This window comes from Polyangium fumosum (genome assembly GCF_005144585.1).
GTDB classification, from domain to species: Bacteria; Myxococcota_A; Polyangia; order Polyangiales; family Polyangiaceae; genus Polyangium; species Polyangium fumosum.
In genome coordinates this window covers 57,356-169,717 of sequence record NZ_SSMQ01000003.1, presented here as the reverse complement: position 1 = coordinate 169,717, position 112,362 = coordinate 57,356, and the positions used below count along the sequence as shown (strand labels likewise).

Here is a 112,362-nt window from a genome sequence, read left to right as displayed (position 1 = left end):
GATCACCGCGGGGTCGCGGAAGAACGCGTGCCGGACGATCCGGGCGGCGGCCGAGCGGGCGGCCGAGGGGGCGCCGCCGGCCGCGACGAGGCGCTCGGCGAGCGAGCTTGCGTCGTGCGAGCCGAGGAGCGTGTCGCCGCGGGCGGCGCGCGAGACGAGCGGGATCCCCCCGCGCTTGTCGAGAACGTCCACGGGCTTCCTGTTACTACGGGGAGGGGCGGAGGGGCAGGGCGGGCGGAGGGGAAAGGCCCAAGGGGATGCGGGGGCCCCCCAGGTTTTCCACAGGCGTGTGGAGAAGTTGGGTGGAAGTGGTGGGGAGGCGGGGGCGTGCGGGTGTGGCTACGAGCGATAGGCCGCTTCGAGCGCCGCGATGTCCAGCTTGATCATCTTCATGACCACGTCCGACACCTTCTTCGATCGGACCGGATCGGGGTCACGCATCATCTCGTCGAGCGCGGCGGGCACGATCTGCCACCGCAGGCCGAAGCGATCGATGAGCCGGCCGCAGGCCTGCGGCCGGCCGCCTCCTTCGAGCAGCGTGTTCCAGTAGCGGTCGAGCTCTGCCTGGTCGTCGAGGGGGAAGGGGGGTGAGGTTCTACCGCTGGCTGTGGAACCCCTCTCAGGCAATGCCTTCGGCCGTGAGCGCCGCGCGGATGGCCGGGCGTTCGGAGAGCCGCTCCAGGTAGGAACCAAGCGCGCCCGGCAAATCGACCCGCAGCAGGTGTCGATACGTTCGCAGCGCGAAGTACGCGTAAGCGTCGAGCAGGGTGAACGCTTCGCCGTGGAGGAACGGGCGATCGGCGAGCGCCTCGGCGAGCAGATGGACGCGGTCTGCGAGGCGCTGCGCGGCCCAGCGCTTCGACTCCTCGCTCACGTTTGGCATCAGGGTGAACGGCGCGAAGCCCTTGTGCAGCTCGGTGGCGATGAAATGCAGCCATTCGTCGAAACGAACGCGCGCGAGATTGCCGCGCGGCGGGGCAAGCTTGGCCTCCGGCCAGGTATCGGCGATGTAGTTCAGCAAGACCGCCGTCTCGGTCAACAAGGTGCCGTCCGGAAGCAGCAGCGCGGGCACATAACTCTTGGGGTTCAAGCGCGCGAAGTCGTCGCCGCCCGCGGTCTTTTTGCTCCTCAGGTCGACGCGGACGAGCTCGAACGTCGCGCCGGCCTCGCGAAGCGCGATGTGCGGCGCGAGCGAGCAGACCCCTGGCGTATAGAAAAGCTTCGTGGTCTCGGTCATGCCCGCAGTCTAGGAGCCGCCGCAGATTGAACAATGCGAGCAGATTGAACACTCTGTCCAGCGCCATGAACAGCCGCCCCGACTTCGCCGCCATCGAAGCCTTCGCTCGCGTCGCCGAGACGGGCAGCTTCCGCGCCGCCGCCCTCGCCCTGTCCGCGCCGGTGTCGACCCTCAGCGTGCAGGTCCGTCGCCTCGAGGGTCGCCTCGGCGTCCGCCTGCTCGAGCGCACGACACGGCGCGTCCGCCTGACCGACGAGGGGCAGGCGTACCTCGAGAAGGTGCGCGCCGGGCTCGACGCGCTCGCGGAGGCGGAGCGCGGGGTGTCGTCACGCGACAGCGAGGTCCGCGGGCGCCTGCGGGTCGCCGCGCCGGTCGAGTTCGGGCAGGCGGTGTTCGGGCGCGTGCTCGGGCGTTACGCGAAGGCGTACCCGGGCGTCGCTGTCGAGGTCGAGCTCGTCTCCGAGCGTGTCGATCCGGTGCGCGACGGCTTCGATGTCGTGCTGGAGATCGAGCCATGCGACAGCGCGTCGCTCGTGGCGCGCAGGCTCGGCGCGCCCTCGCGGCGTCGCCTCGTTGCCAGCGCGGACTACCTCGCGCATCACGGCGTCCCCGCGCACCCGCGCGAACTTTCGCAGCACACGTGCCTCGTGATGGGCACCCGGCGCGAGGCGGCAACGTGGCGTTTCTCCCGCGGCGGCACGAAGCTCTCGATCGTGCACCGCCACGCGACCGCGAATAGCTGGGCGCTCTTGCGGGACCTCACCGTCGCCGGCTGCGGGATCTGCTGCCTGCCGGACTACCTGGCCACGCCCGTGATTTCCGAGGGGAAGGTCGAGGAGGTGCTCGCGGCGTACGTGATGCCCGCGGAGCAGATGTACGCGGTGTATCCCCGCAGCGAGCATGTGCCCGCGCGCCTCCGCACGTTCGTCGCGGCGCTGCGCGACTTCCTCGAGGTGTGGCCTGGTTGCTTGCCCAAGCCGCCTCCGCGGACGGCCGCGGGGGGCGCGTGAAGGCCCCCCCGCTGGACCTGACGAACCCTTATGGGGTGGGGGCCGCCTTCTTCGCAGGTTTTGCGGTGGGGCGGTCAGGAATGATGGCGTGGATCTCCGCCTCGCTGAATCCCTCGATCTTGTAAAGCCTCTTCAGATTCGAGAGCTCCGCGTGCACGACGCGGGCGAGCGCGGTGCGCACGCGCCCCAGCACCTTGAGCTGCGCCGCGGGCTTGCGGGCGACCTCCACGGCGGCGCGCAAGGCCTCGCTCTCCACCAGGATCTCGGCGGCGGCGCCCGCCGCGGTCGCCGGGGAGAGCTTCGGGTGAATGCCCGATTGCAGGAGCTGCACGAGGATATCCATCCGCTCGGGCTGCTCGTGGGTGTCGCCCTCGGCGTAGGAGGCGATGCCGTCGGGGAAGATCACGGCGAGGGCCGCATCGTAGGCAGGGCGCCCGATCTCGTTCCAGACGATATCGTAGACCTTGCCGATGGTCTTGTCGGCCTTGTCGTTGCGAGCGTCGATATGGGCGCGCAGCGGGGCGAGTGTGGTTTCGGCAGCCTTGCGTTGGGCCTCGACGCCCGCGTACAGGATGAGCGCAGCGCCGAGGCGCGCCTCGGCGAGCTCGTGCCAGCGGCCTCCACGGGCCCTGGCCTGGGTGAGGGTCGTATGGGCGTCGGCGAGGATGTCGTCGACCGCCGCGTTCTTGCGAATGATCTCTCCCATGAAAATACCTCTCGAAAGGGTGGGTGGGCTGGTTACCGCGGCATCAGACGGAGCAGACCAGGGACGAATTGGGGCGGCGGGCGGCCGAATCGTGCTTTCGTGCGCGCGGAGGGGGCCCTGTGGCGCCGCAGGAGGGAGGGCGCAGAGCGCGCGCGGGGCCCTGCGGCGCCCAAGGATGGGCGACGGCGTCGCGGAGCGGGACCTGCGGCGCCCAAGGTCGGCGTTCCCGGGGAGGGATCGGCGATCTGCGGCGCCGCAGATCGGGTGCGGGTGAGCGCGGAGCGGGACCTCGGGCGCCGCAGGGGGGCGGACGCGCCTGGGGATCGCAGCGCACGGCGCCCGAGGTCCGTGGGCGGGCGGCCGCGCGTCGGGGTGCGGCGGGGCAGGAGGTGGTTCGCGGCGAGCGACCGCGATCTTGCGGGGGTGCAGGCCTTCTGCAGAGCCCCGCGCGCCCCTCACGCCGGCATGAACGAGAACCCGGGGACCCGACGCGGAAGGCTGAGCGCTTCGTCCGGCTGCCGCTGAACAAGGGCATGCGCCGACGGCGCGGAGATTTGGATCGACCCTCCGCGGTCGTCACTTCCGCGCCGAACCAGCCGCCTTCTGCTTGGACTTCTTGATCCCTTCGAGTTTCCTGATCTCGCGGGGGAGGACCTGTTCGATCACGAAGCTGAACGCGCGGAGCCGAACGGAGCCGCCCTGATCGAGCTTCTCGGCGTCCGCCTTCAGGGTCGCGAGCAGCCGTCGCGCTTGCTCCAGGCTGAGGAGGCGCCCGGGAGGCTGCAGCGCACCCAGGATCGCTCCGCGTCGCAGATCGGTCAGCGTGGCATGCGCGAGCCCCAGCTTCTCGATCGTCGTCTTCGCGGCATCATCCTTTTCATCGGCTGGAGAGATTTCTCCGCGGTGATTGAATGAAAACCTCGCGGTGCATCCCGGGTCCAGCGGCGAAACAAAGAGGTGTTTCTCCTCCGGTGACGGCCAGCTTTTCTTGGTGACGGCCCCGAACAGCGGCTCGAATCCACAATTGGGCCGGGGCCAGCACGCGACGAGGTTGCCGTAGTCGGCGTCTTGCCCGTAGATGCAGTGCTTCTGCGGAGTCACGTGCTCGAGGTGGAAGTCCACCTTCCTCGGTTCCGAGGAGGCGTCGAGCCGGATCTGGATGCCGGTATATGCGCAGATCCCTCCCTGCTCCGCAAAAAGCCCGTCTTCGACGGCTGGCAGCGCCGACGTGTCGCGGCGCAGCTCCTCGTACGTGCACTTCATCCCTTCGCCGGGATCCTTGGTGAGCCGCTTGGCGCGCCACTCGACGAGGGCGCTCGGTGGTGGACGCTTCTTAATCGTCCGCACGGCCGGTCCCCTCGTCGTCCCCCTCTTCGGCCAGCGCTTCGAGCGTCTCCAGGCTGCTCTCCAGCCGCACGAGCTCCCCCGTCTCCCCGTCGAGCAGGGCGCGCAGCTCGCGCAACTTGCCCCGCGCGGCCTCCAGATGGCCCTCCGCGAGCGCGTCCTCCACGTCCCGCTGGAGCGTCCGGGAGGCCTTCGTCTCACTCGTGGCCCCGGTCATCACGTGGTCGAGGATCCAGTTCGAATCGGCGCCGAATGCGACCGGAGGCAACGTCACGCCCTCGGCGCCGAGCAAGCGCACCTCTTCGCGTTTGAGTTCGCCAATGACCTGGGGGGAATGGGAGGTGCAGACGAACTGGATCGCCGGAAACGTCCGCTTGAGGTCCGCGGCCACGCGGCGCTGCCAGCGCGGGTGCAGGTGGACGTCGAGCTCGTCGATCAGGACGACGCCGGGCGTCTCCCGTAGCAGGCGCGGGAGCGGCTCGTCCTCGGGGCCGAGCTCGTCGGGCGGGAGGAGAAACGCGTTTTGCGTGACCGCCTTGATGGCGAGATCCGCGACGAGGGCGAACATCATGCGTTGCCCGGCGCTCAGGTTGTCGAAAGGCTGCGCCTCGCCGCCGATGGAAAGGACGATCTGGTCGAGGTCGGAGTCGAACCAGACGTCGTCCGCCCCGTCCACGCAGCCGAGCACGGCGCGGCGCACGACCTCGAAGCCGGGACGCATGCGGCCCTTGCGGCTCGCAGATGCGGTGACCTCGCGGCGAAACCACTCGTTGAGATCCCCGAACCGGATCCGCTCGTTGAAGCAATCGTAAAAGGCGGCCCAGCGGCGGGCAGGGCCGTGGAGCTTGGTGTCCTTCTGGATTCGCTGATTCGAGGGTAACCACGCGCGGCCCGCGCCGTAATAAGCGAGCACCGGGAGGACGACATGCTCCCCGGCCGCGTCGCGCTTGTACATGTCCCCGATGATGTCGAGCGCCTGTTTGGACCCCGCGCTGGACGTCCTGCCGCCACTTCCGAGCACACGCTCCCACGCGACACTCTCCACGGGGCCGATCTGGCCGAGCGAAAACACGATGACAGGGAATTGTTCACGGAACTGGATACGATCCCCCTCCAGGGACGGCTCCAGGCGGACCTCGGTCCGCAGGATGTTGCGGCCGCTGTTCCGGACGAGTGTATCGGGGGGGTGCACCAGCCAGATCCCCAGGCTCACCGCGAGCGCATCGAGCAGGCTGGTCTTGCCCGCCCCGTTCTCGCCCACGAGCAGCGTGAACTGCGGATGGAGTCCGAACTCCAGGTGCGCGAACCTCTTGAAGTTATCGATTCCTAAGGTGCGGATTCGCATCGGGCTCCCGGGGGCGTGGGGATCGCTACCACGTGTGTCGTGGTGCTCCAAGAGTACGTCGATCCCGTGTCCACCCCGAGCGGGGCAATGCCCGAGAGAGGGTTGCACCGTCCTGGAGAGGGGATCGCGAGATGCCCGACAAACAGTTGTATGTGTCCTGAAGAGGGTCGCAAGCCCCCCAGCCGACAGGGGCGCGTGTTTTGGAGGGGGTCGCACCCTCCCCGGCGGACAGGTGCAAGGGTCCTGGAGGAGGGTCACAGGATACCGGCCGACCGTTGCGAGCGGCTTTGCCCTAGAAGGCCGTCGTGCCCGAGAAGTCCGTCGCGCTGCCTCGGAAGTCTACGCGAGGGCGAGGAGCACGCGCGTCGTGCTCCTCGCTCCGGGATTTTCTTGCATGCCGCGGCGCGTTGAAGTCGCGCCTGGGCGTGCTAGACGATCTACATGGACTTCGCGCACTTCGAGACGCTTGTACGGGGGACGCTGCAACGCGACCTGATCGAGCCGGGGCTGTACGTCGAGATCACCACGCGGGACGACGGGGATCGTTGGGTCGCGCAGGTGGTCGCCCCTGGGCGCGGGGCCGCTCATGAGTCTGTTCGGCGCGGAGTCGGGCAAGCCGAAGCTGTCGAGGCTGTTGCTCGGCTGGTCGAGCGCATCCGCGGCTACTAGGCGAGGCGTTGGGCAGCGGTTATCACTTGACAGGCGCCGCGGCCGTTATTAGGAATAATTCATGTTTGCCCCGCGTCAGTCCGAGGCCTTGGCCTAAGGCTGGCGCGCATGTTCGTCCCGGGGAGCCGAAAGGCTCCCCGCATTTTTTTGTAGGGTAGTAATGCGCGTCAGGGTCTTCATCGACTACTGGAACTTCCAGCTTGCCTGGAACGAGCGAACAGGCAGGCTGGGGTGTGACTGGCGCCGACTGCCGTCCGTGCTCTGCGGTGAGGCGTCACGCGCGATCAATAGCGCGGGCCTTGGAGCCCTGACTCTCGAAGAAACCAGAGTGTATGCCGGTTATGAGGCGGGACGCGAGAATAGCCTCAAGAACTGGCTTCACAACTTCCTCGATCGCCAGCCAGGGGTTCGGGTCTTCACGTCGGAGCGGCATTGGCGAAAGCAGCCGGTGCACTGTCGCTCATGCGATACGGAGCATGAGAAGTGCCCGCAGTGCGGGGCCCATTTTGGCCGCGCTGCGGAGAAGACGGTCGATGCACGCATCGTCACCGATCTTGTCGGGCTTGCATGGGAAGGTGCTTACGATGTGGCAATTCTCGTGTCGAGCGACAAGGATTTCATCCCCGCAGTCGAGCATGTTCAAGCCAAGAACTTCAAAGTGATCAATGCTTCCTGGAAGAATAGAGGCAATGAACTGGCGAAGGTTTGCTGGGCCTCGTTCGAAATCGATGCGCTGCTTGCTTCGTTAAACCGCACCTGACCGCAGTTCTCTCTTGCTCCCGGAACTGCCCAACAAGCGCTTGCTGCCGGCCACGCTTCGCGGCGTCACATGCTGGGCGTTCAGATGCCGCTCGTGGTGTAGCTGGCCGGCATGACCGAGACCACGAAGGGCGGCATCAGCGCCTCCGTCGACTTCATCCTCAACCACGTCTTCAAGCTCGACCCCGCGGAAGTGCGTGGTGCTCTCGCAAGGGGCTGGCGCACCCGCTTCGGTCTGCGCCCCGATCCCGCCGGCAATCCCGAGAGGTCGCACGGATACTCGACCGCCGTGAAGGAGGTCCTCCGTGCGTCCGGCATCAACCCGGACGACGAAGACGAGCTTCGAGCCATTCGTGAACGTCGTCGCGCCCGTACGCCATGAGTGGGCCAACCAGGGGCATGATGTACAGTTCGTCGTCGTCCTCCGTCAGTTCCAGAACCGCCTTGGCGTACGCCTCAGCGGGCTGGTGGGCCTCAATGGCGTAGGAAGATTCGGACAGCCGACGGTGGTCGTGCCTCCGGATGAAGGCGAGGATGTCGTTACGACGCTGGTTGGCCTTCTCCAGTTTCTCGCCCGTCTTGTTGGCGATGTGAATCTCGTAGGCAACGAGCAGGATGTGCATGTGCACGTCCTACCGTTCCACGAGGCGGGCGTGAAGCGCCTACTTCCCCGGGCAGCAGAAGATGTTGCCGTTCGGGCTCGGCTCTGTCTTTGCCCTGTAGAGGCGACGGCAGCCGTCCGCCAGGGCGACGGCCTCGTTCTCCGCATAGAGCCTCTCGTAGGTCACGCGGAAGGCTGGCAGCCCCTTCACAGGTGCGTCACTCGCTCTTCTCGGCGATCCACTTCCCCTCGTCGTTCTTCTTCACCTTGAACGCGACGGGCTTCGCCGTCGTGAACTCCGTGGGCTCGGGTGGGCAAAGCCCCGACCCGCACCTGGGGAACTGCGCCATGCACGTCCCCGAGATCGTCACCGTCACGGGGACGTAGCGCTCCTGCTCGTTCATCTCGCCCCGCTGCGTGATCTCGACCTTGGCGACCTTGGTGATCGGGCCCTTCATGACCCCGCACGGCCCGCTGTGCGTTCCCGTCAACGGAGCGTAGCCCTCGCTCGACTTCGCCGCCTCGGTCACGGCCTCGGACACCTCGGCGTCCGAAGGGCCGCCTCCCTTCCCACAAGCCGCGATGGCCAAGAGGATCCCCAGGAAGAACTGCTTCTTCATCTTCGCCTCCATGGGCGAGCACTCGTCGCCCGCGCGCATGGATGCGTCGGCCCTCATCCGGCCTCAAGTCAATTCCTTCCTTTTGTTGGGCTACATTACAGGGAAGCTAAAGCGTCCTCTTGCCGGGTGGACTTCGACAGGTTCATCAAGGCGGTAGGCGAAAACGTTCGCAAGGCTCGGTGGCGCGCGCAGCTCACCCAGGAGGAAGCGTCGGCGGACGTGTTGACGTTCCGCTTGCTCGGCGAGCTGGAGCGGGGCGATGGGAACCCCTCGCTCCGAACCTTGTTCCTGCTGGCCGAGAGGCTCGGGGTCTCAGTCCGCGATCTCGTGGAGGTGGGGGACGAACCGCCGCTGGAGGTCCAGCTTCGCGATCTTCAGGTCGATCCGCCGAAGCGGGGGAGGAAGCCGAAGCGGAGGCCGACCAGCCGGGATTGAACACCAGCCGTCTCGTCACGCTGGCTATCTAACGCGTCAACTTGCGAGGTGTGGCTGACAGCTTCCCGTGGGTGCATGTCTCACCCCCGTGTCCCATGCAGATTACCCGAGTTGAGCCCGGGGCGGGGCTAAGGTTCAGCCACTCGACAATCTTCGGCCGCATCTTCTCGAAGATAACCATGGCTTTGGGGATAGGACATCCGACGACAACGGGCTCTCCCCCGAAAAAATCTTCCTGGGCCGTCATCTCAGAGATGACGCTATTCAGAACGTAAGCCGTAGTCGCTGCACGGGGATCCGTGGGATCGGCGATCACGATGACCGCGTCTTGCGGATCGTTACCGCCTGCTTCCCATTGCTTCAGGCAGTCATGCATTGGCCTCGCCTGAGACTGAATTAATTGCTTTCTCGCATGAATAGCATTGCTCGATGACCCTTGTCTGTTCAGTTGGTCAAGGCCGTCCGGGTCTAGATTGCCCAAAAAGGCCCCCTTTGGTGTCGCAACTGACACCTGGAGAATCCCCGCAGAGGTGGGCTTGAGCATCTCGACAGCCATGAGCTGGAGCTTGTTCTTCGCACTTGGATCCGATGCGGCTAATTTATTCGCGTACTCCAGCGTATGGTCGGCGGCTTCACTCCGGCTCATCCAGTACACGCTCGGGAGCGGGGCTGAGGCACCTGCCATGACGATGGCAATGTGGTCTGTGCCGCCATTCCACTGCGCCGAGAGTTCGTGGACAGCCCAATCCAGAAGATCTTCCGGTGAGTTGGACTTGGGGACTGCTACGGCACGCTTGCTTTTCTTCTGGCTCATGACTTGTGCTCGGGGACTCAGCCTCGTGACGCTCGTCGTGTTGAGGGGTTGTACACCAAACGATACGAGCCTGAGCCACCCGCGCACGCTCGGCAACTCCCTCGCCTGCCCCTCCGACATCCGCTGGGCGAGCGCCTTCCCGCCCTCACTCCACCACGACGCAGTCGCAAGTCCGCGAAGCGATCGACGGCTTCCATTTTTCGGCGGCTCTGTCAAGATTCGATTTTGACGCGCGTTCGTGTGCGAATTTTTTGAGCTGGAAATGATGCTCGTATAAAAACTTTATCGATCTTTCTGCTTGACCGTCGGTCGATTTTGTTCTGGATGCGATGCTGATCGGGGGGTAGACGTCTCCTTGCTGGATGAGACCAGCGAGTCCGTGACGGCTTCCTGAGTGCGCAGAAGGGCGGAGAGCCACGACGATGCAAGCGTCGTGGCTCTCCTCGTCGCATCGCCCCCGGCGTTGCCGACAGCCCCGAGCAGCAACTCCCGAGACGTCACGCGCAGCAGCAACACGACGTGCTTCTCGTCTACACCGGCGCGCGAGTCCTTGCGCGTCAGAGGCGGGGTGCGTCCTGGAGGTGAGCACCGTGCCGTACGAGATTTTCCCTGATGGTCGCGTTCGCGCCGACAGCGCCGACGAGGTCTTCGCCCTGTGGTCGAAGCTGAAGAAGCCCGTAGCCGAGACCTCGGACTCGAAGCCGAACATCGAGGTCTTCGAGAAGCCCGAGAGCTTGGTCTCCCGACCGAGCTGCATCGAGGACTCGTGGGGGATCCTCATGAGGATGCTCTCCGAGGAGTGGTTGGCATCCCACCGCCACGTGCTCTCGACGCTCAAGAAGCTGGAAAGGCCGCTCACCAGAGATGCGTTCCGCGAGGCGCTCGGACCTGGGTACAGGTCAAACAACGTCGTCGGCGGGACGCTTTCCGGGATCAGCCGACACGCTCGAAAGGCCGGGCTCGATCTGGCCACCATCGTCATCACGGTGGGCAATACGTATCGCCCGGGGCCGCTCCTGCGGGAGCGGCCCCTCCCGTGGGACGACGCGGCGTAGACCGCGGACTCAGGATGAGGAGGAGCCGGCGGCTGTACGAAGGCCGAGCGATCTGAGCCACGACGAGACGTCGAGCCCGTCCCGCGACGCTGCCTCGGTCAGCGTCGCCTTCTGCTCGCCGGTCACCCGGATCTTGATGACCTCCTCCTTCCGGCTCGCCTCGTCTTTCCGGCGAAGCTTGGGAGGGGGTGCTTCCTTTGGCGCGGCCGGAGCCGCCCGCGTTCTCTTGGAGGTCGCCATGGCCCTAGCGTGGCCACAACAGACCCCCAAGTCAACCCTTGACATGTGGTCCTATTGTGGCCACATTAGGGACCGTCGACAGCAACGACACCAAACAGGAAACAGCCTCGCCTCTCGGTTAGCGGCCGGGAGGCGAGGCCCAGAACACCCGGCAGTTGCCCACCGAAGCATCCCTTCAAGTGCATCGTGGGCCGCGGCCGGGCGAAAGGCAAGGCACTATCCATGGACGCGACTCAGATCGAACCGCGCCGTATTCGAGGCGCCATGCTCGCGAAGTCGAAGCAGATCCGCGAGTTGAAGCCCGGCCTCTTCCTCGTCCCCTCGCAGTCGCACGGCGGCTCCTATGTCGTCGACGCCCAGGCTCGAACCTGCACGTGCCCCGATTACGCGACGACCGGGCAGCCGTGCAAACACGTGTGGGCCGTCGAGATTCGGATGGGGCGCGTGGAGGTTCCCGAGGGAACGACGCTCGTCACGCAGACGAAGAAGCCGACGTACCAGCAGAACTGGACGGCCTACAACGCCGCGCAGACGACGGAGAAGGAGCGCTTCGAGATCCTCCTTCGCGACTTGGTCAAAGGGGTCGTCCAGCCCGCGCCGAAGAAGACGGGGCGGCCCGCACTCCAGCTCGCCGACGTCGTCTACGCCGCGGTGACCAAGGTCTACAGCACCGTCTCGGGGCGCCGGGCCTCGACGGATATCCGCGAATGCGAGCAGAAGGGTCTACTCACGCGCGCGCCCCACTACAACTCGGTCTTCCGGTACATGGAGGACGCGAACCTGACGCCGATTCTACGCGGCCTGGTCGAGCAGTCGGCGATGCCTCTACAGGCCGTCGAGACCGACTTCGCGATCGACGGGACGGGGTTCTCGACGTGCAACTACGTCCGCTGGTTCGACGAGCGGGGGATGGAGAAGAAGACGCAGGCGTGGGTGAAGGCGCACGCCATGATTGGCGTGAAGACGCACGTCGTCACCGCGGCCGAGGTGACCCACGGCAACCAGCACGACTCGCCCCTGCTCCCGATGCTTACCGAGCGAACGGCGAAGAACTTCACCATGCGCGAGGTCTCGGCCGACAAGGGCTACCTCTCGTTCTCGAATTACGAGGCCGTCGAGAAGGTGGGCGCGACGCCGTACATCGCGTTCAAGGAGAACTCGATCGCGGGCGACGGGCCGGCGATCTGGAAGAAGCTCTTCCACCTCTACAGCTTCCAGCGCGACGAGTTTCTGGCGCACTACCACAAGCGATCGAACTCCGAGACGGTCTTCTCGGCTGTGAAGCGGAAGTTCGGGCCGTCATTGCGGTCGAGGCTGGAGACGGCCCAGTTCAACGAGGTCTACTGCAAGCTCATCGCGCACAACATCGTCATGGTGGCGCACTCGATCCACGAGTTGGGGATCGCCCCGCAGTTCTGGGCGCAGAAGACGACGGAAGGGAGGGTGGCATGAACGATCTCACGAACCAGGAGGAGGCGCACGTCCGGGCCGCCTTGCAGTTCCTTCGCCTTCGCTTCGGCGGGTGGGCTTCGCTGGCGAAGGCCCTCCGCTTCAAGGAGGCGACGATCGCGCACGTGGCGAACGGGAAGACGGTGAGCGCGAGCTTGGCCATTAGGATCTCCAAGCTCGTCAACGTGGGGGTCGATGATCTCCTCCGCGGGAACTTCCCGCCGCCGGGGACGTGCCCTTACTGCGGTCACCAGCAGGAGGTAGGCCAATGAATCGCCAGTACCTCGTGCTCGACCTGGAGACGGTGCACGACACGTCGCTCCCGCCGCCGAAGAAGCGGAAGGACGGGAGCGATAGCTTCCCCGCGGTGCCCTACCACAAGATCGCAGTCATGGGCGCGGCGCTCCTTGATGCGGACTGCCGGCTGCGGAGCGTCTGGATCGTCGGCGAGGGTCGTGATGAGTTCGCTTCCCTCGCGGCCCTGGTCGCGTTCTTGAACGTGAGGCTCTCCGAGGGTGTCGAGACGACTCTCATTTCCTGGAACGGGCGCGGCTTCGATCTTCCGGTCGTCGTCGCGAGATGCCTCCATCACGGGCTGGCTTTCCCCTGGTACTACCAGCAGCGGGACACCCGCTACCGCTACAGCACCGAGGGCCACATCGACCTGATGGATCTGCTCGCGGATTACGGCGCGACGAGAGCCTACTCCCTCGATCTCGCCGCGAAGCTCATTGGCATGCCCGGGAAGCTCGACTGCAATGGGGCCGACGTGCAAGCCATGATCGACGCGGGGGAGATCGAGCAGGTGCGGGCGTATTGCATGCAGGACGTGGTGCAGACGGCGGCGCTGTTTCTCCGGGTGCAGCTTCTCCGCGGGCAGTTGGCGCCGTCCGGCTACACGGAGGCCATGGAGGGGCTGCTGGCGAAGATCGAGGGCGAGCCTCGCCTGGCTCCTCTGCTCCCGCTGATCAACCGGGAGCGGCTCATCCCGCGGGCAGGGATTCCGGTCGCCGCCTGAATTCCCGACAGAATTGTTCACCATCCAGGGGCCCGGCATCCAGCATCCACCATCCACGTGCTAGGCCAAGAAAAACCATCTCCCGCGGCGGACGGAAATACCATCCAACCGGGGGCATGGAACTCAACCACAAGTCTTCACCCGAGCAGCGACGCCGCCGCTCCGATGCGCTGAAGCTCTCCGACGAGGAAGCCAAGGCCGTCCGTGTCGCTGTCCGCAAGCTCCGCCGGGCCTTTGGCAGCTTCAATCGTCTCGCCGCGATGCTCGGCGTCCCAGCGAACACGGTCCGGCGTGTCGCCAACCCCAAGGGCGCCCGGCCGACCGGGACCTTCGCGATCCGCTTGGCCGCCGTGGCGAACGTCCCCGTCGAAGTGCTCCTCGGCGGCAAGCTCATCGTGGCGCCTATCATCATCGGGAGGGCGGCATGACCCGCTCCCGTGTGAGGGAACGGGAACGGTTGCACCGCCCCGTCGAGACGACCGACCCGGCCGCGCTGGCGGCCTACGCAGGCGAACTTCGTCCCGTCGTAGCGAGCCTCCGAAGGCTTACCGAGGACGCGACATCGAGCAAGCGCGTTCACTCCCGCGATTTCCTGCGGAGCGAGATGCTCAAGAACATACGCGTATTGGAAGCCCGGATCGACGCCGCTGCGCCTCCGGAGCCCGGTGATCCTGCCGGCTGCGGCGAATCCCCCAAACTGACCGCTACACCGGGTCGCTAGCGAACGGAAGCCGGTGTACAACGTGGTCGTGAAGCTCGACGCGCGCCTGCACAACCTGATCGACGATCGCCTCTTTGAAGCCTACTGGGCGGCCGTCGAGCACTTCGGCACCACCGACCTCGTGCTGTACTTTGACACGGAGGTCGAAGTAGACCCCGTTACCGCTTACGTCCGTGAGCGCCTTCTCGCCGACCCTTCCGCGCCGAAGTTTCTCGCCGAGAAGGTCTCGAAGCCCGCCAAGGACACGGCCGTGGAGCTGAAGAGCGGCTCGACGGCCTTCTGGCTCATCGTTTCCTTCCCGGACGAGACGATCATTACGGCGGTGAACGCCCAGCGTCTCGGCGAAGGCGGGGCCGCCTAGCGGCTCTAGAAGTCGCTGGTGACTCTGGCTGGCGCGGCCGTCAGGTCGGCACCTGGTAGATGTCCTCGCCCCGGTTCGTGAACCAGAAGGCGAGCATCCTGGCGATGTCGTCCTTGGCCATCCACGTCTTCTCCGTGAGATGGTGGACCCAGTGGCACCACTGTTCGAGCGTCTCCGCTCGTTCCACGGCGATCCAGTACGGCTCCATGTCGGCGCTCTCGACGCACTCGAAGTGGTACGCGCCAAACGCGATTTGGATGGGGTTGCGCTCCAACTCCCCGATACTGAAGCCGTCGAACGGGGGCTGCGTCGGCCTGCCCTGCTTCTGCCGTTCTTCGATCGCCTCCGGCGTGAGCCGCCGCTCCGAGGACGTGGGGCGTCTGGGGGAGCCGCCGGTCTCCGCGTCCATCACGTCCACGCTTCCTTCGCCCGCCGCAATCGGCTTCTTGCACTTCGAGCACGTCCACGGCTTCGGGGAGCTGCCGGCGCCTCCGCCCACGATGCGGAGGTTCGCCTGGTACTTGCCACCCTGCGTGGCCTGACGAGCGCGCGCAGCCGCCTTCTTCGCGTTCTTCTGGGTCATGTTCGAGCCCTATCCCCTACGGTCGAGCAGTCCCCGCACCCGTCTCGCCGCAGGTCGAACAGGGTCGAACACGCGACGCCTCCGAGACCGAAGCCCCTTCACCCTCGGGAGAGCCTCGCGGGGGGAGGCTCTTGGGTCCGGCGTTGGAGGACGCCGACGGACAGAAGTCCGTGAGACGAAGGTAGCCGATCGTTCAGGCCCGTCAAGGCGTGGTGCCGGTGTAGGTTGACGCGGGTGCCCTGAAAGCTGATCACCTGCCTCGGAAGGCTGCCTCACAAGCCCGATCTAGGGCAAAGCCGTTGCGAGCGCCCTGAAGGCGTGTCGTAGGATACCGCCAGACGGTTGCGACTGTCTTGAGAGAGGGTCGCAGGAGGCCCGCCAGACGGTTGTGACTGTCTTGGAGGAGGGTCGCAGGAGACCGACCGACCGTTGCGCGTGTCCTGGAGAGGGTCGCAGTCTGCCTGGCAGACCGTTGCGCGTGTCCTGGAGAGGGTTGCAGGATGCCCGCCCGTCGGTCGTACCTCGAACCCCAAGCTGTCCCGACCCAGGCTCCCCTTCTTGCGACCCTATCTTGGCGGGCTCTTGACCCGGACCGCAATGTCAGCACTGCGACCCGCGTGACCCCGGCAGAAGCTACCTGCGGGGCCCGTTTTCACGGCGTTCGCCCCTGCTTCCCCTGGAGGCTGGGATTTTGCATCGTCGCCGCGGCGCCGCGGGCCCGCCCCCCGGGCACGGGCGCGGCCCCTTGCTTTCCTTGGAGACCCCATGAACCTGTTTCGCACCGTTCGTCGTCCCCTGAGCCTCCTCGCCACAGCGGGCCTCTTCGCGCTGCTCCTCGCCGACAGCGCAGAGGAGCAGTGCGCGCAGTCGTCCTTCGACCGCACCTTCGACATCACCACGACCTGCGGCGGTACCCTCAGCGGTCGCATCCGCATCCAGGGCTCCATGCAGGTGGGCGTGAGCGCGGATGTGGCGAGCCTATCGGTCACCAAGGTCTCGGGCGACGTCGCTCCGGTCTCCGGGGGCGTGGTCGGTTCGTGCAGCGGTGAGGACGAGCCGTTCGTGAGCACGGGCGTCACCCTGAATCTCCCGGCCTTTGCGACCGGGGCGACGGGCGGCGGAGGCGGCGGCGGCGGCGCTGGGGGCGGCGGGGGTGCGGGCGGCGGAGGGGCGCCCGGCGTTGTGGTCACGTGCAAGGTCCAATTGAGGACGGAGGTCGGGAAGGACGTGCATTGCCTCGTCGACGACGGCACGGGTGACAACGCCGGCACGTGCACGGTGCGCCTCACGGCCGTGAAATGACGGAAGGTATGCACCCGAAAGGGCTCGCCGCATGGATGGCGCTGAGCTTCCTCGGCGGCGCGGCCGTGATGAACGGCGAGATCGCCGCGGGCAGGCTGCTCGCGCCGCACCTGGGGACGAGCACCACGACGTGGGCGATGCTCATCGGCACGGTGCTCGGGAGCCTCGCGCTCGGGAGCCTGCTCGGCGGGTGGCTCAGCGCGCGCGGCGCGGCCTCGTGGTGGATCGTGCGGCTGATGCTCTTGTCGGCGCTGCTCTTCGCGGCGCTGCCGCGCGTGGTGCCGTGGGTGCTCGCGTCGAGCCTCGCGCGCTTCCGCGCGGGCAGCGCCGCCTCGCTCGGGTTGCTCGCGGCCCTCACGGCCCTCGCCCTTGCGCTCCCCATCGGCTCGCTGGGCGCGCTGCCCCCGCTCGTGATGCACGCGGCCGGCAATGCGGGCGGCAACGAGACCACCGGAAACCTCGGCCGCCTCGCGGGGCGGCTCTCGGCCATGGGGACCCTCGGCAGCCTCGTGGGCACGTTCGGCGCGGGGCTCGTGCTGCTGCCTTGGCTGGGGACACGCGCGACGTTCGACGTGGCCGCGGTGCTGCTCGCGGGGAGCGCCGTGGTGTTCGGCGTTCGCGTCCGCGCGCGCCGGGAGACGATCGTCGGGGTCTTGGCCTCATTGCTGACCGTGGCGCTCGCCTTCGCGCCGCTGTCCCCGCCCAAGCCCGCGCATGGGCGGCTGCTCTGGGCCGGCGAGTCGCTCCATAACCACATCGTGGTGGTCGAGCGGGGCGGCGAGCGGCAGATCCGGGTCAATGACGGGTTTGCCGTGCAATCGTTCGCGCGCCTCGACGGCGAGCTGCCCGTGCGCGACGTGTGGGCCTACTACGCCATGGCGCCGAGTTATGGGACCCGGCCGAGCCCCGAGCGCGTGCTGCTCCTGGGGCTCGGCGGCGGTACGTCCGCGGAGGTGTTCCGGCGGCTCTACCCGGCGGCGTCGGTGGTGGGCGTGGAGCTCGATGCGGCCGTTGTGGAGGCGGGCCGCAAATGGCTCGGGTTCGAGTTGCCGGGGGTCGAGGTCGTCATCGACGACGCACGCCCCTTCCTCGAAGCCGAGGCCCAGCGCGCGCCGGGGCAAAAGGACGTCATCGTGCTCGACGCGTTCCAGTTCCCGTACGTGCCGTTCCAGCTCGCGACAACGGAGTTTTTCGCGGCGGCGCGGCGTTGCCTCGCGCCGGGCGGCGTGCTCCTGGTGAATGCGGGCCGTCATGGCGAGGAGCGCGGCGTGGTGCACGCGCTCGCGCGTACGATGGCGCAGGTCTTTCCGCACGTGCAGGCGGCGGATCCGCCGGGGCGATCGAATACGATCCTGGTGGCGACCGTGCACGCGCCCGCCGAGGCGGTCGGGGTCGCGGGGCTCTCGGTCTCGGCGCGGACGGCCACCGTGCTGCGGGATCTCGCCGGGCGCCACGCCGCGATGCAGCCGGCGTCCTTTCCTGCGAGCACGCCGGTGTTGACCGACGATCATGCGCCGGTCGAGTGGCTCACGGACAGGATCATCTGGCGTGCGCTCTGAGCCCCGGGAGCGCGGCGACGTCCCGGGCCGGGCGCTTTTGCATCCGTGGTCGTGGCTCGCGGGGGCAGCGCTTGTATTGAATGTCTTCTGGTTGCGACGCAGGCACCCGGGGGTGGTGAGCGGCAAGCTCTCGGATCTGGCGATTTGTTTTCTCTTGCCGGTGTTCCTGGTGGCCGTGGCGGAATGGCTGCTCGCGCTTGCGCGGCTTTGTGGTGCCCGCGTGGGGCCGCGCGTGGGGCGCCGTGGAATCTGGGTTTCGTGCGGCGTGACCGTGGCGTACTTCGCGCTGCTGAAGACGTGGCCTGCGTTCACGGGCGTGCACAGGGCGCTCCTCGGGGTGCTGGATATGCCGTTCGGGGGGGGAAGAGCGTTCCGGAACCTGGCGGATCCGACGGATCTGGTGGCGCTCGTGATGGTGCCGCTCAGCGCGTGGCATCTCATGCGGGGGGCGGAGCGGGGCGGGGACGCGGAAACGCGTGGATAGGCGTGCGCGAGTGGGGCGCCCGAGGGCCGCCGCCGTGACCTCGCCTCGGTGAGCACCCCCGCTTTGCTTTTCGGTGCCGGTCCGAGCGATCATGGCCGTGCATGGTTCCCTCCAAGTCGGGCACGGCACTCGTGCAGCGCCAGCCAATCCCCCGCGAAGGGGAGCCCGCGCTCGGGGTTCGTCGAGGAGAGGCGCCCCTCTTGGTCGTGAAGGCCCACGTCCGCGCCACCGACCCCGACGAACTGCTCCCCGCCTTCTCCCGCCTCTACCCGGGCGCGACGCTCCGGCCCCTGGCAGGGACCGCCTTCCGGTGTGATCTCGGTCTGACCTCGGCCGGGCCCGTGACGTTCGTGGCGGGGGATTGGGACCTCGGCGGCCGGGTCGAGGCAGCCGCCCTCGGCGATCGGTACGCGCTGGTGTTCGCCGGGGAAGGCAGCGGCGACGGGGAGGTGGAGATCCGGAGCCGGCGGCTTTTGATCGCTCCGGGAACGCGGGCCGCGCTCTTCGTTCCCGGGCGGCCGGCGAACCTCCGGCTGCCCATGGGGTCGAAGGGCCGGACCCTCACCATCGAGCGAGCCGCGCTCGATGCGCATTTCACCATGCTCACCGGCCACGCGAACCGCGGCCCGATCGCCTTCGACCCCGAGCTGGATCTCACCACGGGCGACGGCGCGACGCTCCACGGGATCGTGCGGCTGCTCCGGGAGGAGATCGCGCGCCCCGCGGCCTCGCCGTTCGTCCGGCCGCGGCTCTTCGACGTGCTCCTCACCGCGCTCGTGACCATTCCTCGCCACGACGGCTTGCGGCTGCTCGAGCTTCCGCCCCCGCGCGTCGCCCCCGCGGTCGTGCGCCGGGCCGAGGAGTACATCGCGGCGCACGCCGGCGAGGCGATCCGGCTCTCGGACATCGTCGCCGCCGCGGGCGCGCCGGCCCGCTCGCTCCAGGCGGCGTTTCGCGCGGCGCGGGGCATGACGCCGATCGGGTTTTTGAAGCTCCGGCGGCTCGAACAGGCGCGCCAGATGCTCCTCGCCCCCGAACCCGGGACCACCGCGGCGCACGTCGCCGCCGCGATGGGCTTCCGCAGCGCGGGGCGGTTCAGCGTCGAGTACAGGAAGCACTTCCGCGAGAGCCCCTCCGAGACGCTCGCGCGCGGCCGCCTCGGCGTCGCGCGCTGATCCAAAAACGCAAGGCTGATCGACAAACGCAACGATCTCGCCCTGCCTCCGAGACGGGCGTCGCGGGAGCGATCGCGTTTGGGTATCGGTGCGTCTCCATGACATACGCCTCTTCGTTTCCCGGACGGAGGTCGTGGCTCCGCCGCGCCTCCGCCTCCCCCGGATCCGTGGATCAACCCAAAGGCGCGGAGATGCGCTAGGAGAGTGCCATGGCGGGGTGGCCGGGTGGTGCGCTTCGGCTTGTCCAGACACGCCATCGGGGGGAAGGGCCCTCGCGCGCCGTGCAGGCGTCGGGGGCGGGGATTGCGCGGGCCGAGCTCGTGCGCACCCGCGACGTCGGCGAGGCCCGGGAGGTCTTCAGCCGCGTATACGCGGGGGCGACCCTCGAGCCCATGCGCGACGCACCCTTCGCTTGTGCGCTGGAGGTCGTCTCCTTCGGCGCGACCCGTGTCGTAAAGGGCGACTGGACCGGCGGAGGGCAGGCCTCCCTGCCGGACCTCGGGGAGCACTACGTCCTATCTCTCTCGGCCGGCGGCGTGAGCGCCGGTGACCACGCGGGCGAGCCCTTCCGCGTCGTGCCGGGCCGGCGGGGCGCGCTGTTCTCACCAGGGCGATCCTGCGTCCTCGATGTCGACGCGGAGTTTCACGGGCGGACCCTCGTGATCGATCGCGGAGCGCTCGACGCCCATTTCACCACGCTCACGGGCAATGCGCTGCGCGGCCCGATCTGCTTCGAGGTGTCGCTCGACCTCGAGGACGGACCGGGCCGCACGGTCCACGAGGTCGCAGAGCTCTTTCGCCGCGAGATCGAGCAGCCATGGGCCTCGCCGATGCTGCTCACGACGCTGCGTGGCGCGCTCTTCACGAGCCTCCTGGTGCACACCCGGCACAACCAATCGGCGCTCCTCGACGCGCCGCTGCCGCGCGTGGCACCGGCGTGCGTCCGCAAGGCGGAAGAATACATGGCCGCGCACGCCGCGGAGCCCATCACCCTGGCCGACGTCGTCGCCGCGGCGGGCGCGCCGGAGCGGTCCCTGCGGGCGGCCTTCGTGGCGTGCCGGGGAATGCCGCCGATGGATTTCCTGCGTCGGCGCCGGTTCGAGCTCGCGCGCGGCCACCTGGCCGAGCCCTCGGCCGATACATCGGTCGCGGGCGTCGTGGCCGCGCTCGGGCTCGGTCACCCGGGGCGGTTCAGCATTGAGTACAAGGTCCGGTTCGGCGAGAGCCCCTCCGAGACGCTGTCCGCGGGGCGCGCGGCCGCGGGCCTGCCGCGCCTCCAGCCGCGACGCCGGGCTTTCATGGCACGATGAGCAGGCGGATGCATTCTTCGCGGTAGAGGCATTCAGGCAGCAGCGAGCGGCGGGCCATCGCTGCGGATGCGTCTGTCCAGAAACGGCAGCGACTGTCCTCGAACGGCAAGATTGTGCGCGGGCGCATTCTTCGCTGTTGCATCCTCGTCTGGACCGATGATTCTTGATGCGGCTCGCCATTCCCCTCCTTGGCTGCCCCCACGATAGGAGTCACCCATGCCGTTAGATCGAGACCTTCCCAAGCGCGAGATTCTGCCGATCCCGGACAGGGCCTATGCCGGCCCGGTGGTGTACAATGCCGCGGACCCGGCTGCCGTCTTCCCTCCCATCCTGCCGATCCGCCCGCCCGAGGGCGCCCCCAACGTACTCATCTTCCTGATCGACGATGTGGGCTTCGGCGCCTCGAGCACGTTCGGGGGGCTCATCGATACCCCGAGAGCCGACGAGCTCGCCGCGAGCGGCCTCAAGTTCAACCGTTTCCATACGGCAGCCCTGTGCAGCCCGACGCGCGCCGCCTTGCTGACGGGCCGCAACCCCCACTCCGTCGGCATGGGATGCATCACCGAGATGGCGACCTCGGCGCCCGGCTCCACCTCGATCATCCCCAACAGCGCCGCCTCGATCGCCAAGATACTCCGATACAACGGCTACTCGACGGCTCAGTTCGGCAAGTGCCACGAGGTGCCCACCTGGGAGACCGGCACCACGGGGCCCTTCGACCACTGGCCCACCTACATGGGATTCGAGAAGTTCTATGGTTTCGTCGCCGGTGAGACCAACCAGTACTACCCCACGCTCTACGATGGGACGACCTACATCGAAATGCCCGAGCGCGGGAACTACCACCTGACCACCGATCTGGCCGATCAGGCCATCAAGTGGATCGAGACGCAGAAGTCCCTCGCGCCGGACAAGCCCTTCTTCATGTATTTCGCGCCCGGCGCGACCCATGCGCCCCACCAGGTCCCGGCAGAGTGGAGTGATCAGTTCAAAGGGAAATTCGACGAAGGCTGGGACGCTGTGCGCCTCGCCATTTTCAAGGAACAAAAAAGAATTGGCGTCATTCCGAAGAACGCGGAGCTGACGCCGCCCAACGCCGGGGTCCCAGCCTGGGACGAGATGCCCGCCGACATCAAAGAAGCCCTGAAGCGCGAGATGGAAATCTACGCTGGCTTCCTCAAACATACCGACCACCAGATCGGCAGGGTGATCGATACGCTCAAGGAGCTCGGCATCTTCGAGAACACGCTCATCCTCTACATCCTCGGCGACAACGGCGCTTCCGCCGAAGGCACGTTCCTCGGCACCTTCAACGAGATGATGGGCTTCAACGGCGTCGAGCTACCGGAGCAGGAGCAGATCAAGCTCATCAATGACAACATCGACAAGTTCGGCACCAAGGAAGCGTACAATCACTATGCCGTCGGCTGGGCCCAGGCCATGTGCACGCCGTATCAGTGGACCAAGCAAGTCGCCAGCCACTTCGGCGGCACGCGCAACGGCATGATCGTCCATTGGCCAGCGGGCATCCACGAGAAGGGCGGGCTGCGGAGCCAGTTCACGTACGTGACCGATGTGCTTCCGACGATCCTCGAAGCGATCGGCCTGCCGGAGCCGCTCAGCGTCGATGGCGTGCTGCAGAAGCCCATCGAGGGGACGAGCTTCTTGTACACGTTCAATGACGCAGACGCGTCCGAGCGCCACAAGACCCAGTACTTCGAGGTGTTTGGCAACCGTGGCATCTACCATGAAGGCTGGACCGCCGTCACCCTCCACGCGAAGCCCTGGGACTTCTACAACTTGCCGGATTACGCAAAGGATGTCTGGGAGCTCTACTTCACGTACAACGATCGCAAGGACACGATCGATCTGGCGGAGGACTGGACCCAGGCACGAAATCTCGCCGCAGAAATGCCCGAGAAGCTGGAGGAGCTGAAGAACCTTTTCCAGATCAATGCGGCCCGCTACAACGTCTTTCCCCTCGACGACCGAAAGATAGAGCGCATGCCCTCGGGGCCGGCCGACCAGGAGGCGAACTCCCACCGCCAGAGGTACGTCGACGGCAGTTTCGTCGCCGACCCGTGCGTGATCAACACCTTCAACCGCTCCTTCATGATCACCGCAAAGGTCGAGTTGCCATACGATCTAACGACCGGCACGTCCAAAATGAACGGCGTGATCCTCGCCCGGGGCAACGATTTCGGCGGCTATGGCCTCTATTTCAAGGACGGAGTCCTCACGTTCGTCTACAACTACATGGGGATCGAGATCCAATACGTTCGCGCAGACTCAGCCTTCCCGCTCGCGAAGGGCACGCACGTGCTCCGCATGGCGTTCGAGTACACCGGCAAGGAGGCCGGCGAGGGCGGCGATGTGACGCTCTCCGTGCAAGATCCAGATGGCAGCTTCACCCCGATCGGCACGGGCAAGATCGAACTGACCAATCCGGTTCTCTTCAACGTGGACGCCTTCCTGATGGTCGGCAAGAAGACGGGCGGCCCCTTGTGCCCCGAGTTCCAAGGGGACAACCGCTTCAACGGCACCGTGTACTGGGCGGAGATCGAGGTCACGGGCCCACCCGCCCTCGTGAGCCCCGAACACCGCGTGCACGCGCTGATGGCGGTCCAATGACACCTTGACCCGGCCGAAGCGCCCGCGGGCGCGGGCGCGGGGCCCCGTGACCATTCGCCTGTCCAGAAACGGCAGCGAACTGTCCACGAACGGCAAGATAAGCAGGCGGATGCATTCTTCGTGGTTGCATCCTCACCTGAAGCGATGGGGGCTGACGGCGGATGGACGCTTCGTCATCGATCTCTGCAATGACTCCACCAAGAGCCCGCGCTGATCAAAAAGCGCAAGGCTGGTCAACAAACGCAACGATCTCGCCCTGGCGCCGGAAGGGCTATCGCGGAAATGACGTATGGGTGTAGATTGCGGCCGATGCCGCACGCTCTTCATCGCCGGGACGGAGGTCGTGGCTCCGCCGCGCCTCCGCCGCCGCCGTGTTGCTCCTGCTTGCCGCGTCTTGCGCCCCCGCCGCTCAACGGGCCGCTGGGGCTGGCTGACCTCGTGCTGAACGAGGCACAGCCTCGCCGTTGGCTCCACGGCACCCGCAGGAAACCCATTGGCCCTTCGCTTACCCATCGCTGACGTCATGCCGGCGCGTCCAGACAGTCCGGTAGAAGGATGCTTCATGATCTCCGCTCGATCTCTCGTTCTCCGCAGGACCCTTCCCTTCCTCCTCTCGACGCTCGCCCTCGGGCTCGTCGCCGGGTGCGACGACGAAAATGGCAGCAGCAGTACCAACAGCAGCACCAGCAGCAGCAGCAGCTCTTCCTCGGGGAGCGGCGGAGCCGGCGGTGAGGACGTCGGGTTCCGCCTCTCGGGTACGCTGTCGTATGAGTACGTGCCTTTCGACGTCGACCTCGAAAAGCTCGATTATGGCAACATCGAGAAGCGCCCGATCCGCGGGGCCTCGGTCCGCCTCATCGACGCCGACACCGACGCCGAGATCGCGAAGACGTCCTCCGACGACGAGGGCGCCTACAGCTTCGACTACATGGGGGCCACCAAAGTGAAGCTTTGGGTCTACGCCGAAACGGAGGTCCCCTCCTTGACCGTCGAGGACAATACGTCAGGAGACGCGGTCTACGTGATGGAGAGCGACACGGCCGATAGCGCCGCGGACGCGAAGCTCGACGTCCTCGCCGCCACGGGCTGGGACGGGACCGCGTACACGAAGACCCGCGCCGCGGCCCCGTTCGCCGTGCTCGATACGGCCTACATCTCGGCGAGGCGCTTCCTCGACGAGGTTTCGCCTCCTCCCGTGTTCCCTCCGCTCAAATTCAACTGGAGCGTCAACAATCGCCCCGAGGAAGGGGACAAAGTCCTGGGCCAGATCGGCACCTCGCATTTCGACGGCGAGGAGCTCTATATCCTCGGCAAGGAGGACGTGGACACCGACGAGTTCGATTCGCACATCACCGTCCACGAGTGGGGCCACTGGTTCAACAAGACGCTCGGCCGTGCGGACACCATCGGAGGCACCCACAGCAGCAGCGATATCGAGGACCCGCGGGTCGCCTTCAGCGAAGGGTTCTGCACCGCCTTGAGCGCGATCGTCCTCGACCCGGACACCACGTACACCGACAGCTCCGGGCCCCAGCAGGCGAGCGGGTTCTCGAATGACGTCGAAGTGAACAACAACAACGTCGAGAAGAACCCGGGCTGGTTCTCGGAGACGACGGTCGAGGGGGTCGTGTATGACCTCTATGACGGGCCGAACGAGCCCTTCGACCAGGTCAGCGTGGGCATCAGCGGCATCTACGCGGCGCTCCGGACCCAAAAAGACAAGCCCTCGTTCACGACGATCTTCTCGTACGTGGCCTCGCTCAAGGAGAACAACCCGCAAGCAGCGGCGGACATCGACGCGGTCACGTCGTTCTACAACGCCAGCGCCGATTTCGGCGTCGACCCCATCGAGGACGAGTGGGGGACGAACGAGACGCATTCCGGCGGCTTCCCCGGGAGCCTGCCGGTCTACAAGGAGGGCGTCGTCGGCAATAGCTACACCGTCGACCTGACCGGCGATGCCGAATCCAATCGACTCTCCCAGAACGTCTACGTCCGGATCGAAGGCGACGGGATGGCCATCACCGTCACCTCGACCAGCCCGAGCGACGTCGACCTTGCGGTGTTCAAGGCCGGCGTCCTCGTCACGACCGACGGAAACGTGAGCGGGGAAGAGAGCGTCACGTTTGATTCGGAGGCAGGGACGATCTACGTGCTCTCCGTGCGTGGGTTCAACACCCTGCCCGTGTCGTACGGGGCCGAAATCACCATCTCGCACTGAAGACTGAAGAAGGAATCGAACATGAAATACATCAGCATCGTGGGGATGGTCGTTCTTTTCGCGGCAGCGGCGTGCGGCACCGACGGCGCGCGGCCTCCGGCGGAGGCGGCCTCGGGTGAGCCCCGAGCCGCGGAACCAAGCACGGCCGCGGCCGAGAAGGCAGGCCCGTCCGAGCCCACCGCAAAGCCCTCCGCCCCCGTGAACGTGAGCGCGACGCTTCGGCCGGGCGCGGCCGATCTGGATGTCGTCTTCGGCGCGGACGGCGCGGGCATCACGATCGAGGTATGGGGGGTCGACGGGCTGAAGCTCACCGGAGGAGCTTCCCCGGTGTCGGCCCCCTCCGTGCGGAGCGGGCAATCCCTGAAAGTGCCCGTGACCTACGACGCCCCGACGACCGAGAGCAATCTTGCGGTACGCGTCAGCGGCACCTTCGGCGGCCGCGAGCAGGCCAAGGTGCAGTCGTTCACGATCAACACGGGCAGCCAGCCCAAGGGCGCGCAGGCCGGGGAGAGCAAGGTCGATGGAGACGGCCGGCCGGTCAAGGTCATGAAGTCGCAATGACGTCACGTCCAAAGGCGGGTATCCTCCGCCCATGGACAAAGCCCGCCCTCTCTTCTCTCGCCGCGTGATCCTGCGGGGAGGCCTCGCAGGTCTCGCCGCGATGATGAGCCCCTCCCTGCTCGCGAGCTGCTCCTCGGAGGGCGGCGCGCCCCCTCCGCCGGCGACGCCCGGCGAGCCGCTGTTTGGTGTACCCATCGACGGGCCCAAGCTCGTGTCACGGATCGCCGAGATCGGGCCGCTCGGCGATCCGGACGCGAATGGGGTCAAGCTGCCGCCGGGGTTCTCCGCGCGGATCGTCGCGAAGACGAACACGAAACCCCTCGATAGCTCCGATTACGTTTGGCACATCGCGCCGGACGGCGGGGCGACGTTCCTCCTCGAGGACGGCGGGTATGTGTATGTATCGAACTCGGAGGTCCCCATCGCCGGCGGCGTGGGCGCGCTCCGCTTCGACGCCGCGGGAAAGCTCGTGGACGCGTATCCGATCCTGAGCATGACGAACATCAACTGCGCCGGAGGGCCGACGCCCTGGGGCACGTGGCTCTCGTGCGAGGAGGCCTCGCGGGGGCGCGTCTTCGAGTGTGATCCTCGCGGCGAACACGAGGCGGTCGTCCGCCCGGCCCTCGGCATCTTCAAGCACGAGGCGGCCGCGATCGATCGGGTGAAGCACCACGTCTACCTGACCGAGGACGAGGACGACGGGTGTTTTTATCGATTCGTACCCGACAAGCTCAATCGGCACGGCTTCGCGGACATTTCGAGCGGCAAGCTCCAGGTGGCCGAGGTCGGGATGGACGGGAGCGTCAAGTGGCTGGATGTGCCGGATCCGCTCTACGAAGGCCTGACCCCGACGCGAAAGCAGGTCGCGGGCGCGACGCTCTTCGATGGCGGAGAGGGCATCTGGTACCACGAGGGGATCGTGTACTTCTCGGCCAAGGGCGAAGGGCGCGTGTACGCCTACGACACGATGACGGAGACGCTCGCCGTGATCTATGACGCGAAGGAAGCGGAGACGCCCATTCTGACGGGCGTCGACAACATCACCGTGTCGCATAGCGGCGACGTGCTCGTGGCCGAGGATACGGGGGACATGCAGATCGTGGCGATCTTGCCGAGCGGCGAGCTCAAGCCCCTCGTGCAGGTGATGGGGCACGACAAGAGCGAGATCACGGGGCCGGCGTTTGATCCTTCGGGGACGCGGCTCTACTTCAGCTCGCAGCGCGGCGATGGGAGCGGCGGCGTGACGTATGAGGTGACGGGGCCGTTTCACGCGCCGGCCTAACGGCGTCGGCCCCTGCGAGGGCCGGTTTCCTCCCGCGAAGGCTCGCGCGTCCGCGAAGCTGCTGCCGTCGATCGCACTGGACCGTCGCGTTGCTTGCGAGCAAGATCGGCACTCTCTATGACACTCCCCGCGGAGAAACAAGCCCTGCTCGATACGATCACCACGCGCCTTTCGGCCGTGCCAGGCGTCGTCGCCGTGGTGCTCGGCGGTTCGTACGCGCGCGGCATGGCCCGTCCGGATTCGGATCTGGACGTGGCCATGTATTACGCCGAGGACAGCCCGTTCCGGATCGAGGACATTCGCCGCGTCGCGGCCGAGATTTCGATCGCCGGCCCTCCCGACGTGACCGATTTCTACGGCTGGGGACCGTGGGTCAATGGCGGCGCCTGGATCCGGACGACCGCCGGCAAGGTGGACTTCATTTACCGCAACCTCGATCAGGTTCGGCGCACGCTCGACGAGGCGGCGCGGGGCGTCACGCACCATCATTTCGACCAGCAGCCCGCCTTTGGCTTCTACAGCGTGACCTACCTGGCCGAGACGCGCGTTTGCTTGCCGCTGCACGATCCGGCAGGGCATATCGCATCTCTGAAACGGCAGGTGGAGGTCTACCCGCCGCTGCTGAAAGAGAAGCTCGTTCTTTCGAATCTGTGGCTGGCCGAGTTTTCGCTCGTGCATGCCGCTGCGTATGCCGAGCGCGGTGACGTGTATGCGGTGTCCGGCGCGCTGACCCGCACGGGTGCTTTTCTGACCCAGGTACTATTTGCACTCAATGAAACCTATTTCATGACCGACAAGACGGCGATGGCCGAGATTGCCGCGGGCTTTCATGCGCACGCGCCGCTGGTCCCGCCGGGGTACGTGCAGCAGTTGTCGAGGATATTGGCCCGCCTGGGGGAGACTCCGGCGGATTTGAGCGCTTCCACCCGCGCCGTGAGCGAGCTGTGGGCGAGCGTGGTGGAGCTGGCCAAGGAAGCTGGTTTCGGTTATCGACCGGCTTTCACGTTGGTGTGATGCAGGGGGCCCCCCGAAGAACCATTTCCACCCATCCCCATTCACACGCTCTCCCTCCTCGAAACCCCGCCCCGCCCCTGTCGCCACGCGGCGACGGGTACGCGTCGTCGTGACGCGAGGGGGTCGCCACGTGGCAACGGGCACGCGTCATCGTGACGTGAGGGGGTCGCCACGTGGCAACGGGCACGCGTCGTCGTGACGCGAGGGGGTCGCCACGCGGCGACGGGCACACGTCGTCGTGACGCGAGGGGGTCGCCACGCGGCGACGGGCACGCGTCGCCGTGACGCGAGGGGGTCGCCACGCGGCGACAGGCACGCGTCATCGTGACGTGAGGGGGTCGCCACGTGGCGACGGGCAAGGTGATCCCCCACGCGCGCGATCGCCTCGTCCTTGCAGACACCACGCATCCTCGGCCGCCTGCGCGCACCGATCTCGCCCTGTCACGTTCCGTTAAGGTAGAGTTCGCCCGATGCGTCCCTTGGGTTTCTTCCCTCGCGCCCTGCTCGCGCTCGCCTTCGGCTCCCCGCTCCTCTGCGCCTTGCCCGCGCATGCGGCGGCGCCCAAGGACGCGCAGGCCGAGAAGGCCATCACGCAGGCGATGGATGTCGACTACCTGGAGACGAAGTTCGACCAGGCTGAAAAGCGGCTCCGGACGGCGATCGACGCGTGTGGCGCGGACAAGTGCACGCCGAGCGTGAAGGCGCGGGCCCTCGTGGCGCTGGGCGTGGTGCTCGCGGGCGGCAAGAAGCAGCTCGAAGACGCGCGTGAGGTGTTCGTCGAGGCGCTCACCCTCGACAAGTCGGCGAAGCCCGACGAGGACATGAGCTCGGGCGAGGTGAAGTACGCCTACGAGAACGCGCGCAAGCAGCTCAAGCTCGACGGCGCGCCCGCGGCAGGGGGACAAGCCGCGCCCTCGGGCCAGGGCATCACGCACACGGCGCCGGCCGAGCAGCGCGTCGACACGCCCTTGCCGCTCTACGTGCGGCTCGCGCCGGAGCTCTTGCAGGACGCGAAGAAGGTCACGGTCACGTTCCTCGCCCCGGGCGCGGGCGACTGGAAGACGCTCGTGATGAAGAAGGTCGGCGAGTTCGGCTTCGGCATCAACGTGCCGTGCACCGACGTCACGAAAGAGGGCAAGCTCGACTATTACATCACGATCACCGACGCGGACGGCGCCATCGTGACGGGCGCGGGCTCGCGCGCGCAGCCCTTGAGCACGGCGATCAAGGCGCGCATCGAGGGCGAGCCGCCGAGCTGGCCCGGCTTCGCGCCGCCCGAGCTCTGCGTGAAGGTCGAGTCCGGGCCGAGGCAGTGCCTCGACGACAACCAGTGCAACGCGGGGTACGCGTGCATCAGCGGCGAGTGCACGAAGAGGCCAGACGCCTTCGAGGAGCCGAAGGACACGGGCCCGCGGAAGAACTGGGTTTCGCTCACGATCGCGCCGGACATCTCGATCTTCTCGGGCCAGGACGTCTGCTCGGTCGACGGGCAGGAGCGTGAGCACTTCGTGTGCGTGCGCGAGGACGGGAGCCGGTACCTCGGCGCGCCCACGCCCGGCGTCGCGAACAACGTCTCGGGGGGCCTCGCGCTCTCCACGATCCGCGTCATGGCCGGCTACGACCGGCTCTTCCTCGACAACATCCTGGCGGGCGTGCGCATCGGCTTCGCGTTCCGCACGTCGAGCGCCGACGAGGCGAGCTTCCTGCCGGTGCACGCGGAGCTGCGCGGCACCTACTTCATCGGCAAGAACCCGTTCGCCAGCATCGGCGCGCGCCCCTTCGTCTTCGCCGCGGCCGGGCTCGCGCAGATCGACACGCCCGTCAACGTGGAGGTGCTCGAAGACGGCGTCGCCTGCGGCGCGGCGAACCCGGCCGACCAGAACAGCCCTTGCACGAAGCCGGGCAACCCGACGTACGAGGGCTCGCGTGTCGAGCCGCGGGTCCAGTCCTTGAAGGCGTACAAGCAAGCCGGGCAGGGATTTCTCGCGCTCGGCGGCGGCTTGCAGTATGCGCCGCTCGAGCGGGTCGCGATCAGCGTCGGCCTGCGCGCGAACGTGACGCTCCCCGTGGTCACGTTCGTGCTGACGCCCGAAGTGGGCGCCACGATCGGATTCTGAGAAATGCCCGAAGCACAACCCAGCAAGCTCGACGCGGCCCTCGATCTGGTCCTCGCGGGGGGACCCCTGCGCGGCCTGCTCGACGTGCTCGATCGGCACTCGAACTTGCCCGGCACGCGCCCGAACCTCGACTTCGCCCGCACCGTGGGCATCGCCATCGCGTCCCGCCGCGGCAAAGCGGACGCGCTCGTCCGCGCGCTGCTCGGATGCCCCGGCGAGTATCCGGTGATCGTCGCGGCGCACGCGCTCGCCCAGCGCGCGCTCGTGGGCCTCGACCCGCGCGGGGCCATGGGCACGCTCCACGACCTCGCGGACGAGCCGCGGCACCTCGTCCGCATGGGCATCGTCTCCGCGCTGCGGGAGGTGCTGCGCGAGCGGGGCGAGGCGACGTTGCCCGAGCTCGCGACGTGGACCGACGGCTACTTCCACGCGCACGTGGTGCTCGAAGCGCTCGCGGATCGGGAGGTCCTCGATCGGCTGCGCGGGCCGGAGGAGGTGATCGCGCGGCTCGACGAGGCGTTCACGCTCGCCGACGTGTCACCCCGCGCGGCGGAGCGATCGCAGGGCCTGCGCACCCTCCGCGAGGCGATGCCGAGCGAGGTCGCGGTGCTCGCAGCGCGCTTCCCCGAGGTCGTCGCGTGGGTCGAAGCGAAGACGGCCTCGAAGCGCCCGGAGACGCGCGAGGTCGTGTCGCAGGCCATCACGGCCCTGCGCCGGGGAGGCCTGAAAAACGCGGAGGCCGCGCGGATCGATGGGCTCCTGGAGGCAAGCAAGAAGCCGCCCCGCGACGCGGCGCGCATCGTCTCCGGGACGCGAAAGCGGAGCAAAGGGCGGCGCTGACGGCGCGTGCCCTTCGAGCGACGAAATCCGTCGCGGAGGGTGCCAGCGTGCAGTATGGAACCCGCCATGCGGCTCGAGAACAGGGTTGTCTTCATCACGGGCGCCTCGCGGGGCATTGGTCGGGCGGTCGCGCTCGCTTGTGCGCGGGAGGGCGCGGACGTCGTCATCGCGGCGAAGTCGGAGGTCGAGGCGAATCCCCGGCTGCCGGGGACGATCCACAGCGTGGCCAAGGAGGTCGAGGGGCTCGGCCGCCGGGCGCTGCCGATCAAGCTCGACGTGCGCGACGCGGACGCGTGCCAGGCGGCGGTCGCCGAAGCGGTGGCGCATTTCGGCCGGCTCGACGTGCTCGTGAACAACGCGGGCGCGCTCTGGTGGGCGGACGTCACCGGGACGCCGATGAAGAAGTTCGACCTCGTGATGGGCATCAACGTGCGGGCGTCGTTCGCGCTCGCGCAGGCGGCCTTGCCGCACATGATCGAGCGCAAGTGGGGGCACATCGTGATGATGTCGCCGCCGGTGGACGCGAACGGGGTCGCGCACCATGGGGCCTACGCGGTCTCCAAGTTCGGCATGACGATGATCGCGCTGGCGATCGCGGAGGAGGCGAAGGCGCACAACGTGACGGCGAACGCGCTCTGGCCGGCGACGGCGATCGAGAGCTACGCGACCATCAACTTCGGCCTCGGCGGCCCGGAGTTCTGGCGCAAGGCCGACATCCTCGCGGACGCGACGCTCGCGCTGATCACGAAGGAGCCCTCGGCGCGGCAGGGCCAGGCCTGGATCGACGAGACGCTCCTGCGTAGCGAAGGCGTGACCGATTTCTCCAAGTACCAGTGCGCGCCTGGCCACGAGCCGCCGCATTTCCCGTTCTCGGCGCTCCCGACGACGACCGAGACGACCGACAAGAAGAAGTGAAGCCATGGCTTCGAGCGACGACGACGACCGAACGATCGGATCGGGCACCACGTTCGCCGTGGATCCGACCCGGGAGATCGCGAGCGTGTTCGACGATCTCGAGGATCTCCTGAAGAACGGCGACGTGATCGAGTCCCTCTCGCAGAGGGGCGTGAACGCGAGCATCGCGCTCACGGCCATCGAGGGGCTCCGGGCCTACCTGGAAGGGAAAAAGGCCGAGGCGGCCGAGGATTTCGCCATGGTGGCGGAGGAGATCCGGGGACGCCTCGAGCTCGCCCGCGCCGCGGAAGGCCCGAAGAACGGGCACGGGGGGCATTCGTGACCACGGTGGCGCCCCCGCCCTGGTATCCGGCCCCGGCGCTCTCGGGCGCGGGGTACTCGGCGGCCGAGCTCGCGGAGAGCTGCGACCGCGTGTTCCTCCTCGACCAGCGGGATCTGCCGGCGCGCGAGGTCTACGTGACGTTGCGCTCGGTCGAGGATGTCGCGGAGGCGATCCGCGCGATGGTCGTGCGCGGCGCGCCGGCGATCGGGATCGCGGCGGCGTACGGCATGGTGCTCGCGGCGCGCGCGTTGCGCCCGGCGGTCGCGGAGCGGTACGTCGCCGGTCTGCGCGCCGCGGCGAGCATGCTGGTGGCGGCGCGGCCGACGGCGGTGAACCTCTCCTGGGCGGTCTCGCGCATGCTCACGTCGGCCGAGGCGCACGCGAGCGACGCGGCCGAGGTGCGCGTGGCGGAGCTCGCGGCGCTCGCGCGGCGCATCCACGTGGAGGACCGCGAGGCGTGCCGGCGGATGGGTCGGATCGGCGCGGCGCGTATCCCGGACGGCGCGACGATCCTCACGCATTGCAACGCGGGCGCGCTGGCGACGGGCGGGTATGGCACGGCGCTCGGCGTGATCCGCGCGGCGGCGGAGGCGGGCAAGCGCGTGCGGGTGCTGGCGGACGAGACGAGGCCGTACCTGCAAGGCGCGCGGCTGACGGCGTGGGAGCTCGCGCAAGACGGCATCCCGGTCGAGGTGATCACGGACTCGATGGCCGGTTATTTCCTGCGGCGGCGCGAGGTGACGGCGATCGTGGTGGGCGCCGACAGGATCGCGCGGAACGGGGACATCGCGAACAAGATCGGCACGTACGGGCTCGCCTGCCTGGCGAAGCACCACGGCGTCCCGTTTTACGTGGCCGCGCCGTGGAGCACGGTCGATCTCGCGACGCTGGACGGGGATCACATCCCGCTCGAGGAGCGCAGCCGGGACGAGGTGGTCCGGGTGGGAGGCGCGGTGCTGGTGCCGGAGGGCGTGCCGGCGCGGCATCCGGCGTTCGACGTGACGCCGGCCGAGCTGATTACGGCGATCTTCACGGAGCGGGGCGAGTTTGCCGCGGGGGAGATCGCGCGGGCGGGCGAGGCGAGCGGGGTGTAGGCCGGTTCGTCCGGGGGTCGCCCGGGCTTTTCATCTCGAAAAACTTGTTCGTCCGGGGGAACCCGGGACAAACGTCCCGGGCATGCCGAAGCCGCGCCGTCCGGATCCCTTGTCCCAGCCGCACGACGCGCTCTTCAAGTGGGCGTTTTCCCAGCGCGAGCACGCGGTCGGCCTGCTCCGGGCAGCTTTGCCGAAGGAGCTCGCGGACGGGATCGACTGGGGCACGTTGCGGCTCGAACAGGGCAGCTTCGTCGACCGCGCGCTCCGCCACCGCCACGGCGACCTCGTGTTTTCGGCGCGCATCCGCGGGAAAAAGGTCTACTTCCACGCGCTCGTCGAGCAGCAGCGCGACGTCGACCCGCTCATGGTGTTTCGCATGGGCGTCTACATGTTTCGGCTCTGGGAGCAGCTCGTCCGCGACGAGCCCAAGCTGAAGGAGCTGCCGCCGATCATCCCCATCGTCGTGCACCACAGCGAGGCGGGCTGGACGGCGGCGACGGCGTTCCAGGATCTCGTGCCGATGGACGCGACGGTTCGTCCCCGGCTTTCCCCGTTCGTCCCGCAGTTCGAGCTCCGGCTGATCGACCTCGGCGGCGGGCGCGCGGGCGATCTCGTGGAGCGGGCGCTCACGTCGCTCGGGCAGGTCGTTTTGTGGTGTCTGTCCGTGGCGGGCGACGACGCGCGGTTCGAGCGGGAGATCGAGCGGATCGGGCAGGCGCTCGACGAGGTGCTACTGGCCAAGGACGGCCTTGCTGCACTTGGCGTGTTGCTGCGGTATCTTGCATCAACCCACCAGCGCATCGGCGCGGAGAAGGTCGGCGAGATCCTGGAACGTGCGACGGGTTCGGAGGTGCGAGACGTGATCATCACCTGGCTAGACAAGGTCGAGGAGCGGGGACGCGTCGAAGGCCGCATGGAGGGACAGGCGCGGCTCTTGCGGAAACTCCTCACGGCGCGCTTCGGCGCTCTGCCGGCCTCCGCCCGCACGAAGATCGCCGACGCGGACGAGGCCACGCTCAGCCGCTGGGGCGTCCGTCTGCTCACGGCCGAAACTCTGGACGAGGTGTTCGGCGAGGTCCGCCGCGCCGCGCCGCCGTCGCGCGCATCCTCTTCCACCCCGCGCGCATCTTCCTCTTCCACCCCGCGCGCAGCAACAAAGACCCGCGCGCGGGTTCGACGCAGCTCCGTGTGACCGTACGCTCGCCGGCCACGCGAGTCCCTTGCCGTCATCTCCCCTCGGCTCCAGAACGGAATCCATGACCGCCGCTTCCCGCTTCGTCCCCAAGCCTCCCTGGTTGAAAGTCCGCGCGCCTGGGGGCGACACCTACCATCACCTCAAGCAGACCTTCCGCGAGCTCGATCTCCACACCGTCTGCGAGGAAGCGCGTTGCCCCAACGTGGGCGAGTGCTGGCGCGAGGGCACGGCGACGGTGATGCTGCTCGGCGACGTCTGCACCCGGGGCTGCCGCTTCTGCGCCGTCACCACCGGCAACCCGCGCGGCGCCGTCGACACGCGCGAGCCCGAGCACGTCGCGCGCGCGATCGCGCGGCTCGATCTCCAGTACGTCGTCATGACCATGGTCAACCGCGACGACCTCCTCGACGGCGGCGCCGAGCACGTCGGCCGCACCGTGCAGCGCTTGAAGTCGCTCCGCCCCGACATCCTCGTCGAGACGCTCGTCGGCGACTTCAGCGGACATCTCTCCGCCGTCGACACCGTCGTCGACGCCAGGCCCGACGTCTTCGCGCACAACGTCGAGACCATCCGCCGCCTCACGCGCACCGTGCGCGACGTGCGATCGAGCTACGATCAGTCGCTCGCCGTGCTCGAGCGCGCCAAGACGCGCGCGCGGGCGCAGGGGATCGAGGGGCAACTGACGAAGAGCTCGATCATGGTCGGCGTCGGCGAGACGGACGACGAGGTCATCGAGACGATGCGGGATCTTCGCGGCGTCGGCGTCGACGTCGTCACGATCGGCCAGTACCTCCGGCCCACGCCCAAGCATCACGAGGTCCTGCGCTTCGTCCCGCCGGAGACGTTCACGCGCTACGAGGAAGAAGCCCTCGCGATGGGCTTCCTCTACGCCGCGTCGGGCCCGCTCGTCCGGTCGAGTTACCGCGCCGCCGAGGTGTTCCTGCGCAGCCTCTTGCGAGGCAAGGGCGGTGAGGGCGGCGACGTGCAGGCCGAGCTCGATGCGCGGCTCGACGTCGCGCGTCGGGAAGCTGCACGGGTCGCTCTGGAGCTCGGCGCGCCAGCGAGCGTCGAGATCCCGCTGGGGTTCGGGGCGCAGGGCGCCGAAGGCGACCCGAAGCCCCGAGCGTCGATCAGCGCAAGGGCCCCGTCGGCGGGCCTCGTTCCGGCGGCGTCGCTCGTGCGGCGCTGACGTCCTGGGCGCCGGGGCTTGGCGTTTCGGTCGGAGTGTGTGAAAAGGGGCGTCTTAGGGAAGGATCCCGGCATGAGCTCCCCTGACGAGAAGTTCATCGAGCGCGTCACGCAGTGCATCGCACGGCCTGGGCCGAACGCCCCGCGCGGCGTGCAGCACTCGATCCTGGCGCAAGCGGCGCGCCTCGCGCAGAGCCGCCCCATGGGGGACGAGGCCACGGCCCCTTCCGGCTTCGATCCTGCGGCGGCCGCGCTCTTCGAGGGCACGGTCGAGAGCGCGTACCTCGTGGCCGCCTCCGATGGTCCGCTCACCACGACCGAGGACGCCGTGCTCCGCTCCATCGTGGGCATTGGTTGCGATGGCAAGGTCTCGGCCGAGCAGATCGAGGCGCTCTTCGGGGAGCTCGCCTCGGCGCACCAACGCGAGAGCGAAGAAGAGCGCGTCGCGCACATCGCGCAGATGATCACGCATCGTGATCACCAGCAGGAGGTGCTGCGCATCGCCGCGATCATGGCGCGCGCGTCGGGCGGCATCCGTCCTTCCGAGCGCGCCTTGCTCGAGCGGCTCGCGCTGCGCTTCGCGCTCGACGCTGCGGCGGTCGACGCGGCGATCACCGAGGCCACCGAGGCCCTCGGCGCCGTCTGAACGTTGGCGCTCGTGCTTGGTCCATCACGCACGGTGCGCGCTCGTGAGGCGTGCACGCGCGGACGCGCACGCGTCTCTCCTGCGTGGCTCGTCATGCTGCGGGTGCAGCACGAAATTGCGCAATGATTGCCGGTCGTTCTGCGGCCTTTTCGCGGATGCAACAATCACGACGCGGCGTGTTGTAAAATGGCGTGATCTGCGCTTGTCCCCTGGCCATTCTGTCGCCCTTTGACTACGGTCCGGGCGCCATCATGAGCACCGCCACCCAACCCGCATCGAGCCTCGCCTCCTCTGCCTCAGGGGGCAGCATGGACGGCTCCGCCCACCCGGTCGCGCGGCATCCGCTCGACGCGCACGCGCCTGACGTCGTGCGTGTTCTCCGCGACGACGGCACCCTCGATCCGGCGAACGATCCTGGTCTTCGCAGCGACGAGGTGCTCACCCTCTACCGCGCGATGGTCCGCGCGCGCCTGCTCGACGAGCGCCTCGTGCTCCTCCAGCGGCAGGGGCGCATCGGCTTCCACATCGGCTGCAAGGGCGAGGAGGCGAGCATCCTCGGCAGCGCCTTTGCCATGCGGCAGAACGACTGGATCTTCCCGTGCTACCGCGAGTTCGCCGCGGCGCTCTGGCGCGGGATGCCGCTCCAGCGGTACGTCGACAACATGTTCGGCAACACGAACGACCCCGTGAAGGGGCGCCAGATGCCGGACCACTACACGTGGAAGACGGGCAAGTTCGGCTCGGTCAGCTCACCCATCGGCACCCAGATCACGCAGGCCGTCGGGTTCGCCTGGGCCGCGAAGATCCGCAAGGAAGACGCGGCGGTCCTCGTCTACTTCGGCGACGGCGCCACGAGCTCGAACGAGTTCCACAACGGCATGAACTTCGCGGGCGTCTTCAAGGCGCCGACGGTCTTCTTTTGCCGCAACAACGGCTGGGCCATCAGCGTGCCCACCGAGCGCCAGACGGCGAGCGAGACCTTCGCGCAGAAGGGCATCGCGTACGGCGTCCCCGGCGTTCGTTGCGACGGGAACGACCTCTTCGCCGTCGTCAAGGTCACCCGCGACGCGGTCGCGCGCGCCGCGCGAGGGGAGGGCCCGACGATCATCGAGGCGCTCACCTACCGGCTCGAAGGCCACTCGACGAGCGACGATCCGAAGGCGTACCGGCCCGAGGCCGGCCTCGACTCCTGGCGCCGCCTCGACCCGATCCCGCGCCTGCGCCGGTACATCGAGCGCACGACGGGCTGGACCGACGCGCAGGACAAGGAGCTCGAGGCCGAGCTCGACGCCGAGCTCAAGGCTGCGATCGCGGTCGCCGAGAAGACGGCTTTGCCCGCGCTCGAGTCGATGTTCGAGGACGTCTTCGGCGAGCTCCCCTGGCACCTGCAGGAGCAGCGGGACGAGCTTTTGCGTGGACCCCGTGCCAAGGGGCACGGCCACTGATCCTCGGGGAAAGCCCCCGCCCTGCTTTCGAGAAGGTCACGGAGAGATAGCACGATGCCTCAGATGAACATGGTCCAGGCCATCAACGACGCCCTCCGCCACGAGATGCGGCGCGACAACCGCGTCGTCGTCCTCGGCGAGGACGTCGGGAAGGTCGGCGGCGTCTTCCGCGTCACGCAGGGGCTCTTCGACGAGTTCGGCGACGAGCGCGTGATCGACACCCCGCTGTCCGAGGGTGGCATCATCGGCACGGCGATCGGCATGGCCCTCTACGGCCTGGTCCCCGTCCCCGAGATCCAGTTCTCCGACTTCATTTTCCCCGCGTACGACCAGATCGTCTCCGAGCTGGCGAAGTACCGGTATCGCTCGGGCGGCGAGTATCCGGCCAAGCTCGTGATCCGCACGCCGACCGGCGGCGGCATCCGCGGCGGCCATTACCACTCGCAGTCGCCCGAGGCGCAGTTCATCCACGTCGCGGGCCTCAAGGTGGTTTGTCCGTCGAATCCGGCGGACGCGAAGGGCCTCCTGCTCGCCTCGATCCGCGACCCGGATCCGGTCCTCTTCTTCGAGCCGAAGCGCATCTACCGCGCGGCGAAGGGCGAGGTCCCCGAGGGGGATCACACGGTGCCGCTCGGCAAGGCCAGCGTCGTGCGCAAGGGCCAGCACGTGACGATCGTCGTCTGGGGCGCGATGCTCTACGAGGCGCTCGACGCGGCGAACCAGGCGGCGGCGCAGGGCATCGACTGCGAGGTCATCGACCTGCGTACGCTCTGGCCGCTCGACATCGAGACGATCATCACGTCGGTGAAGAAGACGGGCCGCGTGGTCGTGGTGCACGAGGCGCCGAAGAGCTGCGGGCTCGGCGGCGAGATCGTCGCGCTCATCAACGAGAAGGCCTTCCTCCACCTCGAGGCGCCGCCGAAGCGCGTGACCGGCTTCGACACGCCCTTCCCGTACACGCTCGAGATGGAGTACCTGCCGCTCTCCCACCGCATCCTGCCGGCGATCATCGAGACCGCGAGGTACTGAGATGGCAAGCTTCGAGTTCAAGCTGCCCGACATCGGCGAGGGCGTCACCGAAGGCGAGATCGTCAAGTGGCTCGTCGCGCCGGGCGACGTCGTCAAGGAAGACCAGCCGATGGTCGAGGTGATGACGGACAAGGCGACCGTCACGATCACCGCGCCGAAGTCCGGCAAGATCCTGGAGACGCGCGCCAAAGAGGGCCAGATCGTCGCCGTGCACTCGGTGCTCGTCGTGTTCGATCTCGACGGCGACAAGCCGCAGGCCGCGCTCGCGCCCGCCGCAGCGGCCGAGCCGACGGCGGCGAGCACGCCGAAGGCTGCCGCGAAGAGTGATGGCCCGGCCGCGACCGCGGTCGGCGACATCAAGGAGGACCTGCCCGGCATGAACCTCATGCCGCTCGGGACCTCGCACACGACGAACGGGATCACGGCGGCGCCCGTGGCCGCGTACTACAACGATAAACCGCTCGCCACGCCGGCCACGCGCAAGCTCGCCCGGGATCTCGGCGTGGATCTGCGTCGCGTCACGCCCACGGGCGCGAGTGGGCGGGTCACGAAGGACGACGTCCGCGGCGCGATCGCCGCGCCCACGACGGCGCCTCTCGCGATGCATACGGCGGCGGCCTCGCATGTGCCGGAGTCGCTCCCGACGGCGTCCGCGCCTCTGGCGAAGCCCGTTGCCGCGCCCGAGCCGCAGCCCGCGGCGCCGGTCACGGCGAAGGCCCCCGCGCCCGTGCGGGTCCCGCCGCCTCCGGCCGGCGAGGAGTCGCTCGAAGAGCGGACCCCGCTGCGCGGCGTGCGCAAGCGGATCTTCGATCAGATGGCCCGCTCGAAGCACACCGCGGCGCACTTCACGTTCGTCGAGGAGTGCGACGTGACGGCGCTGAAGGAGCTTCGCGCGCGCCTGAAGCCCGCGGCGGAGAAGGCCGGCGTGAAGCTCACGTTCCTGCCCTTCTTCGTGAAGGCCGTCGTCGCCGCGCTGAAGAAGCACCCCTCGCTGAACAGCGCCTTCGACGAGACCACGCAGGAGATCGTGCAGCGGCGCTACTACGACATCGGCATCGCGTCCGCCACCGAGGCGGGCCTCATGGTGCCCGTCGTGCGTCGCGCCGATCGCAAGAGCATCCTCGACGTCGCCAAGGACATCCAGCGCCTCGGCGACGACACGAAGGCCGGCAAGGTGCGGGCCGAGGATCTCGGCGGCTCCACGTTCACGATCACCTCGCTCGGAGCGCAGGGCGGCCTCTTCGCGACGCCGATCCTGAACTTCCCCGAGGTCGCGATCCTCGGCATCCACCAGATGAAGCAGAAGCCGGTGGTGCGCGACGGTCAGATCGTGATCGGCGACGTGATGCTGCTCAGTTTGTCCTTCGACCACCGCATCATCGACGGCCACATCGGCGCGGCGTTCGCCTACGAGATCATCGGGTATCTCGAGAACCCGGATCGCTTGTTCCTCGAGATGGCGTGAGCCTCTCCTCCCTCTCCACCGCGTGGAGAGGGAGGGCTCAGGCGGGGGAGATCAAGCGGCCCCGGCTGCCTCCGGGGCTTGCTCCTCCGCCTCGTCCGTCTCCTCTCCGGCCTCGTCCTTCTTCACCTTCGCCTTCGGTTTGCCCGCAGGAATGACGACACCGTGGTTCATCGCCACGGCCTCGCGGATTTTCTGCGTCATCTGCTTCTCCAGCTTCGCCCGGTCACCGAACAGTGCCCAGACTTCCAGCGTGTCGTCGGGTGAGCTTTCGATCGTGCGCTTCGGCAGCGCGTTCACCCAGGCGAAACGATCCGCGGGCGAGGGGTGGCTGTCGTAGGGCGAAGGCTCGGCGTGGATCGCCTCGTCGACCGCCTTCTCGATCTCGGCGTCCTCCGGGGTTTTTCCGCGGACGCGGTAGCGATAGAGGTTCGCGAGCGCGCGCTTCTCCTGGATCACCTCGGAGAGCGCGACCTGCGTGTGCACGTCGAAGCGGATCGACCGCTCGATCACGTGCTTCAGGCCCTCCGTGAACGCATCCGCCCCATACGCGAAGGCTGCCCATCGGTCCGCGAGCACCTCCTGCAAGCGCGAGGCGCCCTGCGAGATCCGCAGGAAGATCTTGTGGAACCCGCTCACGAAGAGCCACGCCGGGTTGTACCAGCCCGCGGCTCCGCCCTGCGCGAGCGAGAGCGCCATTGTGAACACGCTCCGCCGCACGGCCAGCGCGAAGCCGCCGCCGGCCGTGTCCTCGTTGTGGAAATGCCCGTACTCGTGCGCCAGGACGGCCTTGAACGCGCCGATCGAGAAACCGTCGAGCACGCCCGCGCCGAGCACGAGGCATCGCTCCGTGCGCCCCGTGAGCTGACGGAGCAGGCCGCCGCGCTCGAAGACGCCGACCTCCGTCGTCGGCGTCATGTACACGTTGTCCACGGGCCGCGTGCCGATACGACCGGCCACCTCTTCGAGGACGGCGCGCAGCTTCGGGTGTTCGGCGAGGTCGAGCTTGTCGCCCGGCTCGCCCTCCTTCCGCCGGAAAAAGATGCTCTTCAGCATCGCCCACAACGACACCAGCGTGAAGATCGCGACGATCGCCACGAGCTTCACGGGGATCCGACCGATCGCGAGGAAGCCGTAGATGATGCCGCCGCCTGCGACGAGCACGAGCGACATCACGATCGGAAGGCTGATGTAGTAGTAGGCGCAGCAGGCCCAGAGCACGACGCCGTAGATACGCCGCAGCCATTTGTCCGCGCCCGTCGCGTTCTCGTCCGCCGACTTCGGGACGGCCGTCGCCGCGCGCAGCGTGAGCTTGCTCAGCAGTCCCCCGAGGCCGAGCAGCGCGACGAGCCCCGCGAGCCACCCGAGGAAGCCGTAGAGCATCGTCGCGCCGTATCGCTCGTGGAACGGCATCGCCTCCTCGTACTGGCCCTTGAGCGACGTGTACGTTGCCTCGTCGATCCCCAGCGATTTCCCGCGTTCGAGTTTTTCGAGGGCCTTGTCCAGGTGGCCCTCGGACGCGTCGACCATCGACGCGTAGAGGTACGTCGGGGCGAACTCCGGCGCGATGCGCTCGAGCGCGCGCGAGCAGCTCCGGAGCTGATCGAAGCGGCTGTACTGGAGCGCAGATTCGCAGTGCAGGAGCTGGGCGAACTTGTCGTCGGGTTTTCGCGCGGCGGCGGAGCTCGCGAGCTCGAACGCTTCGCGCACATCCAACGTGTTCGGGGCCGCGCCTTGCGGCCGGAGCAGGAGCGCCTGCGCGAGGGCGGCCTTGTTCTCGGCCACGTCCTCCGTTTCGAGCGCCTTGCGGCAGAGCGCGATGGCCTCGTTGCGCGCGCCTTGGTGGAGCTTCACCGTGCAGAGCCGCCGCGTCGCGGCCGAGAACTTCGGCACGCGCGCGCGCACCTGCTCGTAAAGCCCCGCGGCGCTCGCGAGATCGCTCCGCTCGCGGGCCGCGTTGGCCTCGGCGAACAGCGTCGCCGCCTCGGGATCGAGCTTCTGGATCTGCGCGGCGAGCTCCCTCTCGAAGGCCGCCTCGTCAGCGGCCTTTCCCTCCCCGGAGGTGAGCAAACCCGCGAGGGCGACGAGCCACGCCCCTCCGAACCGCCACGCTCGTTTCCCCCACGTCGTCCGCATCCCTCCCACGGCGCCTCCTCCGCGTTTTTCCGCATCCTACCCGACCCGACTGCGGCCGCGCGATCCCGATGGCGACGCTGCGGCGGGCGAGCCCGACCGAGGGCGCGGGGCTTCCGTTCCGTTGGGGCACCTTCGGTTCGATCCGTCGTCCTTTCAGCCGATCGTTGACGCCGCGTGGTGTTGTCACCTAGAGAGAAGCGCCGAGGAGCCGCTTCCCATGCAATTGGGCTCCGTCTTGCGAGGAGACACGTCACCGATGCGCTTCGCCCTGTTCCTGCCACTGCTCTTGGTCTCTGCCGCGGCGTTCGCAGGCGCCGGCTGCGGCGAGCGTGAGGCCACGCCGCTCCCGTTCCAGCAGAAGAAGAAGGGGGCGAACGCCTCGACCGAGGCCGCGAAGCTCGCGGATCTCGACCTCGCGGACATGAAGAACAACTTCGGCACGCTGCCCGCCAAGTACGAGGCGAAGAGCGGCGAGACCGACACGAACCCGATCACGACCGAGAAAGTCGCTCTCGGCCGCATGCTCTACTACGACACGCGGCTCTCGAAGAACCAGGACCTCTCGTGCAACTCGTGCCACCTGCTCGACAAGTTCGGCGTCGACGGCACGAAGGTTTCGAAGGGCCACAGAGGCCAGCTCGGCGGCCGCAACGCGCCCACCGTGTACAACGCCGGCGGGTACGTCGCGCAGTTCTGGGACGGCCGCGCGGGCACGCTCGAAGACCAGGCCAAGGGCCCGATCCTGAACCCGGTCGAGATGGCCATGAAGGACGAGGCGAGCGTCGTCGCGGTGCTCGAGACGATCCCGGGCTACGAGGACGCCTTCAAGAAGGCCTTCCCCGACGACAAGGAGCCGATCTCGTACGACAACCTCGCGAAGGCGATCGGCGCGTTCGAGCGGCAGCTCGTGACGCCCTCGCGTTTCGACAAGTACATGGCCGGCGACAAGACGGCGCTCACGGATCAGGAGCGCGCGGGCCTCACGAAGTTCGTGCAGAACGGCTGCACCTCGTGCCACAGCGGCAGCTCGCTCGGCGGCTCGAGCTTCCAGAAGCTCGGCCTGATCAAGGCGTACCCGAACCAGAAGGATCTCGGCCGCTACGACGTCACGAAGAAGGACGAGGACAAGATGGTCTTCCGCGTCCCGACGCTGCGCAACGTGGCGCAGACGGGGCCGTGGTTCCACGACGGCGCCTTCGATCGCCTGGAGACGGCGGTGCAGGCGATGGCGTATCACCAGCTCGGCAAGGAGCTGCCCGATGCGGACGTCGCGGACATCGTGGCGTTCTTGAAATCGCTGACGGGCGAGATCCCGCTGGAGTACATCAAGAAGCCCGAGCTGCCCGCGAACGGCGAGAAGACGCCGGGCCCCGATCCCACGTGATCATGGAGCCCGAAGCTCCAAACCCTCTGGCGTGGGCGGCGGAAATCGAATAAACCGCCGCCCATGCTGTCCGAGACCCGCGAGAAAATCGAAGACCTCAAAAGGCGCTATGCTGCGCTAAGGGGGCATCTTTGACGTCCCCAAGCTCACGCGCATGCTCGCCGAGCTGACGCAAAAGTCGCTCGAGCCTGGTTTCTGGAACGATCAAACGAAGGCGCAGGCCACGCTGCGCAAGCGCGCGGACGTCGAGCAAAAGCTCGAAGTCGCGCAGACGCTCGGCCGCGCGATCGACGACACCGCCGAGTACCTGGAGCTCGCGGCCGCCGAGAACGACGAAGCCGCGATGGCCGACTGCGAGAAGCAGGTCGTCGAGCTCGACGCGCGTCTGCGCAAGGTTGAGCTCGAGCGGATGCTGAGCGGGCCCGCGGATCAGTCGAATGCCATCGTCAGCATTCACCCGGGCGCCGGCGGCACGGACGCCAAGGACTGGGCGTCGATGCTGCTCCGCATGTACCTGCGCTTCTGCGAGAGGCGCGGCTACAAGACGGAGATCATCGACTACCAGGACGGCGACGAGGCCGGCATCGACGCGGTCTCGTTCACCGTGTCGGGGCCGGGCGCCTACGGGTATCTGCGCTCGGAGACCGGCGTGCACCGGCTCGTGCGCATGAGCCCGTTCAACGCGGATCATACGCGACAAACCGCGTTCGCCGCGGTCGAGATCACGCCCGACGTCGGGGACGACATCCAGATCGACATCAACGAGAAGGACATCGAGATCACGACGATGCGCGCCGGCGGCAAGGGCGGGCAGAACGTGAACAAGGTCGAGACGGCGGTCCGGCTCCGGTACCTGCCCGATCCGACGATCAACATCGTCTGCCGCGCCGAGCGCAGCCAGCATCAGAACCGGGCGATGGCGCTCAAGATGCTGAAGGCGAAGCTCTACGAGCGTGAGCTGGCGCGGCGCGACGCCGAGAACGCCGCGTACCAGGCCTCGAAGACCGCGATCAACTTCGGCAGCCAGATTCGCAACTACGTGCTCGCGCCCTACCGCCTCGTGAAGGACGTGCGGACCGCGTCGGAGTCCGGCAACGTGGATGCAGTGCTCGACGGGGATCTCGACGCGTTCATCGAGGCGTACCTCTTGGCCGCGGCGGGCGGCACGCTGAAGAAGGGCGGCCAAGTGGTCGCAGAGGACGACGCGTGAGCGAGGACAAGCAGGACAAGAAGGGAGGCTCTTCGGCGGCTGCGGCGACACCGCACGCCGAGGAGACCCTGATCGCCGTTCGGAAAGAGAAGGCCACGAAGATCCGCGGGCGCGGGGAAAACCCCTTCGCCAACGACGTCACGTCGGGCGAATCGCTCGTGGATCTCGCCTCGGCCCGCGCGCGGTTCGACGGCGCGAAGAATGCCGCGGGCCGGTACGACGCGGAGAAGGTCACGCCCGAGCCCTTGCGGATCGCGGGCCGGGTCCTCTTCCTGCGGCAGATGGGCGGCGTCTCGTTCGTGCGTCTCCGCGATCGCACGGGCGAGCTTCAGCTCTACTGCGACGAGGCCGTGCTCGGCGAGGCGTATGCGCGCCTGCACGAGGAGATCGACCTCGGCGACATCATCGAGGCGAGCGGCACGGCGATGGCCACGCAGAAGGGGGAGCTCAGCGTCAAGGCGACGAGCTTCCGCCTGCTCACGAAGGCCTATCGCCCGCTGCCCACGAAGACGAGCTTCAAGGACGTCGAGGCGCGTTACCGCATGCGCTACGTCGACCTCGTGGCGAACCGCGAGGTCGCCACGGTCTTCCGGGCGCGTACGTTCCTCATCTCGGCGCTGCGCCGGTTCTTCGACGGCAAAGGGTTTTTGGAGGTCGAGACGCCCACGATGCACACGATCATCGGCGGCGCCGCGGCCCGGCCTTTCAAGACGCACCACAACACGCTCGACATGGAGCTCTTCATGCGCATCGCGCCGGAGCTCTACTTGAAGCGCCTCGTCGTGGGCGGCTTCGAGCGTGTCTACGAGATCGCGCGGTGTTACCGGAACGAGGGGCTCTCCACGCGGCACAACCCCGAGTTCACGATGCTCGAGTACTACCAGGCCTACGCCACGTACGAGACGCTCATGGACCAGACCGAGGCCATGCTCCGCGCCGTCGACGAGGCGCTCGCCGCGGCGCTGCCCGAGGAGCACGCGGCGTGGGCGAAGGGGCGCACCTGGTCCTTCGAGCGGTTCGTCCGGGTCCCGATGGCGAAGGCCATCGAGAACGCCCTCGCTCGCTCGGGTTTGCCCCCGGAGGTCGCCACGAAGGTCGCCGACGACGACGCGCCGATCAAGGTCTGGGCGAAGGCCGCCAAGGAGAAGAAGCGCGAGATCGACTGGGCGAACTTCCGCTCGGGCATGAAGAAGTGCGACTCGGCCGGCGAGCGCGTCTTCTGCGCCTACGAGTACCTCGCCGAGCCTTTCCTCACCGCGGACTACCGCACGGACGACGGCTCGAAGAGCCTGCCCGTGTTCATCATCGACTACCCGTTCGAGGTCTCGCCGCTGGCGCGGAAGAAGGACGGGAATGAAGCGCTCGTCGACAGGTTCGAGCTCTTCGTCGACGGCCGCGAGCTCTGCAACGCCTTCAGCGAGCTGAACGATCCCGAGGATCAGGACGCGCGTTTCCGGGCGCAGGTCGAGAAGAAGGCCAAGGGCGCCGAGGAGACGATGGATTACGACGCCGATTACGTGCGCGCGCTCGAGTACGGCATGCCGCCGACCGCAGGCTTCGGCATGGGCGTCGACAGGCTCACGATGCTGCTCACGGGCGCCGCGTCGATCCGCGACGTCATCCTCTTCCCCCTCCTCCGGCCCGAGGCGAGCGGCAGTTGATCGCAGAGCTTCCCTTCCTCGTCCTGCGTATCCTCTCCGTCCTCGCGTCGGTGTGGATCGCCGTGCTCGGCTTCCGGCGCTTGCAAGCAGGCTCCCCGCGGGGCGTCGCGTGGCTCCTCGGGTCGCTCCTGGGGTTCGCCTTCGTCGGACTCTCGACCCTCGCGGCGAAGACCACGCGCGAGCGGTTCGCGCCGTTCCGGCTGCGGGACGAGATCGTCGGGTTCTCCGCGCTCGGCACGGGCGTGATCTTCCTGCTCGTCGTGCTCGCCGCGTTCCTGCCGGTGATCCTCGACATCTTGGAGCGTCGCGGCTTCAGCTCATACGTGGGCGCGCGGCACGTGCGCGCCACGAAGAGCGGGTTCCTCACGGTGATTAGCGTGCTCAGCATGGCCGGCGTCGCGGTGAGCTCGTGCGCGCTCTGCTCCGTGACGAGCATCATGGGCGGCTTCGGCGCCGACCTGAAGCGCAAGATCCTGGGCAACAACGCGCACATCGTCGTCGACGTGACGCAGCCCGGCGGCTACGGCGACTGGGAAGACAAGCTCGACGGCATCCGGCTCGCGGTCGCGCCGAAGGGCGGGGCGGCGACGCCGGTCGTGGCGGGCGACGCGATGGGCTCGTCGGCGTCGAACACCGCGGGCGCGCTCGTGCGCGGCATCGACACGAACACGATCGCGCAGGTGATCGACCTCAAGCAGAACATCGAGGTCGGCAACTTCGAGTGGCTCGATGATCCAGAGAAGCTCGCGGATCTGCCGGCGGACACGATCATCGGCCGGGGCCCCGGGGGCGAGCCGTACTTCAAGGGGCCGGACCTGCGCGCCTCGGCGGACCTCGATCCGGCGGTGAAGGCAGCGTTGCGCAAGGACGTGAAGGTCCTGCCGGGTGTGATCATCGGCAAGGAGCTCGCGAAGAGCCTGCACGTGCTCGTGGGCGACGAGATCACGTTGCTCTCGCCGATGGGCGAGCTCGGGCCAATGGGCGTGATGCCGCGGACGCGCAGGTTCCGCGTGGCGGCGATCTTCTACAGCGGGATGTACGAGTACGACGCGACGCACGCGTACATCAAGCTCGACGTGGCCCAGAGCTTCTTCAGCATGGGCGACAACATCAGCCAGATCGACGTGCGCGTGCCGGATCCCGAGCGGGTCGCGGAGGTGACGCCGCTCGTGGCGGCCGCGGCCGCGAAGTTCGACATGGGGCCTGGCAAGGAGCCGCTCCGGGTCCGCGATTGGGTGGAGATGAACAAGAACCTCTTCAGCGCTCTGAAGCTGGAGAAGATCGCGACGTTCATCATCCTCTCGATTGCGATCGCGGTCGCGAGCTTCTGCATCGTCTGCACGCTGCTGCTCATGGTGACCGAGAAGGGCAAAGAGATCGCGATCCTGAAGGCGCTCGGCGCGTCGGACGGCGCGATCATGCGCATCTTCATGCTCGAAGGTGTCATCATCGGCGGCATCGGCACCGTGTTCGGCGTGGGCACCGCGTTCGCCGCCTGCTCGGGCCTCGCGCGCTTCGGCGTCCGGTTGGATCCCGAGGTGTATTACATCGACCGATTGCCGGTGAACGTGAACGGGAGCGACTACGCGATGGTCGCGGTCGCCGCGCTCATCATCTGCACGATCGCCACCCTTTATCCGGCCCGCGCGGCGTCGAGGCTTTCGCCCGTCGACGGGCTCCGTTACGAGTGAGCCCATGAGCGAGCCGCTCATCGTCATCGAGAATCTGCAAAAGTCGTTCGTCCACATGGGGCGTCGGCTCGACGTGCTCCGCGGGATCGACCTCGTCATCGATCAAGGCGAGGTCGTGGCGATCGTCGGCCCCTCGGGCGCAGGCAAGAGCACGCTGCTCCATTGCATCGGCACGCTGGACTTGCCGACGAGCGGGAAGATCAAGCTCGCGGGCGAGCACCTCGTGGGCCTGCCGAGCGCGCGCCTCGCGGCGATCCGGAACCGCACGATTGGCTTCGTGTTCCAGTTCCACCACCTCCTGCCCGAGTTCAATGCGCTGGAGAACGTGATGATGCCCGGCCTGATCCAGGGCAAGTCACGCAAGGAAATGGAGGCGCCCGCGACGGCGCTGCTCAACGAGGTGGGCCTCTCGCACCGCGTGACGCATCGGCCCGGCGAGCTCTCGGGCGGCGAGCAGCAACGCGTGGCGCTGGCGCGCGCGCTCGTGCTCTCGCCGAAGCTCCTGCTCGCCGACGAGCCGACGGGCAACCTCGATTCGAGCACCTCGAAGGCGATGCACGAGCTCTTCTTCGAGATCAACCGCAAGCACGGCACGACGATCGTGGTCGTCACGCACAACCCGAGCTTCGCCGAGTCGATGCCGCGGATGGTGACGGTGACCGACGGGCGGATCGAGAGCGACGTTCGTCGCGGTCAATCCCCGTTCGAGGCCGAAAGAGCCGGCGCGGCGCCGGAGGCGAGGGCCGAGGCCCAAGCCTAGAACATAGAACATCGAGCGGCTCTTGAACCGATCGATGTTCTAGGGTTTGGCCGGGGAGCGTTTGTCTCCCCGCACCATTCTTCAGGGGAGGACGAGCTTCTCCGCGATCTTCGCGCTCGATTGCGCGGCGCGCACCGGATTCGCGTAGGGGAACGTGATCGAGACGCCGTCGGTCGTGACCGTGCGCGCGCCGTCGTCGCGCACGATTTCGAGGATCGTCGCGTCGGCGAGCGGGGCCGTGCCGGCCTGGATCGTGGCGAGGTCCTTCGCGGCGGGCACGTACTTCGGGGTCCGGACGTCGCCGGGCCGGCCCATCACGTAGACCAGGGCCGCTGCGGCCTTCTTCGTGTCCTTGCCGTGGAACCAGGCGCCGACGTCGCGCGTGTCGAGGTGGCTGCAACCGGCATAAAGCGCGGCCCCGTCCGCGCCCGTCTCGCGGGCGATTCGCTCGCCCAGCCCGATGAACCGATTGCGGCCTTCGAGCTCGAAAAAGGCCCGCGCGTATCCTTCCGAGAACGCGATTTCGATCTCGCCCCGCGGCTCGTACCGCACGACGGAGACGGACCCGTCGTTCACCTTTGCGAGGAGCGCGTCCACGTCTTCGCCGAGCTTGCTCTTCTGGCTCGCGGCCTCGATCACCGGATGCGTGACCATCTTCCCGTTGTTTGGGCCGAGCCAGAGCCGCACCGTGAATCCTTCGAGCGGCATCGCGCCCCAGGCGCCGCCGGTCCAGAGCATCGCGCGCGCGGCCTCGCAGGCGCGGGCGAGCCTATCGGTTCGCTGCTGGGGGGATTCGAGCCCGGGGTCGGCCGAGGGGGCGGTCGTCGGGGCGGGCCGCTTTCGCAGCGCCGTCACGGTGATCATCACCATCATGCCGATGCCGAGGCCGATCGCGAGGGGAGCAAATCGCTGCGCGGGGGGAAGCTCGACGCTGGTCGGCTTTTTCTTCGGGCCAGGGCCGCGCTTTGGGGGAGGGGTCTTCGGCATGGGCGGAGCTTACTCCACCCGAGGTGTGCCCGGGTACCGCGTCATGTCCGGATCCCGGTTTTTCCGGGATCCGGACATACGCTCAGGGCTTCACGGCCCGAGGCAGTCGTTCGGGCATTCCTGATAGAAGCCGCAGAGAACGATGGCGTTGTAGTCGGCGATGCCGAATACGTGCGCCTGCTCGCAGTCGAGCTGGCACTGCTGATCGCCGGCCGGGCACGCCACGAAGCAGTCGTCGAGCGCGACGCATTCGGCGTTGTTCAGGCAGATCTGCAGGTCGTCCTCGCAGTTGCCGCCCATCCCCGCGGCGCAGGCATAGCAGCCGGCGCAGCCATTGGGGTTGTTGTCGCAGCTCGCCGGGCAGCCGTTCGCCACCGGGTCCACGCCGCAGCTCGTCCCGCACTCCTGGCAGAAGAGGCACTCGATGATGTTGTTGTACTCATCGATGGCGGCCTGCGTCGTTTGCTGCACGCACATGTTCTGGCAGGCCGCGTCGCAGACGCCGCTGGCGGGGTTCAGGCAGTTGAAGAGCGTGACGCAATCCTGGCTGTTCGCGCAGGTCGCGAGCTCGTCCGAGCAGATACCGTCGAACGCGCATTGCTGGCAGGTGCCGCAGCTCCCGAGCGTATCGCAGCCACCGGGCGGCTGGCAGACGCCGGCATAACAGGCGACGCTGGCCAGGCAGGCCGTGCCGCACATGCCGCAGTTCGCCTCGTCCGTCTGCGTGTCGACGCATTCGTTGCCGCACTTCGTCGTCCCGGCCGCGCACGTCGTGCCGCAGGTGCCGTTCGAGCAGACCTGGCCGGCCGCGCAGGCGTTGCCGCACGTGCCGCAGTTGCTCGGATCGAGCTTCGTGTCGACGCAGACGTTGCCGCACTTCGTGGTGCCGGGGCCGCATTGCGCGGCGCACTGGCCGTTCGTGCAGACATTACCGGCGGCGCAGACGTTGCCGCAGGCGCCGCAGTTGCCCGGGTCGTTCTTCGTGTTGACGCAGGTGTTCGCGCACTTCGTCGTGCCGCCGACGCAGTTCAGGTTGCATTGACCGGCCGCGCAGACCTCGCCGGCCGCGCAGACCTTGCCGCACATGCCGCAGTTCGCGCCGTCCGTGCTGGTGTCGACGCAGGTGCTGCCGCACTTCGTCGTGCCGCCGACGCAGGTGAGTTGGCAGGCGCCGTTCGAGCAAACCTGACCGGCAGCGCAGGCCTTGCCGCACATGCCGCAGTTCGCCGTGTCCGTCTTGATGTCGACGCAGAGCGAGCCGCACTTCGTCGTTTGCCCGACGCAGTTGAGCTGGCACTTGCCGGCCGTGCAGACCTCGCCGAAGGGACATGCCGCGCCGCAGGCGCCGCAGTTCAGCGGGTCGAGCGAGAGGTCGATGCACTTGCCATTGCAGTTCGCCGTGCCGCCGACGCAGGCGAGCTGGCACATGCCATTCGAGCAGACCTGGCCGTTCGGGCACGCGGTGCCGCACATGCCGCAGTTCAGCGGGTCGACCGTCGTGTCGACACACTTGCCATTGCAGTTCGTCGTACCGCCGACGCAGGCGAGGCCGCATTGGCCGTTCGCGCAGACCTGGCCGGCCGCGCAGGCCGTGCCGCACATGCCGCAGTTCGTCGGGTCGATGGTCGTGTCGACGCACTTGCCATTGCAGTTCGTCGTGCCGCCGACGCATTGCGTGGCGCACTGCCCGTTCGAGCACGCCTGACCGGCCGGGCACATCGTGCCGCACATGCCGCAGTTCAGCGCGTCGATCGTGATGTCGACGCACTTGCCATTGCAGTTCGTCGTGCCGCCGACGCAGGCGAGGCCGCATTGGCCGTTTGCGCAGACCTCACCGGCCGCGCAGGCCGTGCCGCACATGCCGCAGTTCGCCGGGTCGAGGGTCGTGTCGACGCACTCGCTCCCGCACTTCGTCGTGCCGCCGACGCATTGCGTGCCGCACTGGCCGCCCGAGCAGACCTCATCGGCCGCGCAGGCCGTGCCGCACGTGCCGCAGTTCGCCGGGTCGAGATTCGTGTCGACGCATTTGCCATCGCAATTCGTCGTGCCGCCGGCGCACGTCAGGCCGCACATCCCCGCCGCGCACACCTCGCCGGCCGCGCAGGCCGCGCCACACGCGCCGCAGTTGTTCGGATCGATATCGGTGAGCGTGCACGTGCCGTCGCAGTCGGTTTGTCCGGCGGGACACGGGTCGCTGCCGCCCATGCCGGAGCCGCCGTTGCCGCCGCCCATGCCGCCCATGCCGCCGGTCGCGCCAGCGCCGCCTTCGCCGGCGGTCGTGTTCGACCCGCCGTCGCTACACCCCGTCCAAGAGGCCACGGCGAGGCTCATGAAAGCCGCCGTCAGCGCCCATCGCCACCCCCCTCGGGGGGCCTGCGCCTTGTTGCTCATTGTTGTTGAAACCTTCCTGTAAGCAGGCACATCCGCGATTCGAGTGCTTCCTATCCGTCCCCCGCCTCACGGTCTTCCGCGTTCGTCGGCATTCGCGCCGCACGCGCGGTATTTTTTCAGGCGACCATGCCGCAGTTTTGGGAAGGAAGAGATCCGCTGGAATCGCCCCGGGGACCGTCCCTCGGGCGACCGACCTTACCACCGCTCGGACGGACGTGGAAGCGTTGGGACAGCTATCGGACGGACGAGAAATGTCCGAAAGGCCGGAAAGTCGTCTGTTAAAGCGGCAATTCGTCTAGCAATGCGATGCGTCCTGCCTGGAAGCGTCTGTTCAAGCGGCCATTTGTCTAGCCGAGGCGCTGATGGAGGATTTCGGCGGCGCGCAGGGCCATGGCCATGATGGTCATCTGCGGGTTCACCCCGAGCGAGGAAGGGATAGCACTGCCGTCGCATACATAGAGGCCCGCGACGTCGTGGGCTTCGTGGTCGGGGCCGAGGCAGGAGCGGGCGGGATGGGTTCCGATACGGCATGTGCCGAGGGGGTGGTACGCCGTGACCTCGATGTCCCCGGCGCGGATGCGGCTCGCTCGGAGACGCGCGAGCGCGTCCTTCGTGTTCACCTCGTCGTGGCCCGTGACGAACGGCAAGACGCGGCGCGCGCCGGCCGCTTGAAAGACCTCGCAAAGGATCTCGACGCCGCGCTGGAGGAGGCGCGTATCCCGCTCGTTCATGCGGTAGAGCAGGAGCGGGCGGCCGCCGGGGCCCGTGCGGACCTCGCCGCGGCTATGGTCCTGGACCATGAAGCCGAATGACGCGAGGTAAGGGTATTTTTCCATCAGCTCGATGTACCGCGGGCCGGACCAGGGCACGCCGAGCGCGGTGACGTCGAAGGGGAGCGAGCTGCCTTCGAAGAGCAGGCCTTCTTCGGCGAAATGGTCGATCGAATACCCTTGGGGGATCCCGTTCCATGGATCGACGCGGTCGTCGAAGAGCGCCATCACCTTCGAGGCGGGGTGGATCGAGAGGTTTTTCCCGAGCATCCCCGAGGAGAGGCAAGCGCCGCTGCGGCGCAGGAGCAGCGGCGTCATGAGCGTGCCGCCGGCGACGATCACGGCATCCGCGCGGACGCGGAGGCGCGGGGGTCGGCCCTTCGTCCGTTCGGCGCCGAGCGTCGCGGTGACGCCGCGGGCGCGGCCGGCCACGATGTCCACGAAATCGGCGCGCGCGGCCGTCACGAGCTCGGCGCCGCGGGCGAGCGCGGCGGGCACGTAACTCACGTCGGTCGATCGTTTCGCGCCCGTGGGGCAGCCAAAGCAGCAGATGCCCTGGCCATCGCAATCGGGGGCGTTGCGGGTGAGCGCGTGGTGGCGGAGGCCGAGGTGCTCGGCGCCGCGCGCGATGATGCCGGCGATCTTGCCGAGGTGGAGCGGGCTCGCGGGCGCGACGCCGAGCATGGCCTCGACGCGCTCGTAATAAGGGCCGAGGCCTTCGGGCGAGAAGTCGCGGGGCAGGCCGTGGCGATCACGCCAGTACGCGAAGGTGCGGGCGGGGGCGCGGTAGCAGGTGCCCGAGTTGATGACCGTGCTGCCGCCGACGGCGCGGCCGACCCAGACGGGGATGTTCACGTTGCCGAGCGCGACGGTCATTCCCTTGTCGCGGTAGAGGTCGCGATATGCGCGGGAGGGCCTGCCGTTGAAGCTCGACCGCCGGTGGTAATGGCCCTCCTCCAGCATGAGCACGGCCCGCCCGCGCGAGGCGAGCTCGTAGGCCGCGGCCGCGCCGCCCGCGCCCGTGCCGACCACGACGACCTCGCATTCGAGGTCGAGATCCTCCTCGATTTCGCGCCCGTCGGTCACGCGGGCGAGCCAGCGGGGTTTTTCGTCGCGCACCGTCTCGAGTTCGTAACGACAACCGACGTGGCGATACATTTCGGGCCGGTCGAAATGCATTGCCTTCAGCGGCGTGAGCAGGACCCGGAGGACCTCGCGGATCGGCAGCACGCGCGATTGCTCGAAGCCCCCGAGGGCCGCGAGGCGCGCCTCGCGCGAAAGCTCGGAGAACGGCCTTCGTTTCGTCGGCAACGTGGAGAGCTCGACGGCCCAAAGGGCGGCCTGAAAGACGCGGATCCCTTCCCGCGGGATGTCGGACAGGTAGCGGTGCGTGGCCTCGGCGGTCTCTCGGCCCGCGCCTTCGAGGAAATGCCCCGGCGGCAGCGCGACCTCGGCGACCGCCGTCAGGATGTCGAGCTCGCGCGCGGAGAGCCACCGGTCTCGGTCGTCCCGCGCGTGTGCCGGCGCCTTGTTCCTGTGCCCACTCGAAGGAGGACCCGTTTCGGTGGGGACGGATAGCAGAGGGTCCAGGTGCGCAACCATGCGTGCCTCCCTTGTGTACTAAAAATTCTGTAGCTAAAGAATGCACAGAACACAAGGGAGCGAGCACGACGGCTCGGCATGCCGAGCCGTGGCGTCACTCGATCGGGAGCACGATGAGCGGGCTCGAGTGGTGCAGGTTGAGCGACTCCCAGGCCTCGTCGTCGACGGCGACGCCGCGGGGGCCCTCGCGCAGGTTGCCGAGGACGGCGCGGAAGAAGGGCGGCTCGGGCATCTCGATGGCGAGGATGCCTTTGCGGTCGCCGGCGGTCGGGGAGAAGGGGCGATCGGCGCGGGTGCGCTTCGTGTCGGCGATCAGGCTGATTTCGTCCATCCGCGCCGTGTAGTGCGGGCCGCCGTCGAAGGGGTCGACGCGGTGGGCGTAGCGGAAGCCGATGCGGCGCAGGAGTTTTTCGACGCCGCGGGTCTGCAAGCCCGTCTTGCCGATGACCTTCTGCGCGTCCTCGGGCATGAGGGTCGCGTGGATCGCGCCCTCGGGGAAGAGGCCCTTGATGAACTCTTTGTTCTTCTTCGAGAGCCGGTCGGCTTCGCCATACGAGAGGGCGGTGAAGCGGCGGCCGAGGGCCTCCCACAGGTGGCTCGTGCCGTCGGGTTCGAGCGGAGGCATGAGCTCGGCGAGGACCTCCTGCTGGAAGAGATCGCGGTGGGCGGCGAGGTAGAGGAACCGGACGTAGGAGATGGCCGTGCCGAGCCGGTCGCTGGCGCGGCGGTACTCGGGCATGATCACGAGGCCGCCGATCTCGGTCGGGCCGTCGTACGAGTAGCCGATGCGCAGGAGCGTGTGGTGGAAGTGCCGGTCGATCGTGGCCGAGTAGCGCTCCTCGTCGAGCACGTCGAAGTAGATGTACGGCGCGCCCCGCCGGCCGAGCTGCGCGATGATCATCGAGGTGCCGACGATGTGCTCCTTCGCGCGGTCGACGAGCACGAAGACGTACTGCCGGAGGCGCGGGTCCTTGATCTCGCCGGTGAAGCTCTTGTGGGAGAGGCTCACGATCTCGTGAATCTCGTCCCGATCGTGCGGCAGGTTGACCGAGTTGAGGTGTCGCGCGACGCGGAGCATTTGCTCCTCATCACCGAGGGTGGCGGCGCGAATCTCGTAGGGCAGCATGGGAAAACAGAGGCCTTGGGGCGCGGTGGCTCGGCTCGTCCGAGCGCAGCGGGTCCCCCAGAGGCGGACAGCCTAGATGGGCGAGCGGCCTTGGGCCACCAGGGACGGCGAGCGAGCGCCCGTGGCCCCGTGGAATCCGAGCCGCTCAGGGATGCGTTAGCCCGGACAGCATGCGCTCGTCCAGCTCTCTCCCATATCCCGTTTCGTGCAGCCGTCGCCCGCGATGACCGGGTTCCGGCTGTAAAACGTGCCTCCCTCGTACCGATAGGCGGCAGGGCGTCCAGCGTAATACGCCTTGCAATCGTCGTCGAATCGTGGCGTGCGGCTGCGACGCACGGGTGCGGGCTCGGCGGCGAGGGGTTCGGCGGTGGCGGCCGTGGCGGCGGGGGGCGGGGCGCCCTCGGCGGGAGCGGGCAGGGCCACGCCGCCGAGGGAGCAAGCTCTGCCATTCCACGAGAAACCGGGCTCGCACAGGGGATCGCCCTTCACACGGACGCAGGCATCGCCGCGGGCCTCGGTCTCGGGAGGGCAGGTGAGGGGGGTTTGCGACTTCGCGCAACGCACGCCGAGGGAAGCGCTCCACTTGTGCGGCTCGTAACGATTGCGCAGGGCCGTGCGGAGCCATTTGGGGAACCGGCGGCTCCAGCTCCCGCCGCGGTAGACGCGGTGCGTGCCGGTGGTGGCCTCGTCCGGGTAGGGGCCGTAGACGGTGGACGTCCACTCCCACACATTGCCCGACATATCGTAGAGGCCGAAGGCGCCGGCAGGGAAGGAGCGGACGGGGCAGGTGCCGGGGTGGTCGTAGCAGGCGTGTTTTTCGTCGGGCGGGTCGTCGCCCCAGGAGAACTTGCGGTGCTCGTTGCCGGCGCGGGCGGCGTACTCCCACTCGCGCTCGGTGGGCAGGCGCTTCTTGGCGAAGGCGCAGTAGGCCTCGGCTTGGTGGAAGTCGATGCAACTGATGGGGTGATCGGCGTGGCCTTCGGCGTCTCGGGGGCAGAAGGCCTCGCCGGTGTGCGAAGGGGTGCAAGTGCCGGCGGCGATGCAGGCGCGGTAGGCGGCGACGGTGACCTCGGTGCTGTCGAGGTAGAAGCCGGCGAGGACGACCTCGTGCATCGGCCGCTCCTCGGGCAACCCTTCGGTCGCGCGCGAGCCCATGAGGTAGACGGCCGGCGGGAGGGCGATCATGCCCTCGGGCGGAGGCTCGGGAGCGGGAGCGGAAGCGGAAGCGGCTGCGGAAGCGGCTGCGGAAGCGGAAGCGGAAGCGGAAGCGGAAGCGGCTGCGGGAGCGGCTGCCGCGACGTTCGTCGAGGTGGGCGCGGGTGCGGGGGACGCCTCGCTGCTGCATCCGAGGGCCACGACGGCGAGCAGCGGAATCAACTGGGCCCGGCGATCCACGGCGCGGAGCATGCCGGCAGACGACGATGCTCTGCAAACAAAACGGGCGAGCTCGGGCCGCGATCACCCGAGCTTGGCGATCTGCTCCCGCAGCGCGGCATCCATGGCGTCGAGCGGGGCCCGCTCGCCCGTGTAGAGCTCGAACTGCCGCGCCGCCTGGTGCAGCAGCATGCGCCCGCCGTGGATCACGCGCGCGCCTCGCCGCGTCGCCGCGCGGACGAGCGCCGTCTCGATCGGCTTGTACACGATGTCCATCACGAGCAGCCCCGCGGGGATCGCCTCTTCCGGCACGGGGCTCTCCGCCGCGATCTCCCCCATGCCCACGGACGTCGCGTTCACGACGACGTCGTAGCGCCCCGCGTTCCGCGCCTCCTCCACGCCGGCCGCGCGTCCCCCGATCTCGGCCGCGAGCGCCTCGGCCTTGTCGAGGCTTCGGTTCGTCACGACAACCTCCGCGCCCGCGTCCGCGAGCCCGTGCGCAACCGCGCGCCCGGCCCCGCCGGCCCCGAGCACGAGCGCGCGTGCGCCCTTCACCGGCGCGATCTCCTCGATCGCGCGCACCGCGCCCACGCAGTCGGTGTTGTACCCGAGGAGCCGCCCGTCCTCCTGCACGACCGTGTTCACCGCGCCGATCTTCGCGGCGAGCGGATCGATCCCGTCGAGCAGTGGAAGGATCTGCTGCTTGTACGGCATCGACACGCCGAGCCCGTGGATCCCGAGCGCGCGCATGCCCGTGATCGCGCCGCCGAGATCGGTCACGCGAAACGGCACGTACGTGAACGGCAAGCCGAGCGCGCGGTAGCCCGCGAGGTGCATCGCTGCGCCGAGCGAAACTGGATAAAGCGAAATCGATCCACACAACGTGAGCTTCGCCGCGGAGGCGTGGGCGTTCGTCATGTCCGCAGGCTGGATCGACCTCGACCGTGATGCTACCGAGCATCACGCGATGGCCTCGTTCGAGCCTTCCCTGACGCTTTCCGAAGAGGCAACGCCGCCCGTCGCGTCGCGACGCAAGCGCCTGCTCGCGGCCCTCTTCAAGCGGACCCTCAAGTTTGTCGCGCTCGTCTTCGTGCTGACGGCGGCGCGCGCCTCGCTCGCCGATCAATACCACGTGCCCACGGGCTCGATGTGGCCGACGATCGAGCCCGGCGATCGCATCTTCGTGGCAAAAGCCGCCTACGGCTTGCGCGTGCCCTTCACCGACGCGTGGCTCTTCCATCACAGGAGCCCGCGTCCCGGCGACGTCGTGGTCTTCGCGGATCCACGCGGCGGCGCGATCCCGCTGGTCAAGCGCGTGGTCGCGACGGAGGGACAATCGGTCGCGATGAAGCGGGGGATCCTCTACATCGACGGTCGTCCGCAGCGCATCGAGAGGCTCGCGGACGGGCGGTTCTTGGAGCACCTCGGCGGCCTCGCGCATGAGTCGGGAGGTCGCGACTTCGAGGACTTCGGCCCCGCGGTGGTGCCGCGGGATCATCTCTTCGTGATGGGCGACAACCGGCCCGCGTCGCTCGACAGCCGGGTGATGGGCACGGTGCCGAACACGCTCGTGCGAGGGCAGGTGCTCGGGGTGATGTTCCGGGGAGAAGGGCTCGATTTCGAGCGGGTGTTTCGCGCGATTCAGTGAGGGGCGGGGGCGCGGGACACGATCTCCGCGCCCGCGTCCTGATCCCTCCTAACCTACCGACAAGCCGCCCGCGGCCTCGCCTCGCTCGTCGGCACGTCCTCGATCGACACGTCGACGTTCTCCGCCTCCGCCTTCGGCTTCTCCGCCGACGGCGTGTGGAGCAGCGCGCGCACCTCCTCGCCGGACAACGTCTCCACATCCAAGAGCCGCCGCGCGATCCGCTCGAGCGCGTCGAAGTGCTCGTTGATGAGCGACTTCGTCCGCGCCTCTGCGTCTGCCAGCAGCCGCCCCACTTCGGCGTCCACGACACGCGCCGTCTCCTCGCTGTAGTCGTAGCCGCCGCGCTCGAACGTCACGCTTCGCCGTGGATCGAACGACGCGAGCCCCAGCGCCGAGCCGCCCATCCCGAGCTCGCGCACCATGCGCCGCGCGATGTCCGTCGCGTTCACGAGATCGTCCTGCGCGCCCGTCGACGCGTCGCCGAACGTCCGCTGCTCCGCCACGCGCCCGCCGAGCAGCACCACGAGCCGATCGAGGATCTCCTGCCGGCTCATCAGGTACCGGTCCTCGCGCGGCTTCTGCAGCGTGTAGCCGAGCGCGCCGATCCCACGCGGCACGATCGACACCTTCCGCACCGGATCCTGCGTCGGCAAGAGCTCCGCTGCGATCGCGTGCCCCGCCTCGTGGTACGCCACGACCACCCGCTCGTGCGCCCCGAGCCTTCGGCTCTTGCGCTCCAGCCCCGCGATGACCCGCTCGATCGCCTCGTCGAGATCCAGCTTGCTCACTGCGGTCGCGTGCCTGCGCGCCGCCAGCAGCGCCGACTCGTTCAGCAGGTTCGCGAGATCCGCGCCCACGAGCCCCGTCGTCTGCGCGGCCATGTCGTCGAGGTTCACGTCCGGCCCGAGCAGCACCCTTCGCGCGTGCACCTCCAGGATCTCGCGCCGCTCCCGCAGGTCCGGCCGATCGACGTACACGCGCCGATCGAAGCGCCCCGCGCGCGTGAGCGCCGGGTCGAGGATCTCGGGGCGGTTCGTCGCGGCGATCACCACGAGCCCCGTCGCGCCGTCGAAGCCGTCCATCTCCGTGAGGAGCTGGTTCAGCGTCTGCTCGCGCTCGTCGTTGCCGCCGATCGGCCCGGCTGCGCCGCGCGCCTTCCCGACGGCGTCGAGCTCGTCGACGAACAGGATCGCGGCCGGCTTCTCGCGCGCCTGCGTGAACAGGTCGCGCACACGCGCCGCGCCCACGCCGACGAACATCTCGACGAACTCCGAGCCGCAGATGCTGAAGAACGGCACGTTCGCCTCGCCGGCCACGGCCCGCGCGAGCAACGTCTTGCCTGTCCCGGGCGGCCCCACGAGCAAGCACCCCTTCGGGATCCGCCCGCCGAGCCTGCGGTATCGCTCCGGCGCCTTCAGGAACTCGACGATCTCGGTGAGCTCCGCTTTCGCCTCGTGGCTGCCGGCCACGTCGCGGAACGTGATCGGCGCGCCCTTGTCCACGTAGAGCCGCGCCTTGTGTTTGCCGAAGTTCAGCGCAGGGTTCGTGATGTTCGGCGTTGGTGCTTTGCGCGACATCGAGCCCACGAGCAGGAGCACGCCTACGAGCGGGAGCGCCCAGAGCAGCATCATCGACAGCGACGGCCCGCCGTCGGAGACCCGGGTGTACGGGACGTCCTTCGCGTCGAGCGTCGCGAGCAGGGCTGTCTCGGCTCCCTCGATACGGCCGGTCCGGAACGTCTGCGACGTGCCGACGGGCGCGTTCGGCGCCGTGCGCCCGATGTACGTATCCCCTTTGATCTGCACCTCGGTGAGCACGCCTTGCTCGGCCATGTCCCGGAACCGAGCGTAAGGAATTCGCTCTTCGCTCCCCTCGAGCGAGCCGAGCAGGAGCACCGCACCCACGACGAGCAGGATGTAAACCCAGAACGATCGCATTGGTCTCCGCCCCGTGCGACCTGCCTGCACACGCTTTGCCAACGGCGATCCCCCCGGGAAGCGACCTCGGGCCGTGCACCGGCGTACCGGCGAGGATGGACAGCCCAAAAGGAGCAGGCGTACGCTTCCCGGTCCATGAACGGCCGTTCCCTGCTGTCCACGCTCGCCGCGAACGTCCCCGCCACGACGTTCGTCACGCTCCTCTCGCTCGGGGCCCTCGGCTGCGGCGCCTCCACGCCGCCGCCCGAAGACGCCACGCACCAGAACGACTCTGCCCCGGACGACGGGGCGAGCGAGCCGCAGGACACCGGGGCGGTCGCGGCGGAGCCCGAGCCGAAGCCGCTCTCGCACGGCGCGAAGAAGATCACCGATGACGGCGCCGCCAACGACTACACGTTGACGGAGAAGGACTGCATCGAGCTCGGCAAGCAGTACGTCGCGGTGCAACGCGGAGACCAGATCGCCGGGCTCGACAAGAGGCTCACGGACAAGCAGCGCGAGCAGGCCGTGAAGAACATCGACGCGGTGGTCGGGAAGATGGGCGAGCCGTGGGCGAACGGCTGCATCGAGAGCCTCGTCGGCAAGGTGGCCGAGAGGAAGCGGCTCGAATGTGCGATGGCCGCGAAGAGCGTGAAGGCGTTCGACGAGTGTCTGAACGGGGAAGACCCGCCGAAGTAAGTCGAGGGCGCCCGGTTCGCCCCCGCCCCCCGGAAAAACCCCGCGGAACAACCAGGTTCGTCCCATCGAACCTCGGCCCCCTTCTTTCCCCTTGTTTCGCCGCTCCTTCGGGTGCTAGGTTTTTCCTTACCGATGCACCCCCTCCTCGCCGACCCCTGGGTCGCGGCGCGCATCGACGCTGCCGTCGCCCCGTACCGCGGCCTCCTCGCCAGCGAAGACCTCGAATTCCTGCGGAATGAGCTCGCCGAGAGGCTCGCGACCGACGAACACGCCGCGCGCCTCCTTCGTCGTGCCGCGCCGAGGCACGTCGAGCAGAGCGGCGAGGCGTTTGTCGGGGACGCCTTTGGGCCCGACGAGGCGCCCGAGGTTCGTCGGGCCAGCGGCATTCATTCGCGGCGAGCCGGATCCGGGGCCGACGAGTGACCCTTCGTGTCGCTTCGCTCGGCGAAGACCCCGCGATCGAGCGTCATTACAACGAGGGCAAGCCCGTGCTGGAGCACGTCCTGCGCTGGATGGTGCGCAGGCTCGGGCACGTGGTCCCGATCGAGGACATGCGCGCGAGCGCCCAGGAGGGCCTGCTCGAAGCCGCGCGCACCTTCGATCCGGCCCGCGCGTCGCTCCCCACGTACGTCGCTCGCAAGGTCCGCTGGGCCATCCTCGACGGCATCAAGCGGGAGCGTCGCTTTCGTCGGGCCCTCGCCCGCGCCACGGCTCTCCTCTGCGCCGAGCGCCTCTCCATCGGGCTCGCCTCCACATCGGACGACGCGGGTTTCTCCGAGGACGACCACGTCTCCGCGCTCGATCGCCTCCTCGAAGCGCACGCGGTGGCCCTCGCGCTTGGCCTCGTCTCCGGCGCGAGCACGCCCGAGGAGCACATCTCGCGCGCCGAGATGGCGCACGCCCTTCGCCGCGCCATCGACGCGCTCCCCGAGCGCGAGCGCAAGCTCGTCGAGCGGCACTACTTCCAGGGAGAGGACTTCGACGAGATCGCCGCGGATCTCGGCATCAGCAAGAGCTGGGCGAGCCGCCTGCACACGCAGGCGATCCAGTTGCTCGCGACCGCGATCGCCGCCCGGACGCGTTAGCGTTTCGCCTTCAGGTACGGCGCTCTCTCTTCGTCCGTCACGGGCTCGACGAAGAGCACGCGGTGGTCGCGTTTGCCGAAGCTCACGAGCCGCACGAAGATGTGGTCGATCGCGACCGTCACCTCGCTCCGCTTGTGCTTCCACAGGTTCGCCGCGTCCTGGAACGTCGGCACCTTCGGGTTGTACGCGATCATGTGGTACTCGGGGCCTGCGGGCTCCGGGTAGTCGTCGACGTGGATGATCTTGTAGAGCCGGATTCCTCCGCTCGACTCGGTGGCCGCGACGACGGCGCCCTGCACCAGGTCCTTGCCGTCGGGATCGGACGCGGCGGGGACGGGCACGTCGCGGTTGCATGCGGCCACGGAGCCGAGGGCCATGCACAAAACGAGCAGCGCGCGGCGAAGCATGGCTCGGGAAATATCACCGGGGCCACCCGGTGCAAGCGTGGCCTTCCCGATCTCCATCTGCCCGTGTATCACCCGGCATCCGAGGGCTTTCGCGCCCTCGCTTCCTGGAGGAGACCATGCGACTCGAAGACACCAAGTTCATCGTCACCGGCGCCGCCTCGGGCCTCGGCCGTCATTACGCCTATCGCCTCGCGGAGGCGGGCGGACAGGTGGTCGCGGGCGACGTGAACGAGGCCGCGCTCGCCTCGCTCGCGGAGGAGGCCAAGGAGCTCCGCGGCAAGATCCACCCGAAGCGCATCGACGTCGGCAGCGAGGCCGAGGTCTCCGCGTTTGTCGACTTCGCGCACGAGGCCATGGGCGGCCTGAACGGCCTCGTCAACAACGCCGGCATCCTGCGCGACGGCTTGCTCGTGAAGAAAGACCGCACGACGGGCGCGATCACGAAGCTCTCCGCCCAGCAGTGGCAGGCGGTCATCGACGTGAACCTCACGGGCGCGACGTACATGGTCCGCGACGTCGTCGCCAAGATGGCGGCGAGCGGCGAGAAGGGCGTCATCGTCAACATCAGCTCGATCGCGCGCCATGGAAACCGCGGACAGTCGAACTACAGCGCCGCAAAGTCCGCGCTCGCCACCAACACCAAGACCTGGGCCCTCGAGTTCGCGCCCTTTGGCATCCGCGTCGGCTGTGTCGCGCCGGGCATGGTCGAGACGCCCATGACCCAGGGCATGAACCAGAAGGCCAAAGACGCGCTCGTCGCCGCGATCCCCGTCGGCCGCATCGGCTTGCCCGAGGACCTCTGGCTCGCCGTTCGTTTCGTCATCGAGTGCGAGTATTTCAACGGTCGCACCATCGACGTCGACGGCGGCCTCGCCATGTGACCACTCCGCCTCGAACAGACGATCGATCCTGGCCGACGGTATTGACCTCGATGATGTTGAAAGCTATTCTCAACATCAACAGGACGCCGGACGGTCGGATCAGCACCTATGTACGTCTGCATCTGTGAGGCGGTTTCGGAGAAGGACATCTTGGACCTCGTGGGCGCTGGTGCCTCGACGGCCCATGAAGTCATGGAAAAAACGCGGGCCGGCACTCGTTGCGGCTCGTGCCGGGCGACCGTGATGTCCCTCGTCGAGGGGGATGGACCGGTCTCCACGGAGGGCGCTGATTCCGCCCCGAGTTGCGGGGTTCGTCGGCTCCGCATGCTTCGATCCGCCTCGTCGGCTGCCTGAGGGTTCGGCTCGGCTCGTTCGGTTCTCGATAACGGTTTTCGACATCTTCAACGTTCCGTGCGCGCGGCAGCGTTTGTCGCGTGACGGTGTCGTTTTGTTTCGAGAGCTCTCTCTCGCCTGCCCATTTTTCCGATAGCGTGCTAGGCGGACATCGCGGCCACCGTATCGCCGGAGCCGTAACCCTTGCAGGCTAGAGGTTTCCATGAAGGGCGACAGAGACGTCATCCACGCGCTGAACGAGGTGCTCGCTGCCGAGCTCGTGGCGATCAACCAGTATTTCATGCACGCCAAGATGTGCGAAAACTGGGGTTATCTGGCGCTGGCCGAGCGCAGCCGCGACGAGTCGATCGACGAGATGCGCCACGCCGAGGCGATCATGAAGCGGATCCTCTTCCTTGAAGGCCTGCCGAACCTGCAGCGCCTCGACAAGCTGAACGTCGGCCAGACCGTGCCCGAGCAGTTCAAGAGTGATCTCGACCTCGAGTACGCAGCCGTGACGCGCCTGAACAGCTCGATCGCTCTCTGTCGTGAGAAGGGTGACCATCAGAGCGAGGCGCTGCTCCGGAGCATCCTGGAAGGCGAGGAGGAGCACATCGACTGGCTCGAAACCCAGATCGATCTGGTTCAGAAGCTCGGCGAGCCGCTCTACCTTTCGCGGCAGCTCTCGCACTGCAAGAGCTGACGCGCGAGGCAATCGTGGCGATGATAGGGTCGCGCGGCACCAGGTCCCTGGCGGGCCGCGCGATCGACTGCACGTGCAAAGGCCCCCAGACGGAGGCCGGGGGAACCCATGGCGAAGATTCTCGTCGTCGATGATCAGCGCAACATGCGCACGACGCTCGCGATGATGCTGCGGAGCGCGGGCTACGAAGTCGACGAGGCGAGCGACGGAAAAGAAGGCGCGGACCGCGGATCGAAGGGCGCTTACGACCTCGTGCTGACCGACCTGCGCATGGGCGGCAACGACGGCATCGGCGTCCTGCGCGCGGTCAAAGAGACGCACGCGATGACCGAGGTCATCGTGATGACCGCGTACGGCACGATCGAGAGCGCGGTCGAGGCCATGCGCCTCGGCGCCTTCGACTACATCCAGAAGCCCTTCACGGAGCAGGAGCTGCTCGTGAAGGTCGAGCGCGCGATCGCGAACCGCAGGCTCACGGGCCAGGTCTCGCTCTTCGCGACCGAGTTCCGCGAGCGCTACAAGTTCGAGAACATCATCGGCCGCTCGCACGCGATCCGCGAGGTGCTCGCGCGTATCGTGCGCGTCGCGCCGACGGACGCGACGGTGCTCATCACGGGCGAGAGCGGCACGGGCAAGGAGCTCGTGGCCAAGGCGATCCACGCGAACTCGAAGCGCGCCGATCGCCCGTTCGTCCCCGTCAACTGCGCCGCGATCAGCGAGACGCTCCTCGAGAGCGAGCTCTTCGGCCATGCGCGTGGCTCGTTCACGGGCGCGGTCTCGGCGCGCAAGGGCCTCTTCGAGGAGGCCGACGGCGGCACGTTCTTCTTCGACGAGATCGCCGAGACGCCGCTGACCTTCCAGGCGAAGCTGCTCCGCGCGATCCAGGAGAACGAGATCCGCCGCGTCGGCGAGAACAAGCCGATCCGCGTCGACGTGCGCATCATCGCCGCGACGAACCAGGACCTCATGACCTCCGTCGCCGAGCGTCGCTTCCGGCAGGACCTCTACTACCGCCTCAACGTGGCGCGCTTCATCCTGCCGCCGCTGCGCGAGCGTCGGGAGGACATCCCGGTCCTCTTCGAGTTCTTCCTCGACAAGTACAACCGCAAGATGAGCACGAAGGCGCGCGTCGGCGACGGTGTGCTCGAGGCGGTGTCGGGCTACGAGTTCCCGGGCAACATCCGCGAGCTCGAGAACCTCGTGGAGCAGGCCGTCGCGCTCTCGGGCGGCGGCATGATCACGATCGACGACCTCGGCCTCACCCCCGGCCCCTCGCAGAAGACGGCCCCGACGAGCGGCGGCCGCGCCCTCTCCGACGTGGTCGACTCCGCCGAACGTCAAGCCATCGAGTCCGCGCTGCGCGAGTGCGACGGCAGCCGCGAGCGCGCCGCCGAGGTGCTCGGCATCAGCGCCACCACGCTCTGGCGCAAGATGACACGGCTCGCGATCACGTATCCGCCGGTCTGAACCCGCCCCCCGCCTCCGGAGCCCGCCCCCGGGACATTGCAAATGTGCAATGTCCCGAGCGAAGCACCTTTCCGACATGCAATGTTCGAGGCACACCTCGTCTGCCCCGGATGATGCGTTGCGGCGTCGATCACCGGGGGTTTTCCCCGGGATCCGTCGATGGAACGTGTGTTGCTTCGAAAAACGGCAAAGACGAACCCGAGCGCTTTCGTGTCGGCGTCGTCTCTGAAGGGGTCCTTACCCATGCCGCGCGTGTTGATCGTCGATGACGAGGAGAATCAACGCAAGACGCTCTCGATCGGGCTTCGGCTGGAGGGGTTCGAGGTCGTCGGCGCCGCGTCCGGGGAAGAGGCGCTGCGCTTGCTCGGCGAGAAGGCCGTCGACGTCGCGATGGTCGACCTGATGCTTCCAGGCATGAGTGGTCTAGACCTCGTGCGTCAGATCCGCCGCATGTTCCCGAACGTGCGCGTCTACCTCGCGAGCGCCTACCACCTCTCGTCGCGCCAGATGGAGCGCGCCGACTGCGGCGCCGCCGGCTTCATCCCCAAGCCCTACGCCCTCTCCGAGCTCAGCCGCCTGCTGCAAGCCAAGACCCCGGCGCCTGCGCAAGTCGCGTGCTAACAGCCGCGCGTGCGCCGCGACCTCCTCGCCTACGATCTACCGCCCGAGCTCATCGCCGCGCATCCGTCCCCGGATCGTGAAAGCGCGCGCCTGCTCGTCGTCGACGACGCGCCCGGCCGCCTCGAACACGCCTTCATCCGCGACCTCGCCGACCGCCTGCCCGAAGGCGCGCTCGTCGTCGTCAACGACACGCGTGTCCTGCCCGCGCGGCTCCTCGGCCGCAAAGCGTCGAGCGGCGGCAAGGTCGAGATCTTCCTCGTCCGGAAAGTCGCCGACGCGTACGTCGATCGAAGCGGCGAGCGCCTCCCCGCCGAGCGATGGCGCGCCCTCGGTCGTTCGTCCAAGCCTCTCCGCGAAGGCGCCGAGATCACCATCGACGGCCCCGCCTCGCTCGTCGCGCGGATCGAAGGTCGCGACGGGGGGTTTGGGGGCGCAGCTCCGCTTGCCGGAGCGAAGCCCCCAAGCGGAGAACGAGGCCTCTTCGACGTCGTCCTCTTCTCGCCCGAGGGCCGCTCCGTCCCCGACGCGGTCGAGGCCGCGGGCCACATCCCGCTCCCGCCGTACATCCGTCGCGACGACGACGCCACGGACCGCGCGCGCTACCAGACCGTCTACGCCCGCGAGCCCGGCGCCGTCGCCGCGCCGACCGCGGGCCTGCACCTGACCGAGCCGCTGATCGAGCGGTTTTCCGCGCGTGGGATGGAGCTCGCGCGGGTCACGTTGCACGTCGGCCTTGGCACGTTTCAGCCGGTGACAGTGTCCGATCTCGATGATCACCCGATGCACGCCGAGGCCTACCGCGTGCCGCCCGAGACAGCCGACGCCGTGGCGCGCGCGAGGCAGAAAGGCCGGGAGATCGTGGCGATCGGGACGACCAGCGTCCGCGCCCTGGAGAGCGCCGCGGACCCCACGCGCGAGGGGCACGTCGTCGCGCGGGAAGGGGAGACGCGCCTCTTGATCCAGCCGGGCTATCGCTTTCGCGTGGTCGATCGGCTGCTGACGAATTTTCACCTGCCGGAGTCCACGCTCCTCGCGCTCGTGGGCGCCTTCGCGGGGCTGCCGCGTGTCCTCGAGAGTTACCGCGTCGCGATCGAGGAGAGGTACCGGTTTTACTCGTACGGCGACGCGATGCTGCTGAGGAGACAACGATGAGCGGGCCGAGCACGCCCGGATATGCCTTCCGCACCCTCGCCACGAGCGGCGCGGCGCGCGCAGGCGTCCTGACCACGCCCCACGGCGACGTCCCCACGCCGACGTTCATGCCCGTCGGCACGCAGGGCAGCGTGAAGACGATGAGCCCGGACGAGGTCGCGGCCACGGGCGCGCGCATCGTCCTCGGCAACACCTACCACCTCTGGCTCCGGCCCGGCCCCGAGGTCGTCGCCGAGCTCGGGGGCCTGCACGGCTTCACGAAGTGGCCCCACGCGATGCTCACGGACTCGGGCGGCTTTCAGGCCTTCTCGCTCGCCGAGCGTCGGCAGACGAGTGAAGACGGGTTCGTCTTCCGCTCGCATCTCGACGGCGCGAAGAAGGTCCTCACGCCCGAAGTTGCGATGCAGGTGCAGGGGAAGATCGGCGCTGACATCGCGATGCAGCTCGACATCTGCCCGCCCGGCGACGCCTCGCGCGCCGACTTCGAGGCCGCGTGCGCGCGCACCACGCGCTGGGCGCGGCGTTGCCTCGCGGCCAAGCGGCCGGATCAGGCGGTCTTCGGCATCGTGCAGGGCGGCACCGATCCCGCGCTCCGGCGCGCGCACGCCGAGGAGCTCGCGGCGATGCCCTTCGATGGCCTCGCGCTCGGCGGCTTCTCCGTCGGCGAGCCCATCGCCCGCATGCACGAGGTCCTCCTCGAAGTCGCGCACACGCTCGATCCCGAGCGACCGCGCTACCTCATGGGCGTCGGCACGCCCTACGACCTCGTCCGCGCCATCGGCGCGGGCGTCGACATGTTCGACTGCGTCCTGCCGACCCGCAACGCGCGCAACGGCCAGGCCCTCACGCGCACCGGCAAGGTCGTCATCAAGCAGGCGCGTTACCGGACCGACCCTTCGCCGCTCGATCCCACCTGCACCTGCCCCACCTGCGCCGCGGGCTACTCGCGCGCCTACCTGCGCCACCTCTTCATCGCGAGCGAGCTCCTCGTGCTGCGGCTCATCACCGTGCACAACCTCCACCTCTACGGCACGCTCGTGCGCGAGGCGCGGGAGGCGATCCTCGCGGGCCGCTACGACGTGTTCGCGAAGGAGTGGCTCGCGGGGCTCGAAGCGGGCGCGGCCGAGCACGCGCCCGCGACGTGATCGCTACTTGATGTTGAGCTCCAGCGTCGTCGGCTGACCGTTGCGGAGCACGTCCACGCGGATCTGGTTCGCGGACATCAGCCGCGCGTAGGCCTCCAGCGCGCTCTGCGGGTTCGTCATCTCGAACCCGTTGATGCGCTGGAGCTGGTCGCCGTGCTTCAGCCCGATCGCGTCGAGCGCCGTCCCCTTGCGCACGCCCATCAGCCGCATGCCCGTCGTCTGATCACCCTGCTTCGCCGGCAGCACGCGCACCTTCTGCAGGTACTCCGCCTGGTTCGTCAGGATCTCGTCCACCACCGTGCGGTCGATGTCGTACTGGTTCGGCCCCGTCTGCCGGATCCGCTCGGCGATGTGCGGCGGGAGCTGACCTTTCGGCCTCTTTCCCTGCGTCGCGGGCGGCGCTGCTTGCGGCCCCCCGTTCATCGGCGGCTGGTTCATCGGCGGCTGGTTCATCGGCGGCGGCATGCCCTGCATCGCCCTGCGCCGCTCCGCGTCGTGCACCTCGATCTGGCAGAACCGCCCCTCGCGCGAGAGCCAGATCCGATCCGGCCCGATGTGCGCCACGTGAAAGCCGCCGAGCTGGTCGCCCTGGCGATGCAGATGCACGCCCTCGGGCCCTGCGATCGCCGCGAACGACCACGCGGGATCCTCCTCCGACCACACGATCAGCGTCACCAGGCCGACCTCGCACGGTGGATCGTCGAGCGGATGCGTCGGCGGCGGCCCTTGTGGCTGCTCGGGCATGACCAGCGGGCCCGTCATCGAGTCGAACGGATTGCGCTCGAGGATCACGTCACCTTTCGGCCGGCCGGACTCTTCCTCGTGATGCGCGGCGATCTTCGGCCCCGGCCGCTTCGTCACCGGGGCGCCGTTGGTCATCGTCGCGCCGACGAGGTAGCCGAGCCCCTTGGCTTGAAAATACGCCGATGCCAGGAGCAGCAGACCCACGACAACCGGAAAATACCGCTTGAGCAGCGCATCGAGTCGCACCCTGCGGACCCGAGCGAGCGCCATACCAGCGCTCGTTGCCCGTCGTGGCCTGGAAACCCGGAAAACGTGGGGCTCGGCGCGGCACCCTCCTGCTCGGCCCCGGCGCGCCCGTGCGCATCTTGCCCGGAATTTCCCCCTCGGATACGGTGGAGGCCGAGGCGCGGGACGGCGTGGAAATTCCTACGAAAAAGCCGATCGGCAAGATCTTGGTCCAGCAACGCGCGCTCTCCGAAGAGCAGCTCGAACGGGCGCTCGCGACGGGTCAGGGCTCGCCCGTCCCCCTCGCGTCGCGGCTCACCGAGGCCGGCACGATCAGCGAGCTCTCCGCCTTGAAGGCGCTCAGCGAGCAGAACGGCGTGCCGGGCGTCGACCTCAAGCAGATCTGCTTGAAGCTCACGGACCTCGCGATCGTGCCGCGTGGGGTCGCGATCCAGCACAAGTTGCTCCCCGTCCTCGTGCGGGACGACAAGGTCCACCTCGCGATGGCGGCGCCGACGAACCGCAAGATCATCGACGAGATCGAGTTCACCACCGGCAAACGCGTCTTCCCGTACGTCGCGCTCGAAGGCCAGCTCCTCAAGGTCATTCCGGCCGCGTACGAAATGCGCGAACGCGGCGAATCGCACTACGTCGGGCCGAACTGCCCGCCCGAGGTCCGCCGCAAGGCCGGCGTCCCGTTGCCCACGCGCTCGCAGGGCGGGGCGGCCGAGCCTCCGCCGCTCGAAGGCAGCATCCTCGCGCCCATGCCCACGGCGCCCGACGCCTCGCAGGCCGCGATCCCGCCGCCGAAGCGCGTCACGACGCGCAACCAGATCGGCGCGATCGTCGACGACGCCATGCAACGCGCGGCGGCCGACGCCGACGTCTCCGACGCCGACTTCGGCAAAGCCCCGCGGGATCTCTCGGTCATCGCGGGCCCGGGCGCGCTCCGGCCGCCGCGCCAGCCGGGCAAACGCACCGTGCTGGTCGTCGACGACGAGGTCGAGATCCGCAACATCCTGCGCCTCGTCCTCGAACAACGCGGCTACCGTGTCCTCGAAGCCGACCGCGGCGAGGCGGCGCTGCGGATCCTCAAGGAGGACGTGCCGGACGCGATCATCCTCGACGCCATGCTCCCGGGCGAGCTGCATGGGTTCGACATCGCCCGTCAGCTCAAGGGATCGGAGCGGTACGGGCACATCCCGATCGTGATCGTCTCGGCGGTGTACCGGGGCTGGCGCTTCGCGGAGGACCTCAAGGCGAGTTACAAGGTCGACGCGTACGTCGAAAAACCGTTCCGCGTGACGGACGTGATCGAGGCGCTCGAGCGCGCGATCGAGCAGGGGCAGGGCAAGGCGGCGCCGGTCGATCCGGAGCGGATCTCGGCGGAGGCCGAGAAGAAACTCGCGGCGGGGATCGCGGCCTACCAGGCCGGCAAGTTCGACGAGGCGATCGGGTTTCTCCGCGAGGGGACGAAGATCGACCCGCTCGCGTATCGCCTGCACTTCCACCTCGGCCTTTTGCTCGGCAAGCGTGGCCAGATTTACGACGCGATCAGCGAGCTCGAAACGGCGCTGCGCATCAACGACCGGCATTTCCCGGCCTTGAAGAACCTCGCGGTCCTCTACCAGAAGGCCGGCTTCCGCAACAAAGCCGTCGAGGTCTGGGAGCGCGCGCTCCGGGCCGCGCCGGACGAACCGACGCGCCAATCCATCAAGGAGATCCTCGTCGGCCTGCTCTAGCAGCCTGTGGAATTATCGTCGCGAGCGCCCCGAAGCTAGGGCGACGGAGCGAGGAATCCTGAAGGATTTCGAGCGATGTCGACCGACGATTCGGGGCGCGCAGCAGATAAGTCCACAGGCTGCTAGCCTTTGCGGCGGAGCTCGTCGATCCAGGCGCGGGCCGAGGCTTCGTCGGGGAACGTCTCGATCGGCAGGCGCGCCATCGGCAGCCCGAGCCGACGCGCCGCGCGCAGGACGGCGCTGTTCTGCACGCGCTGCTGGAAGTTCTCGCCGAAGATCGCCGTGCCGCGCATGTACTCCGTCGGCCGCGAATTGAAGATCTGGAGCGACGTGGAGATCGCGTACCCCGTGATCCGCGACGAATCCCCCAGATAAAAAATGCGGCTCCCGAGCTCTGCTGCGCTCTTCTCGCAGAAGTCCAGCATGCCGCGCGCGTCGGCGGCGGAGATGTATCCGAGGGGACGGCAAAGGACGATGTCCGGGGGCTCGAAGCGGATGAGGTGCGCCCCGATGTAGATCCAATCGTCGTTCGGCGTTTCCAAGGAGGCTCCTCCCGCTCCACACATGAATGGACTCCCTCCTCCGTGCAACGCAACCACGTTGCGGCCGCTTGGCTCCCGGAAGTTTCGTCCCGCGGCCGAGTCGAGTAGAATCCCAGGCTTGCCGCGGCGGCGTTGATGACTTCCTCCTGCCTGAAGTGCAAATCTCCTCTCGGCACCGGCGCGACCGGCCGGGTGACGTGTCCTTCCTGTGGGCACGTGAACGACATCCGCCCGGCCCCGGGCCTCCCTCCGCGCCCCGCCGCAGGCCTGCCGCCGCGGCCCGCCGCAGGTCTGCCGCCGCGGCCCGCCGGGATCGGCGCCGCGGCCCTCGGTCCTTCCGCGCCAAAGCCCCCCGGCGCACCCCCGAGGTCCCCCCAGCCGCTTCCAGGTGCCTCGTTCAATTTGAAAGCGGCGTCCGAAACCCTTGCGAACGCGCCTCCGCCGGTCCCCGAGGCGTCCGAAACCCTTGCAAACGCGCCTCCGCCGGTCCCCGAGGCGTCCGCACCCCTTACGAACGTGGGGCGGGACGCAGGGGGCCCGTCAGAAACCGTCGCGAACCTCCCTTCGAAACCAAAGGAGGCGTTCGCAACGCTTGCGGACGCTCCGGTGGGCGCAGCCGCAGCCGCGCCCGCGCCCGCGCCCTTTGCGCTCGACGTCCTCGAAGACCCCTTCGCGATGCGCGACCCCTTCGCGGAGGCGCCCCAGGTCTCGCCCGGCGCGGCGACCACGAGCGACGCGGCCGCGACCCTCGTCCGCCCGGCCCCCGCGCCCGCCCCGGAGCCCTTCCAGGCTCCACGCGCCCCGGCCACCTCGCTCGGCACCGTCGCCCCCGAGATCCCGGACGACATCGACGAAGACGCCCTCCTCGGCCGCCGCAAAAAAGGCTCCCTCCACCCCGCCGCCCTCGCGCTGATCGCCGCGGGCGCCGTCTTCGGGGGGGTCGCGGCCTTCCTCCTTCTCCGCCCGGCCCCACAGGCCCCGCAGATCGTCTACGTCACCGCCTCCGCCAGCGCCGCCGCGGCCGCGCCTTCGTCCCTGGCCGGGCCCACGATCGAGGCCACCGCCGCTGCCGTCGACCCGACCGAAGCCCCCAAGGCCGGCGCCTCGAACCGGCCCCTCGGCGGCCCCTGGCCCACGACGGCCAAGACGGGGGCGCCCGCCGCCGCCATCGACATGTCCGGCTTTCAGGGCCCGAACATCGCCGGGCCGACGAGCGGACCCGCTGGAGGCGCGCAGGCCGCGGGCGGGGGGCAGCTCTCCGCGGGCGAGATCAGCGGCGTCGTCGAGGCGAACCGGCCCATGGTCAAGCGGCGCTGCTGGCAGCCGGCCCTCGACGCGACGAAGGGCATGGGCGGCTCGTCGGCGCGGGTCTCGGCCTCGATCGTGATCGCGCCGTCGGGGGCCGTGCAATCGGTGAGCGCGAGCGGGGCGGAAAAGGACTATCCGGGCTTGTCGAGCTGCATCGCGGCCCGCATCAAAGGGTGGAAATTCCCGGTCTCGGGGGGCTCGACCCCGGTGAACATCCCCTTCGTATTCGCGGCGCAGTAGCGGCGCTCCTCTTCTCTCGCGCGCCCCACTCCTCCCCACCCAGACCTCACCCATCCCGGCCCTTTCGCTCCGCGAAGAGGGAGGGAGGAAAGCGGCCTTGCCAAACGGCGCCGCTTTTTTGGCCATTTCCATCGTTATGGGCATACCTGCGCACTCGTGCAGAGGCGCATCGGTTCCGGATCGTCCGCCGTCCATGCGGTGGTCACGAAAGCTTCCACCACCTCTTCCCACCGGAGCCTGGATCTCGCCTCCGGCGGGCCGGTTCGTCGCGTCGAGGTTGGTCCGGAAAGGTAGGAGAGGGGAGGATTCCTACCTTCCTTGGGATCCGCCAAACTCCACAAAAAATGCAAACTGTTGACACCCAAGGGCCCTCTCCGTAGCGTGGCGGTGCCCCGTGGGGAAAAGTGGCAAAGATGCCCATGACCTGCCGGGTCCCTCCGGCGCGGGGAAAGCGCCTGGCTGGCAGGCACGAGCGGAGCCGACTCGGTGGGAACCATGTTTCGCGGTCATTTCGAGCACGCGATCGACGCGAAAGGGCGGACCAGCCTGCCCGCGCGCTTTCGCGACGTGCTCGATGCCGCTTGGGGCTCCGGGTCGCCTGACGGCGCCCTGCGCCCCAAACCCCCGGCGCCCGCGAGCGAGGTCTGCTTGATCCTGACGCCCGCTCTCTTCGACCCCTGCCTGCACTGCTACCCGCTGCGCGCCTGGGAGGAGCTCGAAGCCAAGATCGCGGCGCTCCCCCAGTTCGAGCCGAACGTCGTCGCCTTCCGCCGGAAGTACCTGTCGGCCGCCGTCGAGTGCGAGCTCGACAAACAAGGCCGGATCCTCGTGCCGCCCTCGCTGCGCGAGCACGCCGACCTGCACAAGGAAGTCCTGTGGGCCGGGATGGGCGCGACGGCCGAGCTCTGGTCGAAGGAGCGGTGGAAGGCCGCCCAGACGATGAGCGAGGCCGAGCTCGCGAGCTTCAAGGCCGCGATCGCGGAGCAGTTCCGCCTATGAACGTGGTGAACGTCGTGCCGATGCGAGACAAGGCCCCACCCCCCGAGCCGCACAAGGCGCCCCACGTGACCGTCCTCCGCCGCGAGGTGGTCCAGGCGCTCGCGCCCCACGCCGGCGGCGTCTACGTGGACGCGACCCTCGGCGCAGGCGGCCACGCCGAGGCGATCCTCGAAGAAGCCCCAGGCTGCCGGCTCATCGGGGTCGATCGCGACGAGACGGCCCTCGCGCTCGCCAAGGAGCGGCTCGCGCCCTTCGGCGATCGAGTGAAGCTCGTGCACGGGCGGTTCTCGGACGTCGAGGACCACCTCGCGAAGATGGGCGTGGGGCCGGTGGACGGGCTCGTCGCCGACGTGGGCGTGTCGTCGATGCAGATCGATGACGCGACGCGCGGCATGAGCTTCCGCGCCGAAGGTCCGCTCGACATGCGGATGGATCCGTCGAGCGGCGAGACGGCGCTCGAGCTGATCGAGCGGCTCGACGACGACGAGCTGGCGAACGTGATCTACCACTACGGCGAGGAGCGAAGGTCCCGCCGGGTGGCGCGCTGCATCAAGCAAGCGCTGGCGAACGGGGAGCTGAAGACGACGCTGGATCTGCGCCGCGCCGTGGTGCGGGCCGTGGGGCCGTCGCGCGTGGGCGGGGTCGATCCGGCGACGCGGACGTTTCAGGCGCTTCGCGTCGCGGTGAACGGCGAGCTCGACGAGCTCGAAGCGCTGCTCCGCGCGGCGAGCCGTGTCGTGAAGATGGGCGGCATCGTGGCGGTGATCTCGTTCCACTCGCTGGAGGACCGGATCGTCAAGCACGCGCTGCGCGAGGCGAGCGTGTGGGAGCCGCTCTGGAAGAAGCCGCTCGTCGCGTCGGACGAGGAGGTCGCGGAGAACCCGCGCGCGAGGAGCGCGAAGCTCCGGGCGGCGCGGCGCGTCGCGCTCGCGGGGGATGAGGGCGGGGACGAGGTGTTCGCATGAACGAGCGCATGAGCGAGCGCATGAAGCAGCGGCCGTTCCTCGCGCTCTGGTCGCTGGCGGTGGTCGCGAGCGTGGCGGCGTTCGTCGTGCACCTCGGGCTGCGCGGCAGGATCGTGGACCTCGGCTACAAGCTCGGCCGCGCGCGCGCCGAGCAAGGGCGCCTGCGCGAGGTGAAGCGCGTGCTCTCGCTGGAGGCGGCGAGCTACGAGACCCCGCAGCGCGTCGAGATGGTCGCGCGGACGCTGCTCGGCATGACGCCGCCGCCGCCCGAGCGCGTGATCCCGGTGCGCTGGGTCGTGAAGATCCAGGACGAGCCTTCCACGGAAGGGGCTCCGCCCGGCGAGCCGGGCTCTGCCCCCTCACCCCCGCCTGGTCCGGCTGCACCGTCGGGTGCTGCTGGCTCTCCTGTGCCCGGAGGTTCTCCGTGAAAAACCTCGATCCCAAGCGCGCGCGCTGGATCCGCATCCGCATGGGGATCCTCTGCGGGATGATGGGCCTCGGGCTCGGCGTGATCGTGTCGGGCGCGCACCGCATCCAGGTCGAGGACGGGCAGGACTGGTACGACCTCGCCGAGCGGCAGCGGCAGCGGCGCCTGCACGTGACGCCGAAGCGCGGCACGATCTACGACCGCAACGGCGCGTCGCTCGCGGAGAGCGTCGAGGTGCCGAGCGTCTCGCTCGACGCGGTGGAGCTGCTCCGTGGCATCGAGGACCGCTACCTGCCGATGCGGATCCAGCAGTACGGCGAGCGCATCGCGCAGGCCTTGAACCTCCCGCAGGAGGAGGTCGTCGAGAAGATCAGCCGTCGCCGGCGCTTCGTGTGGCTGAAGCGGCGCGTCTCGGAGGCCGAGGTCGCGGCCGTGCGTGGGCTCGGCGAGAAGAACCAGCGCTACCCGTTGCGCGGGCTCCAGATCGAGGGTGAGGGCCACCGGTTTTACCCGAACCGCGAGCTCGGCGGCCCGCTCATCGGGTTCGTCTCGCCCGACGGGGAGGGACGTGAGGGCCTGGAGCTCGCGCTCGATCACGAGCTGCGCGGCAAGAGCTCCGAGGTGCGCGGCCTGCGTGATCGCTCGGGCCGCCTGATCTTCTCCGAGGGGATCGAGGACGAGGCCGCGCTCGCGGGCCACAACGTCTTCCTCACGATCGACAAGGGGATCCAGTTCACGGCCGAGCGCGAGCTCGATGCCGCGATGAAGACCTACGAGGCCACGGGCGGCGCGGTCGTCGTCGCCGATCCCTCGACCGGCGAGATCCTCGCGATGGCGAGCGCGCCTGGCTACAACCCCAACGACTACGGCGCGGCCGAGCCCGACGCGCGTCGCAACCGCTGCGTCGTCGATCGCTTCGAGCCCGGCTCGACGATCAAGGTCTTCTCGATCGCCTCCGCGCTCGCCGCGCGCAGCGTGAACCCCACCGCCTCGATCTATTGCGAGGAGGGGAACATGGCGATCGACAACGTCGTCATCCACGACACGCACCCGGCCAAGTGGCTCACGGTCACGCAGATCCTCAGTTTGTCCTCGAACATCGGGACGTCGAAGATCGCGCTCGGGCTCGGCGAGCAGCGGCTCTACGAGGGCTTCCGTCGGTTCGGCTTCGGCGACACCACGGGCCTTCCGTTCCCCGGCGAGAGCATGGGCGTGCTCAGGCCGCGCGCAAGGCCGTGGGTCTCGGTCGAGACGGCGGCGGCCTCGTTCGGTCAGGGCATCAGCGTGACGACGTTGCAGCTCACGATGGCGATGGCCGCGATCGCGAACGGCGGCAAGCTGCTCGAGCCCGTGCTGATCAAGCGCGTGACGGACGGCGGCGGCACGTTGCTGACGGAGACGCAGCCGCGCGTGCGGCGCGAGGCGGTGCAGGCGTCGGTCGCGAAGATGATGTCGGAGATGCTCGTCGCCGTTACCGAGGGCGAAGGCACGGGCGTCGAGGCTGCGATTCCAGGCTTCCGCGTGGCCGGGAAAACGGGGACCGCGCAGAAGATCGACCCGGCGACGGGGAGGTATACGGACACGCACTACGTCGCCTCGTTCGTCGGGTTCGTCCCTGCGGACAAGCCGCGGCTCGTGATCGCGGTGGTGCTCGACGAGCCGCTCGGCGGCACCTACGGCGGTGGCTCGGTCGCCGCGCCGGTGTTCCGACGCATCGGCGAGATGGCGCTGCGGTACCTCGGTGTCACACCTCGCGGCAGTGTGCCCATGAAGCTCAGCGAGGTTTCGGATCGAGCGAAGGTCGGGGATCCGGCGACGAGTACGTACCAGGTCCTCACGGAGGCGCGCGCGGCCGTGGCTCCGATCACGGCAGGCGTCGTGACGCCGTCGGCGCCGATGAAGAGCGGCGAGACGCGTGTCCCGGATCTGACCGGACAACCCGTGCGTGAGGCGATCCGCGCGGCGACCGCGGCGGGCTTGACCCCCACGGCGTTCGGCACGGGCCGCCTGTCGAAGGTCGAGCCGGCGGCGGGCACGGTGCTGCCCAAAGGTTCGGCGGTGAAGCTTTTCTTCGAGCCCTCGTCATGACGAACGAACGGTCGAACGAAGAGCTCCTCCACCCGCGGGAGGCGAGCGACGGCGCGCCACCTTCGTGCAAGCAGGCGAAGCTCGGCCGGAGGCTCGGCGATCTCGTGAACGAGATCCCGGGCGCGAAGCTCGTTTCCGGGGATCCGAGCGTCTTTCTCACGGGCGTGCACCACGACTCGCGGCGTGTTTGCCCGGGGGATCTCTTCGTCGCGCGACCAGGCGCGCGCACGAGCGGCGAGCGCTTCGTGGCCGGCGCGATCGGGCGCGGCGCGAGCGCGGTGCTGACGGCGTCGGGGGTGAACGTCGAGACGAACGGCCTGCCGCGGATCGAGGTCGCGGACGTGCCGAGCGCGCTCGCGTACGCGTCGGCGGCCATCTACGGGCATCCGACGTTCGCGCTGGAGGTCGTGGGCGTCACCGGGACGAACGGCAAGACGACGACGACGCACCTCGTGCAGGCGTGCCTCGCGGCCGCGGGCCAGCGGCCCGGGATCGTGGGCACGCTCGGGTATCGGTTCGGTGATCTCGACCTGCCCTCGACGCACACGAGCCCCGAGGCTGACGAGCTCGCGCGGATCGCGGCGGCGATGCACCTCCGCGGCGCGACGCACCTCGTGATGGAAGTGTCGAGCATCGCGGTCGCGGCGCGCCGCGTCGAGGCCGTGCGCTTCCGTGTCGCGGCGTTCCTGAACCTCACGCAGGATCACCTCGACTACCACGGCACGATGGAGGCCTACGCCGAGGCGAAGGCGCGCCTCTTCGTCGACCTCGCCCCCGGCTCGGCGGCGATCAACGTCGACGATCCGTTTGGCCCCGCGCTCGTGCGGAGGCTCGCGCCGCGTGGCCTCGGGGGTCCGTCGTCGGCGACGATCGCGCGGTTCTCCACGCGGGTCGGTATCTCGACCGAGGAGGCCGACATCGCGCCCGTCTCGGTGGAGCACACGGCGTCGGGCATCTCGCTCGTGGCGCGGACGCCCGCGGGGCAACTCTCGATCCGATCGCCGCTCGTTGGCGCGCACAACGTGCAGAACCTGCTCGCGACCGTGGCGATCTGCTGGCTGCTCGAGATCGATCTCCACGCGGCGGCGCGCGCTCTCTCGGGGCCGATCCGGGTGCCGGGGCGGCTCGAGCGTTGTGACGATCCGGCGCGGGACGACGTCATCGTGCTCGTCGACTACGCGCACACGCCGGACGCGCTCGATCGGGTTCTGCACAGCGTGCGTGCGTTTGGACAAGGTCGCGTGCACTGCGTCTTTGGTTGCGGCGGGGATCGTGATCCGAAGAAGCGCCCGCTCATGGGCGAGGCCGTGGCGCGCGGCGCGGACGTCGCGTTCGTCACGAACGACAACCCGCGCAGCGAGGAGCCGCGCGCCATCGCGGAGGCGATCCTGCCGGGGCTCGCGGGCGGCCGAGCGATCGTCCACGTCGAGCTCGATCGCGCGAAGGCCATCGAGCGCGCGGTGCTCGAAGCGGCGCCGGGCGACGTCGTGCTCGTCGCGGGCAAGGGCCACGAGCCGTACCAGATCATCGGCGCGGTCACGCTGCCGTTCGACGATCGCATCGAGGCCGAGCGCGCGCTCCGTCTGCGCAGGGGAGAGGCCTGATGGGCACGCCGATCCCCACGAACCAGGCCTTTTTCCAGGCCATCGATCTCATCCAGATCGTCGAAGGAGAGCTCCTCTACAACCGGAGCCTCTTCCTGCTCGGCTCGGTGCAAGGCGTCTCGACCGACACGCGCACGATCACGCCCGGCGGGCTCTTCGTGGCCCTCAAAGGCGAGAGCTTCGACGGGCACGACTACCTCGCGCAGGCCGCAGAAAAAGGCGCACGCGCGGCGCTCGTGGAGCAGCCCGTCGACGATGTCCCGGGCCTCACCCTGATGCGGGTTCGCTCGACGATCGATGCGCTCGGCGCGCTCGCGCGGGCCCACGTGGCGACGTGGCGCTCGCGCGGGAAGGGCGATCGGAAGATCGTCGCGATCACGGGTTCGGCGGGGAAAACCACCACCCGAACGGCGACTGCTGCGCTCCTCGATCGCCTCTTCCCGGACGCTGTGCACGCGACGCGGGGCAACTTGAACAACCAGGTCGGCGTGCCGATGGTGCTGCTCGGGCTCGAAGACCACAAGTACGCGGTCGTCGAGATGGGCATGAACCGGCCCGGCGAGATCACGTCCCTCGCGGCGATGGCCCAGCCGGATGTCGCGATCGTGACGCTCGTCGCGGCCGCGCACGTGGAGGGGTGTGGCTCGATCGAGGGCGTCGCGCGGGAGAAGGGGGCGCTCTTTCGATCGCTCTCGCCCAAGGGCATCGCCGTCGGCAACGGCGACGACGCGCGTGTCGTCGCCGAGATGGAAGGTACGCCCGCGGCGCACCGTGTCCGTTACGGCACGGGCGACGGGGTCGACCTGCGGATCGTGGAGCGTCGACCGGACGGTTTTTCCTCGTCGCGTGTCACCCTCGCGCGCCCCGACGGCTCGTCCTTCTGGTTCCGGACCCCGCTCATCGGCGAGGCCGGCGCCTACGCCTGCGCTGCGGCCGTGGCGGCTGCCGAGGCCCTCACGGGGGAGCACCTGACCTCGCAGATCGTCGAGGAAGCCTTCGCTCTCGCGGACGTGGGCGGGGGCGGCGGTCGGCTCGTCCCGCGGCAGCTCGCGCGGGACGTCATCGTGATCGACGACAGCTACAACGCGAACCCCGCCTCGTCTTCCGCGTCGATCCGCACTGCGGCCGAGCTCGCGCGTGATGCGGGCCGCAGGCTCGTGCTCGTGCTCGGCGCGATGTACGAGCTGGGGCACGAGTCGGCGCGCGGGCATGACGACGTCGGGCGTGTCGCGGCGGCGAGCGGCGCGGCGCTCGTGATCGCGGTGAACGGCGACGCGCGGCGGATCGCCGACCGTGCTTCGGAAGCAGGCATTCCTGCGCGGTTCTTCGAGACGAGCGTGGACGCGGCCCCTGCCGTCGCGCTCTCCGTTCAGCCTGGGGATCTGGTCCTCGTGAAGGGTTCGCGCGGCGTTGGGACCGAGCGAATCGTGCGTGCCCTCGCGGAGGTGCCCTCGTGATCTACGAGCTCTTCTACCCGCTCAAGTTTCACTACAGCTCGCTCTCCTGGCTGAACGTCCTCCGGTACATCCCGTTCCGGACCATCATGGCGACGATCACCGCCATGATCCTCACGTTCGTGCTGGCGCCGTGGTTCATCCGCGAGCTCCGGCGCAAGCAGATCGGGCAGGTCGTCCGCAAGGAGGGCCCCGAGACGCACAAGGTCAAGGCGGGCACGCCGACCATGGGCGGCGCGCTGATCCTGCTCTCGTTGCTCCTGCCGACGGCGCTCTGGGCCGACCTGCGCAACCCCTTCGTCCTCGCGACGACGGCGGTGACGGCGGGCTACGGCGTCATCGGCTACCTCGACGATTACCTCAAGATCAAGCGCAAGAACACGGGTGGTTTGCCCGGACGGTACAAGTTGATCGGGCAGGTCCTCATCGGCGGCTCGGCCATCTCGTACACGTTTCTTTTCTCGTCCAAGCTTCCTGCCGACTGGGCCGAGATCAAGACGCGGCTTGCGCTGCCGTTCGCGGCCTTCTCGAAGCACTCGATCGATCTGCCGGTCTGGTTCTACGTCCCGTTCGCGGTCTTCGTCGTCGTGGCGTGGTCGAACGCCGTCAACCTCACCGACGGCCTCGACGGCCTCGCGATCGGCCCCGTGATGATCAACGCCGGCACGTACCTCATCTGGTCGTACGTCGCGGGCGCGACCATCGCGAACTTCTCGCTCGCGAACTACCTCGACATCCCGAAGATCGCCTCGGCCGGCGAGCTCAGCGTGTACTGCGGCTCGGTCATCGGCGCGGGCATCGGGTTCCTCTGGTACAACACCTACCCAGCCCAGGTCTTCATGGGCGACGTGGGATCGCTGGCCCTCGGCGGGGGCCTCGGCATGCTGGCGATCTTCACGAAGAACGAGCTCTTGAGCGTTCTGCTCGGCGGCGTCTTTTTCGTCGAGACGATCAGCGTCATCGCGCAGGTGACCTCGTTCAAGCTCACGGGCAAGCGCGTGTTCTTGATGGCGCCGATCCACCACCACTACGAGAAGAAGGGGTGGGCGGAGCCCAAGATCATCGTTCGCTTCTGGATCATCTCCATCCTCCTGGCGCTGGTCTCGCTGGCGTCGATGAAGCTCCGGTGAGGCCGATGGATCTTGCAGGTCAAAAGGTCCTCACGATCGGGCTCGGCCGCAGCGGCGTGGCCGCGGCGCGGCTCTGCCTGGAGAAAGGCGCGCGCGTCACGGCGACCGACGCGGCCCCGCGCGAGCGTTTGTCGAAGGAGGCGATCGCCCTCGAAGCCGCGGGCGTGACGCTCGCCACGGGCGGGCACCCGACCTCGCTCTTCGACGGGATCGACCTCGTCGTGATCTCGCCGGGCGTGCCCTCGTTCCCCGCGCTCGAAGCGTTCGAGAAGGCGGGCGGCGAGGTCATCGGCGAGCTGGAGCTCGCGGCGCGGTTCTTCGCGGGCACGCCCATCGCGCTGATCGGCGGGACGAACGGCAAGAGCACGACGACCGCGCTCGTGCACGCGATGCTCGAAGCGGCGGGGAAGAAGGTGTTCATCGGCGGCAACTTCGGCACGCCGCTCGCCGAGGTCGTGGGGCAATCGTTCGACGCGATCGTCCTCGAGATTTCGAGCTTTCAGGCCGAACGCGTGCCGACGCTTCACGCGCGCGCCCATGCGCTCCTGAACATCACCGACGATCACCTCGATCGGTACCCGAGCTTCGAGGCCTACGCCGACGCCAAGGGAAATCCTTTCGTCAACATGGGCCCCGCGGACACGGCCGTGATCCCGCACGGCGATGCGCTCTGCGCGAAGCAGGCCGCCCGCGGCGGCGCGCGTGTGGTCACGTTCAGCGCGACCGACGAGGCCGCCACCGTGCGCCCCGTCGGCGGTTCGATCGTGCATCGCGACGCGCGGCACAGCTTCCCGCTCGACGCGCTCCAGATCGCCGGCAAGCACAACGTCGAGAACGCGTGCGCGGCGCTTGGCGTCGTCGCCGCGTTCGACGTGCCCTTCGACGACAGCGCGGATTCATGGCTTTCGCGCGCCGTCCGCGCCTTCCGCGGCCTCGGCCATCGCACCGTCCTCGTCGGCGTGATCGACGGCGTCCGTTACTACGACGACTCGAAGGGCACGAACGTCGGCGCCTCGGTCGCCGCGTTGCGTGGCCTCACCGAGGACAAGGCCGTCCTCATCGCAGGCGGCAAGGACAAGCTCGGCGCGTACGAGCCGCTCGTCGAGGCGCTTCGCCAGAAGGGGCGCGCCCTCGTGCTCATCGGCGAGGCGGCCGATCGCATCGAGGCTGCCGCCCGGGGCTCGATCGCGATCGCGCGTGCCTCGTCGATGGTCGAGGCGGTCCGCGTCGCGCGAAGGTTCGCCAAGCCCGGCGACGCCGTCCTGCTCAGCCCTGCCTGTTCGAGCTTCGACATGTTCCGCGATTACAAGGATCGCGGCGACCAATTTGCCCAGGCGGTCCAGTCCATGCTGGAGGTTCGGTCGTGAGCAGCAGCGCCGTCCTCTCGGGCAACCATGCGATCGGCGAGCGCCGCCATTCGAGCGCGCCCCCGCCGAAGAACCGCCTCCTTCCGCCGAGCGATCCGCCGCCCGCGCCGCCGAAGAACGAGTCGCGCGTGCCGCGCAAGGAGAGCGCCGGCACCGGCAACGGCGTCACCGCGCTCCTGCGGTCGAGCAAGGCCGGCCCCGTCGACTCGGTGCTCGCGGCCGTGGTCATCGCGCTCGTCGGCTTCGGCGTCGTCATGGTCTACAGCGCGAGCGCGATCGAAGCGACCGTGAAGTACCACGACGCGCAGTTCTTCCTGAAGCGCCAGGGCGTCTACGCGCTCGTCGCGCTCTTCACGATGTGGCTCGTGAGCCGCTTCGACTACCGCAAGCTCAAGCCCTTCACGTACCCGGTTCTCGTCGCGGTCACGCTCATGCTGGGCCTGACGATCCTCGGCCTCGGCCACAAGGCCGGCAACGCCTACCGCTGGATCGCGATCGGCCCCGTGCACATCCAGCCAGCGGAGACCGCCAAACTCGGCATCGTCCTCTGGCTCGCGTACTCGCTCTCGAAGAAGGCCGACACGATCAAGAGCTTCTCCGTGGGCTTCTTGCCGCACCTGATCGTCGTCGGCTTCCTCATCATGCTGCTCTTGAAGCAGCCCGACTTCGGCAGCGCCGTCGTGCTCCTGTTCCTCACGTTCACGCTGCTCTTCGTGGCGGGCGCGCGCCTGCCGTACATCGCAGCGTTCACGGCCCTGCTCGGCATGGGCGCCGCTGCGCTCGTGGCCTTCAGCGACTACCGCTATCGGCGTTACCTGGCGTTCATCGACATGGACAACCACCGCCAGGACCTCGCCTATCAGCCGTTCCAGTCCGTCATGAGCTTCGGCTCCGGCGGGTGGACCGGGCTCGGCCTCGGCAAGGGCCTGCAGGTGCTCTACCTGCCCGAGGCGCACACGGACTTCATCAGCGCGATCATCGGCGAAGAGCTCGGCTTCCTCGGCATCCTCGGCCTCGTCACCGCGTACCTCGTCATCGTCTCGCGCGGCGTGAAGATCGCGCTCGAAGCGCACGACGACTACGGCAGCTTCCTCGCGTTCGGCATCGCCACGCTCTTCGGCGTGCAGGCGCTCGTCAACCTCGCCGTCGCCATGGCCATCCTGCCGACGAAGGGCCTCACGCTGCCGTTCATGAGCTACGGCGGCTCGTCGCTGCTCGTGAACGCCGCCGGCGCGGGCGTCCTGCTCAGCGTCAGCCGTCCGCGGACGAACGAAGTTCCGAAAGACAAACCCGCGCCCGTGCGCACGAGCGAGGGCGCGCCGAGCGCGTCGGCCCTCATCGCGACGGAGGCCCAGGATGGGGCCGCGGCCGCGGAGGGAGCGAGCGCGTGACGACCCTTCTTCTCGCAGGTGGCGGCACGGGCGGCCACGTCTTCCCGATGCTCGCGGTGGGCGAAGCGGTCCGCGCCTCCGACCCTTCGGCGCGTGTCGTCTACGTCGGCACCGCGCGCGGCCTCGAAGCGCGCGTCGTGCCCGAGCAAGGCGGCGAGCTCGAGCTCCTCGACATCCTGCCCCTGCGCGGCGGCGGTTTGTCCGGGTTCCTGAAAGGCGCGCAGCACGCCGCGGCCTCGATCCCCGCCGCGCGGGATCTCGTCCGTCGCCTCGGGCCTTCGGCCGTCCTCTCCGTGGGCGGCTACGCGGGCGGCCCCGTCTGCTTCGCGGCGCGCACGCTCGGCGTCGCCGTCACCGTGCTCGAACCGAACAGCGTGATGGGCCTGTCGAACCGCCTGCTCGCGCCGTTCGCCGTGCGCGCCTACACCACGTTCCCCGAGGTCGATCGGTTCTTCCGGCCGAGCATCGTGCGCCGCCTCGGCGTGCCCCTGCGCAAGGCCTTCGCGCCCGCGCCGTACGAGGCCCAGAAGGACCAACTTTCGATCCTCGTCCTCGGCGGCAGCCAGGGCGCCAAGGCCTTGAACGAGACCGTGCCGCGCGCGATCTCCCAGGTCGTGAACCAGGTCCCGGGCCTGCGCGTCGTCCACCAGACGGGCCGCGAGCGCGAGGCCGAGGCACGCGCGCTCTACGAGTCGCTCGGTTTGTCCGGTGCCGCCGAGGTCGTCCCGTTCATCGACGACATGGCCCGCGCGCTCGCCTCGGCCGACCTCGTGATCGCCCGCGCCGGCGCCTCCACGCTCGCCGAGCTCTGCGCCGTCGGCCGCCCCGCGATCCTCGTCCCGTATCCCTTCGCGGCCGACGATCATCAGCTCAAGAACGCGCGCTCGCTGGAGAAGCGCGGCGCGGCCGTGGCGCTGCCGCAGACCGAGGCCACGGCTGATCGGGTCGCCTCCGAGATCCGCGCGCTCGCGAGCTCGCCCGAGCGGCGCGCTTCCATGGCGCGCGCCGCGGCCGAGATCGGCGCGCCCGACGCGGCGAAGGCCGTGGCGGCAGATCTGCTCGAGCTCGCGCGTTTGCGGGAATCGAAACACCGGGAGAAGGCCCGGGGAAAGACGGCATGATGTTCCGCGGGCGCGTCCGGCACATTCACTTCGTGGGCATCGGCGGCGTCGGCATGAGCGGCCTCGCGGAGATCCTCCGCTCGCTCGAGTTCGACGTCTCGGGCTCCGACGTGAAGAGCGGCTCCACGACCCAGCGCCTCGCCTCGCTCGGCGTGCGCATCGACATCGGCCACCGCGCCGAGAACGTCCGCGGCGTCGACGTCGTCGTGTATTCGAGCGCGATCCGCGCGGACAACCCCGAGCTCGTCGAGGCCCGCGCCCTCGGCATCCCCGTCATCGGCCGCGCCGAGATGCTCGCCGAGCTGATGCGCGTGAAGTACGGCGTGGCCATCGCGGGTTCGCACGGAAAAACCACGACGACCTCGCTCGTCGCCACGGTGCTCCGGCACGCCGGCCTCGATCCCACGGTCGTCGTCGGCGGCAAGATGGCCGCGCTCGGTTCGAACGCGCGTCTCGGCGCCGGCGATCTGCTCGTGGCCGAGGCCGACGAGAGCGACGGCTCGTTCCTGCGCCTGACGCCCACGATCGCCGTGGTCACGAACATCGACCCCGAGCACCTCGATCACTACGGCACGCACGAGAAGATCAAGGACGCGTTCATCGAGTTCGCCGCGCGCGTGCCCTTCTACGGCCTCGCCGTGCTCTGCCTCGATCACCCCCACGTGCAGGACATCCTGCCGCGCATCCCGCGCCGTCACGTCACCTACGGCGTCTCGCCGCACGCGGACTACTGCGCGCGTGGCATCCAGTTCCGCGGCCTGGAGACGAGCTTCAACGCGTATCGCCGGGGCCAGCCGCTCGGCGGCTTCACCGTGAAGATGCCCGGCGCGCACAACGTGCTCAACTGCCTCGCGACGATCGCCGTCGCCGACGAGCTTGAAGTCCCGCTCGACGTCACGAAGCAAGCCCTCGCCACGTTTGGCGGCGTCGCGCGTCGCTTCACGGTCGTCGGCGTGCACCAGGGCGTCACGCTCGTCGACGACTACGGCCATCACCCGGCCGAGATCCGCGCCACGATCGAGGCCGCGCGCCGCGCGTATCCCGACGACGCGCACCGCATCGTCGTTGCGTTCCAGCCGCACCGCTACACGCGCACGAAGGATCTCTTCGATGACTTCACACGCGCCTTCAACCTCGCGGACGTCCTCTTCGTCACGGACATCTACCCCGCGGGCGAGGCGCCGATGCCCGGCGTGAACGCCGAGCGGCTCGTGCAGTCGATCCGCGAGCACGGCCATCACGACGCCACGTACGTGCCGAACAAGGCCGATTTGCCCGAGGTCCTCGCGAAGGTCACGCGCCCCGGCGACGTGGTCATCGCCCTCGGCGCGGGCGACATCAACAACATGCTGAAGGGCCTGCGCGCGCGCCTCGACGGCGTCACCGAGCCTCCGCCCGCGAGCCGGGAGGGCGGTCCATGAGCGACACGCTGCCCCCGAACCGCCGGCTGAAGAAGCCCTCGACGCCGCCGATCGTTGCTGCTCCAAAAGATCCGGAGCCGCAGCACGACTCGCCGCCGCCGCCCGGGGCCACGACGAGCACGATCCGCCCGCCGAAGCCCAAGGCCAAGCCGCGCCTTTCGCTGCCGCGGCCGAAGCTCCCGCGCGCGCTCTCGCTTTTCCTCGGCGTGATGGTGGTCCTCTCGGCCTCTGTCGCGGTCGCCTGGGGCGCGCGCCGGTACATCATGACGAGCCCGCGCTTCGCGATCCGCACGGTGCTCGTCGATGGAAACCGCCGCTTGCCGGCCGAGCAGGTCGCCGGCGCGGGCGGCGTCACCGTGGGCCACAACATCTTCGCGCTCGACCTGGAGACGGCGGGCGCGGCCATCACCACCGAGCCCTGGGTCGAGAGGGCCCAGGTGACGCGCACGCTCCCGTCGACCGTGCGCATCACGGTCGTCGAGCGCGAGGCTTGGGCCGTGGCCACGATCGGCGGCGAGCTCTACCTCGTCACGCGCGACGGCGACCCGTTCAAGCGCGTCGCCGACGGCGACCCGATCGATCTACCCGTCGTGACCGGCATCACGCCCGAAAAGGTCGCGGCGGACCGTCCCGGCGTCGTCAACGCGCTGCGCCGTGCGCTCGACGTGGTCGAGGACATGGATCGGGCGGGCATCAGCAAGCGCTACCCGATCCAGGAGGTCCACCTGGAGCGCGACGGCACGATCGTCATGACGATCGGCAAGGACGCCATCTCGCTTTACCTGGGCCAGACGCGGTTTCGCGAGAAGATCGAGCAGGCCGCGCGCGTTCTGATGGAGCTCGCCAAGCGCAAGGCGAACCCCTCGGTGATCTTCCTGGACAACGAGGCGCACCCCGAGCGGGTCGTCGTGAGGATGCGATGATCTGCCGCGTCTCGTGCTCGTTGTCGTTCTCGAAATTTGGCCAGCCTCCGCTCGCCATGTCAGCGTCGCCCTGCTTCGCGAGGCGCACGGCCTCCGTATCGGGTGGATGCGAATGAAGAGCAGGATGGAGCAGAGCGAGATTGTCGTTGGTCTCGACATCGGGACGACGAAGGTGTCTGCCGTCGTCGGCGAGGTCGACGCCGATGGGATCACCATCCTCGGCGTGGGCAACGTCCCGTGCCGCGGGCTGCGAAAAGGCATCGTGGCGAACATCGACTGGACGGTCCGGTCGATCGCGGAGGCCATCGAGGCCGCGCAGACGATGGCCGGCGTCGAGATTCGCACGGTGTATGCAGGCGTCGCCGGCAACCACATCCGCGGCCAGTCCTCGGACGGCGTGGTCGCGGTGGGCGGCGGCGAGGTGACGGACGTCGACGTGACGCGTGTCCTCGAAGGCGCGCGCGCCATTCCGATCGACGCCGATCGGCAGATCCTGCATGCCTTGCCGCGCGAGTTCACCGTCGACAACCAGGACGGTATTCGTGATCCCGTGGGAATGAGCGGCGTTCGCCTCGGCGTGAAGGTGAACCTCATCACGGCCGCGACGTCCTGCGTGCAAAACGTGGTCCGTTGCGCGGAGCGCTGCGGATTGACCGTGGCGGACGTGGTCCTCGAGCCGCTCGCGAGCGCCGAAGCCGTTCTCTCCGAGGACGAAAAAGAGATCGGCGTCGCCGTGATCGATATCGGCGGCGGTACGACGGATTTGCTGATTTACGTGGACGGCGGAATCGCGCATGCGAGCGTCATTCCGGCGGGCGGAAACAACGTGACGGCGGATCTCGCGGCGGGCCTGCGCACGCCGATGGCCGAGGCGGAGCGGCTGAAGCGCAATTTCGGCTGCGCGCTCGGACGGATGGTCGCGGACGACGAGGAGGTCGAGGTTCCGGGCGTCGGCGGGCATCCGCCGCGCAAGGTGCCCCGCCGGGTGCTTTCGGACATCATCGAGCCGCGGATCGAGGAGATCTTCGCGGTGATCCGCAAGCGCATCGAGGACGCGGGCCTGCTCGATCAGCTCGCGGCGGGCGCGGTCCTCACGGGCGGCGCGGTGCTCATGGAAGGCATGAGCGAATTCGCCGAGGAGATCCTGGGTATGCCGGTTCGTCTCGGCGTACCGGTCGGGATGCGTGGAATCACGCAGCTCGTGGCGGGCCCGCAATATGCAACGGGCGTGGGGTTGCTCCACTACGGGGCGAACCAGCTCCGCGAGGCGCGCGAGCCGCGCGTCGTCGTGGAGTCGCAGCCGCCGCCGCGCCAGACCGCGCCGCGCGTGACGGCGCCTTCGAGGCCGGATCGACGAGAGCTCTCGGAGGATCCGGTCGTCGAAAAACGGCAAGGCGGTCGGTTCTGGAATTGGTTGCGCGCAGCTTTCTGAGCTGACGCACGAGGGTAAATTTCGTAAAACGAAGTCGAGATAGCGAAGCGTGAGTGATTGATAGGCGGTTTCATGGGGGAGAGGCACCCCATGGAGTCGCCCTGGGAGCAGGCGAGGCTCCCTTGGCCCCGAGCGGCCGGAAAGAAATCCCGGGAGGCGTTTCATGAGTTTCTCCATCGAGTTTGCCGATGAGCACGCGGGCTACGACGCCCGGATCAAGGTGATCGGCTGTGGCGGGTCGGGCGGCAATGCCGTCAACACGATGATCAACTTCGGCCTCGAAGGGGTCGAGTTCCAGGTCGTGAACACCGACGCCCAGGCGCTGTCGGCGAGCATCGCGCCGATCAAGGTGCACATCGGCTCGAACGTCACCCGTGGCCTCGGCGCGGGCGCCGATCCCGAGAAGGGCCGCAAAGCGGCGCTCGAGGACGTGCAACGCCTGAAGGAGCTGATCCAGGGCGCCGACATGGTCTTCGTGACCGCCGGCATGGGCGGCGGTACGGGCACGGGCGCGGCGCCGGTGATCGCGCAGCTCGCTCGCGAGGAAGGTTGCCTCACCGTCGGCGTCGTGACGAAGCCCTTCTTCTTCGAGGGCAAGCAGCGGGCGCGTCGCGCCGAGCTCGGCCTCGCCATGCTCGCCGAGCACGTCGACACGCTCATCACGATCCCGAACCAGAAGCTCCTGACGCTCGGCGACGAGGAGCTCTCGTTCGTGGACGCCTTCCGCAAGGCCGACGAGGTGCTCTACCAGGCGATCAAGGGCATCAGCGACCTCATCACGCAGAACGGCATCGTGAACGTCGACTTCGCCGACGTGAAGACGGTCATGAGCAACATGGGCCGCGCGCTCATGGGCACGGGCTGCGCCAAGGGCCAGGGCCGCGCGCGCCTCGCCGCCGAGATGGCCATCACCTCGCCGCTGCTCGACGACATCTCGGTCGAGGGCGCGATGGGCGTGCTCATCAACGTCGTCGGCGGTCCCGACATGCGCATGCGCGAGATCGAGGAAGCCGCGACGCTCGTGCAGGAGCAGGCGCACGAGGACGCGAACATCATCTTCGGCGCGACCATCGACGAGACGATGGGCGACATGATCAAGGTCACCGTCATCGCGACGGGCTTCGACATGAACGTCTCCGACGCCGCGCAGCAAGCCGCGGGCGCGATGATGCCGGGGGCGCGGACGCCGCAGGCGATGCCGATCTCGACGGCGCCGTCGCTCTCGAGCGCGCTCTCGGGCGCCCTCACGGGCGGGGGCTCGCGCTCGAACCCGCCGCCGCTCTCGGCGCCGCAGCGCAGCATGCCGCAGCCGCAGCGCGAGGAGCCGGCCTACACGGTGCGCGGCGGTCGCGGCGCGCCTGCCCAGCAGCCGGCCCCGGCCTCGCTCGCGTCGGGCGCCTCGGGGACGCCCTCGCGTGAGCGCGCGACGTTCGTTCCGCCGCTCGACGCAGACTGGGATACGCCGGCGTTCCAGCGCCGGGGTCAGTAAATCCGGATAGGGGGGGCTGGCCAAGCCGGGTGCGCTGGCTTGGTTGACAGCCCCTAGGGGCGACTTATCGTCTCACGGCCTTGCGGCCTGTGCGGCCGCCGCCCCGGTCGCCGCGATCATGAGCCAAAAACGGGATTATTACGAGGTTCTCGGGCTGTCGAAGGAAGCTTCGACCGACGAGCTCCGCAAAGCGTACAGGGCCGCTGCCCTCAAGAACCACCCCGACCGGAACCCGGGCGACAAGGAGGCCGAGGCGCGCTTCAAGGAAGCCACCGAGGCCTATCAGGTCTTGTCCGACGATCAGAAGCGCGCGCGGTATGACCGCTACGGTCACGCCGGTGTCGAGGGCATGCCCGACATGGGCGGCCAGGACATCTTCACGCACTTCCAGGACATCTTCTCGGAGCTGTTCGGCGGGTTCGGCGGCGGTGGGTTCGCCGGCGGCGGGCAACGTCGTTCGCGCGGCCCGGCGCGCGGGCAAGACCTCCGCGTCGAGCAACGCCTCACGCTGCGCGAGGCGATGACGGGCACGAAGCGCGAGGTCGTGCTGCGGACGCCCGTCGCCTGCGAGGAGTGCCAGGGCAGCGGCGCCAAGCCCGGCACGAAGCGCAAGACGTGCGGCGTGTGTGAAGGCGCCGGGCAGGTGTCGACGGCGCGCGGGTTCGTCATGTTCACGCAGACGTGCCCCGAGTGCCGCGGCGAAGGCACGGTCGTGAAGACGCCGTGTCCTTCGTGCAACGGCGCCGGCGCGGTCGAGAAGTCGCGCAAGGTCGTCGTGAACTTCCCGGCCGGCATCGACGCCGGCCAGCGCCTCCGCGTGCCCGGACAAGGCATGCCCGGCGCGCTCGGTGGCCCGCCCGGCGACCTCTACGTCGACGTCGACCTCCAGCAAGACGAGCGCTTCGAGCGCGATGGCGCCGACCTCGTCACGCGCGCGCTCGTGTCCTTCGCCAGCGCGACGCTCGGCGGCACGTCCGAGATCGAACTGCCCGACGAGAGCAAGGTCAGCATCGACATCCCCGCCGGCACGCAGCCCGGCGAGGTGATCACCGTGCGCGGCAAGGGCATGCCGCGCGTCGACGGCCGGGGCCGCGGCTCGCTCCAGGTCGTCGTGCAGGTGCAGGTGCCGAAGCAGATCTCGGCCCGCGCGCAGGAGCTCTTGAAGGAGCTTCAAACCGAACTCGGCCACGAGAACGAGACGGCCTCCGCGTAGACCTACGCGTCCGACAGCCCGAGCCAAGCCCCGAGACAAGCCAGCGCGAACGCGAGCGGCGCGCACGCGAGCGCGATCACCACCGCCACCGGCGCCGCGAGCCCGAGCAGCACGATCGTCCCGACGATCGCCAGGAGCGCGCTGATCGCCGGTTCGAGCACGCTCCGCGCCGCCGACGCGCGCGCCACGATCCACCCCGCGAACAGGAACGAGAGCAGCGCCGCGCTCGCCAGGAGGAGGAGCGGCGCGACGGCGTTCGACGCGTCGCGATCGATCGACGCGAACTCGAAGCCGAGCCTTCGCCCGAGCAGCACCGCGCCCACGAGCATCGCCGTGATCATGCCCGTCGTCACGAGCATGCCGAGGCCGATCCAGAAAAACGAGAGGGGCCGCTCCGAGCGCCGGAGCGCCTCGCGCATCGCCCGGAGCGAAGGCGGCGCGAGCGGCAAGAGGCGCGGCTTCTTCGGCTCATGCTCGCGCTCGCGTGGCTCGACCTTCACCGCCTCCGCGCTCCGCTGGAGCACGTCGCGGACGCCGATCCAGGCGAGGACGCCGGCGACCACGAGGATCGGGATCGTCGCGAGCAACGACGCCGGCCCCCGGGCAAACGCGACGTGGTGCGCGATCGCGTTGCCGGCCGCGGCGAGGGCCCAGGCCGCGTTGAACCAGCCGCCGCCCATGCGGCCCTGTCCATCACGGCCGAGCGCGAAGCCCCACCACGTCGCGAGGCACGTCGCCGCGAGCGTCGTCAGCGCCGTGCGTGCCGGCGCGATGAGCGAGAACGGAAGGCCGATCAGGAACAACGCGCTCTTCAGCGTCATGAACCCGAGCGCCGCGGCCGCCGCGTACGAGATCGCGTCGATCGGCCGATGTTGCCCCACGCGCAGGCGGAACGCGGGCGTCGCGGCCGCGACCTTGAGCGCCTCTTCGAGCGGCGCGGCCACGAGGTAAGCGTACACGAGCGCCGCGAGATCGATCCCCACGCCGAGCTTGCGCGGCCCGAGCACGCCCGTGAGCGCGCGCTCGCAGAGCTCCGCCGGGACGCACGCGAGCATGCCGAGCGCGAACGTCGCCACGACCGAGCGCGGGCTCGAGGGGCGGAGCGTGTCGCGCGAGGCGAACCCCACGTACAGCGCGACGGGCGCTGCGAGCGCGAGCAGGCCGAGGAGGATCTGGAGGGCGAGCAACGTTCTAGAAGTGGAGCCCCAGCACGGCGGAGCCGGTGACCGCGGCACCGTAGCTCGACCCTTCGACCTTGAGCACTTCCGCGCGTGCTCGTTCGAGGGTCGTGAGGTTCGGATCGCCCTGGATCTCCGTGACCTTCGAGGGATCGAGCCCCGGGCGCGTGAGGCCGAGGACCTCGGCGCTCGCGCTCACGCCGAGCGTGAACATGGGCGTGATGTAGTAGTCGAGCCCGGCCTGGCCGCGCACGTAAAACCCGTGGACCTGCGTGTTCTCCAGGGCCGTCGCCGCCGCGCCGCTCTGGAGCGCGCTCTTGAAGCTGCCGAGCGCCGTGTAGCCGCCGCCGAGCTCGAAGTGCGGCTCCAGGTTGCCGAGCGGCAGGTGCAGGCCGATCTCGCCGCCGACGCTGAAGAGGTCCCACGTGTTGAAGAAGCCCACGCGGCCGCGCGCGCCGATCGTGATGAACACGAGCCGCAAGCCGAGCCCCGCGCCGATCACCGGGCCGTTCGCCTGTGTCTCGATGAACCCCGCGCTGAAGCTCTGCTCGTCGATGTTGAAGGTCCGGAGACCCACGTGCTGGAAGCCGCCTTCGGCCTCCAGGTACACCCACTCGAGGCCGCGGCCCGAGTCGCTCTTCTTCGCGTCGTCGAGGTCTTGCGACGTCTCCGAGGCGGCCGGCGCCTGGCTCGCCGAGGGCGCCATCGGGGGCGGCGGCGAGAGCCCTCCGGCCGACATGTCCTGTGCGTCTGCGGTCCGTACGTAGGCCAAGGATACGAGCAAGACCGCGGAGGCGAGCGTGATCCCGGCAAGCCGGGTCGTGCGTTTCGTCGTCACGTTTCTTCGTCTCCCTTCGGTTCGTCGGGATCGTCCTCCCTGCGCGTCCCCTCGCCCTCCAGCATGCTCGTGTCGACCGGTGGGCCGGGGACACGGTAGGCACCCGTGAGCCAGCGCTCCAGGTCGAGCACCTTGCACCGGGCCGAGCAGAAGGGCCGCGCGGGGTTTTCGGGCCCGAGCACGGCCTCGCGGCCGCACTGCGGGCAAGTTGGTCGGGAGGATGCTCCCATGATGGCGCTAACGTAGCAGCCTCCCGGGCGACCATGTAGCCTCGGGGGCATCATGCGCTCGTGGAACCGAGCCGCGGCATTCGTGCTCGCCGCGGCGCTGCCTTTCGGATGTGCGGGTCGTGCAGACCTCGAGACCACCCTCGAAGGCGAAGACGATGTTTCCGTCCCGCCGATCGACACGGGTCCGCCCCCCGCGGCGGCTCGCGCAGACAAGCTCGATCTTCTGCTCGTCGTGGACAACTCGCGGAACCTCGACGCCGCGCAAGGCCTGCTCGTCGAGACGTTGCCTTACCTGCTCGACAGGCTCACGCGCCCCGCTTGCGTGAACGGCTTCGGCACCATCGTCTCCGAGACGGCGAGCCCCGAGGCGCCTTGCCCTGTTGGTGTGCGGGACTTCGCGCCTGTCAGGGACATCCACATCGGCGTGATCTCCACGAGCATCGGCGGTCACGGCGCGGACATCTGCAGCCCGGCGAGCAGCACGTTCGATCCGAGCGCCAACGATCGCGCGCGGCTGCTCACCCGCGCGGCGAGCGGCGGCGCCGTGCCCACCTGGGAGAACAAGGGCTTCCTCGCGTGGGATCCGGGCCAGGCGTCGAACCCCCCGGGCGACGCGGATCTCGGCGCGCTCGGCGCGAAGCTCGCCGAGATCGTGGGCGGCGTGCGCACGAAGGGCTGCGGCTTCGAGGCGCAGCTCGAGAGCATCTACCGCTTCCTCGTCGACCCCGATCCGTACCTCGACATCTCGCTCGTCGACAACAAGGCCGTTCCGAGCGGCATCGACGACGTCCTCCTCCAGCAACGCGCGGACTTCCTCCGCCCCGACTCGCTCGTCGCGGTCCTGCTCCTCACGGACGAGGACGACTGCTCGACGCGCGACGGCGGCCAGTACTTCGCCGTCAACCAGGGCACGGACCTCAACGGCAAGCCGTTCCGCATGCCACGCGGCCGCAGCGTGTGCGCCGCGACGCCGGACGATCCCTGCTGCGTCTCGTGCGCGCAGCCCACGCCGCCCGGTTGCCTCGACACGGAACTCGATCCCGCATGCAGCGCGCCTTTCACGGCGATCGAGGATCCTCTCAACCTCCGCTGCTTCGAACAGAAGCGTCGCTTCGGCATCGACTTCCTCTACCCGACCTCGCGGTATGTCGACGGCTTCGCGCGCGACGTCGTCTCCAACCGCGCCGGCGAACTCGTGAAGAACCCGCTCTTCGTCGGCGACCGCCCGCGGGAGCTCGTCTTCTTCGCCGGCATCCTCGGCGTGCCTTGGCAGGACGTCGCGGTGGATCCCAAGGCGCTCGCGACGGGCCTCTTGCCGGCGACGGAGCTCGACTGGTCGCTCCTGCTCGGCGATCCCGAGACCGGCGAGCCGCCCGCCGATCCGCTGATGCGCGCCTCGATCGAGCCGCGCGAAGGCATCCACCCGCGCACGGGCATCCCGCTCGCGCCGCCCTCGGCGAGCGCGCTCGAAAACCCCATCAACGGCCACGAGCGCACGACCACCGCCCGCGACGACCTCCAGTACGCGTGCATCTTCCCGCTGCGCGTGCCCAAGGAGTGCACGGGCCAGGCCGACTGCGAGTGCGCGGGCACGGACGTCACGACGAACCCCGTCTGCCAGGCCCCCGACGGGAGCTACGGCGCGACGCAACGCTTCGCCCGCGCCGTGCCCGCCACGCGCCCGCTCGCCGTCATGAAGGAGCTCGGTACGCAAGCCGTCGTCGCCTCGATCTGCGCCGAGAAGGTGAGCTCGCCCGTGCAGCCGACCTTCGCGTACAAGCCCGCCGTCGACGCGTTGCTCCGCACGATTCGCCGCCGCCTCGAACCCGCCGACTGAACCTCACTCCACCCGCACCGCCGCGTAGAGCGCCTCGCCGTCGCGGCGCAACCGCACGAGCAGCGTCCCCGGTCGTTTCGCCTTGTCCACCAGGCGCAGGAAGTCCGCGCCGTCCTCGATCGGCTGGCCGTTGACCTCCACCACGACGTCGCCCACTTCGAGCTCGCCCGCGGCCGCGCCGCGCGGATCGAGCCCGTCGATGCGCGCCCCGCCGCCGAGCGCGTCGCTCACCGACACGCCGAGGGTCTTGCGCGGGCCGACGTCCTCCGGCTTCTGCGCCGGTTTTTCCTCGGCCTCCGGTCTCGCCAGCACCACGCGCTTGACCTGCTCCTCCTTGCCGTGCCGGATCAAGAGCCGCATCGACTCGCCGGGCTTGCGGTGCCCGAGCAGCCGCGCGAGCTCCGCCGCCTGATCGATCGGCTCGTCGTCGGCCGACAGGATCACGTCGCCCGGCTCGATGCCCACCTTCGACGCCGGCCCGCCCGCCTCGACGTCCGTCACGAGCGCGCCCGTCGGCCCTGGCAGCGCGAGCGCGCGCGCGAGGTCGTGCGAGATCGCCTGGAACGCGACCCCGAGCACGCCGCGCGAGACGTGCCCCGCGTCGCGCAGCTCCGGGATCACGGCGCGCACGTCGTCGATCGGGATCGCGAAGCCGATGCCCTGCCCGCGCGCGTGGATGACCGTGCTCACGCCGACGACGCGGCCGCGCCCGTCGAAGACCGGGCCACCGCTCGAACCGGGGTTGATGCTCGCGTCGGTCTGGATGAGGTGATCGAAGGGCCCGAGCCCGAGCACGCGCTCCTTCGCGCTCACGATGCCCAAGGTCACCGTGTGCCGCAGGCCGAACGGGCTCCCGATGGCCACGAGGTAGTCGCCCACGCGGAGCGCCTCGCTCGTCCCGAACTGCGCGACCGCGAGGCCCGACGCGCCGCGCAGCGCAAGCAGCGCCACGTCGAGCTTCTCGTCCTCGCCGAGCACCGACGCTTCGAGCTCGCGTCCGTCGGAGAGCTGCACGCGCACGCGCTCGGCGCCGTGCACCACGTGGGCGTTCGTCACGACGAGCCCGTCGGGGCTCACGATGAAGCCCGATCCCACCGCCCGCTCGATCGAGCGTGACGTCCCGCCCGCGCGCACGCGCTGCGGGTCCCCACGCTCCTCGGCCCCGCGTGTGGCCGCGATGCTCACCACCGTCGGTCGCACGTGCTCGACGAGGGTCGAGATGTCGAGCGCGACCCCCGCCTCTCCCGGCGGTGCCGGGGGCAACGCCGCCGCCGCCGTGGGCGTGAAGGCGCGGTCGTTCGTGGTCGCATCGGCGCGGTTGCTGCAAGCCGGGACCCCGTGGGTCAGGGCCAGGCCCAGCGTGAAGGCCAGCGCGGAGGACGTCATGGACGGCACGTAAAGCCGTCCCCTTGGGTCGCAAGCGACGTGGCAGCGGGTCTCTAGCCCCGCGTGAGCTCGACCCGCAGGAACTCGACGGTGATCTCGACGTGACGCCCGCTCGTCTGCGTGAAGGAGGCCACGCCGCGTTTGCCTTCCCAGCGATGCGCCAGGCCAAACGCGCCGGCGCCGCTCGGATCCTCCGGCGCGTCCGTGTCGCTGAGCTCGACCGAGAGCCGGAGGATCTGCTTGCCCGCGGTGACCGAGCCGCCTTGCAGCGCGAAGGTCCCGCCGCGGAGGAGGGCCATGGTGTTCTTGGCGGCCTTGAGCAGGTGCGCGGGCGGGTTCGGCGCGAGGGGCTCGACGCCGGTGATCTTGCCCTCCTCGCTGATGATCATGGCCACCTCGATCGACCCGCCGCTGCCGATCGCTAGCTTCCCCCATGCCGCGTCCGAGCCGCTGGCCATCGGCAGGGCGCGCGTGAACGCCCGCCCCAGGTCGCGGACCGAGGACGCCCCCTCTGCGCCGAACGAGCCCCCGCCTCCCGGAGACGATCCCCCCGGGGGATTTTGTTCCCCGGAGCTGGGGGATGTGTCTTTGGATACGGGGGGCGTCGTTTTGGTGCGGGGGGGTGTATTTTTGGATACGGGGGATCGTTCGCCGGAGCTGGGGGATCGTTCGCCGGAGCTGGGGGATCGTTCCTCGGAGGGGGGGACTGGCTCGTGGGAGGGGGGGACTGGCTCGTGGGAGGGGGGGACTGGCTCGTCCGGATCCTTTTTGGGCTCCTTGGGCTCCTTGGGCTCCTTGGGCTTGGGCGGATCGGCCTTCGGCTTGGGCGGATCGGCCTTCGGCTTGGGCGGGTCGACCTTGGGCGGAGGCGGCGGCGGCTCTGCGGGCTCGTTCGGGGCGGCCGCGGGCGGCTCGTTTGGGGCGGCGGGGGCAGGGGCGGGCGCCGGCGCCGGCGGTTCGGCGGGCGCGCCTCCGATCTCGCTGCCCGTCACGTCCACCTCGTGCAGCTCACCGCCAATCGGCGCGGCCGTCGTCCCGGCCCACGTATCCGCCGGGGGAGCGAACTCCTCGGGCGCGTGCTCCTTCCGCAGCCCGGCGGCGGCGATCAGCGACGCGTGCGCCAGGATCGACACGATGACCGCTCCCTGCATCACCCACGTCGTGCTGGATCCGTCGCGTGCCATCCCGGTTGTCCTCGCGCCTTCGCGCTCGTAGTGTCCGTCAGGCAGGACAACGCCCGCGCGCCCACGTTCCCAGTCCCCTTCAGGTTACATGAGGCTCCTCGCCATCTCCACCTCCACGCCTCGCGGCAGCGCGGCCGTCTTCGACGGAGGCAAGCTCCTCGGCGCGTCCGTCTACACGGACCTCGCAGGCCACGCCGAGCGCGTCTTCCTCGCCGCCGCCGAGGCCCTCGCCGCGGCCGGCGTCTCCGCGGCGTCGATCGAGGCCTTTGCCTGCGACATCGGGCCCGGCTCGTTCACGGGCGTCCGGGTCGGCGTCGCCGCGGCGAAGGGCATGGCCATCGGCCAGGGCGCGCCGCTCGCCGGCGTCGGCTCGCTCGAAGCCATGGCCGCGGACGCCTTCGCGAGCGGACGCGCTGGGCCCCACGACATCGTCGTCGCCGCCCTCGACGCGAAGAAGCAGGAGCTCTTCCTCGCCGCGTTCGACGCGAGCGGCGCCGTCTGCTGGGCCCCGCGCCACGTGCCCCGCGCCGACGTGGCCGCGCTCGTGCTCGCCGGCCCGGGTTCTTTCCTTCCGCCGGGCGGGCTCCTCCGTGTCGTCGGGGAGGTCGCGGCCGAGGACCCGGCGCTAGAGGCCTTCGTCCTCCGATCCCCCGGGACCGACCTGCCCGACGCTGCGGCCGTGGGGCGCGTCGCGCTCGCGCGGCTCGGTGCCGGCGGCGACTTCGACGCCGAGCACGTCGAGCCGCTTTACGTTCGTCCGCCCGACGCGAAGCCGATGGCATCGGGCGGGCCCAGCTAGGTAGACTCGCGACCGGATGGACCTACTCGACGACGATCCCGAGGCCGCCGAGGCGGCGCGTGTGCTCATCGCGCGCTTCGGCAAGAGCTTCCAGCCCGGCGAGGTGATCTACCGGGAGGGCGAGCCCGGCACGGAGGCGTATCTGCTCGAGGAGGGCCGCGTGCGCCTCATCAAGAAGGTGCGCGGCGCCGAGCGCAGCTTGATGGTGCTCAAGCCTGGCGACCTCTTCGGCGAGTCGGCCCTCTTGCCCGGCGCCGAGCGCTCCTCCACCGCGGTCGCGCTCTCGTCCGGCCTCGCGCTCGCGATCGACCAGGCGACGTTGCAGAACTTGCTCGAGCACAATGCGGGCATCGCCTCGCGCATGGTCAAGCAGCTCGTGCGAAGGCTGCGGGACGCCGAGGATCAGATCGAGCTCATCATGCTCACGGACGTGCAGTCGAAGATCGTGAGCGCGCTCCTCAAGCTCGCGCAGCAGACGCGCGAGCCGGGGGGCAACAACGCGCTCTTCTCGGTCTCGCCGATGGAGCTCGCGACGCGCGTGGGCCTCGACGTCGACACCGTCAAGCGCAGCGTGCAGAAGCTCCGGGAGGGCCAGTACATCCGCGTCGCCGACGAGCGGCTCGAGGTCCCGGACATCGAGGGCCTGCGCAAGCTCTACGGCCTGCTCGGTCAGAAGGACGAAGTCGCGAGCGAGGCGTGACCTGATCTCGGCCTTCTCGGGGCCGAATGTTTCGCCTCAAAGCAACGCGAAATTTCCCCGCATAACACGCCTTGTGTCCGTCACGCCACCCTTTCCAGGGGTGCGTGTGTTTCTTTGTCTCGGTGCGTGGGGGAGGGCGTCTTTTGCGGGTTGACGCTTCTTCCAGCCTGGGTTACCCAAGTTTTCCCGGGCGCCTGGCCCGGATTTGGGCCTCGGGCGAGCCCGGGGGCGGATCGGGAGAACCCTTCTCCGACGGAACAAGGGGATCCCGAACAGTTAAGGACGCATGATCCAGGGGCAAACGGGCAAGAAAACGGGCGTCTGGTCGCGCAAGGTGCGCGGCCCTGCGGCGCTCGCTTGCTCGGTCTTGTTCCCTGTGTTGCTCACGTTCGCGCCGGCGTGCAGCGGCGCGCAGGAGCGCGCGGACGGCGTCGACGCGAAGGCGCGCGCCGAGTACGACCTCGGGCGGGAGGCGTTCGAGGGGGGGCGGCTGCGCGAGGCGCTCGGCCATGCGCAGGCCTCGCTCCGGATCGACGAGACGAACCCCGACGCGCACTACCTTTCGACCGTCATTCTTTTGGCATTCTGCGCGTCGGACGAGACCTCGACGGACTGCCGTTTCGAGGAGGCGGAGCGCCACGCGCGCGCCGCGCTCGAGTCTGCGCCCGAGATGCGCGACGCGAAGAACGCGCTCGGCGTCATTCTCGTGCATCGGAAAAAGTACGACGAAGCTGTGTCCGTCCTCAAGCCGCTGGCCGAGGACATTCTTTATGCTTCCCCCGAGCAAGCGTGGGGAAATCTTGGCTGGGCATATCTTTCGCGTGGGAGCCTCGACGAGGCGATCGACGCGCTTCGGCGGTCTCTCGCGGCGCAGCCGCTGTTTTGTGTAGGGAACTACCGGCTCGGGTTGGCGTACGAGAAAAAAGGCGAGCTTGCGCTTGCGCGAGAGGCCTTTACGAAAGCGCTCGAGACGGATAAACCTCAGTGTCGGAATCTCCAAGAGGGGTTCGCCGCCCGCGCTCGCGTGGCGGGAAAGCTCGGGCAGCAGGATCTCGCCCGGGAAGATCTCGAACGATGCCGCGATGTGGCCCCGGCGACAGTGGCCGGCAAGCGTTGCGCTGCAGAACTCGGATCGTTGCAATGAGTCTTTGCGCGGCTTGTTTGAAACGTGCAAAAGGGAGTCAATCGAATCGATTGAATGAACGGGTGAAGTAGGGATGGAGTCGATCGGCCGCTACCTGAGACATGCCCGTGAGACGAGGGCAATGAGCGTGGAGGAAGTCTCCCGCGCCACCCGCATTCCCGTCCCCTCGATCGAGCGAATCGAGGCGGATCATTTCGATGATTTGCCAGGTGAAGTGTTCGTCCGGGGGTTCCTGCGCGCCTACGCGCGGGCCGTCTCCCTCCCCGTGGAAGAGGTGCTCGCCCGGTATACCGCGAGCCGCCGCGTCGCCGTGGTCACGCCACTTCCCATTGCCTCCCCGGCCGGAGGTTCGCAGGGCAAACGCTTCGGCGTGGCGATGGCCTTCGTGCTTCTGCTGATCCTGTTCACGCTGGCCCTGAGCATCGTCATGCGGCCGCGCGGGCATGATATGCCCCCTGAACTGTCGAGTTACGATGGGGGGCGCCGAGACGCCCCCCAAACCCCCCTGGTCTAGTCACGATGGGGGGCGCCGAGACGCCCCCCAAACCCCCCTGGTCTAGTCACGATGGGGGGCGCCGAGACGCCCCCCAAACCCCCCTGGTCTAGTTACGATGGGGGGCGCCGAGACGCCCCCCAAACCCCCCTGGGGGTGAGCGCCGAACGCGTTATGCTTGGCGGTGTGACCGAGCCAAGCGGGCGTCGCCGGGGCCGCAGCGCCCTCCTCAAAAAGATCCTGCGCACCGAAGCGCTGCTCGTCCGGCGGGTCCCCGTGGGCGAGGCGGATCTCATCGTCACGCTTTTCACCGAGGCGCGGGGCATCCTTTCGGCCGTCGCGCGCTCAGCGCGTCGATCGAACAAGCGTCTCGTCGCGCTGGAGCCGATGCACCTGCTCCGCGTGACGCTCGAAGAGCGCGAACAAAAAGACCTGGCCGTGCTCGGCGAGGCCTCCATCGCGCACCCGCGCATGCACGTCGTCGCAGCGCTCGATCGTCTGGAAGCCGCAGGCAGAGCGCTGCGCTGGGTCCGCTCGGTCGCGCCGCCCGGCACACGCGAGCCGGGGCTCTTCGCCACGGTCAACGAGCTGCTTGACGCGCTCGATACGCCCGCGGCCACGCGCTCGCCCGAGGCTGAGCTCGCGACGTCAGGGTTGCGCCTGCTCTCGGATATGGGCTTCGGGCTGGTGCTCGATCGATGCGTGCGCTGCAGCCGCGTGTGCCCGGCAGAGGCGCCCGCATGTCTGGATGCGCTCGCCGGCGGGCTCGTCTGTCGCGCTTGCGGCGGAGCGCGACTCGTGCTGCGGGCGGACCTCCGAGCGCGCGTCGAAGCCGCCTGCGCGGGCGACGACGAGGCACTCCGCGCGGAGGACACGCGGATCGTGGTGGACCTCGTGGAGGCCGTGATCCAAGCGCACGCCGGTCCGGCGAAGTAGCTGCCTAGCAGCCTGTGGACTTATCTGCTGCGCGCCCCGAATCGTCGGCCGACATCGCTCGAAATCCTTGAGGATTCCTCGCTCCGTCGCCCTAGCTTCGGGGCGCTCGCGACGATAATTCCACAGGCTGCTAGGCGCGTGCTTCCTTCAACTCCATCGGCAGATACCGCCGTACCGCCCGCGGCATCCCGTACGTCTGCTCGATCTCCAGGTACGGCCGACCCGGCGCATTGCGCGGAAACGCGAAGCTCGCCGTATTCGCATATCGCTCCGTGAGCGCCTCGCGGTGCGTGTGACCAAACACCACGAGCCGCGCGCCCGTCGCGTCCGCGATCCGCGTGGCGCCGTCGGCGAGCTGCTCGGCCACCGAGCCGGCATAACGGTTGTGCCCGCGCGCCCAGCTCAGCGTCATCGCCAGCGCCCCGATGGAAAACGCCGCCCCGCCTGCCCGCTTTTGGCCGAGCGCCGCCGCCGAGAGCCCTGCGCTCATCGCCAGCGTGGACAGCACCCGATCGAAGTAGAGACGCGAAAACGTCCGGCTCAAGCTCGACATCGTCGGCCGCGCGCCGAGCGGCAACATCGTGCCCACGAGCTCGGGCGGAATGCCGAGCTCTGCGATGAAACGAGCGGCCTCCTCCGCGCCGAGCGGCGCTTCGCCCTCCGCGCGCCGTTGATACGTCCGCCCGCTGCGCAGCATGGCGTGGATTGCGGCGTGGAAATAACGATAGATCACGTAGGGCGCGCGCGGGCCGTAGAACGAGAACGCGGAGAGGAAGAGCCGGAGGGGCGTCTCGTCGTTCATGTTGAGGTAGCGATAGGCGCCCGTCGGCGCGATGAATTGCTCGACGAAATGGACGCCGAGGCTCGCTTCGCCCGCGACGAGCGGATGAGCCGGGGCGTTGTCGGGGTCGTAGAGGTGGCCGTGCTCGATGTGGAGGTCGCCCTCGCGAAAGAACCAAGGGGTCGTGCGCAGCCGCGCGCGCGCCTCGGCCGGCGGATCGAGCGCCGTCACGAGGGCATCCCGGAAATCGGCCAGCGCGAGGGCTGCGTCGTGGTTGCCGCTCACAAGCCAGAGCTCGCCTCCTCGTGCGAGGTGGCGGCCGAACGCGGCTTTGGCAGCCGGATGCGCCTCGAACACCGCCTCGACGGCGCGCGGCAGCGGCAAGCGGGGCAAATCGGCCGAGAGATCGAAGAGGTCGCCTGCGCACACGATTCGCGCGCCCGGGTATGCGTCGACCAGGCGGGCGAGATCCTCGGACACGGCCCGTGGCACCGAGCGGGTCAGGTGAACGTCACCGAGCACGACCGTGGAGGGCGATTGCACCATGGTCGCTTCTTATGACGCGTCCAGCCGGGGCGAGCAAAGTGATGTTTCCGTCGTCGGGCGCGCGGCGCGCAAGGGATGGGGGCTCTCGCCCGGCAAGCCGAGCTACCGCCCCCATATCCCCATCGACAACCCCGAGGGCACGCACCAGGGAGCCATTCATGGAGAGCTCGATCCGTCGCCGAGAGGCCAATGAGCAGCCCCTCATGGGGCAGATTCGCCACGCCCTGGAGATGCGGGATGTGGAGGCGCTCGCGGACCTTTATGCCGAGGACGCGATCCTCGAGGAGGTCTCGAGCCTGAACCCGCCCGCGCACCCCATCGTGGTGCAGGGCCGCGAGGCCATCTTGAAGCAGCTCCGCGACGAGTTCCTGCGGGACCCGGTCGGCGGGTGGCATCGCGAGGTGAAGAGCACGGACATCATCGACGAGATGGAGACGGACGAGGCCGTCGCCTTCACCGAGGTGCGCACCTATGCGGCCGGCGACAAGGTGATCACGCAGCATTTGGCGCACAAACGGAACGGACGTATCCAGCACGATCGGCTGGTCGTGGCGCGCGACTCCGATTGACGGAGCCCGGCCGGGAGCGCTCGTCCGAGCGCGCGCGCCATTTCGGCGAACGCGTCGTCGTCTCCGTCCATTCGGCGCGCGTGTCGAGGGATGTGGGGGAGGCCCACATCTCTCTTCGCGCGCGGCGCTCCTCGGCGGCCTTGCGCTCGGCCTCTGCGTCGTCCGGCGAGACGAGCCGCCCGGCCGTGCTCGGCGCGTGATAGCGTCGAGGACGGAGGTCGAGGGAGATGAGACGTCGCTCGCTTGGATGGGCTTGGCTCGTGATGTTCGCGGCGATCACCGCGTATGCGTGCGGGGGAGGCGGAGAGAATTCGTCGGGCGCGGGCGGCGGCGGCACGGGCGCTGCGGGGCCCGGGGGCGCGGGCGGCGGCGCGCCCGACGCGGGCGAAGACGGGCTCTTCGTCGATCATGGCCCGGTCGTCTCGCTCACCGTGGACCCGAAAACGGCGCTGATCGTCGTGCAGAATGGTGTCGCCACGCCCGTCGACTTCCAGGCCATTGCCACGTTCCAGGACCAGACGACCGCCGTCGTCTCGGCGGATTGGACCTTCGATCGGCCGGACGTGGCGCTCGTGGGCCTCGGCACGGGCAAGCTCTCGCCGACGGGCACGGTGGGCGGCAAGGGCAAGGTGACGGCGAGCTCGAATGGGCTCACGGCATCGGCGGACGTCACGGTCGAGCTTGCATTCGTGGAGAACCCGGGCGGGCTCACGGCCGAGGAGCAAGCGGCGTTCGACGCGCCGGATCCGGGCCCCTCGGGCGCCATCGTGTATCCCTACGACAAGACCGTGTTCGCGCGGGGCATCCTCGCGCCCGAGATCATGTGGAATGGCGGCGCGCCGGGCGACGCGTGGCTCGTTCACCTGAAGCAATCGTACGTCGACGCGAAGTTTTACGTGAAGGCCGATCCGCCGTCCGCCTTCCTCATGGCGGAGGATTTCTGGGGCAAGCTAGCGGCCTCGAACGCGGGCGAGCCCGTCGAGGTCTCCGTCTCGCGTCTCTCGGGCGGCAAGGCGTACGCGCCGGCGAGCCAGACGTGGTCGATCGCGCAGGGCAGCCTGCGCGGGTCCATCTATTACTGGGCTGTCAACACGGGCCAGCTCATGAAGATCTCGCCCGGGTCGGCGAACCCGTCGGTCGTCTTTGATTCGGGCTCGTACGATCAGCTCGGCGCGCCGCCGCCGCCCGATTACGATCAGTACCAGCCTCCCTGGTCGCAGGGCGTGAACAACAAGCGTTGCGTCGCCTGCCACGTGGTCAGCAAGGACGGCAGCCGCCTCGCCGCCGTCTTCGAGCGCAAGGGCCAGGCGCCGAGCCCCTGGGGCACGATCGACCTCACGCTGCCGGATCCGCAGGTCATCCAGGTCTCGTCGTACAACTCGCAGACGCTCTTCGTCGCGCTCACGCCGGACGGCAAGGTCGCCGTGCAAAATGACGTCGACCTCCGCATGCGCATGAAGGACGCGACCACGGGCGCGGCGATCCCGAGCGAGCTCGACGCGATCGCCGACAAGACCGCGGACCCGGCCTTCTCCCCCGACGGCAAGCTCCTCGCCTTCTCCAGCAACGTCACGGGCAGCTACCCCGTCGAGTTCTGGCGCGGCGACCTCGACGTCTTCGATTTCGACGCTGGTACCAATGCGCTCGCGAACCGCCGCCAGATCGTCGCCGCCGGCAACCTCGCGATCGCGTTCCCGAGCTTCTCGCCCGACTCGCAATGGCTCCTCTACCAGAAGGGCGATTACAGCCGCGCGAAGTACGGCGCGAACCAGGTCGGCCTGAACGACCTCTACATGGCGGACGTGGCCAAGGCCGTCGGCGAACTCCCGCTCGACGCGGCGAACGGCGTCGGCTACCTCGACGAAAAGAACCGCCGCATCAATTACCAGCCGACGGTGAACCCCATCGCGGTCGGCGGCTACATGTGGGTGGTCTTCGTCAGCCCGCGCGATTACGGCAACCGCATGGTCTCGGCGACGAACCCGACCTACGAGAATCGCAAGCAGCTCTGGGTCGCCGCGATCGACGTGAACCCGACGCCCGGCAAGGACCCGAGCCACCCGGCGTTCCTGCTCCGCGGCCAGGATCTCTCGACGATCAACATGAGCGGCTATTGGTCGCTCGAAGCCTGCAAAGGCGAGGGCAACTCCTGCGCGCAGGGCTTCGAGTGCTGCACGGGCTTCTGCCAGCCCGACGGCAACGGCACCTACGCCTGCGTCCCGCCGCCCGCGGGCAAGTGCTCCGAGATCGGTGAGAAGTGCACGACCGGCGCCGATTGCTGCGGCGCGCCCCAGGACCAGTGCATCGGCGGGTTCTGCGCGCAATCGCAGCCGAAGTGACGTCGAAGCCGGGGGGCCCTCCCGCCCCCCGCGCCTCGCTTCCCGATCAGCTCCGACTCGCGGACCGGATCAACCCTCGGACGAACTGGATCCCGCCGAAGATGATCGCGCCCCACGCCATCACGTATTTCCCGCCCCCGTTCGCGGCGCTCGCGTACGTGGCGGCCGTCACGACGATGCCGCCCACACACCAGAGCCCCCCCACAACCATGTCACGCTTGCCATCCATCGCTGCTCGTCTCCCGCGCCGTGCGCCCGGAACGCATCATCGCCGCGGCGCGGCAGAACGCGCAAGTGTGGATTTGGGTTAAGGCTTGCAACCGAGCCGGAGGCTCCGGTTCACCTCGTCGGCGCGGATCGCGTTGTTGCCGCTGCGGGTGGCGATCTCGATGGCGCGCGCCTGGATCGCGCACTTCTCGGCCTTGTAGCGGTCGATCATCACGTGAAGGACCTCGGTCGCTTCGAGCGGCCGCCCTTCGTCTTCGAGGATCTGCGAGAGCCGGTTCAGCTCTTGCTTGATGACGTCCTCGTTGCTCTCGGCGAGGCGCACGAAGAAGGCGGCGGCGTCTTTCGCGCTGAGCGGCTTGCGGGTGGCCGCGAGCTTGGGCGCGTCGCGGTAGATCTCGTCGACCGTGCCGGCGGGCCCGTGGATGCGGGCGGCGCTGGCGGCGCCTTCGAGCGCCTTCCACGACTCGTCGAGGCGGCTCAGCTTGTGGAGCGAGATCGCGAGCCGGTAGCCCGCGACGCTCGTGCGCTCGCTCGGCGTGTACTCGACGATACGCGCGTAGAGCTTGTAGGCGTTCTCGTGGTCCTCGGCGTTGAAGAAGAACTCGGCGAAGTTCCAGTACGCCTCGGGGACGAGGGGGCTCTTCGGGTGCTTCTCGATGAGCTCGAAGTAGATGGGCCGCGCCGCGGCGCCCTGGCCGTACGCGACGTAGAGCCCGCCGAGCCGGAAGAGGACCTTGTCCATGTCCTTGTAGTCCGGATGATCGGCGATGAGCTTCTTGTGCGCCTTGATCGCCTCGGCGGCGTACATGTCGGCCTTCTGGACGAGCTTCTGCGCGTCGGGCTTCAGGCGCTTGACGGCGGCGGCGTTGCGCGGGGGGAGCACAGGGCCGGCCTTCGCGGGGGCCTCGCTCTCGCCTTCGGGCGCCTTCGGCTCGGCCGGCGGGGGCAGGGAGGCGACGTTCGGATCGGCGGCGAGGGCGCGATCGCGATGGTTTTTCGAGAGCTCCGCGAGCAGCTCGCCGAGCCGATCGAGCGCCTTGGGGCGACCCGAGTCGGATTTGTCGATCGCGGAGAGGAGCTGGTTCAACTGCGTGATCTCACCGAGCAGCGCGGCGTCCGGCCCTTGTTCGGCCTGGGGCTGAGGTTTGCCCGAGGTGCCCTCGGAGGAAGGATCTTTCGGGTCGGGCGTCTCTCCGCCGCCGCATCCGGCGAGGGCGAGGGAGAGGCTGAGGCCAAAGGGGAAGAGGAGCGAGGCGGCCGTGCGCATTGCGAGCATGCTAGGCGATCTTTACCGCCCTGCATCGGCGACAAGCAAGATCGTGTCGCTGTCTTCGGATCGAAACGCGCCGCTCACGCCTCCTGCTTCGAGGCGAGGAGCCGCGCGAGGCGCTCTGGCTCGACGCGCACGGTGAGGATCTTCTCCCGATCGAACGTGACAGCGCCGGGCGCGCTTTTCCTGGGCTTTCGGACATGCCGGCGCTCGACGTAGCTCACCTCGCAGGCGCTCTCGCCGCGGGCGTCGCTGAAATGGGCGGCGAGGGTGGCGGCGTCGACGAGCAGCTCGGCGGGACAATTCTGCCTCTTGTCGAGGGGCACGATGACATGCGCGCCGTGGATGTTCTTGGCGTGGAGCCAGAGGTCGTGCGGACGCGCGTGCCGCGTGAGGAGCTCGTCGTTGTCCTTGCCGCCGCGGCCGACGAGGATGGTTCGTCCGAGCGCATCCTGAAACGCGTGGTACGGCCTGCGCTCCTTGTCCTGCTTTCGTGTGGCCTTGCCGCGGGACACGGCCTCGATTTCGGAGGCGGAGACGCCGGCGCGCTTGGCCTGCTCGGCGATCGCGTCGAGGGCGGCGGGATCGGCCGGGGCCTCGGCGATCGCGTCGACGAGCGGGAAGACGGCCTCCCACGCGCGCTCGGTCTCGGCGAGCCGCTTCTCCATGACGGCGGCGCCGCGCTGAAGGCGCCGGGCCTTCTGAAAAAACGTCTCGGCCTGGATCTTCGCAGGTTTGTCCGGCGCGAGGGCGACCTCGATCGTGCCGCCTTCTTCCCAGTCGTCGAGCGTGGCCTTGGTCGCGCCCTTGGGGACCTTGTTTCCCTGGGCGACGAGGAGCCGCCCGATCTTCTGGAGCCGCGGCGCATCCTGAAGGCGCGCGAGATCCTGGCGCACGGCCTCGGCGCGCCGTTCGAGGGCCTTGAGCTTGGCCTTGGCCGCACGAAGGAGGCCCGCGCGGAGGAGGTCGAGCGCGCGCGCATCGGAGGCCTCGACCATGGCGAGGCCGTGGCGTTCGAGGGTGTCGGGGGCGTCGAGCCAGCGGGATGGATCGACGCCATCACGCGGGGGAGCGCCTTCGGGATCGAGCGGCCAGACGACGACGGCGCCGGAAGGCGAGGAGACACAAGCCTGGCCGCGTCGTCCGACGCGGAGGGAGAGGCGCGCGCCGGGGAGCGTGTCGTCGGGGGGATCAAAGGTGAGGTGAAGGGCGCCGTCCTGGAGGTCGATCGAGCGAACCCGGTGATCAACGAGGTGCGCGCGCATGGCCGCGACGAGGGGGTGGGCGGAGGTGGCGCGCGCGCGCGGGAGGCGCGGGAGGAAGCCGAGCCCGGTGACATGCGGGCCGAGGCCAGCGCCGAGGGAGAGCCTGCGGCCGATGTAGAAGGCGAGGGAGAGGAGGCCGGTCTCCGGGCAGAGGTGGGCAGCTTCGAGGCGGGCGTCGAGAAGGGGGGCGAGGGGAGGGGGCGGCGGGGCCGAGGTGGGGGTGGTCATGACCGGGGGAGAAGGTGTATACAGGCAGGTCGGTGCGAGCGGGAGCGGAGGCGCGAGCGGAGCGAGGTGGACGAGCGGGGGCGGAGGTACGGTAGATTGGGCCTCATGGCGGAATGGTAGACGCCGAGGATTTAAAATCCTCTGCCCGAAAGGGCGTCCCGGTTCGAGTCCGGGTGGGGCTACTCGTAGTGAAGTGGCTGGTTTTGGGATTGGCCGAGTAGACAGGGAGACGCAGACGACTGGCACGTGGGTGGCACGTGGGCAGCAGACGGGCGGTTCGGAGGAGGATGCGGGCTCGGTGAGAGCCGCCGCTGCTGGGATGGCCGCTGGGGGAGCTGGAGCTTGCGCGGCCGGTGAGGCCGGGCCGCGGTGGTGATGCTGGCGGCGCTGATTGAGGTGCAGCGGGCGGCCGTGGCGGCTGGAGATTTAGAGGCGCGCGGGTGGCGCATGAGGCGGTGGGAAAGCTGTTGGGAGGGACGGGGGCGAGGGGGGTAAGGGCTAGCCGCCAAAGACCTACGGTTTACGAAAACGGAGCCGGTTTTCGGCTGCCCCCTCGCAAGTTGCTGATAAACGGCTCGGAACAGCCAGGGTGCGAGGGTGAGGGGGGCGGCGGGGAAGGCGACGGGAAGGGACGGGAATGAGGCTGGGCAGTAGACGGGCAACGGCTGAAAAGCCAAG

General features: G+C 68.8%; 104 protein-coding genes, 1 tRNA gene and 1 pseudogene (1 of these 106 running past the window's edge). 74 read left to right on the top strand and 32 right to left on the bottom strand.

The annotated features are described in order from the left end of the window. The 3 genes and pseudogenes from rlmN to gstA all read right to left on the bottom strand — a co-directional run. On the bottom strand, positions 1 to 192 hold the start of the coding sequence (rlmN, locus tag E8A74_RS04595) for a 23S rRNA (adenine(2503)-C(2))-methyltransferase RlmN (RefSeq protein ID WP_136927679.1). Its footprint begins 960 nt before the window's first position; the window shows 192 of its 1,152 coding nt (coding positions 1–192); it begins with the start codon at positions 190 to 192; its stop codon lies off the left edge, out of view. A 147-nt stretch (positions 193 to 339) separates the two neighbouring features. Continuing rightward, positions 340 to 570, bottom strand: a pseudogene (locus E8A74_RS04590) (VOC family protein); the annotation flags it as partial. A gap of 49 nt (positions 571 to 619) precedes the next feature. Further along, a complete protein-coding gene (gstA, locus tag E8A74_RS04585; RefSeq protein ID WP_136927678.1) occupies positions 620 to 1,237 on the bottom strand; it encodes a glutathione transferase GstA in 618 nt (205 codons plus the stop codon). A gap of 65 nt (positions 1,238 to 1,302) precedes the next feature. Between gstA and E8A74_RS04580 the strand changes: the two genes are divergently transcribed. Beyond that, the gene (locus tag E8A74_RS04580; protein WP_136927677.1) at positions 1,303 to 2,247 is read left to right on the top strand and encodes a LysR family transcriptional regulator; all 945 of its coding nucleotides are present in this window, start codon (positions 1,303 to 1,305) and stop codon (positions 2,245 to 2,247) included. A gap of 28 nt (positions 2,248 to 2,275) precedes the next feature. Here the strand turns inward: E8A74_RS04580 and E8A74_RS04575 are convergent, their stop codons facing one another. The 3 genes from E8A74_RS04575 to E8A74_RS04565 all read right to left on the bottom strand — a co-directional run bounded on the left by E8A74_RS04575 (position 2,276) and on the right by E8A74_RS04565 (position 5,642). After that, on the bottom strand, positions 2,276 to 2,953 hold the full coding sequence (locus E8A74_RS04575) for a hypothetical protein (RefSeq protein ID WP_136927676.1): 678 nt from the start codon (positions 2,951 to 2,953) through the stop codon (positions 2,276 to 2,278). A 576-nt stretch (positions 2,954 to 3,529) separates the two neighbouring features. Beyond that, positions 3,530 to 4,300, bottom strand: coding sequence for an HNH endonuclease family protein (locus tag E8A74_RS04570; protein ID WP_136927675.1), 771 nt, complete (start codon positions 4,298 to 4,300; stop codon positions 3,530 to 3,532). Then, positions 4,287 to 5,642: an AAA family ATPase gene (locus tag E8A74_RS04565; protein ID WP_136927674.1), complete on the bottom strand. Its 1,356-nt coding sequence runs from the start codon at positions 5,640 to 5,642 to the stop codon at positions 4,287 to 4,289. The genes E8A74_RS04570 and E8A74_RS04565 overlap by 14 nt, the downstream gene beginning before the upstream one ends. Positions 5,643 to 6,083: 441 nt before the next feature. Between E8A74_RS04565 and E8A74_RS04560 the strand changes: the two genes are divergently transcribed. Together E8A74_RS04560 and E8A74_RS04555 are read left to right on the top strand one after the other, a co-directional pair. Further along, entirely contained in the window at positions 6,084 to 6,311 is a 228-nt protein-coding gene (locus tag E8A74_RS04560; RefSeq protein ID WP_136927673.1) for a hypothetical protein, read from the top strand. Positions 6,312 to 6,471: 160 nt separating this feature from the next. Then, the gene (locus E8A74_RS04555; protein ID WP_136927672.1) at positions 6,472 to 7,071 is read left to right on the top strand and encodes an NYN domain-containing protein; all 600 of its coding nucleotides are present in this window, start codon (positions 6,472 to 6,474) and stop codon (positions 7,069 to 7,071) included. Between the two features lie 316 nt (positions 7,072 to 7,387). Here E8A74_RS04555 and E8A74_RS04550 read toward each other — a convergent pair whose 3' ends face one another. The 3 genes from E8A74_RS04550 to E8A74_RS51875 are packed head-to-tail and all read right to left on the bottom strand — an operon-like array spanning position 7,388 to position 8,348. After that, positions 7,388 to 7,693 (bottom strand): hypothetical protein, encoded by a 306-nt coding sequence (locus E8A74_RS04550; protein ID WP_136927671.1) that lies wholly within the window; start codon positions 7,691 to 7,693, stop codon positions 7,388 to 7,390. A 39-nt stretch (positions 7,694 to 7,732) separates the two neighbouring features. Beyond that, positions 7,733 to 7,882 carry a hypothetical protein gene (locus E8A74_RS51880; protein WP_170228853.1) on the bottom strand — a complete coding sequence of 50 codons (150 nt, stop codon included), beginning with the start codon at positions 7,880 to 7,882 and terminating at the stop codon, positions 7,733 to 7,735. Between the two features lie 7 nt (positions 7,883 to 7,889). Beyond that, the gene (locus tag E8A74_RS51875; RefSeq protein WP_170228852.1) at positions 7,890 to 8,348 is read right to left on the bottom strand and encodes a hypothetical protein; all 459 of its coding nucleotides are present in this window, start codon (positions 8,346 to 8,348) and stop codon (positions 7,890 to 7,892) included. A 69-nt stretch (positions 8,349 to 8,417) separates the two neighbouring features. Between E8A74_RS51875 and E8A74_RS55950 the strand changes: the two genes are divergently transcribed. Beyond that, positions 8,418 to 8,726 (top strand): helix-turn-helix domain-containing protein, encoded by a 309-nt coding sequence (locus tag E8A74_RS55950; protein ID WP_170228851.1) that lies wholly within the window; start codon positions 8,418 to 8,420, stop codon positions 8,724 to 8,726. A 28-nt stretch (positions 8,727 to 8,754) separates the two neighbouring features. Here E8A74_RS55950 and E8A74_RS04540 read toward each other — a convergent pair whose 3' ends face one another. Then, the gene (locus E8A74_RS04540; RefSeq protein ID WP_136927669.1) at positions 8,755 to 9,540 is read right to left on the bottom strand and encodes a hypothetical protein; all 786 of its coding nucleotides are present in this window, start codon (positions 9,538 to 9,540) and stop codon (positions 8,755 to 8,757) included. Positions 9,541 to 10,130: 590 nt separating this feature from the next. Here E8A74_RS04540 and E8A74_RS04535 point away from each other — a divergent pair. Further along, complete coding sequence (locus E8A74_RS04535) at positions 10,131 to 10,595, top strand: hypothetical protein (protein WP_136927668.1); 465 nt, start codon at positions 10,131 to 10,133, stop codon at positions 10,593 to 10,595. 9 nt (positions 10,596 to 10,604) lie between these two features. On the opposite strand, the gene E8A74_RS55945 is transcribed toward E8A74_RS04535, so the two are convergent. After that, positions 10,605 to 10,835: a plasmid mobilization protein gene (locus E8A74_RS55945; protein ID WP_420814204.1), complete on the bottom strand. Its 231-nt coding sequence runs from the start codon at positions 10,833 to 10,835 to the stop codon at positions 10,605 to 10,607. 264 nt (positions 10,836 to 11,099) lie between these two features. Here E8A74_RS55945 and E8A74_RS04530 point away from each other — a divergent pair, with 264 nt between their 5' ends. The 5 genes from E8A74_RS04530 to E8A74_RS04510 all read left to right on the top strand — a co-directional run bounded on the left by E8A74_RS04530 (position 11,100) and on the right by E8A74_RS04510 (position 14,384). After that, positions 11,100 to 12,287 (top strand): transposase, encoded by a 1,188-nt coding sequence (locus E8A74_RS04530; RefSeq protein WP_170228850.1) that lies wholly within the window; start codon positions 11,100 to 11,102, stop codon positions 12,285 to 12,287. Next, positions 12,284 to 12,556, top strand: coding sequence for a hypothetical protein (locus E8A74_RS04525; RefSeq protein ID WP_136927666.1), 273 nt, complete (start codon positions 12,284 to 12,286; stop codon positions 12,554 to 12,556). Before E8A74_RS04530 ends, E8A74_RS04525 begins: the two co-directional genes overlap by 4 nt. Further along, complete coding sequence (locus tag E8A74_RS04520; protein ID WP_136927665.1) at positions 12,553 to 13,302, top strand: ribonuclease H-like domain-containing protein; 750 nt, start codon at positions 12,553 to 12,555, stop codon at positions 13,300 to 13,302. Before E8A74_RS04525 ends, E8A74_RS04520 begins: the two co-directional genes overlap by 4 nt. 116 nt (positions 13,303 to 13,418) lie before the next feature. After that, positions 13,419 to 13,730 carry a hypothetical protein gene (locus tag E8A74_RS04515; protein WP_136927664.1) on the top strand — a complete coding sequence of 104 codons (312 nt, stop codon included), beginning with the start codon at positions 13,419 to 13,421 and terminating at the stop codon, positions 13,728 to 13,730. A gap of 306 nt (positions 13,731 to 14,036) precedes the next feature. Next, entirely contained in the window at positions 14,037 to 14,384 is a 348-nt protein-coding gene (locus E8A74_RS04510; protein ID WP_136927663.1) for a hypothetical protein, read from the top strand. 40 nt (positions 14,385 to 14,424) lie between these two features. Here the strand turns inward: E8A74_RS04510 and E8A74_RS04505 are convergent, their stop codons facing one another. Then, positions 14,425 to 14,967 carry a hypothetical protein gene (locus E8A74_RS04505; protein ID WP_136927662.1) on the bottom strand — a complete coding sequence of 181 codons (543 nt, stop codon included), beginning with the start codon at positions 14,965 to 14,967 and terminating at the stop codon, positions 14,425 to 14,427. Positions 14,968 to 15,732: 765 nt separating this feature from the next. Between E8A74_RS04505 and E8A74_RS04500 the strand changes: the two genes are divergently transcribed. The 21 genes from E8A74_RS04500 to E8A74_RS04400 all read left to right on the top strand — a co-directional run bounded on the left by E8A74_RS04500 (position 15,733) and on the right by E8A74_RS04400 (position 40,762). Next, positions 15,733 to 16,269, top strand: coding sequence for a hypothetical protein (locus tag E8A74_RS04500; protein ID WP_136927661.1), 537 nt, complete (start codon positions 15,733 to 15,735; stop codon positions 16,267 to 16,269). Further along, complete coding sequence (locus E8A74_RS04495; protein WP_136927660.1) at positions 16,266 to 17,828, top strand: fused MFS/spermidine synthase; 1,563 nt, start codon at positions 16,266 to 16,268, stop codon at positions 17,826 to 17,828. The genes E8A74_RS04500 and E8A74_RS04495 overlap by 4 nt, the downstream gene beginning before the upstream one ends. Beyond that, a complete protein-coding gene (locus tag E8A74_RS04490) occupies positions 17,818 to 18,312 on the top strand; it encodes a hypothetical protein (RefSeq protein WP_136927659.1) in 495 nt (164 codons plus the stop codon). Before E8A74_RS04495 ends, E8A74_RS04490 begins: the two co-directional genes overlap by 11 nt. A 101-nt stretch (positions 18,313 to 18,413) precedes the next feature. Further along, on the top strand, positions 18,414 to 19,487 hold the full coding sequence (locus tag E8A74_RS04485; protein WP_136927658.1) for an AraC family transcriptional regulator: 1,074 nt from the start codon (positions 18,414 to 18,416) through the stop codon (positions 19,485 to 19,487). 209 nt (positions 19,488 to 19,696) lie between these two features. Beyond that, the gene (locus tag E8A74_RS04480) at positions 19,697 to 20,797 is read left to right on the top strand and encodes an AraC family transcriptional regulator (RefSeq protein ID WP_136927657.1); all 1,101 of its coding nucleotides are present in this window, start codon (positions 19,697 to 19,699) and stop codon (positions 20,795 to 20,797) included. Between the two features lie 216 nt (positions 20,798 to 21,013). Continuing rightward, on the top strand, positions 21,014 to 23,428 hold the full coding sequence (locus E8A74_RS04475) for an arylsulfatase (RefSeq protein WP_136927656.1): 2,415 nt from the start codon (positions 21,014 to 21,016) through the stop codon (positions 23,426 to 23,428). Positions 23,429 to 23,990: 562 nt separating this feature from the next. Then, a complete protein-coding gene (locus E8A74_RS04470; protein WP_136927655.1) occupies positions 23,991 to 25,649 on the top strand; it encodes a hypothetical protein in 1,659 nt (552 codons plus the stop codon). A 21-nt stretch (positions 25,650 to 25,670) separates the two neighbouring features. Next, positions 25,671 to 26,210, top strand: a complete 540-nt coding sequence (locus E8A74_RS04465) for a DUF3597 domain-containing protein (RefSeq protein ID WP_136927654.1) — start codon at positions 25,671 to 25,673, stop codon at positions 26,208 to 26,210. Positions 26,211 to 26,241: 31 nt separating this feature from the next. Further along, on the top strand, positions 26,242 to 27,492 hold the full coding sequence (locus E8A74_RS04460; RefSeq protein WP_136927653.1) for an alkaline phosphatase PhoX: 1,251 nt from the start codon (positions 26,242 to 26,244) through the stop codon (positions 27,490 to 27,492). Positions 27,493 to 27,609: 117 nt separating this feature from the next. Next, on the top strand, positions 27,610 to 28,506 hold the full coding sequence (locus E8A74_RS04455; RefSeq protein ID WP_136927652.1) for a nucleotidyltransferase domain-containing protein: 897 nt from the start codon (positions 27,610 to 27,612) through the stop codon (positions 28,504 to 28,506). 470 nt (positions 28,507 to 28,976) lie between these two features. After that, positions 28,977 to 30,623 carry a hypothetical protein gene (locus E8A74_RS04450; protein WP_136927651.1) on the top strand — a complete coding sequence of 549 codons (1,647 nt, stop codon included), beginning with the start codon at positions 28,977 to 28,979 and terminating at the stop codon, positions 30,621 to 30,623. 3 nt (positions 30,624 to 30,626) lie between these two features. Continuing rightward, the gene (locus tag E8A74_RS04445) at positions 30,627 to 31,463 is read left to right on the top strand and encodes a hypothetical protein (RefSeq protein WP_136927650.1); all 837 of its coding nucleotides are present in this window, start codon (positions 30,627 to 30,629) and stop codon (positions 31,461 to 31,463) included. A 66-nt stretch (positions 31,464 to 31,529) separates the two neighbouring features. Beyond that, on the top strand, positions 31,530 to 32,378 hold the full coding sequence (locus tag E8A74_RS04440; protein WP_136927649.1) for an SDR family oxidoreductase: 849 nt from the start codon (positions 31,530 to 31,532) through the stop codon (positions 32,376 to 32,378). 4 nt (positions 32,379 to 32,382) lie between these two features. Then, complete coding sequence (locus tag E8A74_RS04435) at positions 32,383 to 32,700, top strand: hypothetical protein (protein WP_136927648.1); 318 nt, start codon at positions 32,383 to 32,385, stop codon at positions 32,698 to 32,700. A gap of 89 nt (positions 32,701 to 32,789) precedes the next feature. Next, positions 32,790 to 33,794, top strand: a complete 1,005-nt coding sequence (gene mtnA, locus E8A74_RS04430; protein WP_420814203.1) for an S-methyl-5-thioribose-1-phosphate isomerase — start codon at positions 32,790 to 32,792, stop codon at positions 33,792 to 33,794. Positions 33,795 to 33,876: 82 nt separating this feature from the next. Further along, positions 33,877 to 34,986, top strand: a complete 1,110-nt coding sequence (locus E8A74_RS04425) for an Rpn family recombination-promoting nuclease/putative transposase (RefSeq protein WP_136927647.1) — start codon at positions 33,877 to 33,879, stop codon at positions 34,984 to 34,986. Between the two features lie 64 nt (positions 34,987 to 35,050). Then, positions 35,051 to 36,178, top strand: coding sequence for a lipoyl synthase (lipA, locus tag E8A74_RS04420; protein WP_136927646.1), 1,128 nt, complete (start codon positions 35,051 to 35,053; stop codon positions 36,176 to 36,178). A gap of 72 nt (positions 36,179 to 36,250) precedes the next feature. Next, positions 36,251 to 36,823 carry a tellurite resistance TerB family protein gene (locus tag E8A74_RS04415; RefSeq protein ID WP_136927645.1) on the top strand — a complete coding sequence of 191 codons (573 nt, stop codon included), beginning with the start codon at positions 36,251 to 36,253 and terminating at the stop codon, positions 36,821 to 36,823. Between the two features lie 308 nt (positions 36,824 to 37,131). Next, positions 37,132 to 38,268 (top strand): thiamine pyrophosphate-dependent dehydrogenase E1 component subunit alpha, encoded by a 1,137-nt coding sequence (locus E8A74_RS04410; protein ID WP_232379371.1) that lies wholly within the window; start codon positions 37,132 to 37,134, stop codon positions 38,266 to 38,268. Positions 38,269 to 38,322: 54 nt separating this feature from the next. Continuing rightward, positions 38,323 to 39,297, top strand: a complete 975-nt coding sequence (locus tag E8A74_RS04405; RefSeq protein ID WP_136927643.1) for an alpha-ketoacid dehydrogenase subunit beta — start codon at positions 38,323 to 38,325, stop codon at positions 39,295 to 39,297. A gap of 1 nt (position 39,298) precedes the next feature. Then, positions 39,299 to 40,762, top strand: coding sequence for a dihydrolipoamide acetyltransferase family protein (locus E8A74_RS04400; RefSeq protein ID WP_136927642.1), 1,464 nt, complete (start codon positions 39,299 to 39,301; stop codon positions 40,760 to 40,762). A gap of 51 nt (positions 40,763 to 40,813) precedes the next feature. On the opposite strand, the gene E8A74_RS04395 is transcribed toward E8A74_RS04400, so the two are convergent. Then, positions 40,814 to 42,895, bottom strand: coding sequence for a M48 family metallopeptidase (locus tag E8A74_RS04395; RefSeq protein ID WP_136927641.1), 2,082 nt, complete (start codon positions 42,893 to 42,895; stop codon positions 40,814 to 40,816). Between the two features lie 256 nt (positions 42,896 to 43,151). Between E8A74_RS04395 and E8A74_RS04390 the strand changes: the two genes are divergently transcribed. From E8A74_RS04390 to E8A74_RS04370, 5 genes are all read left to right on the top strand, one after another. After that, positions 43,152 to 44,279 carry a cytochrome-c peroxidase gene (locus E8A74_RS04390; RefSeq protein WP_136927640.1) on the top strand — a complete coding sequence of 376 codons (1,128 nt, stop codon included), beginning with the start codon at positions 43,152 to 43,154 and terminating at the stop codon, positions 44,277 to 44,279. A gap of 63 nt (positions 44,280 to 44,342) precedes the next feature. Beyond that, positions 44,343 to 45,489, top strand: a protein-coding gene (gene prfB, locus E8A74_RS04385) for a peptide chain release factor 2 (RefSeq protein WP_136927639.1) whose coding sequence is annotated in 2 segments (ribosomal slippage) — positions 44,343 to 44,411 and positions 44,413 to 45,489 — 1,146 coding nt in all. Because the reading frame shifts where the segments join, the coding sequence is not laid out codon by codon here. After that, entirely contained in the window at positions 45,486 to 47,150 is a 1,665-nt protein-coding gene (gene lysS, locus E8A74_RS04380) for a lysine--tRNA ligase (protein WP_136927638.1), read from the top strand. The genes prfB and lysS overlap by 4 nt, the downstream gene beginning before the upstream one ends. After that, complete coding sequence (locus E8A74_RS04375) at positions 47,147 to 48,841, top strand: ABC transporter permease (protein WP_136927637.1); 1,695 nt, start codon at positions 47,147 to 47,149, stop codon at positions 48,839 to 48,841. The genes lysS and E8A74_RS04375 overlap by 4 nt, the downstream gene beginning before the upstream one ends. A gap of 4 nt (positions 48,842 to 48,845) precedes the next feature. After that, complete coding sequence (locus E8A74_RS04370; RefSeq protein WP_136927636.1) at positions 48,846 to 49,601, top strand: ABC transporter ATP-binding protein; 756 nt, start codon at positions 48,846 to 48,848, stop codon at positions 49,599 to 49,601. Positions 49,602 to 49,682: 81 nt separating this feature from the next. Here the strand turns inward: E8A74_RS04370 and E8A74_RS04365 are convergent, their stop codons facing one another. The 6 genes from E8A74_RS04365 to E8A74_RS04335 all read right to left on the bottom strand — a co-directional run bounded on the left by E8A74_RS04365 (position 49,683) and on the right by E8A74_RS04335 (position 58,769). Next, positions 49,683 to 50,588 (bottom strand): hypothetical protein, encoded by a 906-nt coding sequence (locus E8A74_RS04365; RefSeq protein ID WP_136927635.1) that lies wholly within the window; start codon positions 50,586 to 50,588, stop codon positions 49,683 to 49,685. Positions 50,589 to 50,678: 90 nt separating this feature from the next. Next, entirely contained in the window at positions 50,679 to 52,907 is a 2,229-nt protein-coding gene (locus E8A74_RS04360; protein ID WP_170228849.1) for an MXAN_6577-like cysteine-rich protein, read from the bottom strand. A gap of 419 nt (positions 52,908 to 53,326) precedes the next feature. Further along, positions 53,327 to 55,351 carry a GMC family oxidoreductase gene (locus E8A74_RS04355; protein WP_136927633.1) on the bottom strand — a complete coding sequence of 675 codons (2,025 nt, stop codon included), beginning with the start codon at positions 55,349 to 55,351 and terminating at the stop codon, positions 53,327 to 53,329. A 94-nt stretch (positions 55,352 to 55,445) separates the two neighbouring features. Then, positions 55,446 to 56,477, bottom strand: coding sequence for an arginine N-succinyltransferase (locus E8A74_RS04350; RefSeq protein ID WP_136927632.1), 1,032 nt, complete (start codon positions 56,475 to 56,477; stop codon positions 55,446 to 55,448). 156 nt (positions 56,478 to 56,633) lie between these two features. Continuing rightward, a complete protein-coding gene (locus tag E8A74_RS04345) occupies positions 56,634 to 57,662 on the bottom strand; it encodes a formylglycine-generating enzyme family protein (RefSeq protein WP_136927631.1) in 1,029 nt (342 codons plus the stop codon). 273 nt (positions 57,663 to 57,935) lie between these two features. Then, complete coding sequence (locus tag E8A74_RS04335) at positions 57,936 to 58,769, bottom strand: shikimate dehydrogenase (RefSeq protein WP_232379370.1); 834 nt, start codon at positions 58,767 to 58,769, stop codon at positions 57,936 to 57,938. Here E8A74_RS04335 and lepB point away from each other — a divergent pair. Beyond that, positions 58,735 to 59,499, top strand: a complete 765-nt coding sequence (gene lepB / locus E8A74_RS04330; RefSeq protein WP_232379369.1) for a signal peptidase I — start codon at positions 58,735 to 58,737, stop codon at positions 59,497 to 59,499. The two genes, E8A74_RS04335 and lepB, sit on opposite strands and share 35 nt — an antisense overlap. A gap of 53 nt (positions 59,500 to 59,552) precedes the next feature. On the opposite strand, the gene ftsH is transcribed toward lepB, so the two are convergent. After that, positions 59,553 to 61,436, bottom strand: a complete 1,884-nt coding sequence (gene ftsH / locus E8A74_RS04325) for an ATP-dependent zinc metalloprotease FtsH (RefSeq protein ID WP_136927630.1) — start codon at positions 61,434 to 61,436, stop codon at positions 59,553 to 59,555. A gap of 135 nt (positions 61,437 to 61,571) precedes the next feature. On the opposite strand from ftsH, the gene E8A74_RS04320 reads away from it, so the two are divergent. The 3 genes from E8A74_RS04320 to E8A74_RS04310 all read left to right on the top strand — a co-directional run bounded on the left by E8A74_RS04320 (position 61,572) and on the right by E8A74_RS04310 (position 63,199). Further along, complete coding sequence (locus E8A74_RS04320) at positions 61,572 to 62,114, top strand: hypothetical protein (RefSeq protein WP_136927629.1); 543 nt, start codon at positions 61,572 to 61,574, stop codon at positions 62,112 to 62,114. A 132-nt stretch (positions 62,115 to 62,246) separates the two neighbouring features. Further along, positions 62,247 to 62,537, top strand: a complete 291-nt coding sequence (locus E8A74_RS04315; RefSeq protein ID WP_211365284.1) for a hypothetical protein — start codon at positions 62,247 to 62,249, stop codon at positions 62,535 to 62,537. Continuing rightward, on the top strand, positions 62,534 to 63,199 hold the full coding sequence (locus E8A74_RS04310; protein ID WP_232379368.1) for a sigma-70 family RNA polymerase sigma factor: 666 nt from the start codon (positions 62,534 to 62,536) through the stop codon (positions 63,197 to 63,199). Before E8A74_RS04315 ends, E8A74_RS04310 begins: the two co-directional genes overlap by 4 nt. Here the strand turns inward: E8A74_RS04310 and E8A74_RS04305 are convergent. Further along, complete coding sequence (locus tag E8A74_RS04305) at positions 63,196 to 63,606, bottom strand: hypothetical protein (RefSeq protein ID WP_136927628.1); 411 nt, start codon at positions 63,604 to 63,606, stop codon at positions 63,196 to 63,198. The two genes, E8A74_RS04310 and E8A74_RS04305, sit on opposite strands and share 4 nt — an antisense overlap. Positions 63,607 to 63,722: 116 nt before the next feature. On the opposite strand from E8A74_RS04305, the gene E8A74_RS04300 reads away from it, so the two are divergent. The 7 genes from E8A74_RS04300 to tgt all read left to right on the top strand — a co-directional run bounded on the left by E8A74_RS04300 (position 63,723) and on the right by tgt (position 69,908). Then, complete coding sequence (locus tag E8A74_RS04300) at positions 63,723 to 64,487, top strand: SDR family NAD(P)-dependent oxidoreductase (RefSeq protein ID WP_136927627.1); 765 nt, start codon at positions 63,723 to 63,725, stop codon at positions 64,485 to 64,487. Positions 64,488 to 64,595: 108 nt separating this feature from the next. Next, positions 64,596 to 64,841, top strand: coding sequence for a (2Fe-2S)-binding protein (locus E8A74_RS04295; protein ID WP_136927626.1), 246 nt, complete (start codon positions 64,596 to 64,598; stop codon positions 64,839 to 64,841). A gap of 202 nt (positions 64,842 to 65,043) precedes the next feature. Continuing rightward, positions 65,044 to 65,523, top strand: a complete 480-nt coding sequence (gene bfr, locus E8A74_RS04290) for a bacterioferritin (protein ID WP_136927625.1) — start codon at positions 65,044 to 65,046, stop codon at positions 65,521 to 65,523. A 108-nt stretch (positions 65,524 to 65,631) separates the two neighbouring features. Then, entirely contained in the window at positions 65,632 to 66,990 is a 1,359-nt protein-coding gene (locus tag E8A74_RS04285) for a sigma-54-dependent transcriptional regulator (RefSeq protein ID WP_136927624.1), read from the top strand. A 243-nt stretch (positions 66,991 to 67,233) separates the two neighbouring features. After that, positions 67,234 to 67,611: a response regulator gene (locus E8A74_RS04280; protein WP_136927623.1), complete on the top strand. Its 378-nt coding sequence runs from the start codon at positions 67,234 to 67,236 to the stop codon at positions 67,609 to 67,611. Between the two features lie 9 nt (positions 67,612 to 67,620). Next, entirely contained in the window at positions 67,621 to 68,763 is a 1,143-nt protein-coding gene (queA, locus tag E8A74_RS04275; protein WP_136927622.1) for a tRNA preQ1(34) S-adenosylmethionine ribosyltransferase-isomerase QueA, read from the top strand. Continuing rightward, positions 68,760 to 69,908 (top strand): tRNA guanosine(34) transglycosylase Tgt, encoded by a 1,149-nt coding sequence (gene tgt, locus E8A74_RS04270; protein ID WP_136927621.1) that lies wholly within the window; start codon positions 68,760 to 68,762, stop codon positions 69,906 to 69,908. Before queA ends, tgt begins: the two co-directional genes overlap by 4 nt. 3 nt (positions 69,909 to 69,911) lie before the next feature. Here tgt and gspC read toward each other — a convergent pair whose 3' ends face one another. Beyond that, on the bottom strand, positions 69,912 to 70,922 hold the full coding sequence (gene gspC, locus E8A74_RS04265) for a type II secretion system protein GspC (protein WP_136927620.1): 1,011 nt from the start codon (positions 70,920 to 70,922) through the stop codon (positions 69,912 to 69,914). Positions 70,923 to 70,942: 20 nt separating this feature from the next. On the opposite strand from gspC, the gene E8A74_RS04260 reads away from it, so the two are divergent. Beyond that, a complete protein-coding gene (locus E8A74_RS04260) occupies positions 70,943 to 72,619 on the top strand; it encodes a response regulator (protein WP_232379367.1) in 1,677 nt (558 codons plus the stop codon). Between the two features lie 122 nt (positions 72,620 to 72,741). Here the strand turns inward: E8A74_RS04260 and E8A74_RS04255 are convergent, their stop codons facing one another. Continuing rightward, complete coding sequence (locus E8A74_RS04255) at positions 72,742 to 73,161, bottom strand: SpoIIAA family protein (RefSeq protein WP_136927619.1); 420 nt, start codon at positions 73,159 to 73,161, stop codon at positions 72,742 to 72,744. 606 nt (positions 73,162 to 73,767) lie between these two features. Between E8A74_RS04255 and E8A74_RS04250 the strand changes: the two genes are divergently transcribed. The 16 genes from E8A74_RS04250 to dnaJ all read left to right on the top strand — a co-directional run bounded on the left by E8A74_RS04250 (position 73,768) and on the right by dnaJ (position 93,733). Then, positions 73,768 to 74,709, top strand: coding sequence for an AgmX/PglI C-terminal domain-containing protein (locus E8A74_RS04250; protein WP_136927618.1), 942 nt, complete (start codon positions 73,768 to 73,770; stop codon positions 74,707 to 74,709). A gap of 495 nt (positions 74,710 to 75,204) precedes the next feature. Next, complete coding sequence (gene mraZ, locus E8A74_RS04245) at positions 75,205 to 75,708, top strand: division/cell wall cluster transcriptional repressor MraZ (RefSeq protein ID WP_232379381.1); 504 nt, start codon at positions 75,205 to 75,207, stop codon at positions 75,706 to 75,708. Continuing rightward, a complete protein-coding gene (gene rsmH / locus E8A74_RS04240) occupies positions 75,705 to 76,673 on the top strand; it encodes a 16S rRNA (cytosine(1402)-N(4))-methyltransferase RsmH (RefSeq protein WP_136927616.1) in 969 nt (322 codons plus the stop codon). The genes mraZ and rsmH overlap by 4 nt, the downstream gene beginning before the upstream one ends. Next, positions 76,670 to 77,101 (top strand): FtsB/FtsL family cell division protein, encoded by a 432-nt coding sequence (locus E8A74_RS04235; protein WP_232379366.1) that lies wholly within the window; start codon positions 76,670 to 76,672, stop codon positions 77,099 to 77,101. The genes rsmH and E8A74_RS04235 overlap by 4 nt, the downstream gene beginning before the upstream one ends. Beyond that, positions 77,098 to 79,188, top strand: a complete 2,091-nt coding sequence (locus E8A74_RS04230; RefSeq protein ID WP_136927615.1) for a penicillin-binding protein — start codon at positions 77,098 to 77,100, stop codon at positions 79,186 to 79,188. Before E8A74_RS04235 ends, E8A74_RS04230 begins: the two co-directional genes overlap by 4 nt. Then, positions 79,185 to 80,792: a UDP-N-acetylmuramoyl-L-alanyl-D-glutamate--2,6-diaminopimelate ligase gene (locus E8A74_RS04225; RefSeq protein ID WP_136927614.1), complete on the top strand. Its 1,608-nt coding sequence runs from the start codon at positions 79,185 to 79,187 to the stop codon at positions 80,790 to 80,792. Before E8A74_RS04230 ends, E8A74_RS04225 begins: the two co-directional genes overlap by 4 nt. Continuing rightward, a complete protein-coding gene (locus E8A74_RS04220) occupies positions 80,792 to 82,249 on the top strand; it encodes a UDP-N-acetylmuramoyl-tripeptide--D-alanyl-D-alanine ligase (protein WP_136927613.1) in 1,458 nt (485 codons plus the stop codon). The genes E8A74_RS04225 and E8A74_RS04220 overlap by 1 nt, the downstream gene beginning before the upstream one ends. After that, complete coding sequence (gene mraY, locus E8A74_RS04215; RefSeq protein ID WP_136927612.1) at positions 82,246 to 83,376, top strand: phospho-N-acetylmuramoyl-pentapeptide-transferase; 1,131 nt, start codon at positions 82,246 to 82,248, stop codon at positions 83,374 to 83,376. Before E8A74_RS04220 ends, mraY begins: the two co-directional genes overlap by 4 nt. A gap of 5 nt (positions 83,377 to 83,381) precedes the next feature. Then, a complete protein-coding gene (murD, locus tag E8A74_RS04210; protein ID WP_136927611.1) occupies positions 83,382 to 84,743 on the top strand; it encodes a UDP-N-acetylmuramoyl-L-alanine--D-glutamate ligase in 1,362 nt (453 codons plus the stop codon). After that, positions 84,740 to 86,134, top strand: coding sequence for a putative lipid II flippase FtsW (gene ftsW / locus E8A74_RS04205; RefSeq protein WP_232379365.1), 1,395 nt, complete (start codon positions 84,740 to 84,742; stop codon positions 86,132 to 86,134). Before murD ends, ftsW begins: the two co-directional genes overlap by 4 nt. After that, entirely contained in the window at positions 86,131 to 87,255 is a 1,125-nt protein-coding gene (gene murG, locus E8A74_RS04200) for an undecaprenyldiphospho-muramoylpentapeptide beta-N-acetylglucosaminyltransferase (protein ID WP_136927610.1), read from the top strand. The genes ftsW and murG overlap by 4 nt, the downstream gene beginning before the upstream one ends. Then, positions 87,255 to 88,676, top strand: coding sequence for a UDP-N-acetylmuramate--L-alanine ligase (gene murC / locus E8A74_RS04195; protein WP_136927786.1), 1,422 nt, complete (start codon positions 87,255 to 87,257; stop codon positions 88,674 to 88,676). Before murG ends, murC begins: the two co-directional genes overlap by 1 nt. After that, complete coding sequence (locus E8A74_RS04190; protein ID WP_136927609.1) at positions 88,673 to 89,599, top strand: cell division protein FtsQ/DivIB; 927 nt, start codon at positions 88,673 to 88,675, stop codon at positions 89,597 to 89,599. The genes murC and E8A74_RS04190 overlap by 4 nt, the downstream gene beginning before the upstream one ends. Before the next feature lie 112 nt (positions 89,600 to 89,711). Further along, positions 89,712 to 91,031, top strand: coding sequence for a cell division protein FtsA (gene ftsA, locus E8A74_RS04185; protein WP_136927608.1), 1,320 nt, complete (start codon positions 89,712 to 89,714; stop codon positions 91,029 to 91,031). A gap of 163 nt (positions 91,032 to 91,194) precedes the next feature. Further along, on the top strand, positions 91,195 to 92,520 hold the full coding sequence (gene ftsZ, locus E8A74_RS04180) for a cell division protein FtsZ (RefSeq protein ID WP_136927607.1): 1,326 nt from the start codon (positions 91,195 to 91,197) through the stop codon (positions 92,518 to 92,520). Between the two features lie 118 nt (positions 92,521 to 92,638). Further along, the gene (gene dnaJ, locus E8A74_RS04175; protein WP_136927606.1) at positions 92,639 to 93,733 is read left to right on the top strand and encodes a molecular chaperone DnaJ; all 1,095 of its coding nucleotides are present in this window, start codon (positions 92,639 to 92,641) and stop codon (positions 93,731 to 93,733) included. 2 nt (positions 93,734 to 93,735) lie between these two features. On the opposite strand, the gene E8A74_RS04170 is transcribed toward dnaJ, so the two are convergent. The 3 genes from E8A74_RS04170 to E8A74_RS04160 are packed head-to-tail and all read right to left on the bottom strand — an operon-like array spanning position 93,736 to position 95,979. Next, complete coding sequence (locus E8A74_RS04170; protein ID WP_136927605.1) at positions 93,736 to 94,920, bottom strand: PrsW family intramembrane metalloprotease; 1,185 nt, start codon at positions 94,918 to 94,920, stop codon at positions 93,736 to 93,738. A 4-nt stretch (positions 94,921 to 94,924) separates the two neighbouring features. After that, complete coding sequence (locus E8A74_RS04165) at positions 94,925 to 95,749, bottom strand: hypothetical protein (RefSeq protein ID WP_136927604.1); 825 nt, start codon at positions 95,747 to 95,749, stop codon at positions 94,925 to 94,927. Further along, complete coding sequence (locus tag E8A74_RS04160; protein WP_136927603.1) at positions 95,746 to 95,979, bottom strand: DNA gyrase inhibitor YacG; 234 nt, start codon at positions 95,977 to 95,979, stop codon at positions 95,746 to 95,748. Before E8A74_RS04160 ends, E8A74_RS04165 begins: the two co-directional genes overlap by 4 nt. Before the next feature lie 52 nt (positions 95,980 to 96,031). Here E8A74_RS04160 and E8A74_RS04155 point away from each other — a divergent pair, with 52 nt between their 5' ends. Next, a complete protein-coding gene (locus E8A74_RS04155) occupies positions 96,032 to 97,816 on the top strand; it encodes a hypothetical protein (RefSeq protein ID WP_136927602.1) in 1,785 nt (594 codons plus the stop codon). A 3-nt stretch (positions 97,817 to 97,819) separates the two neighbouring features. On the opposite strand, the gene E8A74_RS04150 is transcribed toward E8A74_RS04155, so the two are convergent. Both E8A74_RS04150 and E8A74_RS51865 read right to left on the bottom strand, forming a co-directional pair. Beyond that, on the bottom strand, positions 97,820 to 99,202 hold the full coding sequence (locus E8A74_RS04150; RefSeq protein WP_170228848.1) for a trypsin-like peptidase domain-containing protein: 1,383 nt from the start codon (positions 99,200 to 99,202) through the stop codon (positions 97,820 to 97,822). Positions 99,203 to 99,255: 53 nt separating this feature from the next. Next, positions 99,256 to 100,386, bottom strand: a complete 1,131-nt coding sequence (locus tag E8A74_RS51865) for a hypothetical protein (RefSeq protein WP_170228847.1) — start codon at positions 100,384 to 100,386, stop codon at positions 99,256 to 99,258. Positions 100,387 to 100,474: 88 nt separating this feature from the next. Here E8A74_RS51865 and tsaB point away from each other — a divergent pair, with 88 nt between their 5' ends. The 5 genes from tsaB (at position 100,475) to recO (ending at position 104,458) form a co-directional block, all read left to right on the top strand. Then, positions 100,475 to 101,185, top strand: a complete 711-nt coding sequence (gene tsaB / locus E8A74_RS04145; protein ID WP_136927600.1) for a tRNA (adenosine(37)-N6)-threonylcarbamoyltransferase complex dimerization subunit type 1 TsaB — start codon at positions 100,475 to 100,477, stop codon at positions 101,183 to 101,185. 16 nt (positions 101,186 to 101,201) lie between these two features. Further along, positions 101,202 to 101,885, top strand: coding sequence for a Crp/Fnr family transcriptional regulator (locus tag E8A74_RS04140; protein WP_136927599.1), 684 nt, complete (start codon positions 101,202 to 101,204; stop codon positions 101,883 to 101,885). A gap of 286 nt (positions 101,886 to 102,171) precedes the next feature. Continuing rightward, positions 102,172 to 103,029 carry a tetratricopeptide repeat protein gene (locus tag E8A74_RS04135; RefSeq protein ID WP_136927598.1) on the top strand — a complete coding sequence of 286 codons (858 nt, stop codon included), beginning with the start codon at positions 102,172 to 102,174 and terminating at the stop codon, positions 103,027 to 103,029. Positions 103,030 to 103,102: 73 nt separating this feature from the next. Next, a complete protein-coding gene (locus E8A74_RS04130; protein ID WP_136927597.1) occupies positions 103,103 to 103,543 on the top strand; it encodes a helix-turn-helix domain-containing protein in 441 nt (146 codons plus the stop codon). 165 nt (positions 103,544 to 103,708) lie between these two features. Further along, on the top strand, positions 103,709 to 104,458 hold the full coding sequence (gene recO, locus E8A74_RS04125; RefSeq protein WP_136970312.1) for a DNA repair protein RecO: 750 nt from the start codon (positions 103,709 to 103,711) through the stop codon (positions 104,456 to 104,458). Between the two features lie 130 nt (positions 104,459 to 104,588). Here recO and E8A74_RS04120 read toward each other — a convergent pair whose 3' ends face one another. Further along, positions 104,589 to 105,785: a metallophosphoesterase gene (locus tag E8A74_RS04120; RefSeq protein ID WP_136927595.1), complete on the bottom strand. Its 1,197-nt coding sequence runs from the start codon at positions 105,783 to 105,785 to the stop codon at positions 104,589 to 104,591. Between E8A74_RS04120 and E8A74_RS04115 the strand changes: the two genes are divergently transcribed. The 3 genes from E8A74_RS04115 (at position 105,784) to E8A74_RS04100 (ending at position 108,693) form a co-directional block, all read left to right on the top strand. Then, positions 105,784 to 105,978, top strand: a complete 195-nt coding sequence (locus E8A74_RS04115; RefSeq protein ID WP_136927594.1) for a hypothetical protein — start codon at positions 105,784 to 105,786, stop codon at positions 105,976 to 105,978. The genes E8A74_RS04120 and E8A74_RS04115 overlap by 2 nt on opposite strands. A 10-nt stretch (positions 105,979 to 105,988) precedes the next feature. Beyond that, positions 105,989 to 106,354, top strand: a complete 366-nt coding sequence (locus tag E8A74_RS04110) for a nuclear transport factor 2 family protein (protein WP_136927593.1) — start codon at positions 105,989 to 105,991, stop codon at positions 106,352 to 106,354. Positions 106,355 to 106,581: 227 nt separating this feature from the next. After that, positions 106,582 to 108,693: a TolB-like translocation protein gene (locus E8A74_RS04100; protein WP_136927591.1), complete on the top strand. Its 2,112-nt coding sequence runs from the start codon at positions 106,582 to 106,584 to the stop codon at positions 108,691 to 108,693. Between the two features lie 46 nt (positions 108,694 to 108,739). On the opposite strand, the gene E8A74_RS04095 is transcribed toward E8A74_RS04100, so the two are convergent. The 3 genes from E8A74_RS04095 to E8A74_RS04085 all read right to left on the bottom strand — a co-directional run bounded on the left by E8A74_RS04095 (position 108,740) and on the right by E8A74_RS04085 (position 111,684). Then, positions 108,740 to 108,922 carry a hypothetical protein gene (locus tag E8A74_RS04095; RefSeq protein ID WP_136927590.1) on the bottom strand — a complete coding sequence of 61 codons (183 nt, stop codon included), beginning with the start codon at positions 108,920 to 108,922 and terminating at the stop codon, positions 108,740 to 108,742. Positions 108,923 to 109,000: 78 nt separating this feature from the next. After that, positions 109,001 to 110,197, bottom strand: coding sequence for a hypothetical protein (locus E8A74_RS04090; RefSeq protein WP_136927589.1), 1,197 nt, complete (start codon positions 110,195 to 110,197; stop codon positions 109,001 to 109,003). 74 nt (positions 110,198 to 110,271) lie between these two features. Further along, positions 110,272 to 111,684 (bottom strand): NFACT RNA binding domain-containing protein, encoded by a 1,413-nt coding sequence (locus E8A74_RS04085; RefSeq protein WP_136927588.1) that lies wholly within the window; start codon positions 111,682 to 111,684, stop codon positions 110,272 to 110,274. A gap of 99 nt (positions 111,685 to 111,783) precedes the next feature. Between E8A74_RS04085 and E8A74_RS04080 the strand changes: the two genes are divergently transcribed. Next, positions 111,784 to 111,866: transfer RNA gene (locus tag E8A74_RS04080), tRNA-Leu, on the top strand. The last annotated feature ends 496 nt before the right edge of the window (positions 111,867 to 112,362 follow it).

Bases quoted from the DNA above. Each gene is read 5' to 3' on its own strand.
- E8A74_RS04475 (WP_136927656.1), top strand. From the start codon at position 21,014: ATGCCGTTAGATCGAGACCTTCCCAAGCGCGAGATTCTGCCGATCCCG.
- ftsH (WP_136927630.1), bottom strand. From the start codon at position 61,436: ATGCGATCGTTCTGGGTTTACATCCTGCTCGTCGTGGGTGCGGTGCTC.
- E8A74_RS51875 (WP_170228852.1), bottom strand. From the start codon at position 8,348: ATGAGGGCCGACGCATCCATGCGCGCGGGCGACGAGTGCTCGCCCATG.
- gstA (WP_136927678.1), bottom strand. From the start codon at position 1,237: ATGACCGAGACCACGAAGCTTTTCTATACGCCAGGGGTCTGCTCGCTC.
- E8A74_RS04400 (WP_136927642.1), top strand. From the start codon at position 39,299: ATGGCAAGCTTCGAGTTCAAGCTGCCCGACATCGGCGAGGGCGTCACC.
- E8A74_RS04450 (WP_136927651.1), top strand. From the start codon at position 28,977: ATGCGTCCCTTGGGTTTCTTCCCTCGCGCCCTGCTCGCGCTCGCCTTC.
- E8A74_RS04150 (WP_170228848.1), bottom strand. From the start codon at position 99,202: ATGACGTCCTCCGCGCTGGCCTTCACGCTGGGCCTGGCCCTGACCCAC.
- bfr (WP_136927625.1), top strand. From the start codon at position 65,044: ATGAAGGGCGACAGAGACGTCATCCACGCGCTGAACGAGGTGCTCGCT.
- E8A74_RS04460 (WP_136927653.1), top strand. From the start codon at position 26,242: ATGGACAAAGCCCGCCCTCTCTTCTCTCGCCGCGTGATCCTGCGGGGA.
- E8A74_RS04495 (WP_136927660.1), top strand. From the start codon at position 16,266: ATGACGGAAGGTATGCACCCGAAAGGGCTCGCCGCATGGATGGCGCTG.
- gspC (WP_136927620.1), bottom strand. From the start codon at position 70,922: ATGGCGCTCGCTCGGGTCCGCAGGGTGCGACTCGATGCGCTGCTCAAG.
- E8A74_RS04225 (WP_136927614.1), top strand. From the start codon at position 79,185: ATGACGAACGAACGGTCGAACGAAGAGCTCCTCCACCCGCGGGAGGCG.
- E8A74_RS04515 (WP_136927664.1), top strand. From the start codon at position 13,419: ATGGAACTCAACCACAAGTCTTCACCCGAGCAGCGACGCCGCCGCTCC.
- E8A74_RS04345 (WP_136927631.1), bottom strand. From the start codon at position 57,662: ATGATCGCCCTCCCGCCGGCCGTCTACCTCATGGGCTCGCGCGCGACC.
- E8A74_RS04465 (WP_136927654.1), top strand. From the start codon at position 25,671: ATGAAATACATCAGCATCGTGGGGATGGTCGTTCTTTTCGCGGCAGCG.
- E8A74_RS04445 (WP_136927650.1), top strand. From the start codon at position 30,627: ATGCCCGAAGCACAACCCAGCAAGCTCGACGCGGCCCTCGATCTGGTC.
- E8A74_RS04550 (WP_136927671.1), bottom strand. From the start codon at position 7,693: ATGCACATCCTGCTCGTTGCCTACGAGATTCACATCGCCAACAAGACG.
- E8A74_RS04455 (WP_136927652.1), top strand. From the start codon at position 27,610: ATGACACTCCCCGCGGAGAAACAAGCCCTGCTCGATACGATCACCACG.
- E8A74_RS04350 (WP_136927632.1), bottom strand. From the start codon at position 56,477: ATGCTGCCCTACGAGATTCGCGCCGCCACCCTCGGTGATGAGGAGCAA.
- tsaB (WP_136927600.1), top strand. From the start codon at position 100,475: ATGAGGCTCCTCGCCATCTCCACCTCCACGCCTCGCGGCAGCGCGGCC.
- E8A74_RS51865 (WP_170228847.1), bottom strand. From the start codon at position 100,386: ATGGCACGCGACGGATCCAGCACGACGTGGGTGATGCAGGGAGCGGTC.
- E8A74_RS04090 (WP_136927589.1), bottom strand. From the start codon at position 110,197: ATGCTCGCAATGCGCACGGCCGCCTCGCTCCTCTTCCCCTTTGGCCTC.
- lipA (WP_136927646.1), top strand. From the start codon at position 35,051: ATGACCGCCGCTTCCCGCTTCGTCCCCAAGCCTCCCTGGTTGAAAGTC.
- dnaJ (WP_136927606.1), top strand. From the start codon at position 92,639: ATGAGCCAAAAACGGGATTATTACGAGGTTCTCGGGCTGTCGAAGGAA.
- E8A74_RS04540 (WP_136927669.1), bottom strand. From the start codon at position 9,540: ATGAGCCAGAAGAAAAGCAAGCGTGCCGTAGCAGTCCCCAAGTCCAAC.
- E8A74_RS04560 (WP_136927673.1), top strand. From the start codon at position 6,084: ATGGACTTCGCGCACTTCGAGACGCTTGTACGGGGGACGCTGCAACGC.
- E8A74_RS04095 (WP_136927590.1), bottom strand. From the start codon at position 108,922: ATGGATGGCAAGCGTGACATGGTTGTGGGGGGGCTCTGGTGTGTGGGC.
- E8A74_RS04365 (WP_136927635.1), bottom strand. From the start codon at position 50,588: ATGCCGAAGACCCCTCCCCCAAAGCGCGGCCCTGGCCCGAAGAAAAAG.
- E8A74_RS04525 (WP_136927666.1), top strand. From the start codon at position 12,284: ATGAACGATCTCACGAACCAGGAGGAGGCGCACGTCCGGGCCGCCTTG.
- E8A74_RS04295 (WP_136927626.1), top strand. From the start codon at position 64,596: ATGTACGTCTGCATCTGTGAGGCGGTTTCGGAGAAGGACATCTTGGAC.
- E8A74_RS04565 (WP_136927674.1), bottom strand. From the start codon at position 5,642: ATGCGAATCCGCACCTTAGGAATCGATAACTTCAAGAGGTTCGCGCAC.
- E8A74_RS04285 (WP_136927624.1), top strand. From the start codon at position 65,632: ATGGCGAAGATTCTCGTCGTCGATGATCAGCGCAACATGCGCACGACG.
- E8A74_RS04410 (WP_232379371.1), top strand. From the start codon at position 37,132: ATGGACGGCTCCGCCCACCCGGTCGCGCGGCATCCGCTCGACGCGCAC.
- E8A74_RS04335 (WP_232379370.1), bottom strand. From the start codon at position 58,769: ATGACGAACGCCCACGCCTCCGCGGCGAAGCTCACGTTGTGTGGATCG.
- E8A74_RS04580 (WP_136927677.1), top strand. From the start codon at position 1,303: ATGAACAGCCGCCCCGACTTCGCCGCCATCGAAGCCTTCGCTCGCGTC.
- E8A74_RS04235 (WP_232379366.1), top strand. From the start codon at position 76,670: ATGAACGAGCGCATGAGCGAGCGCATGAAGCAGCGGCCGTTCCTCGCG.
- E8A74_RS04160 (WP_136927603.1), bottom strand. From the start codon at position 95,979: ATGGGAGCATCCTCCCGACCAACTTGCCCGCAGTGCGGCCGCGAGGCC.
- E8A74_RS04300 (WP_136927627.1), top strand. From the start codon at position 63,723: ATGCGACTCGAAGACACCAAGTTCATCGTCACCGGCGCCGCCTCGGGC.
- E8A74_RS04555 (WP_136927672.1), top strand. From the start codon at position 6,472: ATGCGCGTCAGGGTCTTCATCGACTACTGGAACTTCCAGCTTGCCTGG.
- rsmH (WP_136927616.1), top strand. From the start codon at position 75,705: ATGAACGTGGTGAACGTCGTGCCGATGCGAGACAAGGCCCCACCCCCC.
- E8A74_RS04395 (WP_136927641.1), bottom strand. From the start codon at position 42,895: ATGCGGACGACGTGGGGGAAACGAGCGTGGCGGTTCGGAGGGGCGTGG.
- E8A74_RS04100 (WP_136927591.1), top strand. From the start codon at position 106,582: ATGAGACGTCGCTCGCTTGGATGGGCTTGGCTCGTGATGTTCGCGGCG.
- E8A74_RS04390 (WP_136927640.1), top strand. From the start codon at position 43,152: ATGCGCTTCGCCCTGTTCCTGCCACTGCTCTTGGTCTCTGCCGCGGCG.
- E8A74_RS04505 (WP_136927662.1), bottom strand. From the start codon at position 14,967: ATGACCCAGAAGAACGCGAAGAAGGCGGCTGCGCGCGCTCGTCAGGCC.
- E8A74_RS04440 (WP_136927649.1), top strand. From the start codon at position 31,530: ATGCGGCTCGAGAACAGGGTTGTCTTCATCACGGGCGCCTCGCGGGGC.
- E8A74_RS04500 (WP_136927661.1), top strand. From the start codon at position 15,733: ATGAACCTGTTTCGCACCGTTCGTCGTCCCCTGAGCCTCCTCGCCACA.
- mraZ (WP_232379381.1), top strand. From the start codon at position 75,205: ATGTTTCGCGGTCATTTCGAGCACGCGATCGACGCGAAAGGGCGGACC.
- E8A74_RS04155 (WP_136927602.1), top strand. From the start codon at position 96,032: ATGCGCTCGTGGAACCGAGCCGCGGCATTCGTGCTCGCCGCGGCGCTG.
- E8A74_RS04405 (WP_136927643.1), top strand. From the start codon at position 38,323: ATGCCTCAGATGAACATGGTCCAGGCCATCAACGACGCCCTCCGCCAC.
- E8A74_RS04485 (WP_136927658.1), top strand. From the start codon at position 18,414: ATGGTTCCCTCCAAGTCGGGCACGGCACTCGTGCAGCGCCAGCCAATC.
- E8A74_RS04520 (WP_136927665.1), top strand. From the start codon at position 12,553: ATGAATCGCCAGTACCTCGTGCTCGACCTGGAGACGGTGCACGACACG.
- E8A74_RS55945 (WP_420814204.1), bottom strand. From the start codon at position 10,835: ATGGCGACCTCCAAGAGAACGCGGGCGGCTCCGGCCGCGCCAAAGGAA.
- ftsZ (WP_136927607.1), top strand. From the start codon at position 91,195: ATGAGTTTCTCCATCGAGTTTGCCGATGAGCACGCGGGCTACGACGCC.
- E8A74_RS04370 (WP_136927636.1), top strand. From the start codon at position 48,846: ATGAGCGAGCCGCTCATCGTCATCGAGAATCTGCAAAAGTCGTTCGTC.
- E8A74_RS04130 (WP_136927597.1), top strand. From the start codon at position 103,103: ATGGAGTCGATCGGCCGCTACCTGAGACATGCCCGTGAGACGAGGGCA.
- E8A74_RS04110 (WP_136927593.1), top strand. From the start codon at position 105,989: ATGGGGCAGATTCGCCACGCCCTGGAGATGCGGGATGTGGAGGCGCTC.
- E8A74_RS04135 (WP_136927598.1), top strand. From the start codon at position 102,172: ATGATCCAGGGGCAAACGGGCAAGAAAACGGGCGTCTGGTCGCGCAAG.
- ftsA (WP_136927608.1), top strand. From the start codon at position 89,712: ATGAAGAGCAGGATGGAGCAGAGCGAGATTGTCGTTGGTCTCGACATC.
- E8A74_RS04355 (WP_136927633.1), bottom strand. From the start codon at position 55,351: ATGGTTGCGCACCTGGACCCTCTGCTATCCGTCCCCACCGAAACGGGT.
- E8A74_RS04480 (WP_136927657.1), top strand. From the start codon at position 19,697: ATGGCGGGGTGGCCGGGTGGTGCGCTTCGGCTTGTCCAGACACGCCAT.
- E8A74_RS04120 (WP_136927595.1), bottom strand. From the start codon at position 105,785: ATGGTGCAATCGCCCTCCACGGTCGTGCTCGGTGACGTTCACCTGACC.
- E8A74_RS04190 (WP_136927609.1), top strand. From the start codon at position 88,673: ATGAGCGACACGCTGCCCCCGAACCGCCGGCTGAAGAAGCCCTCGACG.
- E8A74_RS04280 (WP_136927623.1), top strand. From the start codon at position 67,234: ATGCCGCGCGTGTTGATCGTCGATGACGAGGAGAATCAACGCAAGACG.
- E8A74_RS04115 (WP_136927594.1), top strand. From the start codon at position 105,784: ATGGTCGCTTCTTATGACGCGTCCAGCCGGGGCGAGCAAAGTGATGTT.
- tgt (WP_136927621.1), top strand. From the start codon at position 68,760: ATGAGCGGGCCGAGCACGCCCGGATATGCCTTCCGCACCCTCGCCACG.
- E8A74_RS04315 (WP_211365284.1), top strand. From the start codon at position 62,247: ATGCACCCCCTCCTCGCCGACCCCTGGGTCGCGGCGCGCATCGACGCT.
- E8A74_RS04085 (WP_136927588.1), bottom strand. From the start codon at position 111,684: ATGACCACCCCCACCTCGGCCCCGCCGCCCCCTCCCCTCGCCCCCCTT.
- E8A74_RS04435 (WP_136927648.1), top strand. From the start codon at position 32,383: ATGGCTTCGAGCGACGACGACGACCGAACGATCGGATCGGGCACCACG.
- murC (WP_136927786.1), top strand. From the start codon at position 87,255: ATGTTCCGCGGGCGCGTCCGGCACATTCACTTCGTGGGCATCGGCGGC.
- murD (WP_136927611.1), top strand. From the start codon at position 83,382: ATGGATCTTGCAGGTCAAAAGGTCCTCACGATCGGGCTCGGCCGCAGC.
- E8A74_RS04140 (WP_136927599.1), top strand. From the start codon at position 101,202: ATGGACCTACTCGACGACGATCCCGAGGCCGCCGAGGCGGCGCGTGTG.
- E8A74_RS04530 (WP_170228850.1), top strand. From the start codon at position 11,100: ATGCTCGCGAAGTCGAAGCAGATCCGCGAGTTGAAGCCCGGCCTCTTC.
- E8A74_RS04220 (WP_136927613.1), top strand. From the start codon at position 80,792: ATGGGCACGCCGATCCCCACGAACCAGGCCTTTTTCCAGGCCATCGAT.
- E8A74_RS04575 (WP_136927676.1), bottom strand. From the start codon at position 2,953: ATGGGAGAGATCATTCGCAAGAACGCGGCGGTCGACGACATCCTCGCC.
- E8A74_RS04305 (WP_136927628.1), bottom strand. From the start codon at position 63,606: ATGCTTCGCCGCGCGCTGCTCGTTTTGTGCATGGCCCTCGGCTCCGTG.
- E8A74_RS04470 (WP_136927655.1), top strand. From the start codon at position 23,991: ATGATCTCCGCTCGATCTCTCGTTCTCCGCAGGACCCTTCCCTTCCTC.
- E8A74_RS04425 (WP_136927647.1), top strand. From the start codon at position 33,877: ATGCCGAAGCCGCGCCGTCCGGATCCCTTGTCCCAGCCGCACGACGCG.
- E8A74_RS04415 (WP_136927645.1), top strand. From the start codon at position 36,251: ATGAGCTCCCCTGACGAGAAGTTCATCGAGCGCGTCACGCAGTGCATC.
- E8A74_RS04320 (WP_136927629.1), top strand. From the start codon at position 61,572: ATGAACGGCCGTTCCCTGCTGTCCACGCTCGCCGCGAACGTCCCCGCC.